101 protein-coding genes, 3 tRNA genes and 3 pseudogenes (2 of these 107 only partly in view) are annotated in these 114,590 nt (G+C 68.8%); 46 read left to right on the top strand and 61 right to left on the bottom strand.

Features of this window, described 5'->3' with window-relative positions; all coding sequences use genetic code 11:
• From M2271_RS15035 to M2271_RS15025, 3 genes are all read left to right on the top strand, one after another.
• Positions 1–67, top strand: partial view of a DUF6458 family protein gene (locus tag M2271_RS15035; RefSeq protein WP_280887682.1) — the 3' portion only. 185 nt of this gene lie to the left of the window's left edge; only the last 67 of its 252 coding nucleotides appear in the window; its start codon lies beyond the left edge, outside the window; its stop codon occupies positions 65–67.
• A gap of 383 nt (positions 68–450) precedes the next feature.
• The gene (locus M2271_RS15030) at positions 451–1,617 is read left to right on the top strand and encodes a glycosyltransferase family 2 protein (protein WP_280887681.1); all 1,167 of its coding nucleotides are present in this window, start codon (positions 451–453) and stop codon (positions 1,615–1,617) included.
• A gap of 66 nt (positions 1,618–1,683) precedes the next feature.
• Positions 1,684–1,848 (top strand): hypothetical protein, encoded by a 165-nt coding sequence (locus tag M2271_RS15025; RefSeq protein ID WP_280887680.1) that lies wholly within the window; start codon positions 1,684–1,686, stop codon positions 1,846–1,848.
• Between the two features lie 177 nt (positions 1,849–2,025).
• Here the strand turns inward: M2271_RS15025 and M2271_RS15020 are convergent, their stop codons facing one another.
• The 3 genes from M2271_RS15020 to M2271_RS15010 form a co-directional block, all read right to left on the bottom strand.
• Positions 2,026–3,021 (bottom strand): CU044_5270 family protein, encoded by a 996-nt coding sequence (locus M2271_RS15020; RefSeq protein WP_280887679.1) that lies wholly within the window; start codon positions 3,019–3,021, stop codon positions 2,026–2,028.
• The gene (locus tag M2271_RS15015; protein ID WP_280887678.1) at positions 3,014–3,559 is read right to left on the bottom strand and encodes an RNA polymerase sigma factor; all 546 of its coding nucleotides are present in this window, start codon (positions 3,557–3,559) and stop codon (positions 3,014–3,016) included. Before M2271_RS15015 ends, M2271_RS15020 begins: the two co-directional genes overlap by 8 nt.
• Positions 3,560–3,878: 319 nt before the next feature.
• A complete protein-coding gene (locus tag M2271_RS15010; protein WP_280887677.1) occupies positions 3,879–4,322 on the bottom strand; it encodes an ATP-binding protein in 444 nt (147 codons plus the stop codon).
• Between the two features lie 215 nt (positions 4,323–4,537).
• Here M2271_RS15010 and M2271_RS15005 point away from each other — a divergent pair, with 215 nt between their 5' ends.
• The 3 genes and pseudogenes from M2271_RS15005 (at position 4,538) to M2271_RS14995 (ending at position 5,768) form a co-directional block, all read left to right on the top strand.
• Positions 4,538–5,383, top strand: coding sequence for a Scr1 family TA system antitoxin-like transcriptional regulator (locus M2271_RS15005; protein ID WP_280887676.1), 846 nt, complete (start codon positions 4,538–4,540; stop codon positions 5,381–5,383).
• Between the two features lie 10 nt (positions 5,384–5,393).
• Positions 5,394–5,555, top strand: a pseudogene (locus M2271_RS15000) (DUF397 domain-containing protein); the annotation flags it as partial.
• Between the two features lie 6 nt (positions 5,556–5,561).
• A complete protein-coding gene (locus M2271_RS14995) occupies positions 5,562–5,768 on the top strand; it encodes a DUF397 domain-containing protein (protein WP_280887716.1) in 207 nt (68 codons plus the stop codon).
• Positions 5,769–5,772: 4 nt separating this feature from the next.
• On the opposite strand, the gene M2271_RS14990 is transcribed toward M2271_RS14995, so the two are convergent.
• A complete protein-coding gene (locus tag M2271_RS14990) occupies positions 5,773–6,144 on the bottom strand; it encodes a cupin domain-containing protein (protein ID WP_280887715.1) in 372 nt (123 codons plus the stop codon).
• 447 nt (positions 6,145–6,591) lie between these two features.
• On the opposite strand from M2271_RS14990, the gene M2271_RS14985 reads away from it, so the two are divergent.
• Positions 6,592–8,463, top strand: a complete 1,872-nt coding sequence (locus M2271_RS14985; RefSeq protein WP_348539168.1) for an N-acetylmuramoyl-L-alanine amidase — start codon at positions 6,592–6,594, stop codon at positions 8,461–8,463.
• 125 nt (positions 8,464–8,588) lie between these two features.
• Positions 8,589–9,086: an LURP-one-related family protein gene (locus M2271_RS14980; protein WP_280887674.1), complete on the top strand. Its 498-nt coding sequence runs from the start codon at positions 8,589–8,591 to the stop codon at positions 9,084–9,086.
• Positions 9,087–9,162: 76 nt separating this feature from the next.
• Here M2271_RS14980 and M2271_RS14975 read toward each other — a convergent pair whose 3' ends face one another.
• On the bottom strand, positions 9,163–9,999 hold the full coding sequence (locus tag M2271_RS14975; RefSeq protein ID WP_280887673.1) for a carbon-nitrogen family hydrolase: 837 nt from the start codon (positions 9,997–9,999) through the stop codon (positions 9,163–9,165).
• 181 nt (positions 10,000–10,180) lie between these two features.
• Here M2271_RS14975 and M2271_RS14970 point away from each other — a divergent pair, with 181 nt between their 5' ends.
• Complete coding sequence (locus M2271_RS14970; protein ID WP_280887672.1) at positions 10,181–11,005, top strand: maleylpyruvate isomerase family mycothiol-dependent enzyme; 825 nt, start codon at positions 10,181–10,183, stop codon at positions 11,003–11,005.
• A gap of 194 nt (positions 11,006–11,199) precedes the next feature.
• On the opposite strand, the gene M2271_RS14965 is transcribed toward M2271_RS14970, so the two are convergent.
• Positions 11,200–12,528, bottom strand: coding sequence for an MFS transporter (locus M2271_RS14965; protein WP_280887671.1), 1,329 nt, complete (start codon positions 12,526–12,528; stop codon positions 11,200–11,202).
• Positions 12,525–13,175: a GntR family transcriptional regulator gene (locus tag M2271_RS14960; RefSeq protein WP_280887670.1), complete on the bottom strand. Its 651-nt coding sequence runs from the start codon at positions 13,173–13,175 to the stop codon at positions 12,525–12,527. Before M2271_RS14960 ends, M2271_RS14965 begins: the two co-directional genes overlap by 4 nt.
• Positions 13,176–13,482: 307 nt before the next feature.
• On the opposite strand from M2271_RS14960, the gene M2271_RS14955 reads away from it, so the two are divergent.
• Positions 13,483–14,334 (top strand): D-alanyl-D-alanine carboxypeptidase, encoded by an 852-nt coding sequence (locus M2271_RS14955; RefSeq protein WP_280887714.1) that lies wholly within the window; start codon positions 13,483–13,485, stop codon positions 14,332–14,334.
• A gap of 273 nt (positions 14,335–14,607) precedes the next feature.
• On the opposite strand, the gene M2271_RS14950 is transcribed toward M2271_RS14955, so the two are convergent.
• Together M2271_RS14950 and M2271_RS14945 are read right to left on the bottom strand one after the other, a co-directional pair.
• Positions 14,608–14,823, bottom strand: coding sequence for a DUF397 domain-containing protein (locus M2271_RS14950; RefSeq protein WP_280887669.1), 216 nt, complete (start codon positions 14,821–14,823; stop codon positions 14,608–14,610).
• Positions 14,824–14,829: 6 nt separating this feature from the next.
• Positions 14,830–15,711: a helix-turn-helix transcriptional regulator gene (locus M2271_RS14945; protein WP_280887668.1), complete on the bottom strand. Its 882-nt coding sequence runs from the start codon at positions 15,709–15,711 to the stop codon at positions 14,830–14,832.
• Positions 15,712–15,953: 242 nt separating this feature from the next.
• On the opposite strand from M2271_RS14945, the gene M2271_RS14940 reads away from it, so the two are divergent.
• Positions 15,954–16,391, top strand: coding sequence for an ATP-binding protein (locus M2271_RS14940; protein WP_280887667.1), 438 nt, complete (start codon positions 15,954–15,956; stop codon positions 16,389–16,391).
• A gap of 21 nt (positions 16,392–16,412) precedes the next feature.
• Positions 16,413–17,234, top strand: a pseudogene (locus tag M2271_RS14935) (Bro-N domain-containing protein).
• A gap of 111 nt (positions 17,235–17,345) precedes the next feature.
• Here the strand turns inward: M2271_RS14935 and M2271_RS14930 are convergent.
• From M2271_RS14930 to pdhA (M2271_RS14920), 3 genes are read right to left on the bottom strand one after another with little or no spacing between them, the layout of a single operon-like run.
• Positions 17,346–18,776: a dihydrolipoamide acetyltransferase family protein gene (locus M2271_RS14930; RefSeq protein WP_280887666.1), complete on the bottom strand. Its 1,431-nt coding sequence runs from the start codon at positions 18,774–18,776 to the stop codon at positions 17,346–17,348.
• Positions 18,777–18,786: 10 nt separating this feature from the next.
• A complete protein-coding gene (locus tag M2271_RS14925; RefSeq protein WP_280887665.1) occupies positions 18,787–19,779 on the bottom strand; it encodes an alpha-ketoacid dehydrogenase subunit beta in 993 nt (330 codons plus the stop codon).
• A gap of 1 nt (position 19,780) precedes the next feature.
• Positions 19,781–20,992: a pyruvate dehydrogenase (acetyl-transferring) E1 component subunit alpha gene (gene pdhA, locus M2271_RS14920; RefSeq protein WP_280887664.1), complete on the bottom strand. Its 1,212-nt coding sequence runs from the start codon at positions 20,990–20,992 to the stop codon at positions 19,781–19,783.
• Between the two features lie 633 nt (positions 20,993–21,625).
• Here pdhA (M2271_RS14920) and M2271_RS14915 point away from each other — a divergent pair.
• A complete protein-coding gene (locus tag M2271_RS14915; protein ID WP_280887663.1) occupies positions 21,626–22,864 on the top strand; it encodes a phosphotransferase in 1,239 nt (412 codons plus the stop codon).
• 137 nt (positions 22,865–23,001) lie between these two features.
• Here M2271_RS14915 and M2271_RS14910 read toward each other — a convergent pair whose 3' ends face one another.
• Positions 23,002–24,615, bottom strand: coding sequence for a protein kinase (locus tag M2271_RS14910; protein ID WP_280887662.1), 1,614 nt, complete (start codon positions 24,613–24,615; stop codon positions 23,002–23,004).
• A 375-nt stretch (positions 24,616–24,990) separates the two neighbouring features.
• On the opposite strand from M2271_RS14910, the gene M2271_RS14905 reads away from it, so the two are divergent.
• Complete coding sequence (locus M2271_RS14905; protein ID WP_280887661.1) at positions 24,991–26,658, top strand: Stk1 family PASTA domain-containing Ser/Thr kinase; 1,668 nt, start codon at positions 24,991–24,993, stop codon at positions 26,656–26,658.
• Between the two features lie 155 nt (positions 26,659–26,813).
• Here M2271_RS14905 and M2271_RS14900 read toward each other — a convergent pair whose 3' ends face one another.
• Positions 26,814–27,356, bottom strand: coding sequence for a bacterial proteasome activator family protein (locus M2271_RS14900; protein ID WP_280887713.1), 543 nt, complete (start codon positions 27,354–27,356; stop codon positions 26,814–26,816).
• Between the two features lie 137 nt (positions 27,357–27,493).
• Between M2271_RS14900 and M2271_RS14895 the strand changes: the two genes are divergently transcribed.
• Positions 27,494–28,174, top strand: a complete 681-nt coding sequence (locus M2271_RS14895; RefSeq protein ID WP_280887660.1) for a hypothetical protein — start codon at positions 27,494–27,496, stop codon at positions 28,172–28,174.
• Positions 28,175–28,200: 26 nt separating this feature from the next.
• Here the strand turns inward: M2271_RS14895 and M2271_RS14890 are convergent, their stop codons facing one another.
• From M2271_RS14890 to pdhA (M2271_RS14860), 7 genes are all read right to left on the bottom strand, one after another.
• Complete coding sequence (locus tag M2271_RS14890; RefSeq protein WP_280887659.1) at positions 28,201–29,181, bottom strand: NAD(P)H-quinone oxidoreductase; 981 nt, start codon at positions 29,179–29,181, stop codon at positions 28,201–28,203.
• Between the two features lie 276 nt (positions 29,182–29,457).
• The gene (locus tag M2271_RS14885) at positions 29,458–30,555 is read right to left on the bottom strand and encodes a potassium channel family protein (RefSeq protein WP_280887658.1); all 1,098 of its coding nucleotides are present in this window, start codon (positions 30,553–30,555) and stop codon (positions 29,458–29,460) included.
• Positions 30,552–31,976 (bottom strand): molybdopterin molybdotransferase MoeA, encoded by a 1,425-nt coding sequence (locus M2271_RS14880; RefSeq protein WP_280887657.1) that lies wholly within the window; start codon positions 31,974–31,976, stop codon positions 30,552–30,554. Before M2271_RS14880 ends, M2271_RS14885 begins: the two co-directional genes overlap by 4 nt.
• On the bottom strand, positions 31,973–32,917 hold the full coding sequence (locus M2271_RS14875; RefSeq protein ID WP_280887712.1) for an NTP transferase domain-containing protein: 945 nt from the start codon (positions 32,915–32,917) through the stop codon (positions 31,973–31,975). Before M2271_RS14875 ends, M2271_RS14880 begins: the two co-directional genes overlap by 4 nt.
• A 61-nt stretch (positions 32,918–32,978) precedes the next feature.
• Positions 32,979–34,532, bottom strand: a complete 1,554-nt coding sequence (locus tag M2271_RS14870; RefSeq protein WP_280887656.1) for a dihydrolipoamide acetyltransferase family protein — start codon at positions 34,530–34,532, stop codon at positions 32,979–32,981.
• Positions 34,532–35,536: an alpha-ketoacid dehydrogenase subunit beta gene (locus M2271_RS14865; protein ID WP_280887655.1), complete on the bottom strand. Its 1,005-nt coding sequence runs from the start codon at positions 35,534–35,536 to the stop codon at positions 34,532–34,534. The genes M2271_RS14870 and M2271_RS14865 overlap by 1 nt, the downstream gene beginning before the upstream one ends.
• Positions 35,536–36,669: a pyruvate dehydrogenase (acetyl-transferring) E1 component subunit alpha gene (gene pdhA / locus M2271_RS14860; RefSeq protein ID WP_280887654.1), complete on the bottom strand. Its 1,134-nt coding sequence runs from the start codon at positions 36,667–36,669 to the stop codon at positions 35,536–35,538. The genes M2271_RS14865 and pdhA (M2271_RS14860) overlap by 1 nt, the downstream gene beginning before the upstream one ends.
• A 189-nt stretch (positions 36,670–36,858) precedes the next feature.
• On the opposite strand from pdhA (M2271_RS14860), the gene M2271_RS14855 reads away from it, so the two are divergent.
• Complete coding sequence (locus tag M2271_RS14855; RefSeq protein ID WP_280887711.1) at positions 36,859–37,344, top strand: Lrp/AsnC family transcriptional regulator; 486 nt, start codon at positions 36,859–36,861, stop codon at positions 37,342–37,344.
• Between the two features lies 1 nt (position 37,345).
• Here the strand turns inward: M2271_RS14855 and M2271_RS14850 are convergent, their stop codons facing one another.
• Both M2271_RS14850 and M2271_RS14845 read right to left on the bottom strand, forming a co-directional pair.
• On the bottom strand, positions 37,346–37,936 hold the full coding sequence (locus M2271_RS14850) for a TetR/AcrR family transcriptional regulator (RefSeq protein ID WP_280887653.1): 591 nt from the start codon (positions 37,934–37,936) through the stop codon (positions 37,346–37,348).
• Complete coding sequence (locus M2271_RS14845) at positions 37,933–39,450, bottom strand: 3-hydroxyacyl-CoA dehydrogenase (RefSeq protein ID WP_280887652.1); 1,518 nt, start codon at positions 39,448–39,450, stop codon at positions 37,933–37,935. Before M2271_RS14845 ends, M2271_RS14850 begins: the two co-directional genes overlap by 4 nt.
• 225 nt (positions 39,451–39,675) lie before the next feature.
• Here M2271_RS14845 and paaN point away from each other — a divergent pair, with 225 nt between their 5' ends.
• On the top strand, positions 39,676–41,367 hold the full coding sequence (gene paaN / locus M2271_RS14840; protein WP_280887651.1) for a phenylacetic acid degradation protein PaaN: 1,692 nt from the start codon (positions 39,676–39,678) through the stop codon (positions 41,365–41,367).
• Between the two features lie 16 nt (positions 41,368–41,383).
• On the opposite strand, the gene M2271_RS14835 is transcribed toward paaN, so the two are convergent.
• From M2271_RS14835 to M2271_RS14825, 3 genes are read right to left on the bottom strand one after another with little or no spacing between them, the layout of a single operon-like run.
• Positions 41,384–42,133, bottom strand: coding sequence for a TrmH family RNA methyltransferase (locus tag M2271_RS14835; RefSeq protein WP_280887650.1), 750 nt, complete (start codon positions 42,131–42,133; stop codon positions 41,384–41,386).
• The gene (locus M2271_RS14830) at positions 42,130–43,341 is read right to left on the bottom strand and encodes an HTTM domain-containing protein (RefSeq protein WP_280887649.1); all 1,212 of its coding nucleotides are present in this window, start codon (positions 43,339–43,341) and stop codon (positions 42,130–42,132) included. Before M2271_RS14830 ends, M2271_RS14835 begins: the two co-directional genes overlap by 4 nt.
• A complete protein-coding gene (locus M2271_RS14825) occupies positions 43,338–44,255 on the bottom strand; it encodes a DUF5819 family protein (RefSeq protein ID WP_348539170.1) in 918 nt (305 codons plus the stop codon). The genes M2271_RS14830 and M2271_RS14825 overlap by 4 nt, the downstream gene beginning before the upstream one ends.
• Before the next feature lie 428 nt (positions 44,256–44,683).
• Between M2271_RS14825 and paaA the strand changes: the two genes are divergently transcribed.
• The 6 genes from paaA to M2271_RS14795 all read left to right on the top strand — a co-directional run bounded on the left by paaA (position 44,684) and on the right by M2271_RS14795 (position 49,794).
• Entirely contained in the window at positions 44,684–45,733 is a 1,050-nt protein-coding gene (gene paaA / locus M2271_RS14820) for a 1,2-phenylacetyl-CoA epoxidase subunit PaaA (protein ID WP_280887647.1), read from the top strand.
• Positions 45,730–46,017, top strand: a complete 288-nt coding sequence (gene paaB, locus M2271_RS14815; protein ID WP_073944895.1) for a 1,2-phenylacetyl-CoA epoxidase subunit PaaB — start codon at positions 45,730–45,732, stop codon at positions 46,015–46,017. The genes paaA and paaB overlap by 4 nt, the downstream gene beginning before the upstream one ends.
• Positions 46,014–46,736, top strand: coding sequence for a 1,2-phenylacetyl-CoA epoxidase subunit PaaC (gene paaC, locus M2271_RS14810; RefSeq protein WP_280887646.1), 723 nt, complete (start codon positions 46,014–46,016; stop codon positions 46,734–46,736). The genes paaB and paaC overlap by 4 nt, the downstream gene beginning before the upstream one ends.
• Positions 46,730–47,329, top strand: a complete 600-nt coding sequence (gene paaD / locus M2271_RS14805) for a 1,2-phenylacetyl-CoA epoxidase subunit PaaD (RefSeq protein WP_280887645.1) — start codon at positions 46,730–46,732, stop codon at positions 47,327–47,329. Before paaC ends, paaD begins: the two co-directional genes overlap by 7 nt.
• The gene (locus M2271_RS14800) at positions 47,329–48,390 is read left to right on the top strand and encodes a 2Fe-2S iron-sulfur cluster-binding protein (protein ID WP_280887644.1); all 1,062 of its coding nucleotides are present in this window, start codon (positions 47,329–47,331) and stop codon (positions 48,388–48,390) included. The genes paaD and M2271_RS14800 overlap by 1 nt, the downstream gene beginning before the upstream one ends.
• A gap of 270 nt (positions 48,391–48,660) precedes the next feature.
• On the top strand, positions 48,661–49,794 hold the full coding sequence (locus tag M2271_RS14795) for an acyl-CoA dehydrogenase family protein (protein WP_280887643.1): 1,134 nt from the start codon (positions 48,661–48,663) through the stop codon (positions 49,792–49,794).
• A gap of 41 nt (positions 49,795–49,835) precedes the next feature.
• Here M2271_RS14795 and M2271_RS14790 read toward each other — a convergent pair whose 3' ends face one another.
• The 4 genes from M2271_RS14790 to M2271_RS14775 all read right to left on the bottom strand — a co-directional run bounded on the left by M2271_RS14790 (position 49,836) and on the right by M2271_RS14775 (position 53,716).
• On the bottom strand, positions 49,836–50,165 hold the full coding sequence (locus tag M2271_RS14790) for a rhodanese-like domain-containing protein (protein ID WP_280887710.1): 330 nt from the start codon (positions 50,163–50,165) through the stop codon (positions 49,836–49,838).
• A 316-nt stretch (positions 50,166–50,481) separates the two neighbouring features.
• Entirely contained in the window at positions 50,482–51,324 is an 843-nt protein-coding gene (locus tag M2271_RS14785) for a hypothetical protein (RefSeq protein WP_280887642.1), read from the bottom strand.
• A 261-nt stretch (positions 51,325–51,585) separates the two neighbouring features.
• The gene (locus M2271_RS14780; protein ID WP_280887641.1) at positions 51,586–53,031 is read right to left on the bottom strand and encodes a DUF2252 domain-containing protein; all 1,446 of its coding nucleotides are present in this window, start codon (positions 53,029–53,031) and stop codon (positions 51,586–51,588) included.
• A gap of 322 nt (positions 53,032–53,353) precedes the next feature.
• Positions 53,354–53,716: a helix-turn-helix domain-containing protein gene (locus M2271_RS14775; protein WP_280887640.1), complete on the bottom strand. Its 363-nt coding sequence runs from the start codon at positions 53,714–53,716 to the stop codon at positions 53,354–53,356.
• A gap of 197 nt (positions 53,717–53,913) precedes the next feature.
• Between M2271_RS14775 and M2271_RS14770 the strand changes: the two genes are divergently transcribed.
• Positions 53,914–54,567 (top strand): NAD(P)H-dependent oxidoreductase, encoded by a 654-nt coding sequence (locus tag M2271_RS14770; protein ID WP_280887639.1) that lies wholly within the window; start codon positions 53,914–53,916, stop codon positions 54,565–54,567.
• Between the two features lie 358 nt (positions 54,568–54,925).
• On the opposite strand, the gene M2271_RS14765 is transcribed toward M2271_RS14770, so the two are convergent.
• Positions 54,926–55,009: transfer RNA gene (locus M2271_RS14765), tRNA-Leu, on the bottom strand.
• A 575-nt stretch (positions 55,010–55,584) separates the two neighbouring features.
• On the opposite strand from M2271_RS14765, the gene M2271_RS14760 reads away from it, so the two are divergent.
• The 7 genes from M2271_RS14760 to M2271_RS14730 all read left to right on the top strand — a co-directional run bounded on the left by M2271_RS14760 (position 55,585) and on the right by M2271_RS14730 (position 65,158).
• Positions 55,585–56,454, top strand: coding sequence for a DUF3662 and FHA domain-containing protein (locus tag M2271_RS14760; protein ID WP_280887638.1), 870 nt, complete (start codon positions 55,585–55,587; stop codon positions 56,452–56,454).
• 10 nt (positions 56,455–56,464) lie between these two features.
• Complete coding sequence (locus M2271_RS14755; RefSeq protein ID WP_280887637.1) at positions 56,465–56,977, top strand: FHA domain-containing protein; 513 nt, start codon at positions 56,465–56,467, stop codon at positions 56,975–56,977.
• Between the two features lie 121 nt (positions 56,978–57,098).
• Positions 57,099–58,640: a Stp1/IreP family PP2C-type Ser/Thr phosphatase gene (locus M2271_RS14750; protein ID WP_280887636.1), complete on the top strand. Its 1,542-nt coding sequence runs from the start codon at positions 57,099–57,101 to the stop codon at positions 58,638–58,640.
• Positions 58,641–58,667: 27 nt separating this feature from the next.
• Positions 58,668–60,119, top strand: a complete 1,452-nt coding sequence (locus M2271_RS14745; protein ID WP_280887635.1) for an FtsW/RodA/SpoVE family cell cycle protein — start codon at positions 58,668–58,670, stop codon at positions 60,117–60,119.
• A complete protein-coding gene (locus tag M2271_RS14740; RefSeq protein ID WP_280887634.1) occupies positions 60,116–61,588 on the top strand; it encodes a penicillin-binding transpeptidase domain-containing protein in 1,473 nt (490 codons plus the stop codon). The genes M2271_RS14745 and M2271_RS14740 overlap by 4 nt, the downstream gene beginning before the upstream one ends.
• A gap of 168 nt (positions 61,589–61,756) precedes the next feature.
• A complete protein-coding gene (pknB, locus tag M2271_RS14735; protein ID WP_280887633.1) occupies positions 61,757–63,766 on the top strand; it encodes a Stk1 family PASTA domain-containing Ser/Thr kinase in 2,010 nt (669 codons plus the stop codon).
• A gap of 351 nt (positions 63,767–64,117) precedes the next feature.
• Positions 64,118–65,158 carry a restriction endonuclease gene (locus M2271_RS14730; protein WP_280887632.1) on the top strand — a complete coding sequence of 347 codons (1,041 nt, stop codon included), beginning with the start codon at positions 64,118–64,120 and terminating at the stop codon, positions 65,156–65,158.
• A gap of 98 nt (positions 65,159–65,256) precedes the next feature.
• Here M2271_RS14730 and M2271_RS14725 read toward each other — a convergent pair whose 3' ends face one another.
• Genes M2271_RS14725 through M2271_RS14700 form a run of 6 tightly spaced genes read right to left on the bottom strand, consistent with a single transcriptional unit; the run spans position 65,257 to position 69,584 of the window.
• Entirely contained in the window at positions 65,257–66,024 is a 768-nt protein-coding gene (locus M2271_RS14725; protein WP_280887631.1) for a class E sortase, read from the bottom strand.
• 6 nt (positions 66,025–66,030) lie between these two features.
• Positions 66,031–67,215, bottom strand: coding sequence for a class E sortase (locus M2271_RS14720; RefSeq protein ID WP_280887630.1), 1,185 nt, complete (start codon positions 67,213–67,215; stop codon positions 66,031–66,033).
• Positions 67,212–67,850, bottom strand: a complete 639-nt coding sequence (locus tag M2271_RS14715) for an aminodeoxychorismate/anthranilate synthase component II (RefSeq protein ID WP_280887629.1) — start codon at positions 67,848–67,850, stop codon at positions 67,212–67,214. Before M2271_RS14715 ends, M2271_RS14720 begins: the two co-directional genes overlap by 4 nt.
• On the bottom strand, positions 67,847–68,056 hold the full coding sequence (locus M2271_RS14710) for a hypothetical protein (RefSeq protein WP_280887723.1): 210 nt from the start codon (positions 68,054–68,056) through the stop codon (positions 67,847–67,849). Before M2271_RS14710 ends, M2271_RS14715 begins: the two co-directional genes overlap by 4 nt.
• A 4-nt stretch (positions 68,057–68,060) precedes the next feature.
• A complete protein-coding gene (locus M2271_RS14705) occupies positions 68,061–68,783 on the bottom strand; it encodes a class E sortase (RefSeq protein WP_280887628.1) in 723 nt (240 codons plus the stop codon).
• Between the two features lie 21 nt (positions 68,784–68,804).
• A complete protein-coding gene (locus M2271_RS14700) occupies positions 68,805–69,584 on the bottom strand; it encodes a DUF881 domain-containing protein (protein ID WP_280887627.1) in 780 nt (259 codons plus the stop codon).
• Between the two features lie 138 nt (positions 69,585–69,722).
• Between M2271_RS14700 and crgA the strand changes: the two genes are divergently transcribed.
• Positions 69,723–69,977 carry a cell division protein CrgA gene (crgA, locus tag M2271_RS14695; RefSeq protein WP_189931486.1) on the top strand — a complete coding sequence of 85 codons (255 nt, stop codon included), beginning with the start codon at positions 69,723–69,725 and terminating at the stop codon, positions 69,975–69,977.
• A gap of 280 nt (positions 69,978–70,257) precedes the next feature.
• On the opposite strand, the gene M2271_RS14690 is transcribed toward crgA, so the two are convergent.
• Together M2271_RS14690 and M2271_RS14685 are read right to left on the bottom strand one after the other, a co-directional pair.
• On the bottom strand, positions 70,258–71,145 hold the full coding sequence (locus tag M2271_RS14690; protein WP_280887626.1) for a rhomboid family intramembrane serine protease: 888 nt from the start codon (positions 71,143–71,145) through the stop codon (positions 70,258–70,260).
• A gap of 87 nt (positions 71,146–71,232) precedes the next feature.
• Positions 71,233–71,760, bottom strand: coding sequence for a peptidylprolyl isomerase (locus M2271_RS14685; protein WP_280887625.1), 528 nt, complete (start codon positions 71,758–71,760; stop codon positions 71,233–71,235).
• Positions 71,761–72,121: 361 nt separating this feature from the next.
• On the opposite strand from M2271_RS14685, the gene M2271_RS14680 reads away from it, so the two are divergent.
• The gene (locus tag M2271_RS14680; protein ID WP_280887624.1) at positions 72,122–72,835 is read left to right on the top strand and encodes a DUF5324 family protein; all 714 of its coding nucleotides are present in this window, start codon (positions 72,122–72,124) and stop codon (positions 72,833–72,835) included.
• A 288-nt stretch (positions 72,836–73,123) separates the two neighbouring features.
• Here the strand turns inward: M2271_RS14680 and M2271_RS14675 are convergent.
• Positions 73,124–73,196, bottom strand: a tRNA-Ala gene (locus M2271_RS14675).
• A gap of 180 nt (positions 73,197–73,376) precedes the next feature.
• On the opposite strand from M2271_RS14675, the gene M2271_RS14670 reads away from it, so the two are divergent.
• Both M2271_RS14670 and M2271_RS14665 read left to right on the top strand, forming a co-directional pair.
• Positions 73,377–73,925 (top strand): DNA-binding protein, encoded by a 549-nt coding sequence (locus tag M2271_RS14670; protein WP_280887623.1) that lies wholly within the window; start codon positions 73,377–73,379, stop codon positions 73,923–73,925.
• 201 nt (positions 73,926–74,126) lie between these two features.
• A pseudogene (locus M2271_RS14665) lies at positions 74,127–75,026 on the top strand (serine/threonine-protein kinase); the annotation flags it as partial.
• 1,623 nt (positions 75,027–76,649) lie between these two features.
• On the opposite strand, the gene M2271_RS14660 reads toward M2271_RS14665, so the two are convergent.
• A complete protein-coding gene (locus M2271_RS14660; protein ID WP_280887622.1) occupies positions 76,650–77,948 on the bottom strand; it encodes a hypothetical protein in 1,299 nt (432 codons plus the stop codon).
• Between the two features lie 440 nt (positions 77,949–78,388).
• Entirely contained in the window at positions 78,389–78,517 is a 129-nt protein-coding gene (locus M2271_RS14655) for a DLW-39 family protein (protein WP_003999697.1), read from the bottom strand.
• Positions 78,518–78,855: 338 nt separating this feature from the next.
• Here M2271_RS14655 and M2271_RS14650 point away from each other — a divergent pair, with 338 nt between their 5' ends.
• On the top strand, positions 78,856–79,380 hold the full coding sequence (locus M2271_RS14650; RefSeq protein ID WP_280887621.1) for a DUF6344 domain-containing protein: 525 nt from the start codon (positions 78,856–78,858) through the stop codon (positions 79,378–79,380).
• 419 nt (positions 79,381–79,799) lie between these two features.
• Here M2271_RS14650 and M2271_RS14645 read toward each other — a convergent pair.
• From M2271_RS14645 to dnaA, 9 genes are all read right to left on the bottom strand, one after another.
• Positions 79,800–79,876: transfer RNA gene (locus M2271_RS14645), tRNA-Ile, on the bottom strand.
• 112 nt (positions 79,877–79,988) lie between these two features.
• Positions 79,989–80,834: a DUF3566 domain-containing protein gene (locus M2271_RS14640; protein ID WP_280887620.1), complete on the bottom strand. Its 846-nt coding sequence runs from the start codon at positions 80,832–80,834 to the stop codon at positions 79,989–79,991.
• Positions 80,835–80,852: 18 nt separating this feature from the next.
• The gene (gyrA, locus tag M2271_RS14635; RefSeq protein WP_280887619.1) at positions 80,853–83,447 is read right to left on the bottom strand and encodes a DNA gyrase subunit A; all 2,595 of its coding nucleotides are present in this window, start codon (positions 83,445–83,447) and stop codon (positions 80,853–80,855) included.
• A 42-nt stretch (positions 83,448–83,489) separates the two neighbouring features.
• Positions 83,490–85,550: a DNA topoisomerase (ATP-hydrolyzing) subunit B gene (gyrB, locus tag M2271_RS14630; RefSeq protein WP_280887618.1), complete on the bottom strand. Its 2,061-nt coding sequence runs from the start codon at positions 85,548–85,550 to the stop codon at positions 83,490–83,492.
• 387 nt (positions 85,551–85,937) lie between these two features.
• Positions 85,938–86,498 (bottom strand): DciA family protein, encoded by a 561-nt coding sequence (locus tag M2271_RS14625; RefSeq protein ID WP_280887709.1) that lies wholly within the window; start codon positions 86,496–86,498, stop codon positions 85,938–85,940.
• Positions 86,499–86,500: 2 nt separating this feature from the next.
• Positions 86,501–87,622: a DNA replication/repair protein RecF gene (gene recF / locus M2271_RS14620; RefSeq protein ID WP_280887617.1), complete on the bottom strand. Its 1,122-nt coding sequence runs from the start codon at positions 87,620–87,622 to the stop codon at positions 86,501–86,503.
• A gap of 69 nt (positions 87,623–87,691) precedes the next feature.
• Positions 87,692–88,567, bottom strand: a complete 876-nt coding sequence (gene gnd / locus M2271_RS14615; protein ID WP_280887616.1) for a phosphogluconate dehydrogenase (NAD(+)-dependent, decarboxylating) — start codon at positions 88,565–88,567, stop codon at positions 87,692–87,694.
• Between the two features lie 140 nt (positions 88,568–88,707).
• Entirely contained in the window at positions 88,708–89,838 is a 1,131-nt protein-coding gene (dnaN, locus tag M2271_RS14610) for a DNA polymerase III subunit beta (RefSeq protein WP_280887708.1), read from the bottom strand.
• 859 nt (positions 89,839–90,697) lie between these two features.
• Complete coding sequence (dnaA, locus tag M2271_RS14605) at positions 90,698–92,719, bottom strand: chromosomal replication initiator protein DnaA (protein WP_280887615.1); 2,022 nt, start codon at positions 92,717–92,719, stop codon at positions 90,698–90,700.
• 372 nt (positions 92,720–93,091) lie between these two features.
• On the opposite strand from dnaA, the gene rpmH reads away from it, so the two are divergent.
• The 9 genes from rpmH (at position 93,092) to M2271_RS14560 (ending at position 99,982) form a co-directional block, all read left to right on the top strand.
• Complete coding sequence (gene rpmH / locus M2271_RS14600) at positions 93,092–93,229, top strand: 50S ribosomal protein L34 (RefSeq protein ID WP_020130646.1); 138 nt, start codon at positions 93,092–93,094, stop codon at positions 93,227–93,229.
• A 21-nt stretch (positions 93,230–93,250) separates the two neighbouring features.
• Positions 93,251–93,622: a ribonuclease P protein component gene (gene rnpA, locus M2271_RS14595; protein WP_280887614.1), complete on the top strand. Its 372-nt coding sequence runs from the start codon at positions 93,251–93,253 to the stop codon at positions 93,620–93,622.
• Positions 93,619–93,972 carry a membrane protein insertion efficiency factor YidD gene (yidD, locus tag M2271_RS14590; RefSeq protein WP_280887613.1) on the top strand — a complete coding sequence of 118 codons (354 nt, stop codon included), beginning with the start codon at positions 93,619–93,621 and terminating at the stop codon, positions 93,970–93,972. The genes rnpA and yidD overlap by 4 nt, the downstream gene beginning before the upstream one ends.
• A 3-nt stretch (positions 93,973–93,975) precedes the next feature.
• Positions 93,976–95,247 (top strand): membrane protein insertase YidC, encoded by a 1,272-nt coding sequence (gene yidC / locus M2271_RS14585; RefSeq protein WP_280887612.1) that lies wholly within the window; start codon positions 93,976–93,978, stop codon positions 95,245–95,247.
• A 15-nt stretch (positions 95,248–95,262) separates the two neighbouring features.
• Positions 95,263–95,775: a R3H domain-containing nucleic acid-binding protein gene (locus M2271_RS14580; protein ID WP_280887611.1), complete on the top strand. Its 513-nt coding sequence runs from the start codon at positions 95,263–95,265 to the stop codon at positions 95,773–95,775.
• Between the two features lie 125 nt (positions 95,776–95,900).
• Complete coding sequence (gene rsmG / locus M2271_RS14575) at positions 95,901–96,617, top strand: 16S rRNA (guanine(527)-N(7))-methyltransferase RsmG (protein WP_280887610.1); 717 nt, start codon at positions 95,901–95,903, stop codon at positions 96,615–96,617.
• A gap of 265 nt (positions 96,618–96,882) precedes the next feature.
• A complete protein-coding gene (locus M2271_RS14570) occupies positions 96,883–97,956 on the top strand; it encodes a ParA family protein (protein ID WP_280887609.1) in 1,074 nt (357 codons plus the stop codon).
• Positions 97,953–99,038 (top strand): ParB/RepB/Spo0J family partition protein, encoded by a 1,086-nt coding sequence (locus M2271_RS14565; protein ID WP_280887608.1) that lies wholly within the window; start codon positions 97,953–97,955, stop codon positions 99,036–99,038. The genes M2271_RS14570 and M2271_RS14565 overlap by 4 nt, the downstream gene beginning before the upstream one ends.
• Before the next feature lie 326 nt (positions 99,039–99,364).
• Positions 99,365–99,982, top strand: coding sequence for a GNAT family N-acetyltransferase (locus tag M2271_RS14560; protein WP_280887607.1), 618 nt, complete (start codon positions 99,365–99,367; stop codon positions 99,980–99,982).
• Between the two features lie 64 nt (positions 99,983–100,046).
• Here M2271_RS14560 and trxA read toward each other — a convergent pair whose 3' ends face one another.
• The 7 genes from trxA to M2271_RS14525 all read right to left on the bottom strand — a co-directional run bounded on the left by trxA (position 100,047) and on the right by M2271_RS14525 (position 109,773).
• The gene (trxA, locus tag M2271_RS14555) at positions 100,047–100,379 is read right to left on the bottom strand and encodes a thioredoxin (RefSeq protein WP_280887606.1); all 333 of its coding nucleotides are present in this window, start codon (positions 100,377–100,379) and stop codon (positions 100,047–100,049) included.
• Between the two features lie 44 nt (positions 100,380–100,423).
• Positions 100,424–101,392: a thioredoxin-disulfide reductase gene (trxB, locus tag M2271_RS14550; RefSeq protein WP_280887605.1), complete on the bottom strand. Its 969-nt coding sequence runs from the start codon at positions 101,390–101,392 to the stop codon at positions 100,424–100,426.
• Positions 101,393–101,560: 168 nt separating this feature from the next.
• Positions 101,561–102,496 carry a hypothetical protein gene (locus M2271_RS14545; RefSeq protein WP_280887604.1) on the bottom strand — a complete coding sequence of 312 codons (936 nt, stop codon included), beginning with the start codon at positions 102,494–102,496 and terminating at the stop codon, positions 101,561–101,563.
• Positions 102,493–103,218, bottom strand: coding sequence for an RNA polymerase sigma factor SigM (gene sigM, locus M2271_RS14540; protein WP_280887603.1), 726 nt, complete (start codon positions 103,216–103,218; stop codon positions 102,493–102,495). Before sigM ends, M2271_RS14545 begins: the two co-directional genes overlap by 4 nt.
• A gap of 25 nt (positions 103,219–103,243) precedes the next feature.
• Positions 103,244–104,965, bottom strand: a complete 1,722-nt coding sequence (locus M2271_RS14535) for a protein kinase family protein (protein WP_280887602.1) — start codon at positions 104,963–104,965, stop codon at positions 103,244–103,246.
• A 129-nt stretch (positions 104,966–105,094) separates the two neighbouring features.
• The gene (gene murJ / locus M2271_RS14530) at positions 105,095–107,362 is read right to left on the bottom strand and encodes a murein biosynthesis integral membrane protein MurJ (RefSeq protein ID WP_280887601.1); all 2,268 of its coding nucleotides are present in this window, start codon (positions 107,360–107,362) and stop codon (positions 105,095–105,097) included.
• 44 nt (positions 107,363–107,406) lie between these two features.
• Positions 107,407–109,773, bottom strand: coding sequence for a DUF6049 family protein (locus M2271_RS14525; RefSeq protein WP_280887600.1), 2,367 nt, complete (start codon positions 109,771–109,773; stop codon positions 107,407–107,409).
• A gap of 257 nt (positions 109,774–110,030) precedes the next feature.
• Between M2271_RS14525 and M2271_RS14520 the strand changes: the two genes are divergently transcribed.
• Positions 110,031–111,497 (top strand): CCA tRNA nucleotidyltransferase, encoded by a 1,467-nt coding sequence (locus tag M2271_RS14520; RefSeq protein ID WP_280887599.1) that lies wholly within the window; start codon positions 110,031–110,033, stop codon positions 111,495–111,497.
• Positions 111,498–111,547: 50 nt separating this feature from the next.
• On the opposite strand, the gene M2271_RS14515 is transcribed toward M2271_RS14520, so the two are convergent.
• The 3 genes from M2271_RS14515 to M2271_RS14505 form a co-directional block, all read right to left on the bottom strand.
• Positions 111,548–112,834 (bottom strand): MFS transporter, encoded by a 1,287-nt coding sequence (locus M2271_RS14515; RefSeq protein ID WP_280887598.1) that lies wholly within the window; start codon positions 112,832–112,834, stop codon positions 111,548–111,550.
• 125 nt (positions 112,835–112,959) lie between these two features.
• Positions 112,960–114,042, bottom strand: a complete 1,083-nt coding sequence (locus tag M2271_RS14510; protein ID WP_280887597.1) for an inositol-3-phosphate synthase — start codon at positions 114,040–114,042, stop codon at positions 112,960–112,962.
• A gap of 44 nt (positions 114,043–114,086) precedes the next feature.
• Positions 114,087–114,590 carry the 3' portion of a PadR family transcriptional regulator gene (locus M2271_RS14505; protein ID WP_280887596.1) on the bottom strand. It continues 180 nt past the right edge of the window, so the window shows 504 of its 684 coding nt (coding positions 181–684); its start codon lies off the right edge, out of view — the gene reads right to left on this strand; its stop codon occupies positions 114,087–114,089.

Below are 114,590 nucleotides of genomic sequence, written 5' to 3'. Positions count from 1 at the left end.
GCCGGCCGTGGAAGAGGAACGGCGCATCACCCGCAGGGACGGCTACAGCGACGGCTACGGCGTCTGACATCCCGGCAGCTGGTCGGGCGTCATCTGCGCAGGTGAGCGAGCGCTGTCCCGGGAGACGGGCAGGCGCCGTCCCGGGAGACGGGCAGGCGGCATCTGTGCAGGTGAGCGGGCGCCATCCGAGCAGATGGGTGGCGCCATCTCAACAGATGGACGGTCGGCGTCTCGACTGGTGAGCGAGTGACCGACCTCACGATTCCGGCACATAAAGCGAGCCGAACCCGCTCCTGGCGCGGTTCATGCCGGATAAAAGCCGACATTTTTGTGCATTCCATGACCTGGGGTGCCTTGCGTGATTGTGTTACCAACGTGAAGACTCGGGACTCATGAGGCCCGAGAGACGACGAAGTACCGGGCCGCTCCACCTCCACCCGGGGACTCCATATGCTCGACCTCGCTGCCCCCGTGGCGACCGCTCCGCCCAGCAACACGTATCAACGCCCCTCCGGTCGGCACGCCCCCCTCCGGGCCCACGCCGCCCCCGACGAACCCGGCCACGTGCCGAGGCTCGCGGCACTGATACCGGCCCACAACGAGCAGGACCGCATCGCGGCCGCCATCCAGGGTCTGCGGGGCCAGACCCGCCCGCCGGACCTCATCGTGGTCGTCGCCGACAACTGCACCGACGACACCGCGACGATCGCCGCCGCGCTCGGCGCGCAGGTCTACGTCACGCAGGGCAACACCCACCGGAAGGCCGGCGCCCTCAACCAGGCCATCACCTGGGTTCTGCCCCACCTGGACGACCGGGACCTGCTGCTGGTGCAGGACGCCGACACCGTCCTCAACCCCTCGTTCGCCGAGACCGCCGTCGCCACCTTCAACCGCAGGGTCGGCGCCGTCGGGGGTGTTTTCTACGGCGAGCAGGGCGGCGGCTTCCTCGGCCTCGTCCAGCGCATGGAGTTCCACCGCTACGCCTGGGAACTCAAGCGCACCGGCGGTAAGGCCCAGGTCCTCACCGGCACCGGCACCATGTTCCGTGGCCGGGTGCTGCGCGAAGTGCGTGCCGCCCGCCGGATCGGGGTGATCGGCGGCGGCACGAGCTACTACAGCCTCGCCTCCCTCACCGAGGACGACGAGATGACCAAGGCCGTCAAGACCCTCGGCTACCGCGCCATGTCGCCGGCCGGCTGCGCGGTCACCACCGAGGTCATGCCGACCCTGGGCAAGTTGTGGCACCAGCGTCTGCGCTGGCAGCGCGGCGCCCTGGAGAACCTGCGCGACTATGGCTGGACCCGGGTCACCGCCCGCTACTTCGCCCAGCAGTTCCTGATGGGCTTCGGGGCGCTGTCCTTCCTCGCCTACCTGACCTTCCTGATCGGGGACACGACGCTGAACGGCTGGCCCGGCCTCTCGCCGTTCTGGACCGCGATCGGCGTGCTCTTCATGGTCGAGAAGACCGTCTCCGTACGCCGCGCCGGCCCCCGGGCCGTCCTGGTCGCGGCACTGATGATCCCGGAGATGCTCTACGACCTGTTCCAGCACGCCGTCTACTTCTCCTCTCTGTGGGGCCTGTTGCGCCGCAGCGAGGAGAAGTGGGTGGCTACGTAAGACCGCTTCGCACAGGTCACCCCGAACCACCATCCCCTGACTCACCACCCTTTAAGGAGAAGAACGATGTACGGAAGAGTGATCGGCTCCGGTACCGTCGGCGCGGGCGGCGCCACCCTGGCCGCCACCGGCCTGTGGCTGAACAGCATGGCCCTGATCGTCGCCGCAACCACCCTGGTGGCCGCGGGCATGGCCCTCTACAAGCTGGCGCCACGCCGACGACGAAGCTGACACTGGGGCTTGCCCCCGGATCGTGGACACCTTGGACACTGGACCTTGAGGGTTCAGAGAAAGAGATGTCACTGATGGTGATGAAGGTGTACTCGGCGGAGTTCAAGGCGGACGCTGTCGCGCTGCACCCCCGGCTCAACTGCGCCGAACAGGTACTGGCGGCCGTGCTCCACCTGTTTAAGGCTGGCGCTCCGAAGTCAGGAACGTGATGTACCCGATCACAGACTCGGGAGCAACCTGAAGTTTTCCTACGTTACCGAGAATCTGCTCTTCGTCAGCGAGCAGCTTTCCGGTCTGCGGGTCGAAGATGAGGACGCGCTTGGTAGGCAAGCCGCCTGACCCATCGGTGAGAGAGAACGCCTGCCCAGTACGACCGGCCCGATCCCTGACTGTGCCCTGGTAGCGCACCCCTTCGGTCTCCGCTAGGACCCGGAGCACCGCAGCGCGCTGGGCAGGCGAAAACACGTGGTCTTGGGCTCGCTCGGGCAAGACCTCGTACAGAAGTCCTGGCGTGATTCCAGCATGGCCATTGGCCAGCCACTTCCTCATCCCCGCCACCGTAGTGGGCGGTTCTGTGACTGTTTGCCCAGGAGCTGACCCACTGGAACCTTGGGACACCACCGACTCGGCTCCGATCGAGCCGGCCTTCTCCCATACTTCACGCTGAGAGTCGCTCTGGAACACCGGGGGAAGCGTGCGGGCCTTCCAGTGTGCCGAGCCGTCGCGCTTCTGCCATCTCTCCCTGTGCTCTGGGATGACAGCCGAGGTGACGTTCGTACCGTCAATGCGTGTCGAGAGGGACCATGCGTCCCAGACGAAGTGCGCCGTCTTCCAGGCTGCCGGACGATCATCCTGCCTCCTTTCCACCCGGGCCGCGGTGTCCCTCAGCACCTGTGCGGCTGAGGGACTCCCAGAGTGATAACTCAAAGGCTGGGGGGTCACAGCAAGCGCGGGCTGGGCCGATGTCCCGAAGGGGTCAACGACGGTGTATGCCACTGCCGCAGCAGCCGCAACCGCCACTGTGGCAACGGACAACCGCCTCAGCAAACGCGGACGCGCTGCGGGCACGTAAGGTCGTGGCATGGCAAGGATGTTGTTCAGCCTCTCGTTATCAGCTGAGGCGCCATCCTGTACCGGGTTGAGCCGCTGCAACGCCTGATCGATGTCACGCATCTACTCCTCCAAGAATCGATGATGTCCGCCGGGACGGGCTGGCGGCGGGGCGATCGAGGTGCTCGCGTAGCCGTCTGCGAGCGCGATGAAGCCGCACATGGAATGTCGCGGTTGTACATCCGATCGCCATGGCCGCCTGACGGGCCGGCAACTCTTCCCACAAGGCGGGACGCAGGACTTCCCTGTCGCTGTCACTGAGCGAGTCAAAAGCCGTAGCGACGGCCTGCGCTCCAGCGATGTCCTCGGCTGGATCGCGTGTGAGGCTCTGCCGCTGCTGCGCCGCAGTCTCCGTTAGCATCCGGCGCCGCCGTTCAGAACGATGCGTGTTCGCCAGGATCTTGCGAGCTGTCGCGTACAGCCAGGGCAGTACGGCTGCACGCGGCACCTCATCAAGCCGACGCCATGCTGTGAGGAAGACTTCGGCGACCACATCATCGCAATCTTCGGCATCGCTCAGGCGTCGTCGTACGTACGCTTCCACGGCTGGATGGTGCGCGCGGTACAGCGCGGTGAAGTCTTGCTCATGTCGTGTGTCCACATCCCCTCCAAGCGTGTAAGTGTCCGGCGGCCCCCGATGCTTACATTCGATGAGGCAGAAATTTCGAGATGGGCCGCCGGCACTGCGATGCATCCGCTCACGCAGCCGCGAGTGGTTACGGTTCCAAGTGCTGCCCAGCCCATGGCGCGCGGCTGCGGTGCCGCCGAAACAGTGAGTCCGTCGTAGCGCTGACGCCTGCCCTCGTGCGGCCGTGCGCGAGGGAGATCAAAAGCTTTCGCCCGTTGATCATTCTCGGTGCAGGACTTGCACTGAATGTCGGTGTCCACAGTTCGGGGGCAAGCCCCCTGCGGCCGGTCGGTCACGGTGCCGCCGGGCGTCGTACGGTTGGGTCTACGAGCAGGTCGAACCACACCGCCTTGCCCTCAGGGTGCGTCGGCCCGCAGTACGGGATGTCCGGACCGTGCCCCCAGCGGCCCTCCGTGACGCAGTCCACCAGGTACAGGCCTCGGCCCCCGCCTCGCTCCCACGTCTCACCCGTCAGTTCTCTTATCACGGGCGGATTCTCGTCCCCGTCGTAGACGACTACTCGCAACCGCCCCTCCTCCACCAGCAGCCACAGCACGGTGCCGTCACCGCCCTTCGCGTGCACGCAGGCGTTGGTGACGAGTTCGGAGGTGCAGAGCATCGCGTCGTCGACGAGGGGGCCGTCCAGTTCCAGGGTGCGCAGGACGGTGGCGACGAAGTCGCGGGCGATGTGGGGGGACGTGTCGAGCGGTGGACAGATGAGGGTGTACGAGGGCATGGGGCATCAACTCCGGTGGGTGAGGGGGGTTTGCGCGCGCCCGGTCGCGTTGCTGTCCGGCGCCCCGGTGCCTACGGCTGGGGTGGCGCTTCCAACGGGAGGCAGGCGCGCGGGAGTTGCAGATGAGTGACCGGTTGGACACTCTCCGTGAGATACGCTACGACCATAGCGCCTCAACTTGAGGCATCACAACATTTCCCGGAAATGGAGGACACATGGCCGCGAAACCCAACCCCACGGCCCGTCAAGCACGGTTGGGCGCAGAACTGCGCAAGCTGCGCGAGGCCGCCGATGTGTCGAACCGGGAGGCCGCCGAGTTCCTGAACACCAGCCCGACCCAGATCAGTCACATCGAGGCAGGAAGATTCGGCATCAGCGAAGAGCGGTTGCGCAGGCTGGCCGAGTTCTATGCCGCCCCCGACCGCAGGCTCGTAGATGCATTGGTCGAGATGGCCAACGACCGCAGCAAGGGCTGGTGGGAAAACTACCGAGGTGTCGTTCGCCTCAGGGCCCTGGATCTGGCCGAGTTGGAGCACCGCGCCTCATACGTGCGCACGTTCCAGGTGGTGCACATCCCCGGAGTCCTCCAGACCGAGGAGTACGTGCGCGCGGCCTCGCTCTTCGTGGCGCCGGACCGTCCGGAGAGCGACCGTGAGGCTCACGTCGCATTCCGCATGCACCGCCAGACAATCGTCGAGTCCGGGATGCCGTACGACGCGATCATCCACGAAGCCGCACTGCGTATGCATGTCGGTGGACCTCAGGTCGCCCGCGCTCAGCTTGAGTATCTCCTGCGCATGTCCGACAGGGCGAACATCACGATTCGAGTGATTCCCTTTGTGGCCGACGGCTTCGCCGGAGCGGGCTTCCCCATGCAGTACGTTGGCGGAGTTGTCCCCCAGCTGGACACAGTGCAGATCGACACGACGCACGGCGCCGAGTTCATCGACGCCCCCGCCCAACTGATCCGCTATCGAGACCGCCTTGAACGAGTGGACAGCGCTGCCCTTCCGCAGGAGGCTTCTCTTGACCTCGTCCGCCGTATCGCCCAGGGACTGTGAAAGGCCTGCCGTGTCTGAGCCCCTCCGCTGGCAGAAGTCGTCGTACTCCGGGGGCGACGAGGACACAGACTGCGTGGAGATAGCCGCTGCCCCCGGCGTGGTATACCTCCGCGAGAGCGACACCCCGACCACGATCCTCTCGCCCACCCCCACCGCCCTCAACGCCCTGCTCACGACAGTGAAAGGCGCCTCGACGTCGCTCCGCTGGCAGAAGTCGTCGTTCTCCGGAGGCGGCGCCGACACCGACTGCCTGGAGATAGCCGCCACCCCCACCACCCTCCACCTCCGCGAGAGCGACACCCCGGCCGCCATCCTCTCGCCCACCCCCACCACCTTGAACGCCCTGCTCACGACGGTGAAAGGCGCTGCGACGCCCCGTAGGTGACGGCTCAGGCGATCGCGTGTCCCGTCGTCGCGTCCACATGATCCGGCACCTCGTCGTGGCGGTCGCCGACCGTGGACGTGCCGGTGGGTTCGAGGAGGAGGATCTCGGTTGCCCGCGGAGCGTACGGCTTGTGTTCCGTGCCGCGCGGGACCGTGAAGACCGCGCCCTTGGGGAGGACGACCGTGCGTTCGCCGCCGGTCTCCCGCAGGGCGATGCGCAGTTCGCCGTCCAGGACCAGGAAGAACTCGTCGGTGTGGTCGTGGACGTGCCAGACGTGTTCGCCCTCGACCTTCGCGACGCGTACGTCGTAGTCGTTGACGGCGGTGACGATGCGGGGGCTCCACTGCTCGGTGAAGGAGGCGAGGGCGGCGGACAGGCGTTTCCGACCCGCCGCCGGGGAGACGGTGAGGCTATGAGGACAGTACGAGATTCCTCGTACGCGACCGGCTCCTCGGCATCGGTGACGGCCATCCGATGACACAAAGGACTGCTTGCACAGCCGAGTTGGCCAGGCCTATAGTTCCAACGCGTCCAGTTTGTAAGGCTTTTGACGCCTCAATTCATGCAGCACCGTATCGCAGTGGCGAGTCTTTTCGGGACCGTTGGCCATACGACGATCTCCGCACTTTCCTCCGTTTCCGCCTTGAAGCGGCCTAGACTTGACCATCCGGTACATGTGCACCGCCGCTTGTTCTTTCCCAGCTGTTCTGGAGAACGGAAACACGTGAAGTCGAAGACGACGACGGAAAAGGCTTCTTGCAAGCCTGTGTCACGGTATCGGCTGATAGGTCTGGCCACCGCGAGTGTGCTTACCGCGGGAGCCTTGACCGCCCTGGTGCCGACGACCGCACAGGCCGGGACCGCCGCGCCGTCAGGGCCGTCAGGGCCGTCAGGGCCCTCAGGGCCCTCAGCGCCGAACACACTGCAACATGCCTTCGCGGCGGCCGCCGCCAAGTACCACATCCCCGCCGAGGTGTTGCTCGCCGTGGCGTATCAGGAGTCGGCGTGGGATGCCCATTCCGGTCAGATGAGCACCAGCGGCGGCTACGGTCCGATGCACCTCACCGATGTCACCCCCGCGATACTGGCCGGCGGTCCGGCCGGGGCAGTGGGGCGGGCGGACCTCACCGCGATGGGGAAGGACCCCGCCCTGCACACGCTGCAGGCGGCGGCGAAGCTCACCGGCCTGCCCCTTGCCGAGCTGCGTGAAGATCCCGCCGCCAACATCGCGGGAGGTGCCGCGCTGCTCGCCTCCTACCAGCAGGCCGTGACCGGCGGCCGGCCGTCGGACGCCGGCCAGTGGTACGGAGCGGTGACCCGCTACAGCGGCTCGTCGCAGAAACGGGGCGCCACGGCGTTCGCCAACCGCGTCTACGCCACCATCAGGACCGGGGCCACGCGCACCACCCTCGACGGCCAGCGGGTGTCGATGAGCGCCGACCCGAAGGTCCGCCTCGCGACCGGGCAGTTGAGCAGGCTCTCCCTGACCGGCGCCGCGGCATCCGCGGCGACCGAGTGCCCGCCGGAGGTCTCGTGCACGTTCGTGCCGGCGGCGTCGTCCAACGGCCAGGTCGCCAACCGTCCGGCCAACGGCGTCAGGGTCGATACGGTCGTCATCCACGACACCGAGTCGTCGTACGAGTCGGCCATCGCGACGTTCCAGAAGCCGGGCGGCAGTTCCGCGCACTATGTGATGCGGTCCTCGGACGGCGCGGTGACGCAGATGGTGCCCACCAAGGACGTCGCCTTCCACGCCGGCAACTACTCGACGAACCTGCACTCCATCGGCATCGAACACGAGGGTTACGCCGCGCACGGGGGCACTTGGTACACCGAAGCGCAGTACGAGGCCACGGCGTCCCTGGTGCGGTACCTCTCGGACCGCTTCGGCATACCGCTGGACCGTGAGCACATCATCGGCCATGACAATGTCGCCGGCCCCAGCTCCAGCCTCGTCGCGGGCATGCACTGGGACCCGGGAACCTCCTGGGACTGGGAGCACCTCATGAGGCTGCTCGGCGCTCCGGCGAGGGGACGGCACGGGGTCGGGCCGGTCGGCTCGGCGGTGACGATCACCCCCGGCTTCACCGAGAACCAGCAGACCCTGCAGATCTGCCCCGTCGACGACCCCACCGGCGCCACTCCCGCCTGCACCAGTCAGCGGCAGCCCTCCAACTTCGTCTTCCTGCGCACCGCGCCCAGCGACACCGCCCCACTCTTCGGTGACCAGGCCATTCACAAGGGCGGCGCGGGCACCGACCAGATCAGCGACTGGGGATCCACCGCCCAAGGCGGACAGCAGTTCGTGGTGGCTGACGTCGACGGCGACTGGACCGCCATCTGGTACAGCGGCGCGAAGGTCTGGTTCCACAACCCGGACGGCATCAACACCACTCCCGCGTACGGCGTGAGGCTGGTCTCGGCCGCGGGCACCACTCCGGTGGCCGTCTACGGCTCCAGCTACCCCGACCGAGCGGAGTACCCTGCCGGGCTGTCCCCCTCGACGCAGGCACCCATCAGCTACTACACCGTCCCCGCCGGCCAGGCGTACGTCGCCACCCGGCCGCCGGCCAACACCGACGACTACTTCACGTCCGGGGCGGTCGTCACCGGCGCCAAGCAGATGTACACCATCCAGTACAACCACCGCGTCGCGCTGGTCTACTCCGCGGATGTGACCGCCAGCTGCGTGTGACCCCGGGCTCCGGCTCATCGCGCTGACCCGCCGAACGAACCTCAAGAGCTGCGGCGGGAGACCGGACTCAGCCCGTCGGCCTACCGGCGGCGTTTCGGACCGGCCGCCGGGGAAGCGGTAGCGGTATGAGATTCCTCGTACGCGACCGGCTCCTCGGCATCGGTGACGACTACTGGATCGAGGACGACCACAACAACAAGGTCTTCCTCGTCGACGGCAAGGCGATGCGGCTGCGGGACACCTTCGAGCTGAAGGACACGCAGGGGCGGGTCCTCATCGACATCCACCAGAAGATGTTCGCCCTGCGCGACACGATGGTCATCGAGCGGGAGGGCGCGCCGCTCGCGACCATCCGGCGCAAACGGCTGTCGCTGCTGCGCAACCACTACCGCGTCGCCCTGGCGGACGGCGGCACGGAACTCGACGTCAGCGGCAGGATCCTCGACCGCGAGTTCGCCATCGAGTACGACGGTGAGCTGCTGGCCGTCATCTCGCGCCGGTGGCTGCACATCCGCGAGACCTACGGCGTCGACGTCGTCCGGGAGGACGCGGACCCGGCGCTGCTGATCGCGGTGGCGGTATGCGTGATCCACCTGGCGGAGAAGGAACGGGAGGACGACTGACTGACTGACTGACTGACGGACGGACGGACGCACGGTCTGGCGGACTGGCGGACTGGCGGACTGACGGGCTGACGGGCTAACCCCTGTCCGGAGCCCTGAGCCCCAGCACCCGGTCTTTCAGCGCCGGGAACTGCTCCCGGGTCGTCGCGACCTTCGCAGGGTCGAAGTCGACCGTGAGGATCTCCTCGTCGGCGCCCGCCTCCGCCAGGACGGTGCCCCACGGATCGACCACGATCGAGTGACCCGCCTGCGGAACTCGGGCATGTGTCCCGGCCGTTCCACACGCGAGCACGAACGCCTGGTTCTCCACCGCCCGCGCCTGAGCCAGCAGCGTCCAGTGCGCCCGGCGGCGCTCCGGCCAGCCCGCGGGGATCACCAGGGTCTCGGCGCCGGCGTCCACGAGACCGCGGAAGAGTTCGGGGAAACGGAGGTCGTAGCAGGTCGCCACACCGATGGTCGTATCCGGCAGACGCACCGTCACCAGATCCTCGCCCGCGCTCATCAGCACGGCCTCGCCCTTGTCGAAGCCGAAGCGGTGAATCTTGCGGTAGACGGCGGCCAGGTCGCCGGAGGGTGAGAAGACGAGGGAGGTGTTGTAAAGGGGTCCGCCACCCGCGGGGGAGCCGCTGTCAGACGCCGCCCGGTCGTACACCGCCCGTTCCGGAATCGAGCCCGCGTGCAGCCACACGCCCGCGTCGCGCGCGGCCTTGGCCATGGCCTCGTAGGTCGGTCCCTCGAGCGGTTCGGCCTCGCGCCCGAAATCCTCGTACGCGAAGGCACCCGTGGTCCACAACTCGGGCAGGACGACGAGATCCACACCGGCCTGACCCCGTACCAGTGAGGCCACGCGACGTCGGCGGGACTCGACCGATTCGCCCTCGTCGACGGCGATCTGGATCAGAGAGGCGCGCACACTACCACCGTCCTGGCATTCGAGCCGTCCATACGGGCCTACGATCGTCACACGAAAGCACTGCCGGGGTGCCTCGCAGCAGCGTAACTTAGCGTCTCAAGACACCCGCCGACAGCTACCTCCCGCAGGCAACGCCGCCGCCACAACCACCCGAGTACCGACCGCCGAGGGGTCCCGTTCCGTGAGTCTGCATCCCACCCTCCAGCCCTACGCCGACGCCTGGACCCACTCCATCGACGCGATATCCGAGCTGGTGCTGCCCCTTGTGGAGGGAGAGTGGAACCGGCGTACCCCCTGCCCCGGGTGGTCGGTGCGAGATGTGGTCTCCCACGTCATCGGCCTGGACTGCGAGATGCTCGGCGACCCGCGCCCCATCCACACGCTTCCGCGCGATCTGTTCCACGTCACCAACGACAACCAGCGCTACATGGAGATGCAGGTCGACGTCCGCCGCCACCACACGGCGCCCGAGATGACCTCCGAGCTGGAGTACGTGATCATCCGGCGCAACCGCCAGCTGCGCAACGAGTCGCGCGACCCGGGTACCAAGGTGCGCGGCCCGCAGAGCACCGAACTCACCCTCGAAGAGGCGATGCGTTCCCACGCGTTCAACCTGTGGGTGCACGAACAGGACCTGCGTACCGCCCTCGGCCGCCCCGGCAACCTCGACTCCCCCGGCGCGCACATCGCCCGTGACGTGCTGCTCGACGCGCTGCCCGAGGTCGTGTCGGTCAAGGCCGACGCACCGCGCAGCTCGGCGATCGTCTTCGACGTGCACGGTCCCGTCGAGTTCCTGCGCACGATCCGCGTCGACATCCAGGGCCGCGGCACCCTCGAATCCACCCCGGCCCTCGGCCCGGCCGCCACCCTCTCCCTCGACTGGGAGACGTATGTCCGCCTCGCCTGCGGCCGCGTGACACCGGAGGCGGTGTCGGACCGGGTGAAGGCGGAGGGGGACCCCGCGCTCACGGGGTCGATCCTGAGGAACTTCGCGGTGACGCCGTAGGCCGTGGGGGTGGCAGTGCCGGTGAGGTGGCAGTGCGCAGTGCCGTGGGGGTGGCAGTGCTGAGGTGGCAGTGCGCAGTGGCGGTGGAGTGGCGGTGCTGAGGAGGCACTACGCAGTGCCGGTGAGGTGGGCCGCGCGGCCCGGCGCTTCCGGGTGGGGGGTACATGCTCTGCCCGCCCGCAGTCACGCCCGCGTCACGCGGGTACGTGCACCGTCTCCACCCGGCTCGCCACCAACCGCTCCCGCTCCCGCCGAGCCGCCCGCTTCCGCAGCCGCAGCACCTGGCTGACCCCGACGGCCTGCAGCACGAACACCGAGGAGAACGCCACGGTGTAGTTGTCGCCCGTGGCGTCGAGGAGCACTCCGATCGCGAACAGCGTCGTCATCGAGGCCATAAAGCCCCCCATGTTCGTGATCCCGGACGCCGTCCCCTGCCGCTCCGGCGGATTCGCCGGCCGCGCGAAGTCGAACCCGAGCATCGACGCCGGCCCGCACGATCCCAGCACCGTGCACAGCACCACCAGCAGCCACATCGGCGCATGGTCACCGGGATACGCCAGGGTCACCGCCCACATCAGCGAAGTCGCCCCCACGGTGCCCAGCGCCAGCGGCAGCCGTGCCCCGTGATGCCGGGCGACGATCTGGCCGTACACCAATCCGATCACCATGTTCGACAGCACGACCAGAGTGAGCAGTTCACCGGCCGTGGCCCGCGTCAGTCCCTGCGCCTCGACCAGGAACGGCAGCCCCCACAGGAGCAGGAACACCATCGCCGGGAACTGGGTCGTGAAGTGCACCCACATCCCCAGCCGCGTCCCCGGCTCCCGCCAGGACGCGGCGATCTGCCGCCGTACGTACGCGGCCCCGTGGTGCGGGAACGGCTCCGGCTCGTGTCCCTCCGGGTGATCCTTGAGGAAGAGCAGCAAGAACACCAGGACGACGACACCCGCGACCGCGCTGCCCGCGAAAGCCGCCGTCCAGCCGACGCCGTGCAGCAGCCGGGCCAGGACGAGAGTGGAGACCAGGTTCCCCGCCATACCGATCAGGCCCGCGAACTGCGCCACCATGGGTCCGCGGCGGGCCGGGAACCAGCGGGTGCCGAGCCGCAGTACGGCGATGAAGGTCATCGCGTCCCCGCAGCCCAGCAGCCCGCGCGCGGCGAGGGCCATGCCGTACGACGGCGAGAACGCGAAGGCGAGCTGACCGGCCGTGAAGAGCACCGCGCCCAGACTCAGCACCTTCTTCGTGCCGAGGCGGTCCACCAGCAGGCCGACGGGTATCTGCATGCCCGCGTACACGAGGAGCTGGAGGATCGAGAAGGTCGACAGCGCCGAGGCGCCCACGTGGAAACGGTCGGCCGCGTCGAGGCCGGCGACCCCGAGGGACGTACGGAAGATGACGGCGACGAAGTAGACGGAGACACCGACGCCCCAGACGGCCATCGCGCGCCGGCCGCCCGGCGGATCGCCGGGCAGCAAACCCGAGGATGCCGAGGAGGCTGAAGATGCCGAGGAACCGCTCATCGGACTTCGCCCCGGGCCAGGTGCGAGAACCAGCCGACGTGCCGGTGGACGACCTCGACCGCGGCCTCCGCGTCCCCGGAGCGCAGCGCCTCCAGGATCTCCTCGTGTTCGACGAGGGTCTTGGCGATCCGGCCGGGGTGGGAGTGCAGCACCGCGACACCCATCCGCAACTGGCGGTCGCGAAGCTGGTCGTAGAGCCGGGAGAGGATCTCGTTGCCGCCACTGCGGACGATCTCGGCGTGGAAGCAGCGGTCGGTGACAGCGGACCCGGCCAGGTCGCCCGCGGCGGCCTGCTCCTTCTGCTTCGCCAGCAGCCCTTCGAGCCGTTCGATCAGCCCGGCGGGGGCCGGTACGGCCTTGCGGGCCGCGTGCTCCTCGACCAACAGCCGGGTCTCGACGACGTCCGCGATCTCCTGGGCGGAGACGGGCAGGACGAGGGCTCCCTTTTTCGGGTACAGCTTGATGAGCCCCTCGACCTCCAGCCGGAGCAGCGCCTCGCGCACCGGTGTGCGAGAGACTCCGACGGCCTCGGCGAGTTCACCCTCGGTGAGGAGGATGCCGCCTTCGTAACGGCGGTCCAGAACACCCTGCTTGACGTGGGTGTAGACGCGGTCGGCGGCGGGCGGGAGCTTCACGGCCAGGGACATGCCGACATCATAGATACAACAGGTACACATGATGGAGACCGTCCGGCATACGGGACGGTAGCGGCACCCGCACTCCCCCTCGGCACACGATCGAGGGATCTTCCGGCAAAAAACCTGACCCCGCCTCAGCGGCCGTACAACTTTCTGTGCTAGTTACGTGTCACACACCTGCGGCCCCTTTTTCTTCGCATCACCTCAACACGGCCGCACTTCAAGGGCATTCGAGACAATCGGGGTTTCTCAGTTGATAACCGCCATCAAGGACGGCTTCCAGGTTGTCCGCTTCCGCAGAGCCGCCGCCGTCGCCATGACCGCCGGCGCCGTCCTCGCGACCGGAGCCCTCACCGCGGCACCCGCGCAGGCCGTAGCCACGCCCACGATCGTCGCCGCCGGCGGCTACGTGATGAACAACGCGACCGGCACGACGCTGCTCGGCAAGGCCGCTGACACCAAGCGCTCCACCGGTTCCACGACGAAGATCATGACCGCGAAGGTGGTGCTCGCGCAGCCGAACCTGAACCTGGACACCAAGGTCACCATCGCGAAGGCGTACAGCGACTACGTCGTCGCCAACAACGCCTCCCAGGCCCATCTCATCGTCGGTGACAAGGTCACCGTGCGGCAGCTGCTGTACGGGCTGATGCTGCCGTCCGGCTGCGACGCCGCGTACGCACTGGCCGACAAGTTCGGCTCCGGCACGACGCGTGCGGCGCGGGTGAAGTCGTTCATCGGCAAGATGAACACCCAGGCGAAGAGCCTCGGTCTGACGAACACGCACTTCGACTCGTTCGACGGCATCGGCAGCGGCTCCAACTACTCGACGCCGCGCGACCTGACGAAGATCGCCAGCAGCGCGATGAAGAACGCCTCGTTCCGTGCGCTGGTGAAGACGAAGGCATACACCGCGAAGACCGTCACCAAGACGGGCAGCACCCGCACGATGGGCACGTGGACCAACACCAACGGGCTGCTCAGCAGCTACAGCGGCACGATCGGTGTGAAGACGGGCTCCGGCCCCGAGGCGAAGTACTGCCTCGTCTTCGCCGCCACCCGAAACGGCAAGACGGTCATCGGCACCGTCCTCGCCTCCACCTCCATCCCGAATCGGGAGGCCGACGCGAAGAAGCTGATGAACTACGGTTTCGCGAAGCTGGGCTGACGATACGTCAGCTAGCAACAGGTGAAGGGCCCCTCGCCACCGGCGAATTCGAGGGGCCCTTTTTCCCAGCTGACGGCGACCTCGGAAGGATCCGGCGCTGTACGAGGACGGCCAACTCTTCCTGCACCGCGTCAGCGGCTACGTCGGGGGAGACGACCCGATGACGTTGGCTCACTCGAACCGGTGACGCCGGTCCGGTGGAGCGCTCCTGCCCGCCTGCCCGCCGGCCCGCTCCACCCCGCACCTGCCGGAATCGTCGTCCCCCGTCGGACCTCAGAGTGTCGGCGCCTGATGGCCGTTCCGGCCCATCCGACGGAGCCCATCCGCGAACGCCGCCCACGCCGGGGCGGCCAGCTGGACTATGGGTCCGTCCGCGTTCTTGGAGTCACGGAGGGCGATGGTGCCGGGGATGTTGCGGGCGATTTCGACGCACTCGCCGTGCGCGTCGCCGCTGCTATACGTGGACTTCCTGAAGTCGAACTCGGACACGATGGCCTACATCTCCTTGCGGACACTGTCGATGAGTCTGACGGAGTTGCTGTGTGCCAGCCCGAGCCGCGTGATGCGATCGAAAATCGCGTTGTGGTGGGCAGCATCAGTTTCGCTCTCCAGCCAGACCTTCGTCGACAAGGTATCCACCTGTACGACGTCCAGGGCACCGGGTTCCGCGAAGGACACCACCGTGAAAGCACAGGTCATCCCAGGGTGAGCACCCACGATGAACGGGACGATCTGCACCCGCACGTTGGGCAGGTGCGCGGCCTCCAACAGGTGCTCCAACTGTGCCCGCATGACGTCCCGCCCGCCGACCAGTTGGCGCAGTGCTCCCTCGTGCAGCAACGCCCAGAGCTGTAGCGGGCGTTCGCCGGTCAGTCTCACCTGCCGAGCCATCCTCGCCTCGACGAAGGTCTCGATCTCGTCCAGATCTTTCCAGGCCCCGTTCCCGACCGCGAGGGCACGAGCGTAGTCAGCTGTCTGCAATAGGCCGGGGACGAAGGTCAGTTGCCAGGTGCGGAGTTCCGTGGCGATATCCTCCAAGGCCACGTACTCGATCTGGGCCGTCAGATGCGGGTACTGGTTCCACCACCCCTTGGCCTTGCGCCTTTCTCGGTCCGCCTTGGCCAGAGCCAGCAGCTTGCCGATCACCGATTCGTCGGACTCGCCGTACAGGTGGCACAGAGCCCTGACATCGGGATCCCGCAGAGGTACCTGTCCCCGTTCGATCTTCGCAACCTTCGTCACTGAGGCCGTCAGAGCCTCGGCAGCGCGCATCTGACGCAGGTCGCACTCCTCCCGCATGCGCAGCAGCTCTCCACCGAGGCGACGCCCCAGAACGGTCGTGATCGTCTTCCCTCGGTCGGGATTCGTGCCTGCCATGTCGCGCTCCCTCCCGATCAGTCGCCCCAGTCTGGGGTCCGATGCCCCCAACCTCAAAACCAGGGACAGCAATCTTTCTGTCCAAGTTGGTTGCTGCCCATCCCACGGAGAGGCTACCGTCAGTACCCAGTCGCTCACTAAGAGAAATCGGTTGGGTGAGGTGCAGCACTGTGATGCCCTCACTGACGTTCCACGGCGGAGCCACCCCAACTACCCCCACATCGCACAAGGAGGTGCGTTCCATGACCGACTCCTGCCCTCCCGCACACCCCAAGGTCTACGACCGTTACGACGCCGTCAGCTACGCCCCGTACTCGCAGAACATCACCCGCGCCCGCAGACACGTCGCTCAACTCGCCGTCGACTGGGGCCACCCCGGCGCCGCCGGCGACGCGGCACTGCTGGCAAGCGAGTTGTGTACGAACGCCCTGCTGCACGGATGTCTCCGGGACCGCCTGTTCCGCGTGGAGACGTCGCTGAAAGGCAACGCTCTCCGGGTGGCCGTGACCGACCCGCGGGGAGAACGCCTCCCGATCCCCTACACAGCCGCCTCCGACGACCAGTTCGGCCGCGGCCTCCTCATCGTCCGTGCGCTCGCCTGCCGCTGGGCCGTGGAGAAGCTCACCGTCGGCAAGACGATCTGGGCGGAACTGGATATTCCGGGGAGCCCTGGTCCGTAGTCCGCTGAGCCTTCTTCGACGCTGCCGCGGTGGCTTCCGGCGGTGGATGTCTGCAAGGAGTTGGGGCATCCGAACATGTGCCTGATGAGCACCGAGAGATTCTCGAGACAGTGACTGGAGGTCACTGTCTCAGCATTCCCGCAGATCGGGAGTGGCGCCGAGACTTGCGCCTCATCGATCTTCAGGGCCTGACCCTCCTCGTCAACGGCTGCACCAAACCCACCTGCGCCCCCTTCAGACAAGGGGGCGTCGAGGTGATCGAGACGGTCCAGCGGGGATTGCTCCTACGCCCTCCACGAGGCCGAGGTGCAGCCCGCCGACTTGAGGGCTCCGATCGCGTACGCGATGCCGGAGCAGGTCGCGGAGGCCATCGTCCGGCTTGAGGCGCACAATCTTCGGGTCGACGAAGAGCTTACGGTCGCCCAACGCGAATCGCTCGCTGTGCAAAGGGAAATGCTGGAGATGCAGCGCGCCACGCTCGCCACGCAGCAAGCCATCGCCCAGGCCGTGGATCGCATCGCGACCCGGCTCGACGTCATGACGCTCGACCGTCCGACGCCCACCGCCGACTTCTCTGCGCAGCCGACCACCGAGTCGGTACTGGCCGACTGGCGGCAGCGGCTGTCCGTGACGTCGGACGTCTGGGCGGTGGCGGTGGTGATCGCCCCGGTTCTCGTCGAGCAGGGTGAGCTGCGTCAGCCGCTCGATGCGATCGCGGCACGTACCGGGCTGTCGGTGCACCGTGTCAACGAATGCCTGCGTCTGCTGCGCAAGCACGCCTGCATCCACTCACGGGGCGGGACGGAGGACGGGGCGCCTGTCTACGTACTCGACCGCTCTTGACGGACGTGCTGGACTGGTTCTGACGGACTGAAGGGTGGAAGGGCAAAAGGGCGGTCGCAACAGGTACTTGCGGCCGCCCTTCCAAGGTTCAACGAATCCCGTCCCGGCTGGTCACGCCCAGCTGATCAACCTCTTCGGCTGCTCCAGGATCGCCGCCACATCCGCCAGCACCTTGGAGCCCAACTCCCCGTCCACCAGACGGTGGTCGAAGGAGAGCGCCAGGGTCGTGACCTGGCGGGGCTTCACCTTGCCCTTGTGGACCCACGGCTGGAGCTTGATCGCGCCGACCGCGAGGATCGCCGACTCACCCGGGTTGAGGATCGGCGTGCCCGTGTCGATGCCGAAGACGCCGACATTGGTGATCGTCACCGTGCCGCCCTGCATCGCGGCGGGGGATGTCTTGCCCTCCCGTGCCGTCGAGACCAGTTCGCCCAGGGACTCCGCCAGTTGCGGGAGCGTCCTGGCCTGGGCGTCCTTGATGTTCGGGACGAGCAGGCCGCGGGGGGTGGCCGCCGCGATGCCCAGGTTGACGTAGTGCTTGAGCACGATCTCCTGAGCCGCCTCGTCCCAGGACGCGTTGATGTCCGGGTTGCGCTTGATCGCCACCAGGAGCGCCTTGGCGATCAGCAGGAGCGGGTTCACACGCAGGCCCGTGAACTCCTTGTCCTGCTTGAGCTCCTCGACCAGCTTCATCGTCCGCGTCACGTCGACCGTCACGAACTCGGTGACGTGCGGGGCCGTGAACGCGGAACCGACCATGGCCTGGGCGGTGGCCTTGCGGACACCCTTGACGGGGATACGGGTCTCACGCGTCCCGTCGTACGACGCCACCGGCGCCTGAGGTGCCGAAGCGGCCGGAGCCTGCGTCACCGGTTCAGGAGCGGTCTGCGCCGGGGTCACCGCCGCGTGCACGTCCTCCCGCGTGATGATGCCGTCCGGGCCGGACGGGACGACCGTCGCCAGGTCCACACCCAGATCCTTGGCCAGTTTGCGCACCGGCGGCTTGGCCAGCGGGCGGGGCTTGACCGAGGCGGCCGTACCGTGGCCGTTCAGCTCCGCCTGGATCTCTGTCGACGCCTCCTGGACCGGGATCTCCGGGCCCTTGCGGGGGCGGCGCTTGGTGGAGGAGACCGCCACGCCGTAGCCGACGAGGACCGGCACACGGCCGGAGCCCTCCGGCTCACCGGGCTTCTTCTCGGGGTTCTGCTCGGGGTTTTTCTCCGCGAGTGCCGGGGCCTCAGCGGGAGCCGCCGCCGGCGCCTCGGTGGCAGCCGCGCCGCCGCCCGCCACGTCCACCGCGATGATCGCCGTGCCCACGTCCACCGTGGTGCCCTCGGCGAAACGGAGTTCCCGCACCACCCCGTCGTAGGGGATGGGCAGTTCGACGGCCGCCTTGGCCGTCTCGACCTCGCACACCACCTGGCCGTCCGTGACCGTGTCACCAGGCTGGACGTACCACTTGAGGATCTCCGCCTCCGTGAGGCCCTCGCCCACGTCCGGCATCCTGAACTCGCGTACGGACGCTTCCGTCATCGTCGTCACGACCCTCTCCTCAGTACGCCAGCGAGCGGTCGACGGCGTCGAGTACCCGGTCCAGGCCCGGCAGATACTCGTCTTCCAGGCGGGCCGGCGGGTACGGGGCGTGATAGCCGCCGACCCTCAGCACCGGGGCCTCCAGATGGTAGAAGCAGCGCTCCGTGATCCGGGCCGCGATCTCCGCGCCGGAACCGAAGAACACCGGGGCCTCGTGCACCACCACCAGGCGACGGGTTTTCTCCACCGAGGCCTGGATGGAGTCGAAGTCGAGGGGGGACACCGACCGCAGGTCCAGCACTTCGAGGGACTTGCCCTCCTCGGCGGCGGCGTCGGCCACCTCCCGGCAGAGCTTCACCATCGGGCCGTACGCGACCAGCGTCAGGTCCGTGCCCGCCCGGACCACCTGGGCCTTGTGCAGGGGGCCCGGGATCGCCTCGGTGTTGACCTCGCCCTTGTCCCAGTAACGCCGCTTCGGCTCGAAGAAGATCACCGGGTCGTCGCTCTGGATGGCCTGCTGCATCATCCAGTACGCGTCCGACGCGTTCGAGGGGGAGACGACCTTCAGCCCCGCCACGTGCGCGAAGAGCGACTCGGGTGACTCCGAGTGGTGCTCGACCGCGCCGATCCCGCCGCCGTACGGAATCCGCACCACGACCGGCATCTTGACCTTGCCCAGCGACCGGGCGTGCATCTTCGCCAGCTGCGTGACGATCTGGTCGTAGGCGGGGAAGACGAAACCGTCGAACTGGATCTCCACCACCGGCCGGTAGCCGCGCAGCGCCAGGCCGATCGCCGTGCCCACGATGCCGGACTCGGCGAGGGGGGTGTCGATGACCCGGCTCTCGCCGAAGTCCTTGTGCAGACCGTCCGTCACCCGGAAGACCCCGCCGAGCTTGCCGACGTCCTCACCCATGATCAGGACCTTGGGGTCGGTCTCCATGGCACGGCGCAGCGACTCGTTGATCGCCTTCGCCAGTGGCAGGCTCTTTGACGTTGTCGTCCCGGCCATCTCAGTTGCCCCCCTCTGCGTCCGCGAACGACGCCTGGTAGGCGGCGAACTGCGCGCGTTCCTCGTCGACGAGCGCATGCCCGTCCGCGTACACGTGCTCGAAGATGGCAAAGCGGTCCGGGTCCGGCATGGCACGGACCGCTTCGCGCACTCGCCTGCCCAACGCCTCGCTCTCCGCCTCCAGTTCCGCGAAGAATCCCTCGTCCGTGTGGTTTGAGGCCTCCAGATGGCGGCGAAGGCGCAGGATCGGGTCCTTCGCCTCCCATGCCTCGCGCTCCTCGTCGGCCCGGTACTTGGTCGGGTCGTCGGAGGTGGTGTGGGCGCCCATGCGGTACGTGTACGCCTCGACCAGGGTCGGGCCCTCGCCGCTGCGGGCGCGCTCCAGCGCCCACTTGGTGACCGCGAGGCAGGCCAGCACGTCGTTGCCGTCGACGCGGACGCCGGGGAAGCCGTACCCCTGCGCGCGCTGGTAGAGCGGGACACGGGTCTGCTTCTCGGTGGGCTCGGAGATCGCCCACTGGTTGTTCTGGCAGAAGAACACCACGGGGGCGTTGTAGACCGCGGAGAACGTGAAGGACTCGGCGACATCGCCCTGACTGGAGGCGCCGTCGCCGAAGTAGGCGATGACCGCGCTGTCCGCGCCGTCCTTGGCGACGCCCATCGCGTAACCCGTGGCGTGCAGGGTCTGGGAGCCGATCACGATCGTGTAGAGGTGGAAGTTGTTGCTGTCCGGGTCCCAGCCGCCGTGGTTCACACCGCGGAACATGCCGAGGAGGTTGGTCGGATCGACCCCGCGGCACCAGGCGACGCCGTGCTCACGGTAGGTCGGGAAGACGTAGTCGTCCTCGCGGGTGGCGCGGCCGGAGCCGATCTGGGCGGCCTCCTGACCGAGCAGCGAGGCCCACAGCCCGAGCTCGCCCTGGCGCTGCAGCGAGGTGGCCTCGGCGTCGAAGCGGCGGGTGAGCACCATGTCGCGGTACAGACCGCGGAGCTCTTCGGGAGTGATGCCGGCGACGTACTTGTCGTAGGCGGCGCTCTTGACGCGCTTGCCCTCGGGCGTCAGCAACTGGATGAGTTCGGGCTCACCCCCTGGCGGCTTCTTCGCGGTCGCCGAGGCTTTCTTGGCAGTCGGGCGCTTGCCGGCCGTGCTCTTCGCACCGGTCGTACCTGCGCTGCGTCGCGGTGTGGGCGCGGCAGTGCTCTCCACGGTCACGTGTGCTCCTCCGTCGGTCCGGCTACCCGGGTTCGCCGGGCGCCAGTGCGGCTCACCTGTTTCCTCAAGGACGCACGGGGTGGGTGCGGCCCGTTCGGAACAGGCGTGACAGGTTGCCCCGGCGAGCGCCCTGCACAGGGCACGTTACCCAGTGCCCCACATTTCTGTGAAACCCCTCCTGACCTGCGTTTTTGCTTGGATTTCCAAGTAAAAACGCAAAACCGGGAACAGTTCCTGGTCACAGCCTTGCAGGGGGCCGGAACAACGGCACGTTATCCCGGTGACCCAGGTCACGGGAAGGGTAGGCCGAGGGAGGGATCACAGACCCCGTGTGAGACGGACCGCGTCCGCGAAGACGGAGAAGTCAGGCATTCGCGGCTCCTGGACGGCAGTTTCGAGAGGACGGCCCGACCGTGCGGTCGGAACGGTCGGAACGGTCGGAACGGTCGGAACGGTCGGAACGGTCGGAACGGTCGGAACGGTCAGCTGGCGTTGCCGTTCACAACCAGCCCCGGGAGCCACTTCGAGCACCTCCCGTGATCGAAAGCGACTGCCTGTGACAACTCCCAGCTCGGAGGCCCTGTCGGTGCCCTAGCATCGGGCAGCGTGCCGCGCTCCTCTGTACCACCGCTCATGCCCCACGCGCCCCCGTTGGGCGCCCTCCTCCGCCAGTACGCCGCCGGGTCCGTCCTCACCTGCGAGCCCGTCGACCAGGGGTTGCTCAACCGCGGCTACCGCCTGTGCACGACCCGCGGCCGCTACTTCCTCAAGCATCACTTCGACCCCGAGACCGCCGACCCTGCCGCGATCGCCCGCCAGCACCGGGCCACCCAGCGACTGGCCGACCTCGGCGTCCCGGTCGCACCCCCGCTGACCGGCCGCGACGGACGCACGGTCGCCGTCGTCGGCGGCCACGCCTACGCCCTGCACCCCTGGATCGAGGGCCGCCACCGCCACGGCGGCCAGCTCACCGGCGCCCAGTGCGCACGGCTCGGGGCGCTGCTCGGCATGGTGCACGCGAGCCTGGAACACGTGATGCCCAGGCAACCGCGGACGCGCGCCCGGCCGGCCGACAAGCCCCCGCGGGCGGAGAGTCCGGCTCCCGCCGCCCGTCGTTGCCTTACCGACAGAACCGACCCTGCCTACCGTCCTGACTTTGCCGACAGGATCGACCCTGCCAACCATCGTGGCCCTACCGACAGGATCGACCCTGCCAACCATCGTGGCCCTACCGACAGTCCCGATCCGGCAGAAAATTCCGATCCTGCAGACAGTCCTGAGCCTGCCGACAGTCCCGATCCCGCAGACAGTCCTGACCCTGCCGACACCTTCACCCTCATCGACGAATTACTCGTCCGTGTACGCCGGCACCGGCCCGCCGACTCCTTCGACGAGCTGGCCCGGCACCGGCTCCTGGAGCGGCGCGCGCTGCTGGAACGGCACGCCGACCGACGGCCTCCGCGCGGAGGCTCGGTGGGCTGGGTGCACGGGGACTTCCACCCCTTCAACCTGCTCTACCAGGGCGACGCCCCGGCCGCGATCGTCGACTGGGACCGGCTCGGAGTGAAGCCCCGCGCGGAGGAGACCGTACGCGCCGCCGCGATCTTCTTCGTGCTGCCCACCGGCGCCCTCGACCTGCCGAAGGTGCGGGCCTACGCGCGCGCGTACCGGCGTACGGCCGGCGCCACGCCCTCCGAGCTCACGGCGGCCGCGCACCGCGTGTGGTGGGAGCGTCTGAACGACTTCTGGATGCTGCGCTGGCACTACGAGCGCGGCGACACCCGCGCGGACCCCCAGTTCCCGGCCGCCTCGGCGCTCGCGGTGTGGTGGACACGTGAGTACGACGCGGTGTGCGACGCGTTCGCGGACTGAGCGGTCGTCGATGGAGATGAGGGGTCGTCGATGGAGAGACCTCTCTTAAGGACGGCCTGCACAACAGCACGCGCGCGTGGAGCCCGTTTCCGGGTCGCACGCGCGCGGGGTTGCTGCTGCGGTGGGGGGTCGGACCGTCAGGTTGCGCCGCCGCCCTCGGTCCCGCCGTCGCCCGTGACGCCCCCGACCGGACCACCCGTCGGGGTCTCGGGCGTCCCGGTGTCCGCAGGGGTCTCGGGCGTCCCGGTGTCCGCAGGGGTCTCGGGCGTCCCGGTGTCCACCGGGGTCTCGGGCGTCGGTTTGCCCGTGGCCGACTGCGACGGCTCGTAGGACGGCTTGTACGAGGGCGTGTAGTCCGGACCGGAACCCGTACCCGGGTATGTACCCGTGCCCGTGCCGTTGTCCGTGTCCGTGTCGGTGGACTCGTCGGTCGGCTCGTCGGATGGCGTCTCGTCGGCCGTCTCGTCGGTGGTGGTCTTCGAGCTGGTGGTCGGCGACGGGCTCGTGTTCGTCTTGCCGCCGCTCTTGTCGCTGTCGCCGTTGAGCGCGAGCGCCACGCCCGCCGCGATGGCGATCACCGCGAGGACGGCGAGGATCCACAGCTTGCCGCGGCCCCCACCCTTGCCGCCGTGCCCCTCGAAGCCGCCTTCGTCCTCGCCGCCGTAGCGGTTGGGCAGGATCGGCTGCGGGATCTGCGCGGTGCCGGAGGGGTCGGCCCCGGGGTGCGGCAGTACGGCCGTGCCGGCCATGCCCACCGCAGGGGTGTGCCGGCCGTCGTGCGCGCCGACGGGGCCGGTGTTCCAGGTGCCGGTGTGGCCGCCCTGCTCGTACAGCATCTGCAGGCCGTACTGGATCAGCCCGCGCATCTCCTCGGCCGTCTGGAAACGGTCGTCCGGGTCCTTGGCGAGCGACCGCATGACGAGGCCGTCGAGCTCCGGCGGAACGCCGTCGGAGACCTGCGACGGCGGCGTCGGGATGTCCTGGACGTGCTGGTAGACCACCGACAGCGGGGTCTCGCCGGTGAACGGGGGCCGCAGCGCCAGGAGTTCGTACAGCAGACAGCCCGTGGCGTACAGGTCGGAACGGTGGTCGACGGCCTTGCCGAGCGCCTGCTCCGGGGAGAGGTACTGCGGGGTGCCCATGACCATGCCGGTCTGCGTCATCGTCGTGGAGGCGCCGTGCAGGGCGCGGGCGATGCCGAAGTCCATCACCTTCACGGCGCCGTTCTCGGTGATGATGACGTTGGCCGGCTTGATGTCGCGGTGCACGATGCCGTGCTGGTGCGAATAGGCGAGCGCCTCCAGGACACCCGAGACGATGATCAGGGCCTGCTCGGGCCCGGGCGCCTCGGCGTTCAGGAGCAGATCGCGGATCGTGCGACCCTCGACGATCTCCATCACGATGTACGGCACTGACTGGCCGCCGACGAAGTCCTCGCCGGAGTCGTACACGGCGACGATCGCGTGGTGGTTGAGCCCGGCCACCGACTGTGCCTCGCGCGTGAAGCGCGCCTTGGAGACGGGGTCCTCGGCGAGGTCCGCGCGCAGCAGCTTGATCGCCACGGTGCGCCCGAGGCGTACGTCCTCGGCGGCGAACACCTCGGCCATGCCGCCGCGTCCGAGTCTGCGGGTCATCCGATATCGGCCGTCGCCGACCAGTCCGCCGTTACCCCACATTTCCGGCGCATCTGACATTCCGCCGCCAGTCGCCTCGGGGTCGGACGGGCCCTGAGCGCGCTGCTGCTGTGCCATCAGTCCTCGCCGTCGTTTCTGCCCGCGGTGCGCGCGGTGTTGTTACGGTCTCCGTCGGCCACGCTACAGCCTCCGCGCAAGCCTCCGGTCCGGGAAGGCCCGGCGGGCCGGACCGAGACAGACCGGCCATCAAACCCGTCATACATGTCGGCGTGCAAATCCTGTGTACCGGTCGTGCGTTCGCGGTAACGCTTCCGCGACGCTTCCTTCGCTTACGGTCACGGAACGGGCACCGAGCTTGACGTGTCCGTGCCCTCGGGCAGACTTGGCCGGGAATAGCACATTGGATCAACGATTTTCGAGATCCTGTCGGGATCGACGACTCGGCACCCGCCACATTCGCCGGCGTCCGAAAGGGTACGGGGGGCGCAGAACATGAGCCAGGACGCCACACACGGCCGGTATTCGGGGCGGGCGCTGGCGGGCGGCCGCTATCAGCTGCGCGACCTGCTCGGCGAGGGCGGCATGGCCTCGGTCCACCTCGCGTACGACGCCGTGCTCGACCGCCAGGTCGCGATCAAGACACTCCACACCGAGCTGGGCCGCGAGCAGGCCTTCCGCGAGCGCTTCCGCCGCGAGGCCCAGGCCGTGGCCAAGCTCACGCACACCAACATCGTCTCGGTCTTCGACACCGGCGAGGACGAGCTCGACGGTGCGAACATGCCGTACATCGTCATGGAGTACGTCGAGGGCCAGCCCCTCGGCTCGGTGCTGAACGCGGACGTACGGCAGCACGGCGCGATGCCCGCCGACAAGGCCCTGAAGATCACCGCGGATGTGCTGGCGGCGCTGGAGATCAGCCATGAGATGGGGCTGGTCCACCGCGACATCAAGCCGGGCAACGTGATGATGACCAAGCGCGGGGTCATCAAGGTCATGGACTTCGGCATCGCGCGTGCCATGCAGTCCGGGGTCACCTCCATGACCCAGACCGGCATGGTCGTCGGCACCCCCCAGTACCTCTCGCCGGAGCAGGCGCTGGGCCGCGGGGTGGACGCCCGCTCCGACCTCTACTCGGTCGGCATCATGCTGTTCCAGCTGGTCACCGGGCGGCTCCCGTTCGACGCGGACTCACCGCTGGCGATCGCGTACGCGCACGTCCAGGAGCAGCCGGTCGCTCCCTCGTCGGTCAACCGCGCCCTGCCGCCGGCCGTGGACGCGCTGGTCGCCCGGGCGCTGAAGAAGAACCCGAACGAGCGTTTTCCGAGTGCCGAGGCCATGCGCGACGAGTGTCTGCGCGTGGCCTCGTCCTTCCAGTCGGCCGCCCCGAGCATCGTCCCGGGCGCCCCGACGCCGAGCGGCGCGGGCGTCGGTTCCGCGGTGTTCCCGCCGGTCGGCCAGACGCCGTCGCCCCAGGGTCACGTCCAGACGCCGTCGCCCCAGGGTCACGTCCAGGCGCCATACCAGCCGCCCCCGAATCCGTACGCCACTCCCGCGCCGCCGACGCCCTCCCCGGCGTACGGCTATCCGCAGCAGGGCGGCTACCAGACGCCCGGCCCGGCCGCGTACGCCCCGCAGCACGGCGCGCAGCACGGCGCGTCGACCCCGCCGCCGTACAACCTCGCACCCGAGTCGGCCCCTTCGGGGGGTGGCGGCAAGAGCAACAGGCCGGTGGTCATCGGTTCGATCGTCGTCTCGCTGGTCGCGGTGGGCGGGCTGGTCACAGCGCTGATGAGCGGCGGCGGCAGCGGCGACACCGCGGGCGGGGGCAACGGCGCCAGTGCCTCGACCTCGGCGTCCAAGGCCTCGGGCTACCGCGGACCGGACACGACGAAGACCGTCGAGACGACCGACTGCACCGAGCCGGAGGAGTCGTACAACGACCCCGGCAAGGTGCGGATGCCGGACTTCCAGTACAAGAACTGGGACTCGGTCATCACGTGCCTTCAGGCGGCGGGCTGGAAATACCAGAACAACCACGTCGACGAGAACACGTTCGGCGACGGCACCGTGATGAAGCAGTTCCCCTCCGCGGGCACCGACTTCGACCCGAAGGAACCGCCGAAGATGCAGTTCGACGTCTCCACGGGCAACCCGCCGTGATGGCTCCCGACAGGAGGAGGGCCCGGCAGCGCTGACGCAGGCTCCCTGGCCCTCCTCGTTCGTCGACTTGATCAGGCTTGGTCGGGCTTCATCAGGCTTGGTCGGGCTTCGTCAAGCCTGGACGGCTTACGGTAAAGGACTTATTGATAAAGGACTTACAGGTACGGGCCGCCCGAGCGGCCGCCCGAGCGGAGGTCGTCGGTGCCCTCCGGACCTCCTACGCCTGGAGGCAGGGCCCGGCGCATCGACTCCAATTGGGCGCGCGCGGCCATCTGCTGGGCGAACAGCGTGGTCTGGATCCCGTGGAAGAGACCTTCGAGCCAGCCGACCAGCTGGGCCTGGGCGATCCGCAGTTCCGCGTCGCTGGGCGTCTTGTCGTCCGTGAAGGGCAGGGAGATCCGCTCCAGCTCCTCGACGAGCTCCGGAGCCAGACCGTCCTCCAGCTCCTTCACCGAGCTGGCGTGGATCTCCTTCAGCCGCACCCGGCTCGCCTCGTCCAGGGGAGCCGCGCGGACCTCTTCGAGCAGTTGCTTGATCATGCTTCCGATCCGCATGACCTTCGCCGGCTGTTCGACCATCTCCGTCACCGGAACCTCGCGGGAGTCCTCGTCGCCTCCGCCACCGAGAGCCATTCCGTCCTGACCCACGACCAGGATCTGGGGGTTCTCCGGCGACCGTTCGTTCCTCGGCATCTCCATGCCGCCATTCTCTCGCACCACGACATTTCCTCAGCGTGGTGCCCCCGGTAAGGGCTGATCCACCGTTCAAGACGCCCGCCGGTTCCTCTGGACCCCTCAGAAATGCCGGGTTGATGGGCAGATGCCAGGCTTGTTCCGTGACTCCATGGGCACGGGCGGCGGTACTGGTCATCGTGGTGGGGGCGGGCGGGGTCATGGCTTTGTGCGGGGGCGCGGCAGCGTACGGGGGCGGCGCGGCTGCGTACGCGGGTGGGTCTGCGTACGCGGGTGGGTCTGCGTACGGCGCGGCGCGAGTGCACGGCGGCGAGTCCTCCCCGTCGGGCTCGGCGCCCGCGCACGGGCCCCTGCGGGCCTCCCCCTCCGTCTCGGCCTCCGTCGCTCCCTCTCCCTCCGGCGCCGCGCCCTCGCGGGCCGGGAGCCGCGCGGGTGAGGGGAGGGAACGGCCGGGGCGGCGGGAGCCGGTGGAGTCGGAAGCGGTGCCGCAGGACGAGGACGCCGTGGACGCCACAGACGCCGCGGACACCGATGAGGAGGCGGAGGACCACCAAGAGGCGGCGGGCGACGAAGAAGCCGGGGGCAACGAAGAAGCCGACGGCGACCTCGACAGCCAGGCGGACGACGACGTCAGCGCCGTACCGGAAGTGCCGAGGGAGGCCGTCCCCGTGCCGTCCGCATCACCGCAAGGGGCGGAGCAGCCGGCCGGGCGGCCCGCCGAGCCCCGGCTGGAGATCCTGCCGCTCGGCAGCGGGCTGATCCTCGTCGGGCTCGGTCTGGGGCTCGCGTTCCTCGCGCTCCGGGTGCGGCGGGGGGCCTCCTGACCCCAGTGCCTTTACGGAGTGTGCCTTTACGGAGCGACGAGCAGGACCTTCCCGATGTGGCCGCTCTCCTCCACCACCCGGTGTGCCGCGGCAGCGTCGCTCATGGGGATCTCCCGGTCGACGATCGGACGTACATGACCGGCGTCGATCAGCGGCCAGACGTGCTCGCGTACGGCCGCCACGATCGCCGCCTTCTCACCGAGCGGGCGGGCCCTGAGCGAGGTCGCGTTGATCGCGGCCCGCTTGGTGAGGAGGTTGAGGATGTTCAGCTCGGCCTGGACGCCGCCCTGCATGCCGATGATCGCGAGGCGGCCGTTGACAGCGAGGGCCTGCACGTTCCGGTCGAGGTACTGGGCGCCCATGTTGTCGAGGATGACGTCGGCGCCGGCCCCGTCGGTGGCCTTCCTGACCTCTTCGACGAAGTCCTGCTCGCGGTAGTTGACCAGGATGTCGGCGCCCAGTTCGGCGCAGCGCTCCAGCTTCTCCTTGGTGCCGGCAGTGACGGCGACCTTGGCGCCGAAGGCCTTGGCGAGCTGGATGGCCATCGTGCCGATGCCGCTGGACCCGCCGTGCACGAGGAGGGTCTCGCCGGGGCGGAGGTGGGCGATCATGAAGATGTTGGACCAGACCGTGCAGACCACCTCGGGCAGTGCCGCCGTCTGCTTGAGGCCGAGCCCCTGCGGCCGGGGCAGCAGTTGACCGGCCGGCACGGCGACCTTCTCGGCGTAGCCGCCGCCCGCGAGCAACGCGCACACCTCGTCGCCGACGGACCAGCCGGAGACACCGGGGCCGAGTGCGGCGATCCGTCCGGAGCATTCCAGGCCGGGGTGGGGGGAGGCGCCGGGCGGCGGGTCGTAGAAGCCCTGTCGCTGCAGGATGTCGGCCCGGTTGACGGCACTGGCCGCCACCTCGACCAGCACCTCGCCCTCGCCGGGGACGGGGTCCGGGGCCTCGCCCCACAACAGCGCCTCGGGCCCACCAGGTTCGGGAATCGTGATCGCATACATGAAGGGGACGCTACCCCTCGCCCACGCACCCGATCCGCCCGACCGCCCACTCGACCACCTCTCGACCACCTCTCGACCACCAACAGGGGGTCGCCTCGCTGCATCGAACCGACCCGAAGACCGTCCTGATGGCGGGCATCCGGCCGGTCGGCGAGATCGCCGAGATCGCCTGGGTGCTGCGCTGGGCTGGTGCTTGGGCTGGTGCTGAGCCTGCTGAGCTGGCCTGTTCATCGCGGTCTTCGGGCGATCGCGATGCGGCCGCACAACCGCACGTGCTCAACCCTGAGGCAGCGGGCGGGCGTCGGGCGCGATCTGTGAGCCCGGTGTCACCCGCACGATCGTGATCAGCCGGTCCGTCAACTCCAGTGTGCCGACGGCCGGATCGTCGTATCCGAGCACCCGGTGCCCACGTACGACACTCACCACCAGGTCGTCCGTCTCCCGCGGGCGCCTGCCCACCTCGGCCTTTATGACCGGCCGTTCGATGATGTCGAGCCCGCTGCCCTGCTGGATCAGGTCTTCCATCACCATGCCGGCGGCGGGACTGAGCACGGACAGCCCGAGGAGACGTCCGGCGGCGCTGGCGCTGGTGATCACCGCGTCGGCGCCGGACTGTTTCAGCAGCGGCGCGTTCTCCTCCTCCCGAACGGCGGCCACGATCTTCGCGCTCTTGTTGAGCTGCCGGGCCGTGAGCGTGACGAGGACGGCTGTGTCGTCGCGCTGGGTGGCGATGATGATCTTCCGCGCCTTGTGTACCTCGGCCCGCTTCAGCACCTCGCTGCGCGTCGCGTCCCCGACGATCCCGGCGTAGCCCTCGGCGGTCGCGGCGTCGATCACCTTGCTGCTCGGGTCGACCACCACGACCTGCTCTTTCTTCAGCCCCGTCGCACAGACGGTCTGGATGGCCGACCGCCCCTTCGTGCCGAAGCCGACGACGACGGTGTGGTCGCGCAAGGTGGACCTCCAACGGTTGAGCCGCCATTCCTCCCGGGTGCGTTCGGTGAGGACCTCGAGCGTGGTGCCGACCAAGATGATCAGGAACAGCACGCGCAGGGGCGTGATGACGAAGATGTTGGTGAGCCGGGCGGCGTCGCTGACCGGGGTGATGTCGCCGTAACCGGTGGTGGAGAGGGTGACGGTGGCGTAGTACCAGGAATCCAGGAAGTCGACCGAACCGTCGGAGTTGTCGTTGTAGCCGTCGTGGTCGGCGTAGACGATCAACGCGGTCGCCACCAGGACCAGCAGGGCCATCGACAGCCGTTGAGCCACCTGGCGGAAGGGATGCTCCACCACCTTGCGCGGAAGCTTCACCCGATGGGTCACGAGATGCTCACCCGCCTGGCGGGCGATCGCGTCATGGCCCGGAAGTTTCACGTGAAACACACCCCGATCCCGGCGCTCGCCCAGGGCAGATCGAGGAGTTCGGTCTCCTGACCGGCTCGCGCGCCGCCCGGCGGTACGACGGCCAGGGCGTCGGCCGCCGCGATGCCCCGCAGCATCGCCGGACCGTTGTAGTGCAGCGGCATGGCACTGTCACCGCGCAGAACCACGGGGATGAGCCGGGTGTCGTACGGGTGTCCGTGCACCTCGTCCTGGAGCGGCAGCGTGTACGGCTCCGGCGCGGGCCGTGCCGCGAGCGTGCGCAGCAACGGCTCGGCGAGCGTGAGCAGCCCGGAAACGGCCGCGAGGGGGTTGCCGGGCAGACCGACTAGGTGCTGGTTCTCCTCGATGCGAGCCAGCAGCATGGGGTGCCCGGGGCGTACCTTCACGCCGTCCACCAGCAGCTCGGCGCCGATGCGGCGCAGGGTGGGGTGGACATGATCGACAGGGCCGGAGGCGGTGCCGCCGGTGGTGACGATCAGGTCGGCGCCGGAGGTCGTGATCGCCTTGTGCAGGGCCTTGGCGTCGTCGCCGAGTCGGCGCACGGCGGTGACCTCGGCGCCCAGCGCACGCAGCCAGGGCGGCAACATGGGGCCGAGCGCGTCCCGGATCAGCCCGTCGCGCGGGGTGCCCTTGGTGAGCAACTCGTCGCCCAGGACAAGGACTTCGACGCGGGCCCGGGGTACGGCGGTGAGCGTGTCGTACCCGGCGGCCGCGGCCAGGCCGAGCACGGCCGGGGTCACCAGGGCGCCCACCGGGAGGAGTTGGTCGCCGTTGCGGCACTCCTGCCCGCGGGGGCGAATGTCCTGCCCGGGGATCACCCCCCGAGTACCGTGCAGACGGCCCTTGTCGTCGGTGCGTCCGTGCTCGCTGCGCAGCACGGCGGTGGTGTCGAGGGGGATGCGTGCGCCGGTGGCGATCCGGACGGCTTCGCCGTCGGTGAGCGGCTCGGGCTCGGCATGCCCGGCGAGGACACCTTCTTCCCGTACGTCCCATGGACCGGGGCCGGCGACCGCCCAGCCGTCCATCGCGGAGGTGTCGAAGGAGGGCAGGTCGGTGAGGGCGGCGAGGGGGGCGGCCAGGGTGAGGCCGAGGGCGGAGTCGAGGGTGACGGACACGGGGGCGCGGTGGCGGCCTCCGGTGCGGCCCGCGCGTTCGGCGAGGGTGCGGGCCTCACGCCAGGGGGTGGCCTGGTGGCGGCCGTCCTGCTGGTGGCCGGGCGGGCGAGGGGTGCCGCGGTCGCCGCCGGGCGTGCGGGGCGCGGGGGTGTGATCACCGGCGGTGCGGCGGTTGGTCTGGCTGGTACGGCTGGTACGGCCGTCGGTGCGGTCGTTCACGAGGGCGAGTACCTCTTCGACGTCGAGGTCCTCGGCGCCCTCGGCACCCTCGCCGGTCCGGGTGGCGCGGGCGGTCATTCGGCGGCCGGACGGGGGTCGGGCGTGGCGGCCGGGGCCGCGTCCGGCGTGGCGTCGGCGGCCTCGTCGGCCCAGCGCAGGGCGAGGGCGGCGGCCTTGCGGGACGCCTCGGCCACCGCCTCCGGGCCGCCTCCGGAGCGCGCGGCCGCATAGCCGACGAGGAAGGTGGTCAGCGGGGCAGCGGGCCGCGCCACGCCGTGGGCGGCGTCGCGAGCGAGGTCGAGCAGGACGCCGATGTCGACGTCGAGGTCGATGCCCAGTTCGTCCTTGACTGCGGTAATCCATTCATCCAACACGTGCCCATGCTCCCTGATACGTGCCCTGGCGGTGGCGATGTCGTCCCAGGTGTCGCAGTCGAAGGACGCGACGGGGTCGGGGACCCGGGTGAGGTCGAGCCCTGCGGTCAGCCGGCGCAGGGGCAGCCCGGTGAGGCCGCCGCCCGCGGTGGAGCCGACCCTGGATGCCGCGCCGTTGAGCATGGTCAGCTCCCGGCGCAGTGCGGTCCTGCGGTACGCCGCCACGAGAGGCTGGTCGCGGCCGTCGGCGTCGGTGAGCAGCACGCCCTCGACGCCGCTCGTACGCAGGGCGATGAGCAGCCGCCGTACGGTCTCCTCGGTCAGGAACGGCAGGTCGGCCGAGAGTACGACGATGTCCTGGGCCGTGGTGTGCCGGAGCCCGGCGTGGAGTGCGGCCACCGGACCGCCGCCGGGCGGGCTCTCGCGCGTCCAGGTCACCGGCCGCGCGGTCGGTCTGGGATCGGCGACGACGACGGTCGTGTCCGCGTCGGCGCAGGCGGCGAGCACCCGGTCGAGCAGAGCGCGCCCGCCCACCCGCACCCCGGGCTTGTCCGCCCCGCCGAGCCGCCGGGCGGCACCTCCGGCGAGCACGACGGCGTCGTACCCGCCATCGGCGGCGCCTCGGGCGCCCTTCGGCTCGTGCATGGTCACCCCCCGAGTATGCGTGCCGTAGCGATCCACAGGGAACGCGCGGGAGGCGAGGCAATCACAGCGTGCGCAGCAGCACCGCCGGTTGTTCCACGCAGTCCGCCACATACCGCAGGAAGCCGCCTGCCGTGCCGCCATCGCACACCCGGTGGTCGAAGGTGAGCGAGAGCTGGACGACCTGCCGCACCGCCAGTTCGCCCTCGTGCACCCACGGCCTGGGGACGATCCGGCCCACGCCGAGCATGGCCGCCTCGGGGTGGTTGATGATCGGCGTGGAGCCGTCGACGCCGAACACTCCGTAGTTGTTCAACGTGAAGGTGCCGCCGGTGAGTTCCCCGGGCGTGAGGGTGCCCGCGCGGGCCGCCTCGGTCAGCCGGGCGAACTCCTCGGTGAGCGATTCGGCGTCCCGTGCATGGGCCTCGCGCACGACGGGGACGACCAGGCCCCGGCCGGTCTGCGCGGCGAACCCGAGGTGGACGTGGTCGAGTCGGATGATCTCCCGGGCCGCCATGTCCACCGTGGAGTTGAGCTCGGGGTGGCGGGCCAGGGCGGCGGTGCAGATGCGGGCCAGCAGGGCGAGGAGGGAGACCTTCGGGCCACCGGCCGCGTTCATCATGGTCCGCGCCCGCATGAGTTCGGTCGCGTCGGCGTCCACCCAGCAGGTGGCGTCCGGGATCTCCCGACGGCTACGGGAGAGCTTGTCGGCGACGGCGCCTCGGATGCCCTTGAGGGGGATGCGGGTGGCGGTGGCGGTCGTGGCGGGGGCGGTGGTTGCGGTCGGCGTGGGGTCCACGCGCGTGTGCGGCTCGGCGGACGGCACCGGTGCCACGCCGGTCAGCGGCTCAGGTGCCGGTGTCGGGGTCGCGGGCCGGGCCTGCGCAGCCCGCGACGCCCGCAGCGCGTACTCCACGTCCGCCCGCAGGATCAGCCCGTCCGGCCCGGAGCCGATCAGTTCCCGCAGGTCGAGACCGTTCTCCCGGGCGAGCCGACGCACGAGAGGGGAGATCACGGGGACAGGGCCGTCCGCCACGCCGGTCGTGGTGAGGTGGCCGTTCGACATGTCGGCCACACCGGAGTGGCCGCCCGCCCCGTCGGATCGGCCGGCCCCGCGGTCCACCGCGACGGAGGCCTCAGCCCCGCGGTCCACCGCCACGGAGGTGTCGTCCCTGCCGCCCGCCGCCTCCGCGCCGCCCGCTCGCTCGTTCGCCGCGCCGGCAGTGCTCACGTGACCGTTCGGTGCCGGGCCCGCCGCGGCGGCTGGCGTCGGCTCTCCCGGCCGTACCCTGCGCCGTCGCGCCGGCGCCTGCGAGGTGCCGTAACCCACCAGCACGTTCCCGGAGCCCTCGGTCTCGTCGCCGGAGGCCGGCGCACCCACCGCGACGGTGATCAGCGGGGCCCCGACGGGCAGTTCCGTGCCCTCCTCGCCGAAGCGGGCGGTGACCACGCCGCCGTACGGGCACGGCACCTCGACCATGGCCTTGGCCGTCTCGACCTCGACGACCGGCTGGTCGACGGCGACGACATCGCCGACCTGCACCAGCCAGCGCACGATCTCCGCCTCGGTGAGCCCCTCCCCGAGATCGGGGAGCCTGAACTCCAACACCTGTGCCATCAGCCCTCGGCCTCCCACTGCAGACGCCCCACGGCGTCCAGGATCCGGTCCACGCCGGGCAGGTGGTGACGCTCCAGCATCGGCGGCGGATAGGGGATGTCGAACCCGGCCACGCGCAGCACCGGCGCCTCCAGGTAGTGGAAGCAGCGCTCCGTGACCCGGGCCGCGATCTCCCCGCCCGGTCCGCCGAACCCGCCCGACTCGTGTACGACGACCGCTCGCCCGGTCCGCCGTACCGAGGCGCTGACCGTCTCGTCGTCGAACGGCACCAGGGAGCGCAGGTCGACGACTTCGAGGTCCCAGCCCTCGTCCCGCGCCGCCTCGGCGGCTTCGAGGCAGACGGGCACGGACGGTCCGTACGTGATGAGCGTGGCGCTCCGGCCCGAGCGCCGCACCATCGCGCGGCCGATCGGTTCAACGGTCGGCGGGTCCTCCGGGTTCCAGGAGTCCTTCGACCAGTACAGACGCTTCGGTTCCAGGAAGACGACGGGGTCGTCGGAGGCGATGGCGGCGCGGAGGAGGCCGTAGGCGTCGGCGACCGTGGCGGGCGTGACGACGTGGAGGCCGGGGGTCGCCATGTAGTACACCTCGGACGAGTCGCTGTGGTGCTCGACTCCGCCGATGCCGCCGCCGTAGGGGATGCGGATGGTGAGCGGGAGCGGCATCGCGCCGCGGGTGCGGTTGCGCATCCGGGCGACGTGCGAGATCAACTGCTCGAAGGCCGGGTAGGCGAACGCGTCGAACTGCATCTCCACGACCGGCCGCAGCCCGTACATCGCCATGCCGACAGCCGTGCCGAGGATGCCCGCCTCGGCCAGCGGGGTGTCGGTGCAGCGATCGTCGCCGAACTCCTTGGCGAGCCCGTCGGTGACCCGGAAGACGCCGCCGAGGGTACCGACGTCCTCGCCCATGACGTGCACCGTCGGGTCGGCGGCCATCGCGTCCCGCAACGCGCGCGTGAGGGCCTGCGCCATGGTGGCGGGCTTGCGGGCGACGGTCGTCATCAGAGCGCGCCCTCTCGCTCGGCCTCGATCTCCGCCTGCAGGCGGGCCCGCTGTTCACGCAACTGCGGGGTGGGTTCGGCATACACGTGGGCGAACAGGTCCATGGGGTCAAGCACCGGGTCCTGGTTCATGCGCCTGCGCAGATCGGCGGCCATGGTCTCGGCGGCGTCGCGCGCGGCCCGGATGCCGTCCTCGTCGATCAGGCCGCGTTCGGTCAGCTCGTGCTCCAGGAGCGCGATCGGGTCGTGTCCGCGCCAGGTCTCGACCTCGGCGTTCTGCCGGTAGCGGGTGGCGTCGTCGGCGTTGGTGTGGGCGTCGACCCGGTAGGTGATCGCCTCGACCAGCGTGGGGCCGCCGCCCGCGCGCGCGTGTCGTACGGCGTCGGCGAGGACCTCGTGGACGGCGGCGGCGTCATTGCCGTCGACCAGCCGGCCGGGCATGCCGTAGCCGACGGCCTTGTGGGCCAGCGACGGGGCGGCGGTCTGCTTGGCGAGCGGAACGGAGATCGCGAAGCCGTTGTTCTGGACCAGGAAGACGACAGGCGCCTGCCAGACGGCGGCGAAGTTCAGCGCTTCGTGGAAGTCGCCCTCGCTGGTGCCGCCGTCGCCGACCATGGCCAGCGCGACGACGTCGTCGCCCTTGAGGCGAGCCGCGTGCGCCAGGCCGACGGCATGCGGCAGTTGGGTGGCGAGCGGGGTGCACAGGGGGGCCACACGGTGCTCGCGCGGGTCGTAGCCGGTGTGCCAGTCGCCGCGCAGGAGGGTCAGTGCCTCGACGGGATCCAGGCCGCGGGCGACGGCGGCGAGCGTGTCGCGGTAGCTCGGGAAGAGCCAGTCGCGGTCCTCAAGGACCAGCGCGGCGGCGACCTCGCCGGCCTCCTGCCCGGTGCTGGAGGGATAGACGGCGAGTCTGCCCTGCTTGGTGAGGGCGGTGGCCTGCGTGTTGTAGCGGCGGCCCCGCACCAGCTCGGCGTACAGACGGCGCAGCAGCCGCGGGTCGGCCTCCTCGGCCGCCTCCGTGCCGAGGACGCGGTACGGCTCCGCGTCGGGCAGCAGCGGCGCGGGGTCCGTGCGGGGCTGCCAGGCGGGCGGCGGCGACGGCCGGTACGCGCCTCGCTGCTCCATGACCGTCATGACGGCACCTCCTCGTGGGAGCGGCTTCAGGAGCGTCACGGGTGTGATGCGCCTCACCTACCGATTGTTCGGTCGTCGGCACATTTTGGCTACAGGCACCCCCAGGCTGTGGACAAACGGTTCTGCACAGCCTCAAATGAATGCAGGCCGTCCATGACAGAGAGGCGGGGGGACGTGGCAGCTGAACAAATGGCCGAGAGCCCGGAAGGCGGCGGCGCCCTTCCGCCCGCCCGTCCGCTCGACGCCATCGATCTGGACATCCTGCAGATGCTCCAGGCGGACGGCCGCGCGTCGATACGGTCGGTCGCCGAACGGGTCCACGTCTCGCGCGCCAACGCCTACGCGCGCATCAACCGCCTCATCGAGGACGGCGTCATCCGTGGCTTCGGGGCCCGCGTCGATCACGAACGCGCAGGCCAGGGCACCTCCGCATACATCACCCTGAAGATCGTCCAGAACTCCTGGCGGACGGTGCGCAAGCAGCTCACGCGGCTGCCCGGAGCCTCGCACATCGCACTGGTGGGCGGCGACTTCGACGTACTGCTCCTGGTGCACACCTCCGACAACCGGGCGCTGCGCGAGCTGGTGCTGACCCGGCTCCAGGCGATCCCGGAGGTGCTCAGCACCCGCACGCTGCTGGTGTTCGAGGAAGAGGACCTGGAACCGCAGGGCTGAGTCACCGGGGCCGGCGCAGGCCTCCGAACACCAGCTGCGCCACCGCGTCGGCCACTTCGCGCTCGTTCATGCCCCGGCCGTCCGGCCGGTACCACTCCACGATGGAGTTGATCATCCCGAAGACCAGCCGGGTCGCCAGCCGCACCTCCACGTCACCGCGCACGTCACCGTCCGCGGCCGCCGCCTTCAGCAGCTCGGCGACCTTGTGGTCGAAGTCGCGGCGCCGTTCCAGGGCCCACCGCTCGGTTCCGGTGTTGCCGCGCACACGCAGCAGCAGAGTCACGTACGGCAGCTCGGCGATGAGGACCTCGACCATGCGCCGTACCACGTACTCCAGGCGCCCGGCGGCCCGTCCCACGCGCGCGGGTTCCTCGTCCAGAATCGTGAAGAGCCCGTCCAGGGCCCGGCTCACGGCCCGCCGCAGCAGCTCCTCCTTGCCGGTGACGTGGTGGTATATCGACGACTTGGAGATACTCGCCGCCTTGGCGAGGTGCTCCATGGAAGTGCCGTCGTAGCCGCGTTCGTTGAAGACCTGGACAGCGACGGACAGCAGCGTCTCCGGGGTGTACGTGTCACGCTTGGCGGTCGTCATGAGGGGTTGCCCTCCCGCTTGTCGGTGGCGTACGCGTGGCGGTACAGCGCGAGGGACGGCGCGTAGCGCCCCGAGGGGTCGCGCAGGTGCAGGTCGTCCAGGAGGGCGTACGCCCAGTTGCGGCCGAGCCGGCGGCTCCACTCGAAGGGGCCGAGCGGGTAGTTGACGCCCAGGCGCATCGCGGTGTCGATGTCCTCCTCGGTGGCCACGCCCTTGCCGACGGCGTCGTGCGCGAGGTCCACGATCCGGGCGACCGTACGGGCGACGATCATGCCGGGGACGTCGCCGATGACGCTGACCTGCTTGCCGAGCGCCTGGAAGAGGCCGGTGGCCTCGGCGAGGGTCTGCGGGGAGGTGTCCTGGGAGGCGGACAGGGCGATACGGCCGGCCTCGCGGTAGTCGAGCGCGAGGTCGAAATAGACGACGTCCCGGAACTCGACCGAGGTCTGCCCGTCGGCGAGCGCCAGCTGGCCGCCGCTGGGCAGCACCAGACGGGTGCCGTGGTCCTCGTCCTCGTCGCGCACCTGGATGCCCGCCTCGCGGATCAGAGCGATCAGCTCGGAGGCGGGGCCCAGGTCACCCTCGGCGACGACGTAGGCGGGCGGCTGGGCCCGCTCGGCGGTATGCGGCTCGGGACGCTCGGCACTCTCCCCGTAGTCGTACCAGCCCTGTCCGGTCTTGCGCCCGAGCCGGCCCGACTCGACGAGGCGCTGCTGGGCGAGCGAGGGCGTGAAGCGCACGTCCTGGAAGAAGGACCGCCACACGGAGTGCGTGACGGACTCGTTGACGTCCTGCCCGATCAGGTCGGTCAATTCGAACGCGCCCATCCTGAAGCCGCCGCACTCGCGCAGGACCGCGTCGATGGTGGCGGGGTCGGCGCCCTGCGCCTCGTGGACCGCGAACGCCTCGGCGTAGAAGGGCCGCGCGATGCGGTTGACGATGAAGCCCGGGGTGTCGGCGCAGGCGACCGGGGTCTTGCCCCAGGCGCGGGCCATCTCGTACGCGCGGGTGGCCGAGGTGACGTCCGTGGAGAACCCGGAGACGACCTCGACGAGCGGGAGCAGCGGGGCCGGGTTGAAGAAGTGCAGGCCCACGAAGCGGCCGGGGTTGCGCAGGGCCCCGCCGATGGCCGTCACCGACAGGGAGGAGGTGTTGGTGGCGAGCAGACAGTCCTCGCCGACGACGTCCTCCAGCTCACGGAAGAGATCCTGTTTGACGTCGAGCCGCTCCAGGACGGCCTCGACGACCAGGGTGCAGTCCGCGAGGTCGGTGATGTTCTCGGCGGGCAGCAGGCGGGCGCGGGCCGCGTCCCGGTCGGCCGCAGCCAGACGGGCCTTGTCGACAAGCCGGTCGAGGCGCACACCGATCGCGTCGGCCGCCTCCCGGGCACGGCCGGGCAGGGCGTCGTACAGCCGTACGGAATGACCCGCCACCAGCGCGACCTGGGCGATGCCCTGGCCCATGGTGCCGGCTCCGACGACGGCCACGGGGCTGCTGATGTCGAGTGCTGTCATGTGCGCGATCCTCCCGCACGGGGTTTTCCACAGATGCGGCGGACCCCCTTGTACCGACCGATCGTTCGGTTACTCTAACTCTGACCGCCCGTCCGTCGCCCACCACCACCCTGAACGAGGCGCTCAGCGCCACGTCTCTCGATCATCCCGCCCAGGTTTCCGCCCAGGTTTCCGCCCAGGTCACGAGCTCGACGAAGAGTTCTTGAGACGAGGAGTTGGTCCCGCATGGCCGCCGAACTCACCGTGCACGATCTGATCGCCAAGCACCGGCCCACCCTCGACCAGGCGCTGGAAGCGATCCGCACGCGCGCCTACTGGTCCCCGCATCCCGAACACCCCAAGGCCTACGGCGAGAACGGCGGCCTGGACATGGCGGCGGGCAAGGCCGCCTTCGACGCCCTCCTCGGCACCCGCCTCGACCTCGACCAGCCCGGCACGGACGACTGGGTGGGCGGCGAGGTGTCGCCGTACGGCATCGACCTGGGAGTGACGTACCCGCACGCGGACGTGGACGTACTGCTGCCCGCCATGAAGGCCGGGCAGCGCGCGTGGCGTGACGCGGGCGCGGAGGCGCGTGCCGTGGTGTGCCTGGAGATCCTCAAGCGGATCAGCGACCGGACGCACGAGTTCGCGCACGCGGTCATGCACACCTCCGGCCAGGCCTTCATGATGGCCTTCCAGGCGGGCGGCCCGCACGCGCAGGACCGCGGCCTGGAAGCGGTGGCGTACGCGTACGTGGAACAGATCCGCACCCCGGACACGGCGGAGTGGACCAAGCCCCAGGGCAAGCGAGACCCGCTGGCGCTCACCAAGCGGTTCACGCCGGTACCACGCGGCATCGGCCTGGTCATCGGCTGCAACACCTTCCCCACGTGGAACGGGTACCCGGGCCTGTTCGCCTCCCTGGCCACCGGCAACGCCGTCCTGGTGAAGCCCCACCCGCGCGCGGTACTGCCGCTCGCGCTCACCGTGCGGGTCGCCCGCCAGGTCCTCATCGAGGCCGGCTTCGACCCGAACCTGGTGGCGCTGGCCGCCGAGCGTCCCGGCGAGGGCATCGCGAAGACCCTGGCCACCCGCCCCGAGATCCGGATCATCGACTACACCGGCTCGACGGCCTTCGGTGACTGGCTGGAGGCCAACGCCCGCCAGGCGCAGGTCTACACGGAGAAGGCCGGCGTCAACACGGTGCTCGTGCAGTCGACCGGCGATTACCAGGGGATGCTGGCCAACCTGGCCTTCTCGTTGTCCCTCTACAGCGGCCAGATGTGCACCACCCCGCAGAACCTGCTGATCCCCCGCGACGGCATCCGTACCGACGAGGGCCCCAGGACCTTCGACGAGGTGGTCACGGACCTCGCCCGCTCGGTCGAGGGCCTCCTTGGCGACGACGCGCGCGCGAACGCCCTGCTCGGCGCCCTCGTCAACCCGGACGTGAAGGCGCGCCTGGAGGCGGCCTCCGGCCTCGGCGAAGTCGCCCTCGCCTCCCGGGAGGTCAGCAACCCGGAGTTCCCGGGCGCGGTCGTCCGTACGCCGGTCATCGTCACACTGGACGGCGCCAAACCGGACGACGAGGCCGCCTACATGAGCGAGTGCTTCGGGCCGGTCTCCTTCGCCGTCGCGGTCGACTCGACGGCCCACGCGACGGAGCTGCTGCGGCGGACGATCCGCGAGAAGGGCGCGATGACAGTCGGCGCCTACACCACCGACGAGGAGGTGGAGCAGGCCGTCCAGGAGGTCTGCCTGGAGGAGGCCGCCCAGCTGTCGCTGAACCTCACGGGCGGGGTCTACGTCAACCAGACGGCCGCCTTCTCCGACTTCCACGGCTCGGGCGGCAACCCGGCGGCCAACGCGGCCCTCACCGACGCGGCGTTCGTGGCCAACCGCTTCCGGGTGGTGGAGGTCCGGCGAGAGGCGTAGCCCCGAGACCCAGGAGCTAGCTCACCGTGCCGCCGGTGGCGCTCCAGTGGTACAGCGTCATGGCCACACTGGTCGCAAGGTTGTAGCTGGAGACCTGGGGGCGCATCGGCAGCGCCAGCAGGTGTTCGGCCCGCGCGCGCAGTCCGGCGGACAGCCCGCTGCGCTCCGAGCCGAACGCCAGGACGGCGTCGTCCGGGAGCTTGAGGCCTCGAATGTCCTCGCCCTCCGGGTCGAGGGCGAACACCGGCCCGGCCGGCAGTTCCGCCACGCTCAGCCGCTCCACGGCGGTCGCGAAGTGCAGCCCGGCTCCGCCGCGTACGACCGTGGGGTGCCAGGGGTCGAGCGTTCCGGTGGTGACCACACCGGTCGCGCCGAAACCGGCGGCCAGACGGATCACGGCTCCCGCGTTGCCCAGGTGGCGCGGGTCGTCGAGGACGACGACGGGTGTGGCGCGCGGGGTGCGCGCGAGCAGTTCCAGGTTGGCCTCGCGGGACGGACGTACGGCCAACGCGGCCACCGCGGTGGGGTGCGGGCGCGGGAGCAGAGTTCGGTACGTCGTCTCCGGAACCTCCGCCAGGAGCACGTCCAGCGTGTCGCGTACGTCGGGCGCGAGCTCGTCGGCGAGGGCGAGCGCGTCCGCCCGGTCGACGGCGACCGCCACCAGGACGTCGGCGCCGAAGCGCACCGCGTGCTTGAGGGCGTGGAAGCCGTCGAGCAGGACGGAGGTTTCGGCCAGCCGGTGCCAGGCGCTCACGGGGTCGGTCATGCCGTGAAGCCTACGGGCGAGTCCTCCACGCTCTCCGGGGCACGTGGCCCCGGCACCGCCGTACGGGTTCTGCCCGCGGTCCACCGTGCACGCGCGCGTGCCGCCCATCCGCCGAGCCGTCGCAGGAACGACGTCGGCAGGAAGACGGCGTCGGCGACGATCATCGCCAGCGAGAAGAACGGCAGCCCAAGGATCACGGCGATCCCGGCGTGCTCGATGATCATCGCCGTGAGCAGGACGTTCTTGACCCGCCGGTTGAACAGTGTGAACGGGAAGGCGACCTGCACGGCGACCGTGCCGTAGGTCACCAGCATCACCATCGTGCCGCTGGCCGACAGCAGATCGGCGAGGGCGGGCCAGGGCGAGAAGTAGTCCAGGTGCAGCGGGTAGTAGACGGCGGTTCCGTCCTGCCAGCGGGTGCCCTGGATCTTGTACCAGCCGGCCGTCGCGTAGATCAGACATGCCTCGGCCATGATCACGAGCAGGGCGCCGTTGTGGACGATGTTGGCGACCAGGTCGAGCAGGATCCGCGGCTCGCCGGTCCTGGTGAAGCGCCCGACCGCCCACCACAGGGCCTGCGCGATCCACACGGCCCACAGCAGCACCGGCACGGCCGGGTCGCCGTCGAGCCGGCCCGCCAGGGTCGCCGCGACCAGCGCGAACCCGAGCACGCCCCACAGGACCGGGCCGACCCGGTCCGTAACGCGCTCCCCAGGCGCGCGGGACTGCCGCGCGAGCCGCGCCCGGCGGGCGTCCAGCGACCAGACCTGGCCGCAGCGGGTGAACACGAGGTAGACGCACATCAGGTGCAGGACGTTGTCGCCGCCGTCCCCCATGAACACGCTGCGGTTCTGCAGGGAGAGCACGCCAACCATGAAGAGCACGGACATCGTGCGGGTACGCCAGCCCAGCAGCAGCAGAAAACTCGTCAGGACGGCCAGGGCGTAGACGGCCTCGAACCAGAACCGGCCGTCCGTCCACATCAGAGCGGTGAAGGCGCCGTTCGTCGAGACCAACTGCTCCGCGAGGTCCCAGCTCCAAGGGCCGTCGGGGCCGTACATCTCGTGGCGGTGGGGGAACTCCCGCAGCAGGAACAGCAGCCAGGTCGCGCTGAAGCCGATGCGGATGACGGCGCTCTGGTACGGGCCCAGGGCGGACTCGGTGACACGGCCTATGCCGGAGGTGACGGTCAGGGCGAATCGGTTCACTTGTCCTTGCCCCCGTCTTCCCGGGCCGACCACCAGGGCAGTACGCGATAGACCGGCTTGTCGGTGACCTGCTCCTCGCTCCACTCGGGCGGGGGGACGTTGGTGGTGCGGGAGCGCATCTGGACGAGGTCGATGGTGCCGCCCTTTCCGGCCGCGTTCTCGTGGTCCAGACGCAGCGACACGATGCGGCGCAGATACGACTCGGAGAGGGAGCCGCGCAGGCCCGTCGGGCGGTTTTCGGCGTCGTGCGTGACCAGGAAGAAGTCCCAGGCCCGGCGCAGTTCGTTCTGCTGGGTGTGGCTCGGCAGCGGATTGCCGTCGATGGCCCGGCCGTCCTGGGCGGACAGGTCGTACCAGCCGGTGGTCCGTATCCCGCCGTCCGTGGAGTTGATCTGCGCCCGGACCTGGACCGCGATGTTCTGCTGCAGCGGATTCGGCGCGAAGAGCTTCCAGTTCTGCTCGAACTCCGGGTAGATCCAGTTGTCGATCGCCTTGCCGTGTTGCTTCGTCAGTGTGTTCGACGGTGCCACGTGCAGGAACACCATGCCTATGTGCACACAGACGGTGACCGCGATGACAGCGAGCGCCACGGCGACACCGATCTGGTACCGGAGCGAGAGCGCGGCAAGCCCGGCCCGGGCGTCGGGATGGGGAGAGGCGAGGCCGTTCGGGTCGGCGGGAGCAAGAGGAGCAGGAGGGACAGGAGGGACAGTAGGGACAGCGGGGTTACTGGCAACGTCGGAACCACCGGAACCACCGGGACCACCGGGACCACCGGGACCACCGGGACCGTCGGACCCGTTGGACCCGTCGGCACCGTCGGCACCGTCGGCACCGTGGGGCCCGTGGGGCCCGCTCGGCCGGGTGAGGGCAGGCGAGACGCCCGGGCCGACGGGAGCAGTGGGGGCGCTCAGACCGCCAGGGACGTCACGGGCACTCGGACCGGCAGGGACACCGCCGACACTCGGACCGGCAGGAACATCGTCGGCACTCGGCTCGGGCGGCCCGTGCGGGGCTTTCGAGCCTTCGTCGTACGCGTCCATTCCGCCCCCGTCTCCCGAATCCCCGGTCAAATTTCGACCCTGTCGTCCGCCCGCGTCCCCTCACCCGGCACACGGCTCCCTAGACGCTCGCACGAACGGTACTCAGGGCCGTCCACCCGGCACAGCCCCAACGGGACCCACCTCGCAGCCACCCAGGTTTTCCACAGGCGGCCGCCGAGGGTCGCCGCGGTTATCCACAGCGGTTGACACCTTACGACGCCCGTCCCACCATGGAATCGCACAAACCGAACGATCGGTCGGGTGCAGTCACCGGCAGAATCCAGGTCGAGGGGGACTTCATGGCCACAACCGCCGCGCACCACACGGCCCAGACCGCCGGTTCACAGGCGTACGACGGACAGGGCGGTGCTCCGCGGGCGCCGGACGGTCCAGACACCGCCGACGGCACCACCGCGTACGAGCGCGCCTTCGACACCGCCGTGGCCGCCGACGAGCGCGTCGAGCCGCGGGACTGGATGCCCGACGCCTACCGCGCGACGCTGGTCCGGCAGATCGCCCAGCACGCCCACTCCGAGATCATCGGCATGCAGCCGGAGGCGAACTGGATCTCCCGCGCCCCTTCGCTGCGCCGTAAGGCCATCCTGATGGCCAAGGTCCAGGACGAGGCCGGGCACGGGCTGTACCTCTACAGCGCCGCCGAGACCCTCGGCACCAGCCGCGAGGAACTGCTCGACAAGCTGCACACCGGCCGCCAGAAGTACTCCTCGATCTTCAACTACCCCACCCTGACCTGGGCGGACGTCGGGGCGGTCGGCTGGTTGGTGGACGGCGCCGCGATCACCAACCAAGTCCCCCTGTGCCGCTGCTCCTACGGCCCGTACGCCCGCGCGATGGTGCGCATCTGCAAGGAGGAGTCCTTCCACCAGCGTCAGGGCTACGAACTGCTGCTGGCCCTCAGCCGCGGCACCCCCGAACAGCACGCGATGGCGCAGGACGCGGTGGACCGCTGGTGGTGGCCGTCCCTGATGATGTTCGGCCCGCCCGACGACGAGTCCGCGCACTCCGCCCAGTCGATGGCGTGGAAGATCAAACGACATTCGAACGACGAGCTGCGTCAGCGCTTCGTCGACATCTGCGTCCCCCAGGCCGAGTCCCTGGGCCTGGCCCTCCCCGACCCGGACCTGAGGTGGAACGAGGAGCGAGGACACCATGACTTCGGCGCCATCGACTGGACGGAGTTCTGGGACGTCCTCAAGGGCAACGGCCCGTGCAACGAACAGCGGATAACCCAGCGCAGGCGGGCGCACGACGAGGGCACCTGGGTACGGCAGTCGGCCGCGGCGTACGCGGCCAAGCACCACGACGGAACGGGAGCGAGCCGAGGATGACGAACACCGACTGGCCTCTGTGGGAGGTCTTCGTACGCTCCCGTCGCGGTCTCTCGCACACCCACGCCGGCAGCCTGCACGCGCCGGACGCGGAGCTCGCCCTGCGCAACGCCCGTGATCTGTACACCCGGCGCGGCGAGGGCGTCTCGATCTGGGTCGTCCCCTCGTCCGCGATCACGGCGTCCTCGCCCGACGAGAAGGACCCGTTCTTCGAACCGGCCGCCGACAAGCCGTACCGCCACCCGACGTTCTACGAGATCCCGGAGGGGGTGAAACACCTGTGACCGCGGATGTGACCGTGAACCCCGCCGCCCTCTCCCTGGGCGACGACGCCCTGGTGCTCTCGCACCGACTCGGGGAGTGGGCGGGCCACTCCCCCGCCCTCGAGGAAGAGGTCGCCCTCGCCAACATCGCACTGGATCTGCTCGGCCAGGCCCGGGTGCTGCTGTCGCTGGTCGGCGACGAGGACGAACTGGCGTATCTGCGAGAGGAGCGTGCCTTCCGCAACCTCCAGCTGGTCGAGCAGCCGAACGGCGACTTCGCTCACACCATCGCCCGCCAGCTCTACTTCTCCACCTACCAGCACCTCCTTTACGCCGACCTCGCGGAGGGCGAGGGCCCCTTCGCGCCGCTGGCCGCCAAAGCCGTCAAGGAGGTCGCCTACCACCGCGACCACGCCGAACAGTGGACCCTGCGGCTCGGCGACGGCACGGATGTCGGCCATGAGCGGATGGCGCGGGCCTGCGAGGCGCTGTGGCGGTTCACCGGTGAGATGTTCCAGTCGGTGGAGGGGCTCGACATCGACCGGGAGCGGTTGGAGGCAGCCTGGCTCGACTCCGTCGGGAACGTGCTTCGCCGGGCCACCCTCACCATCCCGGAAGGGCCGCGGTCCGGGGCCTGGGCGGCCGGTGCGGGCCGCCAGGGCCTGCACACCGAGCCCTTCGGCCGGATGCTCGCCGAGATGCAGCATCTGCACCGCAGTCACCCGGGGGCATCATGGTGACGCCCACCGCTCTGGAGGCGGAACTTCTCAAGGTGGCCGGTGCGGTGCCCGACCCCGAACTGCCTGTGCTCACCCTCCAGGAGCTGGGCGTCCTGCGCGCGGTACGCCTCCGCGGGGCCGACGCGGTCGAGGTCGAGCTGACCCCGACGTACACCGGCTGCCCGGCCGTCGAGGCGATGTCCCTGGACATAGAGCGCGTGCTGCACGAGCACGGCGTGCGAGAGGTCACCGTGCGCAGGGTGCTCACGCCGGCCTGGTCGACGGACGACATCACGGCCGAAGGCCGCCGCAAACTGCGGGAGTTCGGCATCGCCCCGCCCCGCGTACGGCCGGAAGCCGGACCGGTCGCCGTAGCGCTCGGGTCGACGCGTACCCGCACCGCACAGGACGGGGCAACCGAAACGACAAGGAAGACCGGGGCCACCGGAGCGACCGGAGCCACCGAGGACACCGAAGAAGCCGATCGCATCCGCTGCCCGCTCTGCGGCTCCGCGGACACCGAGCTGCTCAGCCGGTTCTCCTCGACGGCGTGCAAGGCGCTGCGCCGCTGCCTCGTCTGCCGTGAACCGTTCGACCACTTCAAGGAGCTCTGATGGCCCGCTTCCACGCGCTCCCGGTGGCGGCGGTCGACCAGCTCACCGACGATTCCGCGGCCCTCACCCTCACCGTGCCCCCGGACCTGCGCGAGGAGTACCGGCACACCCCCGGCCAGCACCTGGCGCTGCGGCGGACGGTCGACGGCGTCGAGATCCGCCGGACGTACTCGATCTGCTCCCCGGCGCCCGCGGCGGACGAGGAGGGGCCGCGCAGCCTGCGGGTCGGCGTGCGGCTGGTCGAGGGCGGCGCGTTCTCCACCTACGCGCTGAAGGAGATCAACGTCGGCGACGAGGTGGAGGTGATGACCCCGGCGGGCCGCTTCACGCTCGACCCCGCGCCCGGCCTGTACGCGGCCATCGTCGGCGGCAGTGGCATCACCCCGGTGCTGTCGATCGTGGCGACGCTGCTGGCGCGCGAGCCGGCGGCCCGGTTCTGTCTGATCCGCAGCGACCGGACGTCCGCCTCCACGATGTTCCTGGAGGAAGTCGCCGACCTGAAGGACCGTTGGCCCGATCGGATCCAGCTGGTGACGGTGCTCTCCCGCGAGGAACAGCAGGCGGGGCTGCCCTCCGGGCGGCTCGACCAGGAGCGGCTCACGGAGTTGCTGCCGGCGCTGCTGCCGGTGGCACAGGTGGCGGGCTGGTTCCTGTGCGGGCCGTTCGGGCTGGTGCAGGGAGCGGAGCGAGCACTGCGGGGACTCGGGGTCGCCCGCACCCGAATCCACGAGGAGATCTTCCACGTGGATGCGGCAGCGCCCACGGCCGTCGTCACCGCACCCGCGCACAGCACGGTGACCGCTCGACTCGACGGCCGCGGCGGGACCTGGCCCGTCCAGGACGGCGAGTCACTGCTGGAGACGGTCCTGCGCAACCGGCCGGACGCGCCCTACGCCTGCAAGGGCGGGGTGTGCGGAACGTGCCGGGCCTTCCTCATCACCGGCGAGGTACGGATGGATCGCAACTTCGCGCTGGAGCCGGAGGAGACACAGGCGGGGTATGTGCTGGCGTGCCAGTCGCATCCGGTGACGGAGAAGGTGGAGCTGGACTTCGACCGATGAGAAGCAGCACTTGATCAGCGGAAGGTGATCCGATGCACAGCCGGACCTGAACCCGGAAGGAGCACCCTGACTTGGACCGGGGAGGAGCAGGGGATTGAACCGGGGACGATCCGTACTTGGACCGGGGAGGAGCGGGGAGGAGCGTCCGAAGAGGAGCCGGGACAGCGTCCGAACCGTTCCCTTCTTCTAGAACCTGTTCTATCTTGACGCACCGTCAGGTCAGGTCGTCCGCCCGGCCGGTGGGCCGGTGTGCGTGGAAGGGCAGGGACCGTGGACTTCACCTTCACCGAGGAGCAGCAGGCGGCGGCCGAGGCGGCACGGGGGGTGTTCGCCGGGGTCGCACCGGACGCGGTACCCAGCCCGGCCCTCACCGCGGGCGCCGTCGCCGAGGACTTCGACCGCGCACTGTGGACCAGGCTCGCCGAGACCGACCTGCTGAGCCTGGTGTCGGCTCCGGCGTACGGCGGGGCAGGCCTGGACGCCATCGCGCTGTGCCTGGTGCTGCGGGAGGCCGCACAGGTACTGGCGAGGGTGCCGCTACTGGAACACAGTGCGGCCATGGCTGCCGTACAAGCCCACGGCGGCGAGGAGCTGAGGTCCGCGCTGCTGACCCGGGCCGGCCGGGGGGAGGTCGTGCTGACCGTCGCCGCGAGCGGCCGCACCGGCCACGACCCGGCCGAACTCGCCGTGACCGCACGGCAGGAGGGACGGGAGTGGGTCCTGGACGGGGTGCAGACGGCGGTGCCCTGGGCGTACGGTGCCGACCTCGTCGTCGTACCGGCGCACACGGCAGAAGACCGGACCGTCCTCGCCCTGATTCCGCGCCTTCACGCGGGCGTCTCCTTCGCCGAGCAGGTCTCCACCACCGGTGAGCGGCTGGCTGAACTGCGCCTGGAATCGGCCCGGATCGCGGAACGGGACGTCATCGACGCCGACGGTGCCTGGGAGTGGCTGCGCGATCTACTGGCCGCCGGGACGTGTGCGCTGGCGCTCGGTCTGGGCGAGCGGGTGCTACGGATGACCAGCGACTACACCAGCAAGCGGGAGCAGTTCGGGTTCCCGGTCGCCACCTTCCAGGCCGTCGCCGTCCAGGCCGCCGACCGTTACATCGACCTGCGGGCCATGGAGGCCACGCTGTGGCAGGCCGCGTGGCGACTCACCTCGGGGGTCCAGGGTGCGCTGCCCGTCTCCGGTGACGTGGCCGTCGCCAAGATCTGGGCGGCCGAGGGCGTCCGACGGGTCGTACAGACGGCACAGCATCTGCACGGCGGGTTCGGCGCCGACGTGGACTATCCCCTGCACCGCTATCACGCCTGGGCCAAGCACCTCGAACTGTCACTCGGCCCGGCGTCCGCGTACGAGGAGTCCCTGGGCGATCTACTGGCCGCCCATCCACTGGCGTGAAGGACTCGCCGAAAAGCCACGTCAGAGCCGACTGGAGCCTGCTAGAGAACGAAGCCGGTCGGGCCCTCGTCCGTCACGACGGGGCGGCCCGCGGCCGCCCACACCTGCATGCCGCCGTCGACGTTCACAGCGTCGACACCCTGCTGGACCAGGTACATGGCGACCTGCGCCGAACGCCCACCGGAACGGCAGATCACATGGACCCGCCCGTCCTGCGGCGCCGCCTCGGTCAGCTCGCCGTACCGGGCCACGAACTCACTGATGGGGATATGCAGCGCCCCCTCGGCATGACCCGCCTGCCACTCGTCGTCCTCACGGACGTCCAGCAGGAAGTCGCCGTCCTTGAGGTCCTTGACCTCGACCGTGGGCACACCAGCTCCGAAATGCATGCCCCCGACGCTACCCGACACGAAACCCACCGAATGAGCCACCCGCGGTGCGACGGCCACCGACCACCGACTTCACCACCGACCCCGGGGACGCGGCGCGACTTCCACGCTGCGAGCTTCCGGGCTCTGGCCGCGGGCTTGCGGGCCGGGCTTGCGGGCTGCGACTACCGGATTATTGGATTACCGGATTCCAGCTGCGGGGGCTCCGGCCAGCACACCCTGCCCTTCCCGGACTCCCCGGACTTCATCGCGTCCCCAGTACCCAGACCCCAGCTCCCGACCCTCGGCCCCCGGCCAACTACCCCTGCAGCTCCGCCAGTTCCGCCTCGCGCGCCGCGACGTCCGCCAGCAGCTTCTCGGCGATCTCGTCGAGGAGGTGGTCGGGGTCGCCCGGGGCCATCCGGAGCATCGCGCCGATCGCGCCCTCCTCCAGCTCCCGTGCGACCACAGCGAGCAGTTCCTTGCGCTGGGCGAGCCATTCGAGGCGGGCGTACAGCTCCTCGGTGGGCGTCGGACCCTGCTCCGCAGGTTTCGGGCCGGCGGCCCACTCCGCGGCCAGCTCCCGCAACAGGGTCTCGTCGCCACGGGCGTAGGCGGCGTTGACCCGGGTGATGAACTCCTCACGCCGGGCCCTCTCGGTCTCGACCTGGGCCAGGTCGGGATGGGCCTTACGAGCCAACTCGCGGTAGAGCTTGCGGGCCTCGTCGCTGGGGCGCACCCGCTGCGGGGGCCGCACCGGCTGATCGGCGAGAATCGCCTCGGCCTCCGGGAACAGCCCCTGGCCGTCCATCCAGCCGTTGAACAGCTCCTCGACACCGGGCATCGGCATGACCCGAGCCCGCGCCTCGTCGGCTCTGCGCAGGTCCTCGGGGTCGCCGGTGCGGGCGGCCCTGGCCTCGGCGATCTGCGCGTCCAGCTCGTCGAGCCGGGTGTACATCGGGCCGAGCTTCTGGTGATGCAGCCGGGAGAAGTTCTCGACCTCGATACGGAAGGTCTCGACCGCGATCTCGTACTCGATCAGCGCCTGCTCGGCGGCACGTACGGCACGCTCCAGCCGTTCCTCGGGCCGGGGCGCACCGCCTTCCGGCGTCGACCGGTCCTCACCGGCGACACCGCCCTGCTCAGCTTCCGGGGTTGTCACCTGACCAGCCTAGGCCACGTCCGGCGGCGCGCTCCCTGCACACCGTCCCCTGCGCCGCACACGCACGGGAAACTCCCAGCACACAGACCCATTGACCCGCCTACCGTCCAGGGACCCGGACCCGGACCCGGACCCAGACCCGCAGCCCGGCTGTACGGGAACCCGCCACCCCCACCCCGGGCACCGGCCCGAGTACCGGCTTCACACTCCTCTGGGCCCTTCCCTAGGCCCCCCTTGGCCCTCTTCTCCCCGTAGACCGCGCTAGACCCCTTCCTCCGCCGCGATCCTCCCCGCACGCACCGCCGCCACCAGGTCCGTGTGGTCCGCCTCGGTCCGGTCGGCGTAGGAGACGGCGAACGTGGCGATCGCCTCGTCCAGTTCCTCGTTCTTGCCGCAGTAGCCGGCCACCAGGCGCGGATCGGCACTGTGGGCGTGGGCGCGGGCCAGGAGGGCGCCGGTCATACGGCCGTAGTCGTCGATCTGATCGGCCGCAAGGGCCGCGGGGTCCACGCTGCCCTTGCGGTTGCGGAACTGCCGTACCTGGAAAGGCAGTCCGTCGACGGTCGTCCAGCCCAGCAGGATGTCGCTGACCACCTGCATGCGCTTCTGGCCGTGGACCACCCGGCGCCCTTCGTGGTCGACGGAGGGCACCTCGAAGCCCGCGGTCACCAGATGCGGCACCAGCGCAGAGGGCCGGGCCTCCTTGACCTGGAGGACGAGGGGCTCGCCCCGGTGGTCCAGGAGCAGCACGACGTACGACCGGGTACCGACGCTGCCCGTACCGACGACGCGGAAGGCTACGTCGTGCACCGCATGCCGGGCCAGCAGGGGGAGGCGGTCCTCGGAAAGCGTGCCGACGTACTCCTCCAGGGACGCGGCCACCGCCGCGGCCTCCGTGTCCGGGACGCCCCGCAGCACCGGCGGGGCGTCGACGAAGCGGCGCCCGCCGTCCTCGGTCGGCTCAGTCGACTTCGCGGCAAACCGCCCACTGGTGTTGGCCCGCGCCTTCTCGGAGACCCGCTCCAGTGTGCCCAGCAGGTCATGGGCGTCGGTGTGGGAGACGAGTTCCTCGTCCGCGATGGCGTTCCACGCGTCCAGCACCGGGAGTCTGGCCAGCAGCCGCATGGTGCGCCGGTAGGAACCCGCCGCTCCGTGCGCCGCCTTGCGACAGGTGTCCTCATCGGCGCCCGCCTGGCGGCCGGCCAGTACGAGCGAGGCGGCGAGCCGCTTGAGGTCCCACTCCCAGGGGCCGTGGACCGTCTCGTCGAAGTCGTTCAGATCGATGACCAGGCCGCCGCGCGCGTCGCCGTACAGGCCGAAGTTGGCCGCGTGGGCGTCGCCGCAGATCTGGGCGCGGATCCCCGTCATGGGGGTGCGAGCCAGGTCGTATGCCATGAGGCCCGCCGTACCACGCAGGAAGGCGAAGGGTGTGGCCGCCATCCGGCCGACCCGTATCGGTGTGAGCTCGGGGATCCGGCCGCGACCGGACTCCTCGACCGCGCTCACCGCGTCGGGCCGGGCGCCGTCCAGGTCCAGAGTCGCGTGCGCGGCGCGCGGGACCCGGCGCCGCAGCGCCTTGCCCTCCGCCTTGGGCGTCCCCTCGGTCGACCGCCCGGCGAAGCCTCGCACCGGGGGCAACCGACGGGCGCTCGCCACCGCCTTCTGGGCCGGGACCGCATTCGCCGTCTCCACACCGACCTCGGTCATACCGACCGCCTCCCCCGCACACGAACCTGCTCAACGAACTTGCACAACGAACTTGCACAACAACCCTGCACAACAACCCTGTGTGCGGACCAGGCACTCGAACCCGGACCGGAGTCCGCACCAGAACCCGAACCGGATGAGAACCCGAACCGAGATAAGAACCCGAGATCGCGCTCACATTCGCGCCCGCACGAACATCAACTCGTGCCGACCGTACAGCCGGTCGCCAAAACGCGTCACACCCTGTGGACAACCCCACACCTGTGGAAAACCCCGGGGCCCCACCTGCACGAGCTCAACACCCCGCCGAACCTCCACCGGTTCAGCACCCCGTCGGCCGCTTGCCCTCCGGCAGATACTCCTTCGCCCACTCCGCGAGCAGCTTCAGCGCGGGTTCGAGCGCCGACCCCGCCTCCGTGAGCCGGTACGACACCCGCAGCGGCGGGCCCTCGTCGACCTCACGTACGACCATCCGTGCGGCGCCGAGTTCGGTGAGCCGGTCGGAGAGCATGCGCTCGCTGATGCCGGGAACGGCCCGACGCAGGTCGACGAAGTACGCGGGCCCGTTGATCAGGACGGACACGATCGGGCCGGTCCACCGCTTTCCGAGCATCTGGAAGACACTCGTGATACCCCCGTCGACCTGCTTGCACGCCGCCGGGTCGTGCCTCTGCTCGACCGTCATGCCCTCAGGGTACTGCCCTCCCCTGCACTGGATGAAAAAAAGTAAGTGACTGTGTTATCAATAGTCGAGTACGAATTAATAGTCCCTTGCGACGGCCCCGCGGTCGGCCCACCCATCGGCCCACCCATCGGCCCGCCCGCCGATGAACCCGTCGATCCACGCCGACCCGCCCGTCCACCACTCCTCTGGAGACCTCCATGGCGACGCTGCTGCACATCGACTCCTCCGTGTTTCCCGCCGGCGCCTCCGCGTCCCGTGCCGTCACGGACGCCTTCCGCCGAACCTGGGAGGAGCAGCATCCCGAGGGCACGGTGATCTACCGCGACCTCGCCACGAACCCCGTTCCGCACATCACTGCCGACGCCCACACCGCCGGCTTCGCCGAGCCCGCCACCCACACCCCGGGGCAGGCCTCCGCGTTCGCCGAGCGCGTCCGGCTGATCGAGGAGCTGGAGCAGGCGGACGCGGTGCTGATCGGCGCCCCGATGTACAACTTCTCGATCCCGTCCACCCTCAAGGCCTGGCTGGACAACGTGATCCTCATCGGCCGCACCGCCATGAGCGAGGACTCGAAGGTCAAGGGCACCCCGGTCACCATCGTCGCCAGCCGCGGCGGCTCCTACGCGCCGGGCACCCCACGCGAGGGCTACGAGTACGTACAGAACTATTTGACGGCGACCCTCACCGACACCCTCGCCCTGGACGTCCACTTCATCGTCCCGGAGCTCACGATGGCCCCGCAGAACCCGGCGATGTCCGAACTCGTCCCGCTCTTCGAGGCCTCCCGTGACCGCGCCCTCCAGGACGCGACCGTCAAGGCCAAGGAATTCGCGGAACGCTTCGCCGCGTAACGCTCCCCGAGCGACAGCCACCCGCCGCCGCGCCGCCTCCCCGTCGCCACACACAGAGACGACCCGGCGAACGTCGGCGTCGAACTCGACCTCAGACTCGACCTCGACGTCGACCCACACACGAAAGCCCGCAGACCCCGCAGCCCCGGCAGGCCCCGCTGCCCCGGCAGGCCCCGCTGCCCCGGCAGACCCCGCTGCCCCGGCAGGACTCAGCCCTCGTAAGCGCTGAAACTCCGCATTTATGGAAACAGCGGACATCTGCGGGCTTTCGTACCATGAGACGTTCCTCACAGAACACGCGCGTGGACATAGCAGAACGGGCGGCATCGTGTTTACGATGCCGCCCGTTCCGACGATGTGCGCGAGGGGGGAGTTGAACCCCCACGCCCTTGCGGGCACTGGAACCTGAATCCAGCGCGTCTGCCTATTCCGCCACCCGCGCATTGGGTGTGTCTTCGGGCTGTTTCCCTTGCGGGACCGGCGCCTTCCGACACGCAAAACATTAGCACGGTGGACGGGGTGGGTTCACATCCCTTATGGCCGGGCAGCCGCCGACCAGCACACTCCCGTCCGCCGGCCGAACAGGGTGAGCGTTCCGCTACGTATCAACGGGGGTCTGCTCACGTACCAACCTCGTACCGGTCCCGCCCGTCTCCCCAGGAGCCGGTCCGGGTCCACAGCCCGGTGCGGGACACTGGTCTGCGGCCACCTCTACGATCCTTGACAGGACGACGTCCGAGAAGAGTTCGAAGAGCAGCTCCACAGGGAACTTCGACAGGCGTCGACACCCGTCGACCGGGCCGACAGGGGGAACCAGCCGATTCACCGGCGCGTGGATACGATCAGTAAGCAGTACGAGCAGATCGAGCGGTACAGGCAGCACGAGCGATACGAACGGCATCATCGGTATCAGCGGCACGGGCAGCAGCACGAGCAGCTGCACCGGACGCGGTACCGAGCAGGAAAACCCCCGCTCAGCGGGACACAGGACGGCAGCAGCTACGGAGGAGGTGCCCCATGGGAGTCCTGAAGAAGTTCGAGCAGCGTCTCGAAGGTCTGGTCAACGGCACCTTCGCCAAGGTGTTCAAGTCCGAGGTCCAGCCCGTGGAGATCGCCGGCGCGCTCCAGCGCGAGTGCGACAACAACGCGACCATCTGGAACCGCGACCGGACGGTCGTACCCAATGACTTCATCGTGGAGCTGAGCACGCCGGACTTCGAGCGGCTCAGCCCCTACTCCGGGCAGCTCGGCGACGAGCTGGCCAGCATGGTGCGCGACTACGCCAAGCAGCAGCGCTACACCTTCATGGGCCCCATCAAGGTCCATCTGGAGAAGGCGGACGACCTCGACACCGGTCTGTACCGGGTGCGAAGCCGTACGCTCGCCTCCTCCACCAGCCAGCAGGGCCCCGGCAGCGCCCCGGCGGCCCCAGCGCCCCCGGCAGCGGGCCGGCCCGCCCCCGGCGGCTACGGCTATCCGCCGGCCGCCGCGCCCGCGGGTGCCCCGCCGATGCCGGCCGCGCCGCCGCCCGGCGGCGGTTACGGCTACCCGCAGCCCGCGGGCGGACAGCGGCCCCCGACCGCACCACCGACCGCGGCCGGCGGTCGTACACGCCACTGGATCGAGATCAACGGCACCCGCCATCAGATCTCCCGCGGGACACTCGTACTGGGCCGCAGCACCGAGGCCGACGTGCGGATCGACGACCCCGGCGTCTCCCGCCGGCACTGCGAGATCCGGCCCGGAACACCCACGACGGTCCAGGATCTAGGCTCCACCAACGGCATCGTGGTGGACGGACAGCACACCACCCGCGCTACGCTCCGCGACGGCTCGCGAATCGTCGTGGGCAGCACCACCGTTATCTATAGGCAAGCCGAAGGGTGAAGCGGGGGCAATGTCAGAGCTGACCCTCACGGTCATGCGGCTAGGTTTTCTGGCCGTTCTGTGGCTGTTCGTGATCGTGGCCGTGCAGGTCATCCGCAGCGACCTGTTCGGAACGCGCGTCACCCAGCGCGGTTCGCGGCGCGAGAGCGCACGCCCGCAGCAGGCCGCCCGACAGGCGGCGCCACCCACCCAGCGCCAGCAGGCCGCCGGCGGCCGCCAGCGCCGCAACGCCCCCACCAAGCTGGTGGTGACCGAGGGCACACTCACCGGCACCACCGTCGCGCTCCAGGGCCAGACCATCAGCCTGGGCCGGGCGCACGACAGCACCATCGTGTTGGACGACGACTACGCCTCCAGCCGTCATGCCAGGATCTACCCGGACCGCGACGGCCAGTGGATCGTCGAGGACCTCGGCTCAACCAACGGCACGTACCTCGACCGAACGCGGCTGACGACCCCCACACCGATCGGGCCGGGCGCGCCCATCCGCATCGGCAAGACCGTCATCGAGCTGCGGAAGTAGTTACGACAATGAGCGAGCGGAGCGAGCACGCAGTGGCGGCCCCCACCCCGGGCCCCGGCGCGCTCCCGACCGGAGGGTGGGCACCGTGCGGATGTACCCGGAGCCGACGGGCGAGGTGCGCATGAGTCTGTCACTGCGCTTCGCCGCCGGATCGCACAAAGGCATGATCCGGGAAGGCAACGAGGACTCCGGATACGCCGGCCCCCGCCTGCTCGCCATCGCCGACGGCATGGGCGGCGCGGCAGCCGGCGAGGTCGCCTCCTCCGAGGCCATCTCCACCATCGTCGCGCTCGACGACGACGTGCCCGGCTCCGACGTTCTCACCTCGCTCGGCACCGCCGTCCAGCGCGCCAACGACCAACTGCGCTCGTTGGTCGAGGACGACCCGCAGCTCGAAGGCATGGGGACCACGCTCACCGCCCTCCTGTGGACCGGCCAGCGGCTCGGCCTCGTCCATGTCGGCGACTCCCGCGCCTACCTGCTGCGCGACGGCGCCCTCACACAGATCACGCAGGACCACACCTGGGTGCAGCGACTCGTCGACGAGGGCCGCATCACCGAGGAGGAAGCCACCACCCACCCGCAGCGCTCCCTGCTGATGCGCGCGCTGGGCAGCGGCGACCACGTCGAGCCCGACCTCTCCATCCGGGAGGTCCGCGCCGGCGACCGGTACCTGATCTGCTCCGACGGTCTGTCAGGGGTCGTCTCCCACCAGACGCTGGAAGACACCCTCGCCAACTACCAGGGCCCCCACGAGACCGTCCAGAGCCTCATCGAGCTCGCGCTGCGCGGCGGCGGCCCCGACAACATCACCGTCATCGTCGCCGACGTCCTCGACCTCGACACCGGGGACACCCTCGCCGGGCAGCTGTCCGACACCCCGGTCGTGGTCGGCGCGGTCGCCGAGAACCAGAACCACCTGTCCGACAACGGCTTCATGCAGACCCCGGCCGGCCGCGCCTCCGGACTCGGCCGCCAGGTGCCCGGACAGGGCGGCTCCGGCGGAGAGTTCGGCCCGCCCGGCTCCGCCGACACCACCGGCTACATCCCCGAGGGCAGCTTCGGCGACTACGGCGACGACGACTTCGTCAAACCCCGCAAGGGCCGCAAGTGGGTCAAGAGATCCTTCTACGGCGTACTCGCGCTCGCCGTCATCGGCGGCGGCCTCTACGGCGGTTACCGCTGGACGCAGACGCAGTACTACGTCGGCACCAACAGCGAACACGTCGCCCTGTACCGGGGCATCAGCCAGGACCTGGCCTGGGTGTCGCTCTCGAAGGTGTCCAAGGACCACCCCGAGATCGAACTCAAGTACCTGCCGCCGTACCAGCAGAAGCTCGTCGAAGGCACGATCGCCGAGGGCGACCTGAAGAACGCACAGAAGAAAATCGTCGAACTGTCGGTACAGGCCTCCGCGTGCAAGAAGCAGGCCGAACAGCAGGCGGCCCAGAGCGAGAAGAACGCCAAGACCGGCGAGGGCGAGGCCGGAGGCACCACGGGAACCACACCGGCCTCCTTCACGTCCAAGGCCACACCGACACCCAACCCGTCAGGCTCGCAGCCGACCTCCCCGTCCCCGTCCACGACCGCACCCACTCCCCGCCCCGGCCCCAGTCTCTCGGAGGAAGAGCAGAAGGTCGTCTCGCAGTGCGGTACGCAGTAGGCAAGCCGTGAGAGGCCCCGTCACACGATGAGCAGTACAACCAACCCGTCGACGCAGCACACGTCCACGATCGGCTCGATCGGCACCCCGAGCAGACGCAACACCGAGCTCGCGCTGCTGGTGTTCGCCGTCCTCATCCCGGTGTTCGCGTACGCCAACGTGGGCCTGGCGATCAACGACAAGGTGCCGCCCGGACTGCTGAGCTACGGCCTCGGACTCGGCCTGCTCGCAGGCATCGGCCATCTCGTCGTCCGGAAGTTCGCGCCGTACGCCGATCCGCTGATGCTGCCGCTGGCAACCCTGCTGAACGGGATCGGCCTGGTCATCATCTGGCGCCTGGACCAGTCGAAGCGACTTCAGCAGTCAAGCAGCTACGTCGAGGCGGCACCACGCCAGCTGCTGTACTCCGCGCTGGGCGTCGCCCTGCTGGTGGCCGTGCTGATCTTCCTCAAGGACCACCGCGTCCTGCAGCGCTACACCTACATCTCCATGGCCGGCGCGCTGTTCCTGCTGGTTCTGCCGCTCGTGCCCGGACTCGGCGCGAACGTCTACGGCGCCAAGATCTGGATCAAGATCCCCGGCCTCGGCACGCTCCAGCCCGGCGAGTTCGCGAAGATCATCCTCGCGATCTTCTTCGCCGGCTACCTCGTGGTCAAGAGAGACGCCCTGGCCCTGGCCAGCCGCCGCTTCATGGGCCTGTACCTGCCCCGCGGCCGTGACCTCGGCCCGATCCTGGTCGTCTGGTTCATCTCGATCCTCGTCCTGGTCTTCGAGACCGACCTCGGCACCTCGCTGCTGTTCTTCGGAATGTTCGTCATCATGCTGTACGTCGCCACCGAGCGGACCAGCTGGATCGTCTTCGGTCTGCTGATGTCCGCGGTCGGCGCCGTCGGCGTGGCGAGCTTCGAGCCGCACATCCAGACGCGTGTGCAGGCCTGGCTCAACCCGCTGGGCGAATACAAGCTCAGCCGCGCCGGAGCCAACGACGGCATCCTCCACTCCGAGCAGGCCATGCAGGCCCTGTGGGCCTTCGGCTCCGGCGGCACGCTCGGCACCGGCCTCGGGCAGGGCAACTCCGACCTCATCGGATTCGCCGCCAACTCCGACTTCGTCCTCGCCACCTTCGGCGAGGAGCTGGGCCTGGCGGGCGTCATGGCGATCATGCTGCTCTACGGCCTGATCGTCGAACGCGGTGTACGCACCGCACTCGCGGCCCGCGACCCGTTCGGCAAGCTGCTGGCCGTCGGTCTGTCCGGCGCCTTCGCCCTCCAGGTCTTCGTCGTGGCCGGCGGTGTCATGGGTCTCATCCCGCTGACCGGTATGACGCTGCCGTTCGTGGCCTACGGCGGATCGTCCGTGATCGCCAACTGGGCCCTCATCGGCATCCTCCTGCGCATCAGCGACACCGCCCGGCGCCCGGCGCCCGCACCCGCTCCCAGCCCCGACGCCGAGATGACCCAGGTGGTCCGCCCGTCATGAACAAGCCCCTGCGCCGCATCGCCATCTTCTGCGGTCTCCTCGTCCTGGCACTGCTCGTCCGCGACAACTGGATCCAGTACGTCAAGGCCGACAGCCTGCGGGAGGACCCAGATAACCGCCGCGTGGCCATCGAGCGCTACGCCACGCCCCGCGGCGACATCATCGTCGGCGGCACCCCGATCACCGGGCACGCGACGACCACCTCGGGCGACTTCAAGTACAAGCGCACGTACAAGAACGGCGCCATGTGGGCGCCCATCACCGGCTTCGTCTCGCAGGCCTACGGCGCCACCCAACTGGAGAACCTCGAAGACGGCATCCTCACCGGCAACGACGACCGGCTGTTCTTCCGCAACACCCTCGACATGGTCACGGGCAAGCAGAAGGAGGGCGGCAACGTCGTCACCACCCTCAACGCCGCCGCGCAGAAGGCCGCGTACGACGGGCTCAAGGGACGCGGGAAGGGCGCCGTCGCCGCCATCGAACCGTCCACGGGCAAGATCCTGGCGCTGGCCTCCTACCCGTCGTACGACCCCTCCACGATCGCCGGCGGCGGCGAGTCGGACGCCGAGGCATGGAAGAAGCTGGACAAGAAGAACAACCCGGACGACCCGATGCTCAACCGGGCGCTGCGCGAGGTCTACCCCCCCGGCTCCACCTTCAAGGTCCTCACCGCGGCCGCCGCGCTGGAGAACGGCCTGTACGACAGCGCGGACGTGCCGACGAAATCCCCCCTGCCATGGATCATGCCGGGCACCACGTTGCCCCTGAAGAACGAGGGGAACATCCCCTGCGAGAACGCCACCCTGCGAGTGGCCCTGCAGTACTCCTGCAACAGCGTCTTCGGCAAGGTCGGCTACGACCTCGGCAACGACAAGATGCTGGCGGAGGCCAAGAAGTTCGGCTTCACCTCCGAGCAGTTCACGCCGGTCCGCTCGAGCGCCTCGGTCTTCTCCGGGGACATGGCGCCCTCCGAGGTCGCACTGTCCTCGATCGGCCAGTTCAACACCGCCGCGACCCCGCTGCAGATGGCCATGGTCGCCTCGGCGGTGGCCAACAACGGCACGCTGATGAAGCCGTACATGGTCGACGAACTCCAGGCCCCGAGCGTCGACACCATCGAGAAGACCGAGCCGGAGGAGATGAGCCGGCCGCTGTCGGCGAAGAACGCGCAGATCCTGCAGTCGATGATGGAGACCGTCGTCAAGGACGGCACAGGCAAGAACGCGCAGATCTCCGGTGTCACCGTGGGCGGCAAGACCGGCACCGCCCAGCACGGCGAGAACAACAGCAAGAACCCGTACGCCTGGTTCCTCTCGTACGCCAAGATCGGCGACGGCAGCACGCCGGTCGCCGTGGCTGTGGTGGTCGAGGACGACAAGGCCGTCCGTGACGACATCTCCGGCGGCGGTTTCGCGGCGCCCATCGCGAAGAGCGTGATGGAGGCGGTCATCAAAAGTAAGAAGTGATCCCGCTCACGTCCCCTTCACATCGGTGCACGTTGCGATACCGGTCCTGTATCGGGTGACGGGCTAGGCCAGGTCACACAGAACGAGCCGGGTACGGTAGGCCCGGACGGCAGCCTCCGACCCGCACGAACGTGCGGGCGGGACCGACGAGAGGGCTGGTACGAAGCTATGGAAGAGCCGCGTCGCCTCGGCGGCCGGTACGAGCTGGGCCAGGTGCTCGGCCGTGGTGGCATGGCCGAGGTCTACTTCGGCACGGACACCCGCCTCGGTCGCTCAGTGGCGGTGAAGACGCTGCGCGCGGACCTCGCACGCGACCCGTCCTTCCAGGCCCGGTTCCGCCGGGAGGCCCAGTCGGCCGCCTCGCTCAACCATCCCGCGATCGTGGCGGTCTACGACACGGGCGAGGACTACATCGACGGGGTCTCGATCCCGTACATCGTCATGGAGTACGTCGACGGTTCCACCCTCCGTGAGCTCCTCCACAGCGGCCGCAAGCTGCTACCGGAGCGCACGATGGAGATGACCATCGGCATCCTCCAGGCCCTGGAGTACTCGCACCGGAACAACATCGTCCACCGCGACATCAAGCCCGCCAACGTCATGCTGACGCGCAACGGCCAGGTCAAGGTGATGGACTTCGGCATCGCCCGCGCCATGGGCGACTCCGGCATGACGATGACGCAGACCTCCGCGGTCATCGGCACCGCCCAGTACCTCTCCCCGGAGCAGGCCAAGGGCGAGCAGGTCGACGCCCGGTCCGACCTCTACTCGACGGGCTGTCTGCTCTACGAGCTCCTGACGGTCCGCCCGCCCTTCGTCGGCGACTCCCCGGTCGCGGTCGCCTACCAGCACGTACGGGAAGAGCCCCAGCCCCCGTCCGTCTTCGACCCCGAGCTCACGCCCGAGATGGACGCCATCGTCCTGAAGGCGCTGGTCAAGGACCCGAACTACCGGTACCAGTCGGCCGACGAGATGCGTATCGACATCGAGGCCTGCCTCGACGGCCAGCCGGTCGCCGCCACCGCCGCGATGAGCTCCGTCGGCTACGGCGGCTACCCGGACGACAAACCGACGACGGCCCTGCGCTCCGACGCGGGCGCCGGCGCGACGACGATGCTGCCGCCGGTGGGCCCGGACGAGGGCGGTTTCGGCTACGACGACCGGCCGGACAGGCGCCGCCAGAAGAAGTCGAACACCTCGACGATAATGCTGGTGGTCGCGGGTGTTCTGGTACTCGTCGGCGCGATCCTGATCGGGAAGTGGATCTTCGCGGGTGGTGGGGTGGCCAACGACACCACCAGCGTCCCCGAGTTCGTGAGCCACACGAGGGTCGAGGCCCAGGGTCTGGCCGACAACGCGGAACTCAAGCTGGCCTTCACGGAGAAACCCTGCGAGAAGGAGAGCAAGGGCAAGGTCTGCACCCAGGACCAGACCTCGGGCAAGGAAATCAAGAAGCAGACCACGGTGAACTTGGTGATCTCCACCGGGGCGCCGAAGGTGGCAGTGCCCAGTGTCCTCGGCAAGAAGCTCGAGGACGCCCAGCAGCAGCTGGAGGAAGACAAGTACAACTTCGTCGTCAAGACGAAGCAGGAGATCTCCACGGAGGAGCCGGGCACCGTCACGAACCAGGATCCGGAACTCGGCGCGGAAGTCGAGAAGGGCTCGACGATCACCCTCACCGTGGCCAAGGCCGAGGCGAAGGCCACCGTGCCGGACGTCGTCGGAGAGTCCTGCGAATCGGCCAAGGCGCGCATGGTCGAGAACAACCTGGTCGGCAACTGCACCGACCTGGAGACCGCCGACGACTCCCAGAACGGCAAGGTCATCTCGACCGATCCGCAGGCCGGATCGCAGCTCGACAAGAACTCGACGGTGAACATCCAGGTCGGCAAGGCAGCCCCGAAGAAGGTGCAGGTTCCGATCGTCGTCGCCCAGACGGTCGGTCAGGCCAAGCAGACCCTGCAGGCAGCCGGCTTCACCAACATCAGGTTTGCCGACGGAAGCGACCAGAGCGACACGGCGTTGGTGCAGCAGCAGGACCCGCAGGGCAACTCCGAGGTCGACGACCCGGCCAACACCCAGGTCACCCTGACGACCGTGGGCTTCGGCGGAGGAAACGGCAACAACGGCGGCGGCGGTAACGGCGGCGGCGGATTCCTCAGCGGCGGCAACGGATAGCGGCCCGCACACAGGACTGACGCCACGTCCGCCCTGGCACGGGAAAAGCCCCAGCACCTGTTCACAGGGTGCCGGGGCTTTTCCCATGGTCGTCTCGCAACGGTTTACCGACCGGCGCGGGACGTATTCCACATAGCGAATTCCCTCCCCGGCTGCACTGATCCGAGAGCCACCTCAGGCGTCTGACCCGTCAGCCCACGCCGGTGCCGGAACACTCCACCCACTCCTCCGCATAGATGTACGCACATCGATCGTGTCTTCATATGTGACGACTCGTTGATCGGGTGGGGTGGGGCGTCTGAGCTCTGCCCTGACCGCACGGCCACCACGCCACGAACGGAAGGGCAGAACGTGATCAACGAATCGGCGCTGCTGGAATCGAAGAGCCTGCGCGGCAGCGTGCTGGAACGCACGGAAGTACTCGACAGGGTCAAGGCGCTGTCGCTGTTGCCGGACGGGATGCATGTGACGACGGCGATGGTGGCGGCGTACTTCGGGGTCACTGTTGAGGCGATCCGTCAGCTCAAAACACGGCACCACGAGGAACTGTCGTGCAAGGGAATGATGACGCTCCAGGGCGCTGACCTCGCAGAATTTAAGCGTGACGTCCTGTCACGCTTTCCCGGAAGTTATCCACAGCCTCGGTCGAGCCTCACGCTCTACCCTCGCCGCGCCGTCCTCAACATCGCCATGCTCCTCCGCGACAGCGAAGTCGCACGTCAGGTACGTGTGTACCTCCTCGACATGGAGTACCTGGCACGCACACGGCCTGTGGAAAACCCAGCCCCCACTGACGTCGTCTCCCTCGACGACCGAATGGACCAACGCATTACTCACATCCTCGGCAAGACAGTCGTCCCCATGGTCAACGCCCTGATCGAAACGTCAGGCGAACACCGCCGCGAACTCATCGAGCTGCGCGAAGACATCGAGAACGTCGAACGCAAACTGTGCTGGCACCACCAGCGGATCAGCAGCCTGGAAGGAGAAGCAACGACGGACCACGTGCGGGCCTCGATCAAGGCCATGACCTGGAAGGCGTTCGAGCATCACGTCGCTGACCTGCTGCGCCGGGACGGTTGCACGGACGTCGTCGTGCGTCAGGCCCGCACCGACCGAGGCATCGACATCACCGCACGCCACGCCGACGGACGAACCGTTGCCGTCCAGTGCAAGAACCGAAGCGGCCGCTGGTCCGTCCCGAGCGCCGACATGCAGAAGTTCGCCGGCGCCGCACGCGCCATCGGCCGTATGGATGTCGCCCTGTTCGTCGCCACCTGCAACTTCAGCAGCGAAGCTCAGGCAATCGCTGATCTCAGCGGTGTCGTCACCGTGAACCGCGACGAGTTGGAACAGTGGAGCGCCGGAGTGCGTCTCAAGACGCTGCGATAGGCCCAGCAACAAGACGGCCCGAAGCCGCAAGAGCTAGTTGCGGCTTCGGGCCTCGGCCATGCTAGATGACTGAGTTACTCCCAGAAACTCAGTCCACCTCACCCCAGTTCCTTCGGCACCGTCCGCTCACTGTCCACCTTCTCCACCCGCTCCAACTCGCCCCACACCACATACCGATAGCGGGACGTGAAAACAGGCGTGCAGGTCGTCAGGGTGATGTACTTGCCGGCCTTCTTCTTCCCCGACTCCTTGGGGATCGCCGAGAGGACCTTGACGTTGTACTTCGAGGTCTCCGGAAGGATCGCGTAGACCTTGTAGACGTACCACTTGTCCTTCGTCTCGAAGACGACCGGGTCGCCCTTCTTCATCTTGTCTATGTTGTGGAACTTCGCCCCGTGGCCGTCCCTGTGCGCGGCCAGTGTGAAGTTGCCGTTCTTGCCCGCCATGGGCAGCGTCGCCTTGGCCGGGTCGGTGTAATAGCCGGCGACACCGTCGTTGAGGACCTTCGACGAGGTGCCCTTCTCGACCAGGACCTCGCCGTTCTTCATCGCGGGCACGTGCAGGAAGCCGATGCCGGCCCCCGTGTCCAGCGCACCGGGCCCCGGGGCCTTCTGGGCGGCCCAGTTGTCCCGGACCTTGTCGCCCTGCTGGTCCGCCTTGCGGTCGGCGACGACGTTCGTCCACCACAGGGAGTAGACGACGAACAGGCCCAGCACCAGGCCCGCAGTAATGAGGAGTTCGCCGAAAACGCTGACCGCCATGGCGATACGGCCGGTGCCGCGGCGGCGTGCCGAGAGAGGCGCGGACGCGGACCCGCCGGAGTGCTCTTGGTGCTCGGTATCGTCGGTGGTCGCTGCCACGTTCATCTGCCCTTACTGGACGAGCGCATCCGGCTTGCCCTTGCTGCGCGGCCGTTCCTCGACCATCTTGCCCCAGACGATCAACCGGTACTTGCTGGTGAACTCCGGCGTGCACGTGGTGAGCGTGATGTAGCGGCCGGGCCCGGTGAAGCTGGACCCCTTGGGGACGGGGTCGATGACGCTCGTGTTGCTCGGAGACGTCACGGGCAGCACCGACGCCATCTTGTAGACGTAGTACTTGTCCTGCGTCTCCACGACGATCGGGTCACCCGCCGTGAGCTTGTTGACGTACCGGAACGGCTCCCCGTGCGTGTTGCGGTGACCCGCCAGCGCGAAGTTGCCGGTCTTCGCGTCAGGCATCGCCGTCTTCAGCTTGCCCTCGGCGTAATGGCCGACCATGCCCCGGTCGAGGACCTTCTTGTTGCTGACGCCCTCGGCGATCGGCACGACCACGTCGAGCTTGGGGATGTGCAGGATGGCGAACCCCTGCCCCGGCGCGAAGGTGCCCGGATTGCGCTGCCCGCTCGCCCAGCCGTTCTGGAGGCTGCTCGTCTCCTTGTCCGCCTGCGCGTGCGCCCGGACGTTCGTCCACCACAGCTGGTAACTGACGAAGAGCAGCATCAGCACACCGGTGGTGATGAACACCTCACCGATCGCCCGACTGGCGACGACGGCCGGGCTGGCCTTGCGGGCCCGCTCCTGTTTGCGCGCCTCGACCCGGGAGAGCGCTCTGCCCCCCTCCGGTGTCTGCGCCGACTCCGGCTCCGGCGATGTGCCGCCGTGACGCCCGTGGCGGCCCTTGGCGGCCTTTCTGCGGGCCGCACGCCCGCCCGAGGTGGTTCCTGTGGCAGGGGAGGCGGATGAGGCGTCAGAGTCGGACAACGACTCGCCGCCGACCGGCCGCGCCGACGGCTCGGGTATCCGCAGCGCCACCGTCTCGTCGTCGAGGGGCCGCGGCGCGTACGACGTCGACTGCGTAGCCGGGTCACCGGCAGACTCGACACCGGCAGAGGCGTACGTTGCCGGGTCACCGGCAGACGCGTACACCGCCGAGTCGAGGGGCGCCTCGTACGCCGCCTGATCGAGGGGTGGTTCGTACGCCGCCGCGTCGACGGGGACCTCGTAGGGCCCCGAGCCGTACGACTCGTACGGCGCACCACCGTACGAGTCCTCGCGCTCGGGGCGCAGCGCGGTCACGCCGTGGCCCTGCCCACCACCGGGGCGAGCCCCGCCGACCTCGCCACCGCGCCCTGGTCGCCGCACTCCACCAGCCAGTTGGCCAGCATCCGGTGGCCGTGCTCGGTCAGCACCGACTCGGGGTGGAACTGCACGCCCTCGACGGGCAGCTCACGGTGGCGCAGACCCATCACGATGCCGTCGTGCGTGCGGGCAGTGACCTCCAGCTCGGCCGGGACGGTCGCCGGCTCGGCCGCCAGCGAGTGGTACCGGGTGGCCGTGAAGGGGCTGGGCAGGCCGGTGAAGACTCCCGTGCTCCCGTGCTCGACCAGCGAGGTCTTGCCGTGCAGCAGCTCGGGCGCGCGGCCCACCACACCGCCGTACGCCACCTGCATCGACTGCATGCCGAGGCAGACGCCGAAGACGGGCACGCCGGTCGTGGCGCAGTGGCGCACCATCTCGACGCAGACGCCGGCCTCCTCGGGAGTACCGGGGCCCGGGGACAGCAGGACACCGTCGAAGCCGTCCTGGGCGTGCGCCGTCGACACCTCGTCGTTGCGCAGCACCTCGCACTCGGCGCCGAGCTGGTAGAGGTACTGGACCAGGTTGAAAACGAAGCTGTCGTAGTTGTCGACGACGAGAATCCGCGCAGTCACTGGTTGTCCACCGTCACATCGTTGAAGGGAAGCAGCGGTTCGGCCCACGGAAAGACGTACTGGAACAAGGCATAGACCACGGCTGCGACCAACACGAGCGAGATGAGTGCCTTCACCCATGCGTTCCCCGGCAGATGCCGCCAGATAAAGCCGTACATGCCGTCCCTTCCGTCGCACCACGGCACCAGACTCTCGCCGTACCGCACCAGACTAACGGCGCAGAGCCGGTGGTTTCCCGGACTCCACAGGCTGTGTGGAGTCCAGGTGCGCCCAGACGATCAGCCGGTGGCTGTGCCCCCACTCCGGATCACACGTGGTCAGTGTGAGGTAGCGGCCCGGACGCGTATACCCCGACTTACGTGGCACAGGGTCGATCACCTCGATGTCCGAGGGCACGGTTTTGTAAGGGCCTTTGTCGATCCGATACGTGAACCAGGTCGTCCCGTCCGTCAGCACCACCGCGTCCCCGCGCCGCAGCCGGGGAAAGTCCTTGAAGGGATCGCCGTACGTACGCCGGTGACCGGCGACCGCGAAGTTGCCCTTCTGCCCGAGGCGCGCGGTGTTGGCATAGCGGCCGAGGCCCTTTTTCAGGGTCGCGGTGGCGGTGTTCTCCAGCACCGGCTTGTTCCACGTGAAACCAAGCCGCGGGATGTACATGATCGCGAAGGGCTTCCCGCTCGTGTACGGCGTAGGCGGCACCGGCATCGCCGACGGCGACGGAGCTTCGGAGGCACCGGTCGCACCGGTCGCACCGGGCTCGGGCGTGGGCCGCAGAGTCCCCTCGGACCACTGCTCCTGGAGCTGGTCGATCTGGTCGTCCATGACGTGGTCGGCCTTCACACCGGTCCAGAACAGCACATAGACGACGAACAGCACGATCAGGGCGCCCGCGGTGATACAGAGCTCACTGAGCGTCCTGACGATCACCCGCACCGACACAGGGCCCCCCGGCGGCTACTCCACAGGCTTCGCGTACTGCAGATCCACTGTGCCCGAGTAGCCGGGCAGAGTCACCCGTCCGTCCTCCTCGACTTTCCAGCCGAGCCCGTAGACGTTGACGTAGACCATGTAGTTCTGGATCGCCGGGGACGCGGTGAGCGTCTTCCTCAGCTTCTCCGGGTCACCGACCGCCGTGATCTTGTACGGGGGTGAATAGACACGGCCCTGGAGGATCAGGGTGTTGCCCACGCAGCGCACAGCACTGGTGGAGATCAGCCGCTGGTCCATGACCTTGATGCCCTGGGCGCCGCCCTTCCACAGGGCGTTCACCACCGCCTGGAGGTCCTGTTGGTGGATGACCAGGTAGTCGGGCTGCGGCTCGGGATAGCCGGGGAGCTTGGCGGTGGCGTTCGGCGGGGCGTCGTTGAGGGTCACCGAGAGCGCCTTCCCCGTGAGCTTCTGCGTGCCCGCGTTCCGCTCCAGGGCCGCCAGTTTGGCGTCCTCGGCCTTGGTGCTGCCGTCGTCCCGCTCGGCGAGCGACTCGATGTCGTGGCGCAGAGTCGCGTTGGACTCGTCCTGCTCCCCGTTCTTGCGACTGCGCTCCTGGATGAGGTCCGACAGCTTCAGAAGGGACGTGTCCGTCCGGATATTGGTGCCCTTGGCCGTATTGAAGCTGGTGAAGAAAATGAGCCCCGCGAGAGCGAAGACGCCCGCTGTGAGCACCCGCACCGGCCGGAAACCTCGTCGGCGGGCAGGACTGGATCCCGTCCCGGGGGAGTCGGCAGAATTGCTCAACGTACCCTTATCTCCTTCGGCACCGCGGAAGCACTACGCTAACGGACGCCCGGGGGAGCGCTAAGGGTCCCCTTGTACGCTGCCTCGGAGCCCACGTTCCCTGCGCGGCCACGCAGCGCATCGACAGGAGAGACCCTCGTGCCGAAGTCACGTATCCGCAAGAAGGCCGACTACACGCCGCCGCCGGCGAAGCAGGCGACCGCCATCAAACTGAACAGCCGAGCATGGGTAGCACCCGTGATGCTGGCCATGTTCCTCATCGGCCTGGCCTGGATCGTCGTCTTCTATGTGACCGACGGTTCGCTGCCCATCGACCAGCTGGGCAACTGGAACATCGTGGTGGGCTTCGGCTTCATCGCCGCCGGATTCGGTGTCTCGACACAGTGGAAGTAGCGGCCACGGGCAGGTGAACACACCTCTGCCCAGGGCTATCCACTGAGTTATCCACAGCCACTATCCACACGGTGGGGAAAAGAAACGACGATCTGTGGATAACTCCTCGGGCGTTGACGCCGGTATGACTGACTGACCGGCAATCGAAAGCCCGTTCGCCCCCTGCCTGACCTGCGGAAACATGGGTCGACGGCAGGGGGCGCAGCTGTGTCCGCACGGTATGCACAAGATCCGGCACACGCTGTGGACAACAGGCCGCTCACGTGGCCCTCGGTGCGACTCAGGTGAGCTGGGCCGTCCTCAGCAGCGTCATGATCACTAGGGCGGCGAGGACGGCCGCACAGGTGCCGTACTGGATCAGCGCGCGGCGCTCGCGGGGAGCGTGCACCATGGCGTATCCGGTGATCACGCCTGCGACCAGGCCGCCGATGTGGGCCTGCCAGGAGATGTTGAACCCGGGGTTGAAGGTGAAGATCAGGTTGATCACCAGCAGGGCGATGATCGGCCGCATGTCGTAGTTGCGGCGGCGCATCAGGACGGCTGTGGCGCCGAAGAGACCGAAAATGGCTCCGGAGGCGCCCAGTGTGGCCGTGCTCGGGGATGCAAGGAGATAGGCGAGGGTGCTGCCTGCGAGGCCTGAGACGAAGTAGACCGTGAGATAGCGCGCCCGGCCCAGGGCTGCTTCCAGGGGTCCGCCGAGCCACCACAGGCTGAGCATGTTGAACCCGATGTGCCAGTACTCCTGGTGCGTGAACATCGAGGTCACCAGGCGGTACCACTCGCCGTCGGCGACGCCCTCGGTCGGGGCGAAGGGCGCCGGGGGCCAGGCACCGACCAGCCACAGGTCGTTCAGGAGCGACGGGGAGGCCTTGACCGCGATGAACACCGCGAGGTTGATGCCGATGAGGATCTTGGTGAACAGGCGGGGATCGGCCACTACCGTGCCGCCGGCGAGGGTCCGGGGCTGGGCAGCGGTGGCGGCGTGGCCCGTGCCGGAAGCGTCGCGGACGCAGTCGGGGCACTGGAAGCCGACGGAGGCGCTGACCATGCACTCCGGGCAGATCGGACGCTCGCAGCGGGTGCAGCGGATGCCGGTCTCGCGGTCCGGGTGCCGGTAGCAGCCGGGCAGGCTCTGGGCACCCTGCGAACTGCTTGCCGCCTGGTCCATGACATCCCCTAAGTCGTCGTACGCACATGCACTCGCCCCGCCCATCCTTACGGATGAGCGGGGCGATTGGTTCCTCGTGGGCCGGCCCTATCGGGTCTCGATGACGACCGACTCGATGACGACGTCGTTGACCGGGCGATCGTTGGGCCGGGTCGTGGGGACGGTGGCGATGGCGTCCACGACCTTCTGGCTGGCCGGATCGGTGACCTCGCCGAAGATGGTGTGCTTGCGGGTCAGCCAGGCCGTCGGGGAGACGGTGATGAAGAACTGCGAGCCGTTGGTGCCCGGGCCGGCATTGGCCATGGCCAGGAGGTAGGGCTTGTTGAAGGAGAGATCGGGGTGGAACTCGTCCCCGAACTCGTAGCCCGGGCCGCCGATGCCGGTGCCCAGCGGGTCACCGCCCTGGATCATGAAGCCGCTGATGACCCGGTGGAAGACCGTGCCGTCGTAGAGCTTCTCGGAGGACTTCTCGCCGGTGGCCGGGTGGGTCCACTCGCGCTCGCCCTGAGCGAGTTCGACGAAGTTCCGGACCGTCTTGGGGGTGTGGTTCGGCAGGAGCCGGACTTCGATGTCCCCGTGGTTCGTCTTCAGGGTGGCGTAAAGCTGCTCGGCCACGATCTGCCTTCCGTTGTCTTTTGTACCCCACGGATCCTTGCACGGTTCATGTCGTGCGTCGCCCGACGCCCGCCCGTACGTCCGGCTTCAACGGTTTGGCTTGCAGAAATCCGGCGAGTGACTCCGGTCCGGAGGCGCGGCGCGACGATCCGTGGCATTGTCGACGACAAGCTCCTGTTGTCCTGTATTCATCCGCTGTTGCCCGCGATTGGATCTTGAAAAGCTCCTGATCGGAGGTGGCCCGGGGTCAGTCGTCATGACCCGGATGCCCGCCCTCACATGCCCAGTATTGCCCGGACAGGCATGATCCGTAAAAGGGGGGAAAGTCGAAATACCGTACGCCACGGAGGAGGAGGAACCTGTGACCCGCATCGACAGCGTGCGCGCCGCGACCGGCTCGGCGAAGGGCAGCGTGCTGCACGCCGCGGAAGTGGTGGCACCCTTCGCCGACACAGCCAAGGACAGGGCCGCGCACTACACGCACGAGGCACGCGTACGGCTCGCGCCGAAGGTGACGCAGGCCGCCGAACAGGCCCGCGTCCAGTACGACGCCTACGTGGCGCCGCGTCTGGACCAGGCCCGCTCGCAGGCTCTCGCCCATGTCCCGCCGAAGGTCGACCATGCCGCACACGAGGCCGCCGCACGTACCCGCAAGGCCGCCAAGCAGGCCGCCGACTACTCCAGGCCAAGGCTTGAGCAGGCGGTGGCCTCGGCCGGACCCGTCCGGGACGAGGCGGCCGCCCGTAGCGCCGCCGCTCTGGCCGCCCTGCGCGGTCAGGTCTCGCCGAAGGAGATTCAGAAGCTGATCCGCAAGCAGCAACGGCGGGCGCGGGCCGGTCGGCTCGCGAAGGCGCTGGCCATTGCGGGCATCGTCGCCGGTGGCGCCTTCACAGCGTGGAAGTGGTGGGACAAGCAGGCCAATCCTGACTGGCTGGTCGAACCGCCCGCCGCGACGGAGGTTCCCGAAGCGAGCCGGCTGACCTCCGTGGACGGCAGTGGCCAGTCCGACCTCGACCCCGAGGTCCAGGCCAAGCAGGCCGACGAGGAGGCCACCCACCGCGACGAAGGGCACTGACGTTCCGCCGAGCCGTCGGCCATGCCGTGGGGCAGGAGACCTTGAAGTCTGACCTTGAGGCCTCCTGCCCCACGGCATGGCGGTAAAGGGACAGTTTCATGTGAAACGCGGCGAAACGGGGGCAGAGCCGCAGGGTTTCACGTGAAACAGAAGGAGTCTCCCTGCGAAATCGGGCGCCGGGGCGTGGACACCCGGCCCGAACTCCCGCCGCCGTATGGGCTGTTGCTCGCCCGCAGCGCACAAAAAACCCCTCCACCAGCGTTTCCGCAGGTGGAGGGGTTGCGTGCGTGGAGCCTAGGGGAGTCGAACCCCTGACATCTGCCATGCAAAGACAGCGCTCTACCAACTGAGCTAAGGCCCCGAAGACGGACGTCCGCCGGAAGAACCGGGTACCGGTGGGCGTCGCAGACCAGAGTACCGGGTCACCCCCGGGATTCCGCAAAAAGATTGGGGGTCCCCGCCGACGACCACTCTCCGTAAGATGCTCCGCGTGGTTCGCTACCGCGAACCGCGGTTTTTGGGGAAGCGATGGGGAGACGCAATGGACGCCGCACAGCAGGAAGCGACCGCAAGAGCGCGGGAACTGCAGCGGAATTGGTACGGGGAGCCGCTGGGGGCGCTCTTCCGTAAGCTCATCGACGATCTTGGCCTCAACCAGGCTCGTCTCGCGGGGGTGCTGGGACTGTCGGCACCGATGCTGTCACAGCTGATGAGCGGTCAGCGGGCAAAGATCGGCAACCCCGCAGTGGTCCAGCGCGTGCAGCTGCTGCAGGACCTGGCGGGGCAGGTCGCGGACGGCAGCGTCAGCGCGGCCGAGGCGACCGACCGCATGGAAGAGATCAAGAAGTCGCAGGGGGGCTCGGTACTCAACAACACCACGCAGACAACGAGCAGTTCGGGAGCGCCCACGGTCAAGCGGGTCGTCCGCGAGATCCAGTCGCTGCTGCGCTCGGTCGCGGCCGCGGGAGACATCATCGATGCGGCCGACACCCTCGCCCCGACCCACCCGGAACTGGCAGAGTTCCTCCGGGTGTACGGCGCCGGCCGCACCTCCGACGCCGTCGCGCACTACCAGTCCCACCAGAGCTGAACCCGCGTCCCGGTCACCGAAGGGGTTCGGCAGCCGGGCCGACGGTAAGAGGAGACACGAGGGGGGCGTGACGCTCGTCGGGGGAGACACATGGGGGTGTGTCACTCACCGGCGACGGCACGGGAGGGGTCGTATCCCTCCTCAAGGGGGAAGCAAGGGGGGTAACGGGGGAAACCGAAGGGGGAGGAGCGACGCACAGCCATGGGTGAGGTCTTCGCCGGACGATACGAACTGGTCGACCCGATCGGGCGCGGTGGCGTCGGCGCCGTCTGGCGTGCCTGGGACCACCGCCGCCGACGCTATGTGGCCGCCAAGGTTCTCCAACAGCGCGACGCTCACTCGCTGTTGCGCTTCGTCCGCGAACAGGCGCTGCGGATCGACCACCCCCATGTGCTCGCGCCCGCCAGCTGGGCCGCCGACGACGACAAGGTCCTGTTCACCATGGACCTGGTCGCCGGTGGCTCTCTGGTCCACCTCGTCGGCGACTACGGCCCCCTGCCTCCCCCCTTCGTCTGCATCCTGCTCGACCAGCTCCTGGCCGGGCTGGCCGCGGTACACGCGGAAGGCGTGGTCCACCGTGACATCAAGCCCGCCAACATCCTGCTGGAGGCCACCGGTACGGGTCGGCCCCGGCTGCGGCTGTCCGACTTCGGCATCGCGATGCGGCTGGGCGAACCACGGCTGACGGAGACCAACCTCGTGGTCGGAACGCCCGGTTACATCGCCCCCGAGCAGATGATGGGCGCGGAGCCGGACTTCCCCGCGGACCTGTTCGCCGTGGGACTCGTCGCGCTGTATCTGCTGGAGGGCGCCAAGCCGGACGCCAAGGCCCTCGTGCAGTACTTCGCCGCTCACGGCACCCCCAGCGCGCCCCAGAGCGTCCCCGAGCCGCTCTGGCAGGTCATCGCGTCGATGCTCCAGCCGGATCCCCAGGCCCGCTTCCGCACGGTCACGGGGACACGCAAGGCGCTCGCATCCGCCGTGGAGCTGCTCCCGGATCCCGCCCCCGACGACGAACTGATCGAAATCTTCGACCAGCTAGGCCCGCTCCCCCCGGGCTTCGCCCCCGAAGGGCCCCTCAAACAGGCACCGGGAGTGGAGCCAGGGCAGACGAGTTCTGTGACGAGACCTTCCCGGCCGGGGCAGGAAGACGGGGAAGAAGGTCTCGCGGGCAAAATTCCCGAGGCCGGGGTCCCGGGGTTCCAGGTTCCCGGGTCCGGAATCGCCGAGGGAGGCGGCAGGGAAGGAAACGGCGGGAGGGCCGACGGAGGAGAAGAGGGAGAAGGCTGGGCAGGCGGATACGGGAGCCGAGGCGGGGGCGGCGCCGGTGGGGGCGTAGGAGGCCGAGACGGCAACGGAGGTAGCGGAGGCGGAGGGCGGGACGGAGGCGGAGGGCGAGACGGAGGCCGAGACGGAGGCGGAGGCCACCACAGCTTGCACCCCGGCCACGAGATGGCCTCTGGGCAGGGGAGCGACCTTACGGCGCCCCGGTCAGGTGTGGAGCAAAGTACGAGCCCCGGCGCGGAATCCCTGTCGGCGTGGCCCGGCTCGGTCGGCTCGGGCTCGAACTCGGCCGACTCCGGCGCGGGCCGCCTGGCCGACTCGGGCTGGGACGGCTTGGCCGAGCCCGGATCCGCCCGGGACGGCTCCGGCCCCGACCACCTGGCCGACTTCGGCCCCGACCATCCGGCCGGCTCGGGGTCGGCCCGGCTCGGGGTCGGCCCGGACCAAGTGGCTGGCTTCGGCGGGGGCGGTTGGGTGTCAGACGGCTCGGCGGGCTCGGTTCCCAACGAATCGGCGCCCGACGGCTCGGGCTCGCCCGGAGACAGTCGCCTCGCCCCCTCCGCCGGAAACGGCACCTGGCCGTCCGGCGCTGCCGAGTACGACTGGTCCGAGACAGGCGGCCCCAGCCCGTCCGGCTCGCCCTCGGGCGCCGTATCCGACGCAGGCCACGGCACCGGCCGAGGCCCGGAGCAGTACAACCCAGCACATCGCCGCACCAGCACCCCTGGTCATCCCGCCGGTGCCTCTGTCCACCCCTCGAACGCTGCCGTCCGCCCACCCGACGCTGCTCCCCTGCCCGCCGAAACCCCCGCAGTTCCGGCGCCTCCCTCGCAACCCCCCACCCCCACGCAGTCGACCACCATGTCGGACACCGGCAGCTTCCACCTCCCGCCGCCGCAGTCCACGACCTCCTCCGCCGGGCCCCCCGTCACACCCGCCACGCCCGTCACACCCACTCCAGAGCAGCAATACCCGCAGCCACAGCCACAGCCCCGCCAGAGGCGACCACGCCACGCGGCCCCGGCATCCCCCCACGACCCCACTCACGTGCTGTCCTCCCTCCAGCAGTCCGCACTCCAATACCCCGCTGAGCACTCATCGGCGCCGATACCGACACCGCCGCCGCACCGGAGCGCCGAACCCTCTACTGCTTCATACACCGCCCAGGTCCCGCGAGTTCCGTCTTCCGCGCGGGCAATGTCACGCTCGCACCGCCGCTCCGGCCCACCCGCCCAGGTGGCGATCACTCTTCTGCTCCTGGCGCTGGCCTGCTACGCCGTGGGCATCTGGGCCCTGACCCGCCTCTGAACGTTCCAGGCCCGACAACGCACCACCCCGCGCGCGCCGCGGACCGCAGCCCTCCCCCTCACCGCACCACCACCTCGCACGCCCACGCGCTCGCACCCGTGGCACCCGCGCACGCTCACACCAGCGCACGCCCTACCGGCCCGCCCCCGCGCCGCCATCCCTCCGCCGCCCCACCACCGTCCACACGCCGAGCCCCATCAGCAACGCAGTCCCGGTGCCGATCCCGCCCGCTGCGAGCAGCCTCATCGCGGTGTCGTCGCCCGCCGCACTTGCGTTCCCCGTAGTCGACGTCTCCCCGCCCAGCGCCGTGGTTCCGAAAACTCCCCGCGGCTCGGACTCCCCCACGTACTCAGGGCCGGCCGTTGCCGTGCCCGCGACCCGTACCCTCAGGGTCAGGTCGAAGGGCCCCTCCCCGAACCGGTCGGCCACCTGCTCCGAGAGGTGCACGACGAGGTAGTACGAGCCCGCGAACCGCATGCCGCTCACCCGGTCGGAGACGTCGTAACGGTTGGTGTAGGCGACCGGCGGCAAGGGCTTGAGCGCGGCCGCCCGCTGACTGCCGTCGTAGACCGTGCTCACGTCGTCGACGAAGCCGCGCGCGGGGTTGTAGAGAGACAGCACCAGCGCCCTGGACACGATGCCGTCCCCGTCGCCCGAACTGCCCAGCTCGGCAGTCACGTGGAGCTGCCGGCCCCAGTCCACGGGCACCGCGTAGAACAGCGTCTGTCCGGGCACGATGTCGTCGCGCCACACCCCCTGCTCCACGGATGTCGCCCCGGTGAAACCGGAGGCACCCGCGCGGGACACGGCTTCGCCCGTCACGGGTACGGGCGAGGCGGAGTTCCAGACCTCGGGCGCACTCGTCGCACCGGCCTCCTTGAGCCCCGGCTCCGACACCGTGGCGAGCTCCAGCCCCCACGTATCCGACGAGGAGCCCGCTCGATGGACGCGCTCGACGAGAACGTAGTACGCGCCGGCGTCCTGACACCTGGTCGACCCGGCGCGCGAGAAGTCGCGTGCGCCCAGGGCGGTAAGAGGGCGGGGCCGCCGGTCCGTGCCGAGGCTGGCGGTGTCGATGGAGCAGGAATGGCTGTTGGCGTCCTGGACGGACACCTTGATGCCGTCGGTCGCCGAAACCGTCGTACCGGAACCGGGCACGGCCGTGACGGAGACGTACACGTTCGACGAGGCGTCGAGATCGAGGCGGTAGTAGAGCCTGCCGTCGACCGGGAGGGAGCTTCGGTACGTCGTGCCGGGCGCCAGTGCGGTGGCGTCCCCGGTGCTCGTCGCGCCGTCGGCCACTCGGGCGTCCGCGTCGAAGCCGTAGGAGCCCCACGGTCCGGCTGCCTGCGCGGACGGCGTCCCTGACACCACCCCCGTCAGGCACAGCACCGCACCCACGACGGCGATCCGCCCGACGACGAGAGCCACCCGCCCGGAAACAGCGCGCAGGGCCCCCGAGGAACGGCCACCCCTGTAGCGCCTCCACCCCGTACGCCGCCCCATGACGCGCCACCCCACTCGTCGTCGCCCGGGCTGTTCGACCGCCTGAGCGTGTATTCGTGTGACCGTCGCCCATCCTGCCCCGACGGGTCACACCCCATCCGCGCATTCCGTACGAGCGTCCGAAACCCCTGCCACCAGACCGGCGACACCAGACCGGCACCCGAACGGCGCCAGACCAGCGCCAGACCGGCCCAGGTCAGCATCCGGCCCGACACCGGACGGCACCAGATCACCGTCACCCCTCCAGCGCCCGCCCCGTCACAGGACCGCCGCCCGCGCAACACAGAACCCGGGCAGCACGCCACCCGGGCAACACAAAACCCCGACCGCGAGGCGGCCGGGGTCTGTTCAGAATCGGTCGGTACTCACGAACCCGTGGGCACGGAGTCAGTCGCCTCCGTCCACAGATCCTGCTCGGCGCGATCCGCCTGGATCTGGCGGTACACGAGGAGCCCGCCGATGGCGGCCAGTGCGACCAGGAGAAGCTTCTTCACCGCGCGACCTCGTCTTTCCTTGACGTAGGGGACCTCTGGCGCCCGACTATACACACCGACCGATACCGATCGGTGACCTACGTCAGGCCCCAACTCCCCTCCGGCACACCGCAGTACAAACGGACCATTCGGCTCCGATCAGAGGGTGATCACACCCGTACAGACGGTGACTTTCTAGCTGCTCTCCTCCTGAATCCCCTGTTTTCGCCCTCATTACACCCATCCGAGTGGTGTTCATCGGAAGATCAACGCGCCACGGGCGTCGGTCCGCCGCTCCGCCGCGTCCATACACATCATGAGGAAAGTACGCAAATCACCCGACCCGAAAGTGAGGGACCATGGCCCAGAACAAGGTCATGAAACTGTGGACCGCCTTCGTCACCGCCTTCCTCGCGCTGTGCACGGCGCTCGGACTCATCACGACGTCCGCCGCCGCGGCCGTACCGCAGACCGGGACGCCCCGCAACAGCTCCACGAACGCGACGGCGCCCGTGCTGTCCCCCCGGTCCTCGCCCTGGTCCAACGTCAGGTCCTTGCCACCCACGATGAAACAGCGCATCCGCGCCGAGGCCCACAACAAGACCCCCAGCTGCCGCCATCGCTCACCCGTGGACCCGGACGCGCCCTCGGACACCGCCCCCCTGGAAGCCGGGGCCCAGGAAGCCGGGGCCCAGGACACCGCGCTTCCCAACACCGCCACCGCACAGACCACCACCCAGGCCCAGGACACCGCGCAGGCCACCACCCCCACCGCACAGACCACCACCCAGGCCCAGGACACCGCGCAGGCCACCACCCCGAACGCCGCGATCTGCGCACCGGCCGTGCCCGCGTCCGAGCTCCTCGCACCGCTCCAGCGTTGACGAACCACCGGCCGCACCGCAGCACCGCCGAATCGCCGCACCGCAGCACCGCCGAATCGCCGCACCGCAGCACCGCCGAATCGCCGCACCGCCGCAGCAAGCGCCACCGCTCTGCAGACGCCCTTCCACAGTCCCGTCACACCGAACTTGCGTACCCAGCACCGCCGCATGTGACCGGACCCCCTGAGGCCAACCACCCGCAGCCCACCACAGCTCGCATGACGACCTTGATGAGGCGCCGCCGAAAGCGGATCGGACGTCTCGCCGCAAGGCACTGCGCGCCTCGCAACCGACGACCTGCACACCTCCACGCCACCTGACGCGACCGCACCCCTCCACGCCACCCGACGCGACCGACGACCGATGCCAGCCGTAGAAACCAAAAACCCCCGGCCCAAGTGGACCGGAGGTCTTCGTGCTGGTGGGGCTAACAGGATTTGAACCTGTGGCCTCATCCTTATCAGGGATGCGCTCTAACCAACTGAGCTATAGCCCCGCCGCGCTCTGCGGTGTATTTCCCGCGCGCTGACTCCTGAAGATTAGCGCACGACGTGGGCAGTCCCAAAATCGGTTCTCGGCAGACCGTCACCGAAGGTTTGGCGTGACGCTCACTCGTCTTCGGCGAGTGTCAGCTCGACGCCGCCGACGAAGCCGGCGGAGAGGTTGTAGATGAACGCGCCGAGCGTCGCGAGGGCCGTCGCGAGGACGACGTCGATGACCGCGATGATCGTCGTGAACGTCAGGACGTTGGGCAGCGACAGGAACGACTGCAGGTCGAAGCCGTTCGACTCGTTCGAACCGGTCGCCTCCGAGATCGTGCCGCCGACCGTCGAGAAGACGCCCATCGCGTCCATGACCATCCACAGCACCGCGGCCGCCACGATCGTGCAGATGCCCAGCGCGATGGAGAGCAGGAAGCTGACCTTCATCACCGACCACGGGTCGGCCTTGGACACGCGCAGCCGTGCCTTGCGGGTGCGGGGCGTGGTCCGCGCGCCCGTGCGCGGACGCCGTACGCCACTCGCCTGCGCCTGTCCCTGCGTCGGGTAGGCCTGCGGCGGGTGGTAGGGCCCGGCGGGCTGCTGCGGCTGCCGTTCCCCAGGCAGCGGAGAGGCAGCCTCGGACGGTGCAGGCTGGGCCGGCGGCTGAGCCTGGGCGCCCGGAGCGGCCGGAGCCGTGGCCTGGCCCGCGCCGGTGGCGTGCCGTTTGGCCTGCGGACCTCGGGTGTCCGTCACAGTTCCCCCCTGGGATCCATGCGTGTCGGGCGAGCGCGACTCGGTCGCGGAAGGCTTGATCGCCTGCAGGTTGGTCGTATGCGGGTCTGTCATACGCGCATCCGTCACGTGCGGGTCTGTCGTACGCGCGGCGGAGCCACGGCCGCCGCCGTCCGTCTCCGACCCGGTCGGGGGACCGGTCGGGGTTCCGGTCGATCCGGCACCCGTGGCTCCGCTCACGATGACTCTCTCCTCGAGTTACTCGTCCGAGGGTGCCTCACCCTCGTCCGTGCCGGTCGTCGCGGCACCTTCGGCGGTCTCGTCGACGGCGATGTCGCCGTCGACCTCCTCCGCCTCGCGTCCCGCCTCGGCGTTTCGAGCGATGCCGACCACGGCATCGCGCTTGCCCAGGTTGATCAGTTGGACGCCCATGGTGTCACGGCCCGTCTCCCTGATTTCATTCACTCGCGTACGAATCACACCGCCGGACAGTGTGATGGCGAGGATCTCGTCCGTCTCCTCGACCACCAGCGCGCCGACGAGTGATCCGCGGTCCTCCACGATCTTGGCGGCCTTGATACCGAGGCCACCGCGACCCTGGACGCGATACTCGTCGACGGCGGTCCGCTTCGCGTACCCGCCGTCCGTAGCAGTGAACACGAACGTACCGGGTCGAACAACATTCATCGAGAGCAGCTGGTCGCCCTCGCGGAAGCTCATGCCCTTGACACCCGACGTGGCACGGCCCATGGGGCGAAGTGCTTCGTCCGTTGCCGTGAACCGGATCGACTGCGCCTTCCTGCTGATCAGCAGGAGATCATCCTCGGCCGAGACAAGCTCGGCTCCGATCAGTTCGTCGTCCGAACCGTCCTCCGTCTCACGGAGGTTGATCGCGATGACACCGCCCGAGCGCGGCGAATCGTAATCCTTCAGAGGCGTTTTCTTGACCAGGCCGCCCTTGGTGGCCAGCACCAGGTACGGCGCCACCTCGTAGGTGCGGATCGCGAGGATCTCGGCGATCGCCTCGTCCGGCTGGAAGGCCAGCAGGTTGGCGACATGCTGGCCACGCGCATCCCGCCCGGCATCGGGCAGCTCGTACGCCTTGGCCCGGTAGACGCGGCCCTTGTTGGTGAAGAACAGCAGCCAATGGTGCGTGGTCGACACGAAGAAGTGGTCGACGATGTCGTCTTCCTTGAGCTTCGCGCCGCGTACGCCCTTGCCGCCACGCTTCTGGGCACGGTAGTCGTCCGTCTTGGTGCGCTTGACGTAGCCCCCGCGCGTGACGGTGACGACGATGTCCTCCTCGGCGATGAGGTCCTCGATGGACATGTCGCCGTCGTAGGGCACCAGCATGGTCTTGCGGTCGTCGCCGTACTTCTCGACGATCGCGGCGAGTTCCTCGCTGACGATGCCGCGCTGGCGGACCGGGGAGGCGAGGATCGCGTTGTACTGAGTGATCTTCGCCTGGAGTTCGTCGTGCTCCTGGATGATCTTCTGGCGCTCCAGGGCGGCCAGTCGGCGCAGCTGCATCTCGAGGATGGCGTTGGCCTGGATCTCGTCGATCTCCAGGAGGCCCATCAGGCCCCCGCGCGCGATGTCGACGGTGTCGCTGCGCCGGATCAGCGCGATGACCTCGTCGATGGCGTCCAGGGCCTTCAGCAGACCGCGCAGGATGTGCGCGCGCTCCTCGGCCTTGCGCAGGCGGAAGCGCGTACGGCGGACGATGACCTCGATCTGGTGCGTCACCCAGTGGCGGATGAACGCGTCCAGGGAGAGGGTGCGCGGGACGCCGTCGACCAGGGCCAGCATGTTGGCGCCGAAGTTCGTCTGCAGGTCGGTGTGCTTGTACAGGTTGTTCAGGACGACCTTGGCGACCGCGTCCCGCTTCAGGACGATGACCAGGCGCTGGCCCGTGCGCGACGAGGTCTCGTCACGGACGTCCGCGATGCCGCCGATCTTGCTGTCCTTCACCAGGTCGGCGATCTTCTGCGCGAGGTTGTCGGGATTGACCTGGTACGGCAGCTCCGTCACCACCAGGCACTGGCGGTTCTGGATCTCCTCGACCTGGACGACGGCGCGCATGGTGATCGAGCCGCGGCCCGTGCGGTAGGCCTCCTCGATGCCGGTGCGGCCCACCACCAGGGCGCCCGTGGGGAAGTCGGGTCCCTTGATGCGCTCGATGAGCGCGTCCAGGAGTTCCTCGTGACTGGCTTCCGGGTTCTCCAGGTACCACTGGGCGCCGGACGCGACCTCACGGAGGTTGTGCGGCGGGATGTTGGTGGCCATACCGACCGCGATACCGGCCGAGCCGTTGATCAGCAGGTTGGGGAAGCGGGCCGGGAGGACGGTCGGCTCCTGGGAGCGGCCGTCGTAGTTGTCCGTGAAGTCGACGGTCTCCTCGTCGATGTCACGGACCATCTCCATCGACAGCGGCGCCATCTTGCACTCGGTGTAGCGCATGGCCGCCGCGGGGTCGTTGCCCGGAGAGCCGAAGTTGCCGTTGGAGTCCACCAGCGGCATCCGCATCGACCACGGCTGCGCGAGGCGGACCAGCGCGTCGTAGATCGAGGAGTCGCCGTGCGGGTGGTAGTTGCCCATGACGTCGCCGACGACACGGGCGCACTTGTAGAAGCCGCGCTCGGGGCGGTAGCCGCCGTCGTACATGGCGTACAGCACGCGGCGGTGGACGGGCTTGAGACCGTCCCGGACGTCGGGCAGCGCACGCGAGACGATGACGGACATCGCGTAGTCGAGGTACGAACGCTGCATTTCCGTCTCGAGCCCTACGGGCTCGACACGCTGGACGATCTCGCCGCCCGCTTCGGGTGTGACTGGAGTTTTCTCGTCGGCCATTGCTGGTGAAGATCCTTCCTGGTGCGGTCAGCTGAGACCGACTCAGATGTCGAGGAAGCGGACGTCCTTGGCGTTGCGCTGGATGAACTGGCGGCGCGCCTCCACGTCCTCGCCCATGAGGACCGAGAACAGGTCGTCGGCCTGGGCGGCGTCGTCGAGGGTGACCTGGCCCAGGACGCGGTGCTCCTGGTCCATGGTCGTGATGCGCAGTTCCTCGGCGTTCATCTCGCCGAGGCCCTTGAAGCGCTGGATCGAGTCCTCGCGGATGCGCTTGCCGCGCTGGCGCCCCATCTCGATCAGCGCGTCGCGCTCGCGGTCCGAGTAGGCGTACTCGATGTCGTCCCGGCCCCACTTGATCTTGTACAGCGGGGGACGGGAGAGGTACACGTGTCCGGCCTCGACCAGCGGCCGCATGAAGCGGAACAGGAAGGTCAGCAGCAGGGTGCTGATGTGCTGGCCGTCGACGTCGGCGTCCGCCATCAGGATGATCTTGTGGTAGCGCAGCCGCTCGATGTCGAAGTCCTCGTGGACCCCGGTGCCGAAGGCGGAGATCAGCGCCTGGATCTCCTGGTTCTGCAGGATCTTGTCGATCCGCGCCTTCTCCACGTTGAGGATCTTGCCGCGGATCGGGAGGATCGCCTGGTACTCCGGGTTGCGTCCGGACTTGGCCGAGCCGCCGGCGGAGTCACCCTCGACGATGAAGATCTCGCACTTGGTGGGGTCGTTCGACTGGCAGTCGGAGAGCTTGCCCGGCAGGGACGCCGACTCCAGCAGGCCCTTGCGGCGGGTGAGGTCGCGGGCCTTGCGGGCCGCCACGCGCGCGGTGGCCGCCTGGATGCCCTTGCGGATGATGTCCGCGGCCTCGTTCGGGTTGCGGTCCAGCCAGTCGGTGAGGTGCTCGTAGGCGACCTTCTGCACGAAGGTCTTCGCCTCCGTGTTGCCCAGCTTGGTCTTGGTCTGGCCTTCGAACTGGGGCTCGCTCAGCTTGATCGAGATGATCGCGGTCAGACCCTCGCGGATGTCGTCACCCGTGAGGTTGTCGTCCTTCTCCCGCAGCAGCTTCTTGTCGCGCGCGTACTTGTTGATGAGCGAGGTCAGCGCGGCGCGGAAGCCCTCTTCGTGCGTACCGCCCTCATGGGTGTGGATGATGTTGGCGAACGAGTACACACCCTCGGTGTAGCCGCCGTTCCACTGCATCGCGATCTCGACGGACAGGTGCCTGTCCCTGTCCTCGGCCTCGATGTCGATCACGGTCGGGTGGACCGCCTCTCCCTTACGGGAGTTGAGGTACTTCACGAAGTCGACGATGCCGCCCTCGTAGTGGTACGAGACGGTCTTGACCTCGTCCTTCTCGTCCTCGCCCGCCTCGTCCGCCCCGGTCACGGCCTTCGCCGACTCGCGCTCGTCGGTGAGGTTGATCGTCAAACCCTTGTTGAGGAACGCCATCTCCTGGAAGCGCCGCGAGAGCGTCTCGAAGGAGTACTCGGTGGTCTCAAAGATGTCCGGGTCCGCCCAGAACGTCACCGTCGTGCCGGTCTCGTCCGTGGCCTCGTGCTGGACGAGCGGAGCCGTGGGGACGCCCATCTTGTAGTCCTGCGTCCAGCGGTGACCGTCCGTCCTGACCTCGACGGCGACCTTGGAGGACAGCGCGTTCACGACGGAGACGCCCACGCCGTGCAGACCACCGGAGACCGCGTAGCCGCCGCCGCCGAACTTGCCGCCGGCGTGCAGCACCGTCAGCACGACCTCGAGGGCCGGCTTCCCCTCGGAGGCGACGATGCCCACCGGGATACCGCGGCCGTTGTCGACGACGCGCACCCCGCCGTCGGGCAGGATCGTCACGTCGATGGTGTCCGCGTGGCCGGCCAGCGCCTCGTCGACGGAGTTGTCGACGACCTCCTGGACGAGGTGGTGCAGGCCGCGCTCGCCGGTTGAACCGATGTACATACCGGGTCGCTTGCGAACCGCGTCCAGGCCCTCGAGGACGGTGATGGCGCTGGCGTCGTACGAGGCGGTGACCTCACCGTTCAAGGTGTTGGCTCCGCCGTGCGCGCCGGCGTCGGTGGACGGGATGTTCTCGTTGGGGTTGCCGGAATCGGCCACGAAGCGCCCTTTCTGGCACAGCACGAGCCAGGCTCGTCGGCGGGTTGCCGGAGCGGCTGCGGCATGTTGCGTTGTTAAAGCCTTGATCAGCGTTGCTCAGCTTTTCCCGGACGGTCCCCACGTTCGGGGCGGGATTAGCTTCCAGTCTACCGGTAGCGCCGACAGTGATGGGGGTTTGCCGGTACCTGAGTCCTCATGTGGCGCCCTGAACCGGTCTCTTCCGGGTCCCCATATACGGAGCAGGGCTCCAAGAGGCTCACAGAGGCACTCAGCGCTTCCAGCTGTCAACCCTCGGCTACTTGGGAGTCAGGTCGACGTTCGCAACCGCGTGCGGTTGCACTTCGGGCTCCTCCACGGCGGCGCCGATCGCCGAAGATGTGAGGTAGGTCACCCGTAGGTGTCGCCGGGTCCCGTGCTGCCGGGGGCCCGCAGAGGGCCGTAGCGGCGGGGTGGACCGCTGGGACCGTTCACCTTGATCAGCTTCACCGAACCGTGGCCCAGGTCCTCGTTGAGACGGGCGACCAGCGTCGGGGCGAGCAGGCGCAGATTCGTCGCCCACGCCGTGGAGTCGCAGCGCACGACCAGGGTCCGCTCGCCCTCGTCGTACGTCTCCGGGGCGCAGTGCTTGGCGACGTCCTCGCCGACGATCTGCGGCCAGCGGCCCATCACCCCGCCCACGGCGGCCGGCGTCTCCCAGCCACGCTCGGTGATCAGCCGGTTGATGGCCGCACCGAACGCCATGGGGTCGCGTCCGTCGGCGCGCGCGCCGGAGCGCAGGCCGCCGCGCCGCGCCTGCTTCTTCTGCTGCGCCGCGTCCCCACGCGCGCGTGCCTGTTCCCTCGCGGCCCTGAGCGCCACGCGCGCGAGGTCGACGCCGGACGGTTCAGGGGTCTTCGCGGCGGGTTCCTCGGCCGCGGGTCCTGCGGGGCGCGGTGCCGGCTCGTCCATGGTCATACGCGCTCCACCGCCCCGTCCGCCACGGAGAACCGCGTCCCCGTCAGTACGTGCGGTACGTCGTCGTCGACCGCGGCGGTCACCAGGACCTGTTCGCCCGGCGCGACCAACTCGGCCAGACGTTCGCGGCGCCGGGTGTCCAGCTCGGCGAACACGTCGTCGAGGACGAGCACCGGCTCGTTGCCCTCGGCCCTGAGAAGGTCGTACGACGCCAGGCGCAGCGCCAGCGCGTAGGACCACGACTCGCCGTGGGAGGCGTACCCCTTGGCGGGCAGTTGGCCGAGTCTGAGCAGCAGGTCGTCCCGATGCGGTCCCACGAGGGTGACGCCCCGCTCGATCTCCTGCTTGCGGGCTTCGGCGATCGCGGCCATCAGCTGCTCGTACAGATCCTCGCGAGTGTGCGCCTCGCCGGGAGCGGACGGCTTGTAGTCGAGGGCGACCGGGCCGCCGCCGGGAGCCAGCTGTTCGTACGCCTTGTCGGCGAGCGGCTGGATCGCGGCGATCAGGTCGAGACGCTGGGCGAGCAGTTCGGCGCCCACACGCGCGAGGTGCTGGTCCCAGACGTCGAGCGTGGACAGGTCCATCGAGCGACCGCCATGCCGTCGGGCCAGCGCGGCCGACTTCAACAGGGTGTTGCGCTGCTTGAGGACCCGCTCGTAGTCGGAGCGGACGCCGGCCATGCGGGGGGAGCGGGCGGTGATCAGCTCGTCCAGGAAGCGGCGCCGTTCCCCGGGGTCGCCCTTCACCAGGGCGAGGTCCTCGGGTGCGAACAGCACGGTCCGTACGATACCGAGCACGTCACGCGGTCTGACCTGCGAGGACCTGTTGATACGGGCGCGGTTGGCCCGGCCGGGGTTCAGCTCCAGCTCGACCAGCTGCTGCCGCTCGCCCTGCTTGACCTGGGCCCGGATGACCGCGCGTTCGGCGCCCATGCGGACCAGGGGAGCGTCGGAGGAGACGCGGTGGCTGCCGAGGGTGGCCAGATAGCCGATCGCCTCCACGAGGTTCGTCTTGCCCTGGCCGTTCGGGCCGACGAATGCGGTGACGCCCGGGTCGAGCGGAACGTCGACCCGGGCGTACGAGCGGAAGTCGGCCAGCGACAGATGCGTGACGTGCATGGTCGTGCGCCGACCTCCCCCAGATTGTGGACCGCTGAGCAGCCCAGTGGATCACTTCTTCTCGGCCGATTACTTCTTCTCGACCGCGTGGCCGCCGAACTGGTTGCGCAGCGCGGCGACCATCTTCATCTGCGGAGAGTCCTCCTGGCGCGACGCGAACCGCGCGAAGAGGGAGGCCGTGATCGCGGGCAGCGGCACGGCGTTGTCGATGGCGGCTTCCACAGTCCAACGTCCCTCGCCGGAGTCCTGTGCAAAACCCTTCAGCCTGTCCAGGTGCTCGTCCTCGTCCAGGGCGTTCACCGCGAGGTCGAGGAGCCAGGAGCGGATCACGGTGCCCTCCTGCCAGGAGCGGAAGACCTCCCGCACGTCCGTCACGGAGTCGACCTTCTCCAGCAGTTCCCAGCCCTCGGCGTAGGCCTGCATCATCGCGTACTCGATGCCGTTGTGGACCATCTTCGCGAAGTGGCCCGCGCCGACCTTGCCGGCGTGCACCGCGCCGACATCGCCCTCGGGCTTCAGCGCGTCGAAGACGGGCTGCACCTTGGCGACGTTCCCCGCGTCACCGCCGTACATCAGCGCATAACCGTTCTCCAGGCCCCAGACGCCGCCGGAGACGCCGCAGTCGACGAAACCGATGCCCTTGGCCGCCAGCTCCTCGGCGTGCCTCTCGTCGTCCGTCCAGCGCGAGTTCCCGCCGTCCACGACGACGTCACCGGGCTCCAGCAGGTCGCCGAGCTCATCGACAGTCGACTGGGTCGCGGCACCGGCAGGGACCATCACCCAGACCACCCGCGGACCCTTGAGCCTGCCCACCAGCTCTTCCAGGCTGTGGACGTCCGCGAGGTCCGGGTTGCGGTCGTATCCGACGACCGTGTGGCCTGCGCGGCGGATCCGCTCGCGCATGTTGCCGCCCATCTTGCCGAGGCCGATGAGACCGAGCTCCATCAGTTGTTCCTTAGGTGTGCGACGTGGCGTTACGGCACTTGCGTACCTGTGTCCGAGCCTAAACCCGGACGCTCGCGCACATCTGTGGGCATACGCGCTCAAACGTATGCCCCGACCTGCGGATTCTCTGAAGGGCTCGGTCAGCCGCTGAGGCGCACGGGCATGATCAGGTACTTGTAGGCCTCGTCCGCCTCGGCGTCCACGGCCGGCTTGCCGCTGAGCAGCGCGGGCTTGGTGGACGTCGTGAAGGCCAGCTGGGCCACCGGGGAGTCGATGGCGCTCAGGCCGTCCAGCAGGAAGGTCGGGTTGAAGGCGATCGAGACGTCGTCGCCCTCCAGCTGGGCGTCGACTCGCTCCACAGCCTGTGCGTCGTCGCTGGAGCCCGCCTCCAGGATCAGCACGCCCTGCTCGAAGCTGAGCCGCACCGGCGTGTTCCGTTCGGCGACCAGGGCGACGCGCTTGACGGCCTCCACGAAGGGGGCGGTCTCGATCACGGCGACGGAGTTGAACTCCGTCGGGAACAGCGAACGGTACTTCGGGAGGTCGCCCTCCAGGAGGCGGGTCGTCGTACGACGGCCCGCGCCCTCGAATCCGATGAGGCCCTCGCCCGCACCCGAACCGGACAGCGCCAGGATGACGCTGTCGCCGCTTGTGAGGGCCTTGGCGGTGTCCAGGAGCGTCTTGGCGGGCACCAAGGCCACCGCGGACGCCTCGGGGTTCTCCGGCTTCCACAGGAACTCACGGACGGCGAAGCGGTAGCGGTCGGTGGACGCCAGCGTGACGGTGTCGCCCTCGATCTCGATGCGCACACCGGTGAGGACGGGCAACGTGTCGTCACGGCCGGCTGCGATGGCGACCTGGGCCGCCGCGGCGGCGAAGACCTCGCCGGGGACTGTGCCCGTGGCGTTCGGCATCTGCGGCAGGGCCGGGTACTCCTCCACGGGCAGCGTGTGGAGTGTGAAGCGCGAGGAGCCGCACACCACCGTCGCCCGTACACCGTCTGTGGAAATCTCCACCGGGCGGTTGGGGAGTGCGCGGCAGATGTCGGCGAGCAGCCGGCCCGAGACGAGGACGGTGCCCTCCTCGTCGACCTCCGCCTCCACCGAGACCCGCGCGGAGACCTCGTAGTCGAAGCTGGACAGGCTCAGCTGACCGTCCTCGGCCTTCAGCAGAAGGCCGGCGAGGACAGGCGCCGGCGGACGGGCCGGGAGGCTGCGAGCCGCCCAGGCCACTGCCTCCGCGAGTACGTCGCGTTCCACCCGGATCTTCACTGTTGCCGCCTCCTGCTGTTGCCGGCGCTTCTCGGCCTGCCTGGCTTCGTCGTCTGTCTCGGTGTCGTCGGTCCCGGTGAGGGGAAGGACCACCGGGGCCCAGTCTGACGCACGGCACTGACAGTAGGTGCCTCTCGGGGTCAAGTCGTGATGAGGGGCAGTCGGGAGCCGGACAGCGAGTTGTGCACAGGACCCACTTCGAAACGGATTCCCAGCTCTCTCTAGTTGTCAGTAGTAGTAGGGGCTGTGGATACCGTGGATAACCTCGTTTTCGCAGGTCAGGCCCAAGATTTTGTCCACGGACCCTGTGGGTGGCGCCGGTGGACAACCGGGCGTATCTGTGGAGAACAGAAAGTTCTGCACATCCCATGCACAGCCTGAGGCAAGTTCTCCCCAGCATCGTCCCCAGGTTTGGCCGCCTTTCCCACAGCCCACCCCGGCACCTTCGTGTGACGCCTTTCACTCGACCCGGTGATCACGCGCGTCGGGTTGCCGAACAGTGGACAGTCATGTGGAGAAGCTGAAGATCGCTGGGGACAACCGGCCTCAGCCTGTGGGTTGCCGGTGGACAACTCGGTCCACAGGCTGTGGATCACCGATTCATCCACAGCCTGTGGAGATCGTTCGTCCACCAATCCACAGGCACCTGACCTGGCCTGATGGTCTATCAGCAGGATGCTCTGTGGATACGATCTGGATAACTCCCCAGTCCCCAGGGTGTGGACGGGAAAAAGTCGCCGAATCTGTGGAGAGAGGCCGTAACCCGGCAGGTAATCGAACAGCGAGGAACCGCGGCAGGCGAAAGGGCGCCCCCGGATCTCCTCCGGGGGCGCCCTCGCGCGACGGGTCTCGGTGGTGGTCAGCCGTTCTTGATGCGGTTCGTCAGCTCGGTCACCTGGTTGTAGATGGAGCGCCGCTCGGCCATCAGGTTGCGGATCTTGCGGTCCGCGTGCATGACGGTCGTGTGGTCGCGGCCGCCGAACAGCGCGCCGATCTTCGGCAGCGAGAGGTCCGTCAGCTCGCGGCACAGATACATGGCGATCTGGCGGGCCGTGACGAGCGCGCGGCCACGCGAGGTGCCGCACAGGTCCTCGACCGTGAGACCGAAGTAGTCGGCGGTCGCGCTCATGATGGCCGTCGAGGTGATCTCGGGGGCGGAGTCCTCACCGCCGGGGATCAGGTCCTTGAGGACGATCTCCGTGAGGCCCAGGTCCACCGGCTGCCGGTTGAGCGAGGCGAACGCCGTCACCCGGATCAGCGCGCCCTCCAGCTCGCGGATGTTGCGCGAGATCCGGGACGCGATGAACTCCAGCACCTCGGGTGGGGCGTTCAGCTGCTCCTGGACCGCCTTCTTACGAAGGATGGCGATACGGGTCTCCAGCTCGGGCGGCTGGACGTCGGTGATCAGACCCCACTCGAAACGGTTCCGCAGCCGGTCCTCCAGCGTCACCAGCTGCTTGGGCGGCCGGTCGCTGGACAGCACGATCTGCTTGTTCGCGTTGTGGAGCGTGTTGAAGGTGTGGAAGAACTCCTCCTGCGTCGACTCCTTGTCCGCCAGGAACTGGATGTCGTCGACGAGCAGGATGTCCATCTCGCGGTAGCGCTTGCGAAAGCTGTCGCCCTTGCCGTCGCGGATGGAGTTGATGAACTCGTTGGTGAACTCCTCCGAGCTCACGTACCGCACGCGGGTACCCGGATAGAGGCTGCGCGCGTAGTGCCCGATCGCGTGCAGCAGATGCGTTTTGCCGAGCCCCGACTCCCCATAGATGAACAGGGGGTTGTACGCCTTCGCCGGCGCCTCGGCGACGGCCACCGCGGCCGCGTGCGCGAAGCGGTTGGAGGCTCCGATGACGAACGTGTCGAAGAGGTACTTCGGGTTCAGACGGGCGGTCGGCTCGCCGGGGCCGGTCGCCGGCGCGGGCTTCGCGGCCAGCGGGCCGGGGGCACCGCTGGCGGGCAGCCGGGAACCCATCGGACCGCCGCGGTGCACGTGCCCGGAGCGGGACGGCCCCTCAGGCAGCTCGCGGCGGGCGTCTCGCTGGTCCTCGGCGGCGCGGTGGCGACCGTAGTCCGGACGCTGGTCGTAGTCGGGGCGCTGCGTGTCGTACGGCGGGCGCTCCATCGACTGCGGACGGTAGTCCTGTGAGTACGAGTCCTGGGACGGCGCTCCGTAGGAGTCCTGCGGCGGAGAACCGTAGGAGTCCTGCGGCGGAGAACCGTAGGAGTCCTGCGGCGGAGAACCGTAGGAGTCCTGGGCGCGAGGGCCGTAGGAGTCCTGGGACGGCGACGTGTAGGGATCGCGCTCCGGGAAGCCGAGCCGCTGCTGCTGCCAGCTGTACTCGTCCTGCGGCGGGCGCGGCCAGGAGCCGGGCTCGGGGCGCTGGTACTCCGAGGGGTACGCGGGGCGGGGGGTCGGGATCTGGTCCGGGCGGGGCGCGTGGTCGCGGTCGCCCTGGGATCCGGGGCGCTGCTCTCCACGGCCGGTCATGTGGTCGTCTGCGCGGTGGCGGCCGTATCCCCCCTCGTACTGGGCGGGCGGGAGCTCGGGCTCCTCATAGCGCGACTGGGGCCGGTTCTGCGGGGCCGGCGGGGCCGGTGGCTCGCCGGCCGAGTCGTCGACGGTGATCGCGATCCGGATCGGGCGGCCGCACTCGCGGCTCAGCGACTCGCTGACAATCGGTGCGAGGCGGCCTTCGAGCACACCCTTCGCAAACTCGTTCGGTACGGCGAGCAGGGCGGTGTCCGCGACCAGCGCCAGCGGCTGGCAGCGCCGGATCCAGTGCTCGTCCTTGGTCTCGACACCCTGTCCTCGGCCCTCACCGAGAAGTTGCTCCAGTACTCGTGGCCACACTGCGGCAAGATCGGCAGGTACGTCAGCCACAGGGCACGCTCTCTCACGGGGTCCCACGAACGTGTGGTTCGGGACAGGTCGGGATTCAAATGGGCTGGGGCGGGTTCATGGGAACGAATCGGAGTCCGGCCACGGTAGTCAGGGCGACGGGTACGGTTCAAGTTGTTGTCCCCAGGCTGTGGATAGTGTCTCCCGGTGCCCCCTGGTTTGACCGGATGGCGCAGCCGCGCGTACCGTAACCAGGTCGAGTTGTCGATGGCTGCTGCCGCCTGCCTCCGATGGGCACAGATCATTTGGGTGATCGGTCAGCGGTGCACTCGGGCGTGATGCGAGCTACTCGTGGGCGCACGGTGACAGCCAGGACGGCACCCCGCAAACACCGATTCTTTCTGGAGCCCCCGAGTGAGCAAGCGCACCTTCCAGCCGAACAACCGTCGTCGGGCGAAGACCCACGGCTTCCGCCTGCGGATGCGTACCCGTGCCGGTCGCGCGATTCTCGCGAACCGCCGCAGCAAGGGTCGCACGAACCTGTCCGCCTGATCTCGATCAGGTCATGACGTCGTGCTGCCTACCGAGCATCGGCTGAGGCGGCGCGAGGACTTCGCGACCGCGGTACGACGGGGTCGTCGGGCTGGACGCCCGACTCTCGTCGTCCATCTTCGTAGCGGTGCCACGGACCCGCACGCGCCTGGGGAGAGCGCTCCCTCGACGCGTGCGGGTTTCGTTGTCAGCAAGGCCGTGGGCGGTGCGGTGATCCGCAACAAGGTGAAGCGTCGGCTTCGCCATCTGATGCGCGATCGAGTCGCCCTGCTGCCCCCCGGTAGCCTGGTAGTCGTACGAGCGTTGCCCGGCGCGGGTGACGCCGACCACGCACAACTGGCCCGAGACCTGGATGCCGCCATCGAGCGGTTGCTGGGAGGGGGCGCGCGATGAAGTACCCGCTGCTGGCGCTGATCAAGCTGTACCAGTGGACCATCAGTCCGTTGCTCGGGCCGGTGTGCAAGTACTACCCGTCGTGCTCCCACTACGGCTACCAGGCCATTGACCGGCATGGTGCGGTCAAGGGAACGGCACTGACGGCCTGGCGCATCCTGCGATGCAATCCGTGGTCGCTCGGCGGTGTGGACCATGTCCCGCCGCGGAAGCGTCCGCGGTGGCACGAAATGCTGCGTAACGCCTGCCGTGCACGCAAGGGCGGGCCTTCCTCCGCCGAACCGGCCACCGAGGGGCAGGCTCCTCCGAGCCCGGCCGCAGAGACCCCGTCCCATGCCCAAGGAGCATGATTAGTGGACACGATTGCCAGCCTCTTCAGCTTCATCACGACACCTGTCTCCTGGGTCATCGTCCAGTTCCACAAGGTGTACGGCGCCCTCTTCGGCGACGACTCCGGGTGGGCCTGGGGCCTGTCCATCGTGTCCTTGGTGATTCTGATCCGAATCTGCCTGATCCCGCTCTTCGTGAAGCAGATCAAGGCGACCCGGGCCATGCAGACACTGCAGCCCGAGATGAAGAAGATCCAGGAGCGCTACAAGAACGACAAGCAGCGCCAGTCCGAAGAGATGATGAAGCTGTACAAGGAGACGGGTACCAACCCGCTCTCCTCGTGCCTTCCCATCCTGGCGCAGTCTCCGTTCTTCTTCGCGCTGTATCACGTGCTCAACGCCATCGCGACCGGCAAGACGATCGGCGTCATCAACGACCCGCTGCTGGCCAGCGCCCGTAAAGCCCATATCGTCGGTGCCCCGCTGGCGGCGAAGTTCACCGACGGCGCGGACAAGGTGGCCCAGCTCGGCGCCTCGCTGACCGACGTCCGGGTCGTCACAGCGATCATGATCGTCATGATGTCGGCGTCGCAGTTCTACACGCAGCGCCAGCTGATGACGAAGAACGTCGACACCACGATCAAGACGCCGTTCATGCAGCAGCAGAAGATGCTGATGTACGTCTTCCCGGTCATGTTCGCCGTCTTCGGTATCAATTTCCCGGTCGGTGTCCTCGTCTACTGGCTGACCACCAACGTGTGGACCATGGGCCAGCAGATGTTCGTGATCCACAACAACCCGACCCCGGGTTCGAAGGCCCAGGCCGCGTACCTGGAGCGCTTGCACAAGCACGTCACGCACCACGGCCAGACGCGCCGCCGCGGTGAGAAGGCCATCGTCAAGGCCATCGTCGCCAAGGGCCGTGACCGTAACGAGTTCGAGCGCAAGTTCATCAACGGCCTGAGCAAGGCCGGCCTCGTGGCCCAGGCGGACGGCACGGTGGTGAAGGGTGAGGCCCAGGCGGTCGTCCAGGCCGAGGACGGCACGACGACGAGTGCCGCCGCTCCCAAGCGGCAGCAGCCCAAGCGGCAGAGCAAGTCCCAGCGCCAGTCCGGAGCCGCCAAGGCAGCCGGCGAGAGCACGCCGCTGTCGTTGAGCAAGTCCGAAGAGCCCGAGGACGCCAAGCCCGCCGCCGCCGACAAGCCCGCGCAGAAGCCCGGTGGTGGTACCCGCAGCAAGGCCCAGTCCGGACAGCGCAAGGGTCCGCAGCGGCCCAAGTCCCCGTCCAAGAAGTAAAAAGGAGTCCATCCCGTGACGGAAGGCACCACCTCCGCTGCTGCCGAGGGTGCAGACACCCTGACCCGCCTGGAGCAGGAGGGCGAGATCGCGGCGGACTACCTCGAGGGTCTGCTGGACATCGCCGATCTCGACGGCGACATCGACATGGACGTCGAGGCTGACCGGGCCGCTGTCTCGATCATCAGTGACATGGGCGGCCGCGAGTTGCAGAAACTGGTGGGTCGTGACGGCGAGGTGCTGGAAGCCCTTCAGGAGCTCACGCGCCTGGCCGTGCACCGGGAGACCGGTGACCGCAGCCGTCTGATGCTGGACATCGGGGGCTACCGCGCCAAGAAGCGTGCGGAGCTGTCCGAGCTGGGCGCCAAGGCTGCGGCCGAAGTCAGGAGCTCGGGCGAGCCCGTGAAGATGAATCCGATGACTCCGTTCGAACGCAAGGTCGTGCACGACGCGGTCAAGGCCGCCGGCCTGCGCAGCGAGTCCGAGGGCGAGGAGCCACAGCGCTTCGTCGTCGTGCTTCCCGCCTGATCGGTCCGTACGTTCCTCCGGCCCCGTCTGCCCGGCAGGCGGGGCCGAACTTTGTCAGCCTGATAGTTCTGGTGGTTCAGGGCTCGATGCTTACGCGTCGACGCCGTACGGAAGGACGGTCCCCCGTGACGGAGGCAGCGGAGCTTCCCCCCGCGCCCGAGCAGGCACGCGAGGTCTTCGGTGATCGCTTCGCGGACGCGGTGCGCTATGCGGAGCTGCTCGCCGAGGCGGGTGTGCAGCGCGGTCTGATCGGGCCGCGTGAGGTGCCCCGCCTGTGGGAGCGGCACCTGCTCAACTGTGCGGTGCTCTCGGAGGTCGTGCCCGAGGGCGTGACGGTGTGTGACGTCGGCTCGGGTGCCGGCCTGCCGGGCATCCCCCTGGCGCTCGTCCGGGAGGACCTGAAGATCACGTTGTTGGAACCCCTGCTGCGGCGTACGACTTTCCTGACCGAGGTCGTGGAGCTGCTGGGCCTTGACCATGTGACCGTCGTCCGGGGACGGGCTGAGGAAGTCATGGGCAAGGTCACACCCGTCCACGTGGTGACGGCACGGGCTGTGGCGCCGTTGGACCGGCTGGCTACTTGGGGCATTCCTCTGCTGCGCCCGTACGGCGAAATGCTCGCGCTCAAGGGTGACACCGCGGAGGAGGAACTCAAGAGCTCGGCGGCGGCGCTGAGCAAACTCGGTGCCGTGCAGACGTCCATCCTGCATGTCGGCGAAGGAGTCGTCGATCCGTTGTCCACGGTCGTGCGGGTCGAGGTCGGCGAGAGCCCGGGCGGTGTGCGGTTCGCCGCGAAGCGGGCCAAGGCGGCCCGGACGGGGCGTACACGGCGGCGTCGCTGATCCGTCCTGGCGACGAGACGTACTCCACACAAGCTGCCACACCTACGCGTGCCGGAGTGTCGCGACAGTTCGGTCCCGTCCGCTGTGCATCGTGTTTCACGTGAAACGTCGCTCACTGCTGCACGGCATCATCAGTCGGGGCCGGGCCGCTGCCGAACCCCGCGATCGGAAGCCTCTCGGTTCACTCGGAGAGGGCATGGAGTTGTCCACAGAGGTGGATTTCTCCACAGAACAACGGGCCTCAGTGGTTCACGACCCCGAAGACATGGGAGGCTCTGTTCATTGCGAGCCTGAAGTCGAGGAGAGTGAATCGTTGCGGTCCGACGCCAACATCGCGGGACCGATGACCGATCCGGTCCCTGGTCCCCGTACCGAGTCGATGGGGGAGGATGTTTCACGTGAAACACCGCCCCCAATGGACGACACTCCGATCGGTCGTGCTGCCCAATTGGCGGTCGAGGCTCTGGGCCGCGCCGGCGAGGGTCTGCCGCGTCCCGAGCAGACCAGGGTCATGGTGGTCGCCAATCAGAAGGGCGGAGTGGGCAAGACGACGACGACCGTCAACCTTGCCGCTTCGCTGGCTCTGCACGGTGCCCGTGTGCTGGTGGTCGACCTCGACCCCCAGGGCAACGCGTCCACCGCGCTGGGGGTCGACCACCACGCCGAAGTCCCTTCCATCTACGACGTACTGGTCGACAGCAGGCCACTCTCCGAGGTCGTGCAGCCGGTCCCTGATGTCGAGGGACTCTTCTGCGCCCCCGCCACCATCGATCTCGCCGGTGCGGAGATCGAGTTGGTGTCCCTGGTGGCCCGGGAAAGTCGGCTGCAGCGAGCGATCCAGGCTTATGAGCAGCCGCTGGACTACATCCTCATCGACTGCCCGCCCTCACTCGGCCTGTTGACCGTCAATGCGATGGTGGCCGGCCAGGAAGTCCTCATCCCCATCCAGTGCGAGTACTACGCGCTGGAGGGCCTGGGACAGCTGCTGCGTAACGTCGACCTGGTACGGGGGCACCTCAACCCCGTCCTGCATGTGTCGACCATCCTGCTCACCATGTACGACGGCAGGACGCGCCTTGCGTCGCAAGTCGCCGACGAGGTGCGCACTCATTTCAGCGACGAGGTGCTGCGGACGAGCATTCCCCGCTCGGTCCGTATCTCCGAGGCGCCGAGCTACGGACAGACGGTGCTGACCTATGATCCAGGATCTAGCGGTGCCCTCTCCTATCTTGAGGCGGCACGAGAAATCGCGCTGAAGGGTGTCGGTGTCTCCTACGACGCGACACACGCGCACATCGGCGCACAGAGCAATCCGAGCATGGTGGAGGGGATCCAGTGAGCGAGCGACGGAGGGGGTTGGGGGGGTTGGGCCGTGGTCTGGGCGCACTGATCCCTCCTGCCCCGACGGAGAAGCATGTGACTCCGGCCGCAATGAGTGGCACCGCCTCGACGTCCCCGGCGGCGACGGTTCCGGGGCTGACTACCGATCGCGGGGTGGCTGCGGCGAAGGTGGCCACCCTCCCGCCGGTTTCACATGAAACCGAGGAGCCCGAGCCTCCGATGGGCGTCCACTTCGCGGAGATTCCCCTCGACTCCATCAAGCCGAACCGGCGGCAGCCCCGTGAGGTCTTCGCCGAAGATGCGTTGCAGGAACTCGTCACCTCCATCAAGGAGGTCGGTCTTCTTCAGCCCGTTGTCGTACGGCAGCTCGGTCCCGAGAGCTACGAGCTCATCATGGGCGAGCGGCGCTGGCGGGCCTGCCGTGAGGTGGGACTGGAAGCCATCCCGGCGATCGTCCGGGCCACGGACGACGAGAAGCTCCTCCTGGACGCCCTGCTGGAGAACCTGCACCGGGCGCGGCTGAACCCGCTGGAAGAGGCCGCCGCCTACGACCAGTTGTTGAAGGACTTCAACTGCACGCAGGAGCAGCTGGCGGACCGGATCGGTCGTTCTCGCCCGCAGGTCTCCAACACCCTGCGTCTGCTGAAGCTTTCGCCGGCCGTCCAGCGACGGGTGGCCGCCGGAGTTCTCTCGGCCGGACATGCCCGGGCACTGCTCTCCGTAGAGGACTCGGAGGAGCAGGACCGGCTGGCTCACCGGATCGTGGCCGAGGGGCTGTCGGTGCGTGCTCTCGAGGAGATCGTGACCTTGATGGGCTCGCGTTCGCAGACAGCTCGGCGCTCCAAGGGACCCCGGGCCGGTGGCCGGGTCTCCCCGGCGCTGACCGACCTCGCGACCCGTCTCTCGGACCGTTTCGAGACGCGGGTGAAAGTCGAGCTGGGGCAGAAGAAGGGCAAGATCACTGTCGAGTTCGCCTCCCCGGAGGATCTGGAGCGGATCCTCAGCACTTTCGCTCCGGGCGAGAAGCTGGCCCTCCAGAAGAGCCTCCTGGAGGGCGACTCCGAGGAGACGGAGGACTGATTCTCACGTCCTCGACGCGAGGGCGCTGAGTCGGTCGACAGGGTGGGCCGTGTCCGATCTGTACCGGACCCGGCCTGCTCTTTGCTTTCACGCGGTATCGGTGGAATCGCATCGTGGATACGATGCGTTCGGGTATGGCGCATCTATCCGGCAGCACCTCTGAGGGGAGGGGCGGGGGCCATGCGAACGGTGAGCCGCACCGGACTGGTGAGCGTGGGCCTGGGGCTGGGCGCAGTCGGCGGGTTCGTCGGCAGCCTGCTCAGGGAACGGAGCTCTCTGACGGTCGCCCGCGATGCGGCGGGCGAAGGAAGCGAGGAACAGCCTTCATGGGGCGTCGGCTTGTACCGCTCACCCTGGACAACCTTCAGGACCTTCCCAAGCGCTGTCGCGCGTGTGTCTTCTGGGAGTTGGACCCAGTCAGCGGCGAGGCTGCGGTAAGGGCGGGAACACCCGCGCTGGAGAAGGAAGCCTGGATCTCCGCCGTCCTACTCGACTGGGGATCCTGTGGCCGAGTCGTGTACGTCGACGATGCGCCGGTGGGTTTTGTGCTCTACGCGCCTCCGGCTTATGTCCCCCGCTCGACGGCGTTTCCCACGAGCCCGGTCTCGCCTGATGCGGTGCAGCTGATGACCGCGTTCATCATGCCGGGCTATCAGGGCCAGGGACTGGGCCGGGTGATGGTGCAGACGGTCGCCAAGGATTTGCTACGGCGGGGCTTCAAGGCGATCGAGGCCATCGGTGACGCGCGATGGAAGGAACCCGCCTGTCTGCTGCCGGCCGATCATCTTCTTGCGGTGGGCTTCAAGACGGTCCGGCCGCATCCGAGGTATCCGCGTCTGCGCTTGGAGCTGCGGACCACGCTCTCCTGGAAGGAAGATGTGGAGATGGCGCTTGATCGGCTGCTGGGGGCCGTGCAGAAGGAGCCGGCGTTGCGACCGCTCTGAACAGCTCTCAAGCGAATGGGCCGGTCCCCAGGGGGGCCGGCCCATTCATGTTTCACGTGAAACATCACTCGGCGATGAAGTCCTCCAGGTCGCGGACGAGCGCGGCCTTGGGCTTGGCGCCGACGATGGTCTTGGCGACCTCGCCACCCTGGTAGACGTTCAGCGTCGGGATGGACATGACGCCGTACTTGGCGGCCGTACCCGGGTTCTCGTCAATGTTGAGCTTGACGATCTCGATCTTGTCGCCGTACTCGGAGGCGATCGCCTCAAGGGACGGTGCGATCTGGCGGCACGGACCGCACCAGGCGGCCCAGAAGTCCACCAGCACGGGCTTGTCGCTCTTGAGGACGTCCTGCTCAAAAGAGTCGTCGGTCACATTCTTCAGGGTGCCGGCCACGGCGGGCTCCTTAACTGGTTGATGCGTGGAGTGTGGGCAAGGGGTCAGACAGCGGTCTTCTCGGGCTCGGCCTTCTCTTCGTCCGCGAGGGCGGCGAGGAAGCGCTCGGCGTCGAGGGCGGCGGAGCAGCCGGTGCCGGCGGCCGTGATGGCCTGGCGATAGGTGTGGTCGACGACGTCACCGGCGCCGAAGACACCGGTCAGGTTGGTTCGTGTGGAGGGTGCGTCCACCTTCAGGTAGCCCTCCTCATCCAGGTCCAGCTGGCCCTTGAAGAGTTCGGTGCGCGGGTCGTGGCCGATCGCGATGAACAGGCCGGTCACCGGGAGGTCCGAGAGCTCGCCGGTCTTGAGGTTGCGCAGCTTCAGGCCGGCCAGCTTCGGGTCGCCCTGGATCTCGGCGACCTCGCTGTCCCACACGAACTTGATCTTCGGGTCGGCGAAGGCGCGCTCCTGCATCGTCTTGGAGGCACGCAGGGTGTCGCGGCGGTGGATGATCGTCACGGACTTGGCGAAGCGGGAGAGGAAGGTGGCCTCCTCCATCGCGGTGTCACCGCCGCCGATCACGGCAATGTCCTGCTCCCTGAAGAAGAAGCCGTCACAGGTGGCGCACCAGGAGACACCGCGGCCGGAGAGCGCGTCCTCGTTCGGCAGGCCGAGCTTGCGGTGCTGCGAGCCAGTGGTGACGATGACCGTCTTCGCCTTGTGGACGGTGCCTGCGGTGTCGGTGACGGTCTTGATCTCGCCGCTCAGGTCGACGTTGACGATGTCGTCCGGGATGAGCTCGGCGCCGAAGCGCTCGGCCTGGGCGCGCATGTTGTCCATGAGCTCCGGGCCCATGACGCCGTCCTGGAAGCCAGGGAAGTTCTCCACCTCGGTGGTGTTCATCAGCGCACCACCCGCGGTGACGGCGCCCTCGAACACCAGTGGCTTCAGCGACGCGCGCGCGGTGTAGAGCGCCGCCGTGTAGCCGGCGGGCCCGGAGCCGATGATGATCACGTTACGAACGTCGCTCACGGCTTGATTCCTCGTCTCTGGACTGCGTCATAGGTCCGGGGGAGTTCCTCTCGGAACTCTCATCCCACCCAACGGATCCTAAGGGTCGCGCATTCCCGCTGTGGCCGGGCACACGGAGAGGCGACACCGAACGGGACACCACGCAGAACGAAGACGAAGCGCGCGGGCTCAGGGCTGCACGTTCGACTGCTTCAGCAGAATCTTGGCCTGGCCGACGGATGGGTTCGACACGCACGTCGCGTCCATGATGTAGGCCGTTACCCGTGTGCCGCCGGACGGGGCGGGCAGCACGACAAGCATGGCCTCTGTCCCCTTGTAGATACCCGACTCGGTCGCGAGTGCAGAGGCGGTGCGGCCGGTGCCCCTCTGGACGCAGTCGGGGACCGTGACATCTTGCAGGAGGCGGGGTTGATCGCTGCCGGGAAGGGACTCCGCGCCCAAACTGTGCGAACGGGATGCACTCCCGCTGCTCTTGCTCTTGGCCAGGAGATCGGAGACCTGCTTCTCCAGCGTTCCCTGGGAGAACGTGTCCGCAGAGGTGGACGGCTGCCCATGTGCCTCGGGACCGGACGGCTTGCCGTCGTTCAGAGAGGACACCAACACGGAGCCGAATCCCAGGGCAGCGACCGTGAAGACGGTACCGAGTACGGCGATCCGGCGCTTGCTCCCCTTCTTGCGCTCTTTGCGGCCCGGGCCCGTGGTCGAGACACGGGCGTTGCCTACGGGGCGGTCAGTCGTCGGTGTTTCACGTGAAACATGCGCGTTGCCGTTCGTGCCCTTGTCCGCGGCGGAGAGGGACTGGGCCGTCGCGCCTACGGACGTCTGCGTGTCCGCGGCATCGGTCGCTGTGGCATGCAGCAGGGCCTCCGCGGCGAGGGCGGCGTCGATACGGCCGGCGACTTCGGCGGGCATGCGCGGGGGACCCGGCAGGGTTCCGAGCATTCCCCGGATCTCCTCCAGCGACGCGTAGACGTCCGAGCACAGTTCGCACTCGTCCAGATGCAGGCGGACATCCGCGGTGCGCGATGGCGGGAGCAAGCCTTCGGTGAGGTCGGAGATCTCCGCGACGTCCGGGTGCCCGTCCGTGCCTGTCGTGGTTGTCACGCTCGCCCACCTCCGCCCTTCACCGCAGCTGAATCGCTCGGTCCTGTATCCGGGGAACCCGCCTCACGGGGTCCCGCTGCCGGTGGGACGGATGTCCCCTGCGTCCGGTTCCGCCCCGCGCCCGTTTCTCTGCCCTCGCCACGGTTTTCCGGCCGCAGATGGGTGAGGAGGGGCAGGAGTCTGGCTCGTCCGCGGGCGCAGCGGCTCTTCACTGTCCCGGTCGGCACGTCGAGCATGCGTGCCGCTTCCGCGACCGGGTAGCCCTGCATGTCCACGAGGACGAGTGCGGCGCGTTGGTCGGGCGGAAGAGTGCCGAGTGCCTCCAGGAGCTGCCGATGGAGGTCGTTGCGTTCCGCCGGCGCCGAGGCCGACTCGTGCGGCTCCAGCAACTGCTCCAGGCGCTCGGTGTCGTCGACGGGCGAGGTCTTGCGGGAGGCCGCCTTGCGGGCACGGTCGAGGCAGGCGTTCACCGTGATCCGGTGCAGCCAGGTCGTCACGGCCGACTGGCCCCGGAAGGTGTGGGCGGCCCGGAACGCGGAGACGAGGGCGTCCTGGACGGCGTCAGCGGCTTCCTCGCGGTCGCCCAGCGTCCGCAGGGCGACGGCCCAGAGGCGGTCGCGGTGTCGCCGTACGAGTTCACCGAAGGCGTCGGGATCGCCTTCTACATGGAGAGCCAGGAGGTCCTGATCGCTCGTGTCGCCGTACGCGGTGTCGTCTGCCATCGGACCCCCTTCCCCTTGGCGATGCTCAGCCCTTGAACTTCACTTCGGTAATGGCCTGCGTGTAGCCGGCGTTGCTGTACGCGCTCGGATCCGCTGCCGAGTAGGGCACAGCGGTGAGCCATACGAGCACGTACTGCGTCTTCACCGACTTGGTGACTTTCACCGCGGCCGTGGTGCCGTTCGTGGTGACGCTACCGATCTCTTCCATCGAGTCCAGCGAGGCCGGCGTCAGCGAGCCGGAAGCGTACAGCTTGGCCGTTGTGTGATTGCCGGAGTAGCGCAACCCGATGCTGGCGCTGGAGAGTTTCTGCGCCGAACCCAGGTCGTAGACGATGCCCACACCCGGCTTGTAGGGCTCGAGAGGCGGACCTTGCAGGAAGGTGCTCGTCTTCCAGTACGTGGACCGGTTGCCGTCGTATGTTTTGTCGACGTCGCCCGGGTGCTGAGCGTCTCCCTTCGCCACGAACTCGCTGGCGCCCTCGATGCTCAGTACCTTGACCGGCTTGGGAGCGGTGTTGTTCTTGTCGTTGCCGTCGGTCGTCTGGGTGCTGCCACTGTCGCCGGCCTTCTTGCCCTGGTCCATCAGCGCCTCCGCCAGCTGCCAACTGCCCAGCCCCAGCGCGGCGATGAGGAGGGCCGAGACGGCCCACTTCAACGCCTTGCCGGTACGGGTCTGCAACGGAGGCAGAGGGGCCGGGACCGGCTGTGTGGCGCCGGGGTGGGTCGGCGGGCGGCCGTAGGTGCCCTGCTGGTAGGTGGTGTGCTGGTAGTCCGGTGGGGCGGTGAACGCAGGCTCCGGCGGGCGGATGCGGGGCATCTCACCGATCGCCTTCACCAGTTCCTCGGGCGTGGTGCACGGGGACTCATGGCGGGATGCGGTGGCGCCGTCGTTGGCGAGCGCTCGCATGGCGAGCTCGGACAGACCGCGGTGGACGCCCGCGCGCACCTGGTCGGGAGCGATGAGACCGACGTCCTTGGGCAGACCTGAAAGACCGTAGGCGTCGCTCTCGTACGGCCAGCGCTGGGTGAGGGACGCGTACAGGAGGGCGCCGATCGCCTCCGTGTCGGTGCGCTGCGGGGTGTCGGAGCCGACGCCGCGCAACGCGGCGTTCACGGCGAGCCCGCGGATGCGCCACTGGCCGGACGAGGTGCGCAGGACGGCGTTCGGGTTCAGGCGCAGGTGTGCCAGGCCCTCGCGGTGGGCGGCGGCCATGGCCGCGGCGATCTGGCTGACCATCTGGTAGGCGTCGTACACCTCCAGCGGAGCGGGAGCCAGCAGCGTGGTCAGTTCGGTGGCGTCGGGCAGCCACTCGTGAACGACGTAGACGAGGTCGTTCTCCTCGACGGCGTCGAGGACTTGGACGAAGCGAGGGTCGCCGAGCAGCGCGGAGGAGCGCGCCGCCGCCAGGACGGAACGGGCCCGCGAGTGGTCCGCGGGCAGGAGATGGACGCCGACGGCACGCCGCAGTTTCTCGTCCACGGCACGCCAACTGCTGAAGCCGTCCAGACGAGTGACGCACTCCTCGAGACGGTAGCGTCTGGCGAGCTTGTGGCCGCTGTGCAGCTCCGGCGGTGATGCCTTCCCGGGACCCTCGGTCCCGCCACTCCCCTGTGCCTCGACGTCTTCCGTGTCCCGCTCCCGGTTCTTGGCCACCCCGTCGGCCGTGGACTGGTCCGCCTTGGCGGTCAGCGGTTCGTCACCGCTGTTGTCTGCCACGTCGACGGCAGCCGTGGTCCGTTCCGCCACCGTCGTTCCCTGCCTCCCCATCCGTTGCGCGCCGTGCGACGCCGAAACCAATTGTGCCCACAGTCCGCCACTATGCACGACACACGGTGGCGGATGATGGTTGTGCGCGTACCCGCGCGTACCCCTGCCTCAGCGCCCCAGCCGTCCGCGCACCATGCCGACCAGTGAGTTCAGCTCCTCGATGCGCATGCGGCGGGCGGCGACGAAGAAGACCCCGAGCAGCACCGCACCACCGGCGATCAAAGCGGCGAACGAGCCGACGACGCCCTGGCCGAGCGAGTGGGCGATGCCGTAGCAGGCGGCGCCGCTGAGCAGTGCCGCGGGCACCGAAGCGATGCAGAGCCTGGCGTACGTGCGCAGGACGCGGATGCCGTCCAGGTCGCCGCCCAGTCGCTTGCGCAGCCGGTTCCAGGCGACGCCGACGCCGATCGCGTAGGCGAGCCCGTACGAGGCGGACATGCCCACCACCGCCCAGCGGGACGGCAGTACGAGGTAACAGAGCGCGGAGGCACTGGCGTTGACCGCGGCCACGATCACCGTGTTGTAGAAGGGGGTGCGGGTGTCCTCGTAGGCGTAGAAGGCGCGCAGGACGACGTACTGCACGGAGTAGGGGATCAGGCCGACGCCGAAGGCCATCAGCATGTACCCCATGTTCGTGGCCTCGCTGATGCCCGAGGAGCCGAAGATCAGCGTGCACATCGGGATGCCGAGTGCGAGGAAGCCGAAGGAGATCGGCACGATCGCGACAGCTGTGGTGCGCAGGCCCTGCGAGATGTCGTCACGGACCGCGCCGGTGTCGTCCTCGGCCGCCGAGCGCGAGATGCGCGGCAGCAGAGCGGCCATCAAGGAGACAGTGATGATGGCCTGCGGCAGGCCCCAGATCAGCTGGGCGTTGGCGTAGGCGGCGAAACCGGTGCCGTCGACCGGTGAGGCTTTGCCCGAGGCGGTGGACAGCTGGGTGACCACGATCGCGCCGGCCTGGTTGGCGAGGACGAACAGGACGGTCCACTTGGCGAGCGTCATGGCCTTGCCGAGGCCGTGGCCCTTCCAGTCGAAGCGCAGACGCATCCTGAAGCCGGTCTCCCGCAGATACGGGATCATCGCCAGTGCCTGCACGACGAGGCCGAGCAGGACGCCGATGCCGAGGAGCTGCTGACCCTCCGGCGGGATGGTCGTGACCTTCATGCCGGAGTCCGCCGCGGTGCCGTACACCCACATGAACATGCCGAGCGTCACGATGATGACGATGTTGTTCAGGACCGGCGTCCACATCATCGCGCCGAACTTCCCGCGCGCGTTGAGGATCTGCCCCATCACCACATGGATGCCCATGAAGAAGATCGAGGGCAGGAAGTAGCGGACGAACGTGATAGCCACCTCGTTGGCCGCCGGGTCGCTGGCGACCGGGTCGGACAGCAGGCGGATCAGGATCGGCGCACCGAGGACCGCGAGCACGGTCAGCGCGCCGAGTGCCACCATCACCAGGGTCAGCAGCCGGTTGGCGAACGCCTCGCCGCCGTCCTCGTCCTCCTTCATGGCGCGCACGAGCTGCGGCACGAAGACGGAGTTGAGACCGCCACCGACCGTCAGGATGTAGATCATGGTCGGCAGCTGGTAGGCGACCTGGAAGGTGTCGCCGAGCAGGCCGACGCCCAGCGCCGAGACGATCAGCGCGGAGCGGATGAAGCCGGTGAGACGGGAGACCATCGTGCCCGCCGCCATCACGGCGCTCGACTTCAGCAGGCCCGCGGCTTTCCCGCCCTTCTTCGCGGGCGCCGCCGGAGCCGCGGCGGGGGTGGCGGTGAGGTTCATGGTCGCGTCGGTCATGGCCGAAGGGGCCACAGGTGCCTGGTACTGCGGGGCCGGTACCTGTCCGCCCAGGGCCGCGACCGGGCCGGGCACCGACGAGGACTCCGACGGCGCATGACCGCTGCCCTGTTGCTGGTCCCGGAAGAGGTGCGCGAAGGCGTCCGGCTCGTGGCGCTGCTCGCCGGCCTGGGACACCAGGTCGTCGACGCCCACGAACTGCGTGGTGCGGGGGTCATCGCCGTACGGCAGGTACTGGGTGGGTCCCTCCGGCTCGGGCGCCGGGGTCTGCGCCCACACGCGCGGGTCGGGGGCGTAGGGGGACTGGGGAGGTTGGGCGTACAGCGGCTGCTGCGGTGGGTACGTGCCCGGAGGTGGCGGGGGGTGTGCGGCACGGTCGTAGAGCGCCTCGGCGACCGGGTCCTGGGCGTAGAGGTCCTGCGCTCGGTAGGGGTCCTGGTCGTAGGCGTCCTGGAGGTACATGTCGGCGGGGTGCTGCGGCGGGACCTGGCCGTCCTCGGGCGGCGGGCCCTCGGGGTGACCCGAGTTGCCCGCGCCCTGACCGCGGTCACCGTCGTACGGCGCGTTCATGGTTACCCCACCTCATCGTCCCGGGCCCACCGGCCACGACATCCTCAACGGTCCACTCTCTCACCCGTGCCGGACGGGTCGGCGCTTTCCGCTGCGGTGTCCGGTGTCAGGTCACTCGGCTGCGGCGGGTCGTCTGCCCGGGTCCGGGTGCCGGACTCCTCCTTGAGACGGTCGTCGGTGCCATCGGGGTTCTCCGTCCCGTCGGCGGCCTGGCCGGCCCCGTTGGGGCCGTCCCCATCGGCCTCGCGGGCGGCCGCGCGCTTGCGCTGGGTGTACATCCGGAAACCGGCGAGGACGAGCAGGAGGAAGCCGCCGCCGATGACCAGCATCACGGTGGCCGTGATCTCGGTGACCTTCACGTCGAAGGTGACGGGTTCGCCGTACGGCCGGCCGTCCTGCGTGTACAGCTGGGCGATCACCGTGGCCTTTCCGTTGGCTTTCGCCGTCGTGGTGAACTTCACGGTCTGACTGTGGCCGCCGGACACCTTGACCGGCTGCTCGGAGTAGGGGCTGCCGCCGATCTCCAGGCGCTTCGGGCTCAGTGAGGTGAGCCGCAACATCAAGTGGTCCACGCCCTGCACCAGGTCGTTCTGCACGGTCACCGGGATCGTGGCGCTGCGCCCGGAGAGCTTGGTCTCGGACTTGTCGATCAGCTGTACCTGGTCGGTCAGCCCGTCCAGATACGTCACCACGTCGCTGCGGAAGTCGATCGCCTCCATGGCCCGACCGCGCCAGGACGTGGACATCTCACGGTTCATGGCCCGCCCGAAGGGGGTCACCACGCGGGACTGGTCGCTGAGGACCACCTTGAAGCTGTCGAGCTTGTCCTGTGTGGTCGCGATTTGCTGGAAGGCCGTCCGCGGCAGCTCCCGCTTGCGCAGCGAGGAGGGGAATTTGGACGTGGACGGCACCGTCGTGGTGGCTGCCGGGTCCGGCTTGGCGGCGGCCGCTGCCGCGAGACTCTCGGACTCGGACCATTTCCCGCTCTGCAGGGTGGTCAGCGCCTCGGCCATCGCCTGGGCCTGGGACCCCGACGGCATACGCTGCGGGGCGACGACGATACTGCGCTGTTTGTCCGTCTGCAGGTTGATCTCAAGGCTCTGGGCGAGGAACTGCTGCACTGCGAGCGTCGAGGCCGAGGCCCTGGTCAGGTCGCCCTGGAACGCCGTCGACAGCCGCGCGTCCGCGACGACCGCAGTGGTGCCGCCGCCGATGGGACGGGCCGAGGAGGGCGTGTACGTCAGACTGCCTGTCTCCTGCAGGCTGTCGCTGCGCGCGATCACCCGGTGGGCGCCGGCGGAGGTGGCGACCTTCATGATCGAGGGGTCCACGGCACCGTTCACCGGCCACGCGAAGTCGGTGCTCGGCGTCACGTGGAGCACCGTCCGCACTGTGGTGGCGGCGACGTCGGTGGCCTCGTTGAGGTGGCTGAGCGACCCGGTGACGCCGGTGCCGTTGTGCGCGAGAGAGGCGAGGTCGGGGTCGGCGAAGGGCAGGGCGACCACCTCCTTGTCGGCCACCGCCCCCTGCAGCTCGGCGAGCCACCGCTTGGCGAGCGCCTGTTCCTCGAGGGTGCCCGCTCTGGTGGTGTCGCCCGTCCTCACCTGGTAGGGGCGGGTCATCGCGTCGACAGAGGCCAGCAGGTCGGGGTCGATCACCCAGGTGACGTCGAGGTCCTTGCCCAGCGACAGGAGCTGATCCAGGCGACCGCCCGGTGAGAGCTCCTTGGCCAGGGCGTCGTCGAGGAAGACCGGCGTCTGCTGCTCGTTCGATCCTGTCTCCGCCGTCATCTGGACGGTGGAGACCAGGGGCCACAGATACGTCGTCTTCGTCTTGGTGTCGGCCTCGTCGGACTGCCACGGCAGGAACGTCCGCTCCATACCGAGCACCTGCTCCCAGGGCTGCGCGGATGTCTCACCGGAGAGCGAGGCGGCGAACTGGTAGACGCCGCTGTTGCCGAGGTTCAGTTCGTCGACCGGTACGGAGATGGAGAAGGGCTCGGCAACCCCCGGGGTCAGCTTGGAGAACTTTTCGACGTACTTGCCGCCGATCTCCGACCCGGTGCCGCCCCGGACGTCGCTGCTGTTCCTGGTGGCGCTGTCGATGGAGGAGCGCGTGGTCAGCTCCGGTCCTACCCGCAGTCCCACGTGGGCGTCCGTGACGGCCTGCTTGCCGGTGTTGGTCACTGTGCCCGACACGGTCAGCGTGTCGCCGTCCGTGGGTGCGCTGGGGGTGAGGGTGTCCAGGGCCACGGACACCGTGCCCGAGTCGGCGGCCAGAGCGGGCGCGGCGGCGGGCAGCTGGACCAGGGCGGCCAACAGGGGCACCCCGGCGAGCAGGGCTCCGGTGCGCCACGGCCAGCGGCGGGCAGGTGAGGCACTGGTCCCCTGGAAGTCTGCCGCCTCGGCCACGCGCTCGCCCGTCCCTAGTCGTCGTCAGTGGTCGTCGGAATGTGCGTCCACGCATGGTAACGATGCGCGCTGAGGGGAAGTGCCGCGGACTGCTCCACAAGATCGGGGGACAACGTCGTGCTGTCCCTAATGTGCACGTATAAAGGGGACCATTTCCGTGTCCTTCGCGGGCAGACCTTGCACGGAGGGGCGTGGAGGGTCTGTGCCTGTTCAATGGAGGCGCTCGCGGTCGTCCGGGCCACGTACTCTTTTCTGTTGTGCCGAACGCCAACGAAGACACCTCCAGTGAACTGAGTCAGGTGCAGCATCGCGCGGTGAGTGAACTGCTGCGGGTCGCCCCTGTCGCCGACGATCTCGCTCGCCGCTTCCAGGAGGCCGGGTTCTCACTCGCCCTGGTCGGCGGTTCTGTGCGGGATGCGTTGCTCGGCCGGCTCGGCAATGACCTGGACTTCACGACCGACGCTCGCCCCGAGGACGTACTGAAGATCGTCCGACCGTGGGCGGACGCCGTCTGGGAGGTCGGAATCGCTTTCGGTACCGTCGGCGTGCAGAAGGATGCCCGCGTCGGAGCCGCTGATCGGCGCTTCCAGATCGAGGTGACCACCTACCGCTCGGAGGCGTACGACCGGACCTCCCGCAAGCCCGAGGTGTCCTACGGCCACTCCATCGAGGAGGACCTCGTCCGGCGCGACTTCACCGTCAACGCGATGGCCGTCGCGCTGCCGGAGAAGAAGTTCATTGATCCGCATGGCGGGCTCGATGATCTCGCCATGCGTGTGCTGCGGACCCCGGGCACGCCCGAGGAGTCCTTCTCGGACGACCCACTGCGGATGATGCGGGCCGCGCGCTTTGCCGCACAGCTCGACTTCGAGATCGCCCCCGAGGTCGTCATGGCGATGAAGGAGATGGCCGGGCGCCTCGAGATCGTCTCTGCCGAGCGGATCCGGGACGAGCTGAACAAGCTGGTCCTCTCCACGCACCCACGCAAGGGTCTGACGCTGATGGTGGACACCGGCCTCGCCGAGTACGTGCTGCCCGAGCTGCCGGCGTTGCGTCTGGAGAGCGACGAGCACCACCGGCACAAGGACGTCTACGAGCACACGCTGATCGTTCTGGAGCAGGCGATCGCGCTGGAGGGGAACGGTCCCGACCTGGCCCTCCGGCTGGCTGCACTGCTGCACGACATCGGCAAGCCGCGCACGCGTCGCTTCGAGAAGGACGGCAGGGTCTCCTTCCACCACCACGAAGTGGTCGGGGCGAAGATGACCAAGAAGCGCATGACGGCGCTGAAGTACTCCAACGAACTGGTGAAGGACGTCTCGCGCCTGGTCGAACTCCACCTGCGCTTCCACGGGTACGGCACCGGAGAGTGGACAGACTCCGCGGTCCGTCGCTACGTCCGTGACGCAGGTCCTCTGCTCGACCGCCTCCACAAGTTGACCCGCTCGGACTGCACGACACGGAACAAGCGCAAGGCGACCGCGCTCTCCCGGGCCTACGACGGCCTGGAGGGGCGGATCGCCCAGCTTCAGGAGCAGGAGGAACTGGACGCCATCCGTCCGGACCTTGACGGCAATCAGATCATGGAGATCCTCGCCATCGGCCCTGGCCCCGCCATCGGCCGCGCGTACCAGCACATGCTGGAGCTCCGTCTGGAGAACGGGCCCATGGCGTATGACCAGGCGGTGGCCGCACTCAAGTTGTGGTGGGCCGAGCAGAGCTGAGGCTGTGAAACGGGGGCACGTTTCACGTGAAACATGATCCCAGGGCTTACTCAAAGCGGCGAGCTCAGCTGTGGGGAGGGGTGATGTTTCACGTGAAACATCACCCCGACTGCTCCGTAGAGGACAGCGACACTGATCACCAGTGGTGACGATCGTCCGTCCGGCGGCAGCATCAGGGCGGCGACGGCGGCGGCAACCACGAAGGCGACGTTGAAGAGCACGTCGTAGACGGAGAAGATCCGACCACGGAAGCCGTCGTCGATCGAGGACTGCACGATCGTGTCCGTGGCGATCTTCGCGCCCTGGGTGATCAGACCGAGGGCGAATGCCGCGACGAGCATGGGGACGGTGGCGAAAGAGAGGCCGAGGGCGGGCTCCAGGACCGCGGCGGCCACAGCGCACACGACGATCCAGCCACCGGGTCCGAGTCGGCGCGCCGCCCAGGGCGTCACGACGGCCGCCGCGAAAAACCCGGCGCCGGAGATGCCCAACGCCAGTGCCAGCAGGGCAAGTCCGTCATCAGGGCCGGGGGCCAAGGCGTACCGGCAGAGCATCAGCACCATGACGAGCAGGGCGCCGTAGCAGAACCGCATCAACGACATCGCGCCGAGCGCCCATGCGGCTTCCCGGCGTGAGGGTGCGGCCAGATGCCGTACAGCGGCCTTCAGATCGCGGGCGGTGCCGACGAGCGCGGTCGACAGGCGAGGGTGTACCAACTCGCGGTCCGGTCCCAGAAGTTCCGGTGCGATGCGCAGGGATGCGAGCGCTCCGCACAGGTACAGTCCGGCTCCCAGCAGCACCACGGCCGCGTCGGAGTCCGCTACCACCAGTCGTACAACGAAGGCGAGGCCACCGCCCGCGGTCGCCGTGAGGGTCCCGGCGGTCGGGGAGAGGGAGTTGGCGATCACCAGGCGGTCGGCGTCGACGACTCGAGGCAGTGCGGCGGAGAGGCCGGACAGGACGAAGCGGTTGACGGCGGTGACGAACAACGCGGAGACGTAGAACAGCCAGTCGGGGACTTCGCTGACCATGAGGACGGCCGTGGCCGATGCCATGAGGGCGCGCAGCAGGTTGCCGTACAGGAATACCTGGCGGCGGCGCCAGCGGTCCAGCAGGACGCCGGCGAAAGGGCCCACCAGGGAGTACGGGAGGAGCAGGACCGCCATGGCGGAGGCGATCGCGGTGGCCGAGGTCTGTTTCTCCGGTGAGAAGACGACGTGGGCGGCGAGTGCGATCTGGTAAACCCCGTCGGCACCCTGGGAGAGCAGGCGCACGGCGAGCAGACGTCGGAAGTTCCGGAAGCGGAGCAGGACGTGCAGATCACGCACGACGGACATGGGGCACAGCCTCACATACAGGGAGGGTCCCCCGGGCTGTCCACCCGGGGGACCCTCAACAGCTCTGGCAGGAGCGGTTTCAGCACGCGGTGCTCTGCTTCGTCAGCGCATCGCGGCCCGTCTCGTCAGCGCTCGACCTCACCCCTGATGAACTTCTCGACGTTCTCGCGGGCCTGGTCGTCGAAGTACTGGACCGGCGGGGACTTCATGAAGTACGACGACGCCGACAGGACCGGGCCGCCGATGCCGCGGTCCTTGGCGATCTTCGCGGCCCGCACGGCGTCGATGATGACACCGGCGGAGTTCGGAGAGTCCCAGACCTCGAGCTTGTACTCCAGGTTCAGCGGGACGTCACCGAAGGCACGGCCCTCAAGGCGGACGTACGCCCACTTGCGGTCGTCGAGCCAGGCGACGTAGTCGGACGGGCCGATGTGGACGTTCTTCGCTCCCATGTCCCGGTCGGGGATCTGGGAGGTGACGGCCTGCGTCTTGGAGATCTTCTTGGACTCCAGGCGCTCGCGCTCGAGCATGTTCTTGAAGTCCATGTTGCCGCCGACGTTCAACTGCATCGTGCGGTCCAGAACCACGCCGCGGTCCTCGAACAGCTTCGCCATGACGCGGTGCGTGATGGTGGCACCGACCTGGGACTTGATGTCGTCACCGATGATCGGGACACCCGCCTCGGTGAACTTGTCCGCCCACTCCTTGGTGCCGGCGATGAAGACCGGGAGAGCGTTGACGAAGGCGACCTTGGCGTCGATGGCGCACTGGGCGTAGAACTTCGCCGCATCCTCGGAGCCGACGGGCAGGTAGCAGACGAGGACGTCGACCTGCTTGTCCTTGAGGACCTGGACGATGTCGACCGGCGCCTCGGCGGACTCCTCGATGGTCTCTCGGTAGTACTTGCCGAGGCCGTCGCGGGTGTGGCCGCGCTGAACGGTGACACCGGTGCGGGGCACGTCGCAGATCTTGATGGTGTTGTTCTCGGACGCCCCGATGGCGTCCGTGAGGTCGAGTCCGACCTTTTTGGCGTCCACGTCGAACGCGGCGACGAACTCGACGTCACGCACGTGGTACTCGCCGAACTGGACGTGCATCAGGCCGGGGACCTTGGACGCCGGGTCGGCGTCCTTGTAGTACTCGACTCCCTGTACCAGCGACGCGGCGCAGTTGCCCACGCCGACGATGGCTACGCGAACCGAACCCATTCCGGTTGCTCCCTGTGTGTACGAGTGAGGCCCTGACCGGGCTCTCACGTGGCGGTGTCGTCGGGCGTATCCGTCCCGGGGGTGTTCCCGGGACGGGGCAGGCCGCCCGACGCTCCAGATGTGGTGTCGTGCTGAGCGGACCCCCCGGAGGTGGAATCCTTCAGGTCCTGTCCGGCCCGCTCGCTCTCGATGAGCTCGTTCAGCCAGCGCACTTCGCGCTCCACGGACTCCATCCCGTGGCGCTGGAGCTCAAGCGTGTAGTCGTCGAGGCGCTCGCGGGTGCGCGCCAGCGAGACGCGCATCTTGTCCAGGCGTTCCTCAAGCCGGCCGCGGCGGCCCTCAAGGACGCGCATGCGCACATCACGAGAGGTCTGCCCGAAGAAGGCGAAGCGAGCCGCGAAGTGCTCGTCCTCGTACGCGTCGGGCCCGGTCTGAGAGAGGAGCTCTTCGAAGTGCTCCTTACCTTCCACCGTCAACCGGTAGACGATCTTGGCGCGACGCCCTGCGAGTGGTGCGGCGAGGGCCTCCGCGGGGACGTTCCCCGGCTC

Source organism: Streptomyces sp. LBL, assembly GCF_029893585.1.
In the GTDB taxonomy this organism is placed as follows: Bacteria; Actinomycetota; Actinomycetes; order Streptomycetales; family Streptomycetaceae; genus Streptomyces.
The sequence above is the reverse complement of the archived record's forward strand: the minus strand, read 5'-3'. Positions and strand labels throughout refer to the sequence as shown.

What these genes read in the sequence shown, in the direction of transcription:
- M2271_RS15030 (WP_280887681.1), top strand. Translation starts at nt 451, where the DNA reads ATGCTCGACCTCGCTGCCCCCGTGGCGACCGCTCCGCCCAGCAACACG.
- M2271_RS15025 (WP_280887680.1), top strand. Translation starts at nt 1,684, where the DNA reads ATGTACGGAAGAGTGATCGGCTCCGGTACCGTCGGCGCGGGCGGCGCC.
- M2271_RS15020 (WP_280887679.1), bottom strand. Translation starts at nt 3,021, where the DNA reads ATGCGTGACATCGATCAGGCGTTGCAGCGGCTCAACCCGGTACAGGAT.
- M2271_RS15010 (WP_280887677.1), bottom strand. Translation starts at nt 4,322, where the DNA reads ATGCCCTCGTACACCCTCATCTGTCCACCGCTCGACACGTCCCCCCAC.
- M2271_RS15005 (WP_280887676.1), top strand. Translation starts at nt 4,538, where the DNA reads ATGGCCGCGAAACCCAACCCCACGGCCCGTCAAGCACGGTTGGGCGCA.
- M2271_RS14980 (WP_280887674.1), top strand. Translation starts at nt 8,589, where the DNA reads ATGAGATTCCTCGTACGCGACCGGCTCCTCGGCATCGGTGACGACTAC.
- M2271_RS14965 (WP_280887671.1), bottom strand. Translation starts at nt 12,528, where the DNA reads ATGAGCGGTTCCTCGGCATCTTCAGCCTCCTCGGCATCCTCGGGTTTG.
- M2271_RS14960 (WP_280887670.1), bottom strand. Translation starts at nt 13,175, where the DNA reads ATGTCCCTGGCCGTGAAGCTCCCGCCCGCCGCCGACCGCGTCTACACC.
- M2271_RS14955 (WP_280887714.1), top strand. Translation starts at nt 13,483, where the DNA reads ATGACCGCCGGCGCCGTCCTCGCGACCGGAGCCCTCACCGCGGCACCC.
- M2271_RS14945 (WP_280887668.1), bottom strand. Translation starts at nt 15,711, where the DNA reads ATGGCAGGCACGAATCCCGACCGAGGGAAGACGATCACGACCGTTCTG.
- M2271_RS14940 (WP_280887667.1), top strand. Translation starts at nt 15,954, where the DNA reads ATGACCGACTCCTGCCCTCCCGCACACCCCAAGGTCTACGACCGTTAC.
- M2271_RS14925 (WP_280887665.1), bottom strand. Translation starts at nt 19,779, where the DNA reads ATGGCCGGGACGACAACGTCAAAGAGCCTGCCACTGGCGAAGGCGATC.
- M2271_RS14915 (WP_280887663.1), top strand. Translation starts at nt 21,626, where the DNA reads ATGCCCCACGCGCCCCCGTTGGGCGCCCTCCTCCGCCAGTACGCCGCC.
- M2271_RS14910 (WP_280887662.1), bottom strand. Translation starts at nt 24,615, where the DNA reads ATGGCACAGCAGCAGCGCGCTCAGGGCCCGTCCGACCCCGAGGCGACT.
- M2271_RS14905 (WP_280887661.1), top strand. Translation starts at nt 24,991, where the DNA reads ATGAGCCAGGACGCCACACACGGCCGGTATTCGGGGCGGGCGCTGGCG.
- M2271_RS14900 (WP_280887713.1), bottom strand. Translation starts at nt 27,356, where the DNA reads ATGGAGATGCCGAGGAACGAACGGTCGCCGGAGAACCCCCAGATCCTG.
- M2271_RS14890 (WP_280887659.1), bottom strand. Translation starts at nt 29,181, where the DNA reads ATGTATGCGATCACGATTCCCGAACCTGGTGGGCCCGAGGCGCTGTTG.
- M2271_RS14880 (WP_280887657.1), bottom strand. Translation starts at nt 31,976, where the DNA reads ATGACCGCCCGCGCCACCCGGACCGGCGAGGGTGCCGAGGGCGCCGAG.
- M2271_RS14875 (WP_280887712.1), bottom strand. Translation starts at nt 32,917, where the DNA reads ATGCACGAGCCGAAGGGCGCCCGAGGCGCCGCCGATGGCGGGTACGAC.
- M2271_RS14870 (WP_280887656.1), bottom strand. Translation starts at nt 34,532, where the DNA reads ATGGCACAGGTGTTGGAGTTCAGGCTCCCCGATCTCGGGGAGGGGCTC.
- M2271_RS14865 (WP_280887655.1), bottom strand. Translation starts at nt 35,536, where the DNA reads ATGACGACCGTCGCCCGCAAGCCCGCCACCATGGCGCAGGCCCTCACG.
- pdhA (WP_280887654.1), bottom strand. Translation starts at nt 36,669, where the DNA reads ATGACGGTCATGGAGCAGCGAGGCGCGTACCGGCCGTCGCCGCCGCCC.
- M2271_RS14855 (WP_280887711.1), top strand. Translation starts at nt 36,859, where the DNA reads ATGGCCGAGAGCCCGGAAGGCGGCGGCGCCCTTCCGCCCGCCCGTCCG.
- M2271_RS14850 (WP_280887653.1), bottom strand. Translation starts at nt 37,936, where the DNA reads ATGACGACCGCCAAGCGTGACACGTACACCCCGGAGACGCTGCTGTCC.
- M2271_RS14845 (WP_280887652.1), bottom strand. Translation starts at nt 39,450, where the DNA reads ATGACAGCACTCGACATCAGCAGCCCCGTGGCCGTCGTCGGAGCCGGC.
- paaN (WP_280887651.1), top strand. Translation starts at nt 39,676, where the DNA reads ATGGCCGCCGAACTCACCGTGCACGATCTGATCGCCAAGCACCGGCCC.
- M2271_RS14835 (WP_280887650.1), bottom strand. Translation starts at nt 42,133, where the DNA reads ATGACCGACCCCGTGAGCGCCTGGCACCGGCTGGCCGAAACCTCCGTC.
- paaA (WP_280887647.1), top strand. Translation starts at nt 44,684, where the DNA reads ATGGCCACAACCGCCGCGCACCACACGGCCCAGACCGCCGGTTCACAG.
- paaB (WP_073944895.1), top strand. Translation starts at nt 45,730, where the DNA reads ATGACGAACACCGACTGGCCTCTGTGGGAGGTCTTCGTACGCTCCCGT.
- paaD (WP_280887645.1), top strand. Translation starts at nt 46,730, where the DNA reads ATGGTGACGCCCACCGCTCTGGAGGCGGAACTTCTCAAGGTGGCCGGT.
- M2271_RS14800 (WP_280887644.1), top strand. Translation starts at nt 47,329, where the DNA reads ATGGCCCGCTTCCACGCGCTCCCGGTGGCGGCGGTCGACCAGCTCACC.
- M2271_RS14780 (WP_280887641.1), bottom strand. Translation starts at nt 53,031, where the DNA reads ATGACCGAGGTCGGTGTGGAGACGGCGAATGCGGTCCCGGCCCAGAAG.
- M2271_RS14775 (WP_280887640.1), bottom strand. Translation starts at nt 53,716, where the DNA reads ATGACGGTCGAGCAGAGGCACGACCCGGCGGCGTGCAAGCAGGTCGAC.
- M2271_RS14770 (WP_280887639.1), top strand. Translation starts at nt 53,914, where the DNA reads ATGGCGACGCTGCTGCACATCGACTCCTCCGTGTTTCCCGCCGGCGCC.
- M2271_RS14760 (WP_280887638.1), top strand. Translation starts at nt 55,585, where the DNA reads ATGGGAGTCCTGAAGAAGTTCGAGCAGCGTCTCGAAGGTCTGGTCAAC.
- M2271_RS14755 (WP_280887637.1), top strand. Translation starts at nt 56,465, where the DNA reads ATGTCAGAGCTGACCCTCACGGTCATGCGGCTAGGTTTTCTGGCCGTT.
- M2271_RS14750 (WP_280887636.1), top strand. Translation starts at nt 57,099, where the DNA reads ATGAGTCTGTCACTGCGCTTCGCCGCCGGATCGCACAAAGGCATGATC.
- M2271_RS14745 (WP_280887635.1), top strand. Translation starts at nt 58,668, where the DNA reads ATGAGCAGTACAACCAACCCGTCGACGCAGCACACGTCCACGATCGGC.
- M2271_RS14740 (WP_280887634.1), top strand. Translation starts at nt 60,116, where the DNA reads ATGAACAAGCCCCTGCGCCGCATCGCCATCTTCTGCGGTCTCCTCGTC.
- pknB (WP_280887633.1), top strand. Translation starts at nt 61,757, where the DNA reads ATGGAAGAGCCGCGTCGCCTCGGCGGCCGGTACGAGCTGGGCCAGGTG.
- M2271_RS14725 (WP_280887631.1), bottom strand. Translation starts at nt 66,024, where the DNA reads ATGAACGTGGCAGCGACCACCGACGATACCGAGCACCAAGAGCACTCC.
- M2271_RS14690 (WP_280887626.1), bottom strand. Translation starts at nt 71,145, where the DNA reads ATGGACCAGGCGGCAAGCAGTTCGCAGGGTGCCCAGAGCCTGCCCGGC.
- M2271_RS14670 (WP_280887623.1), top strand. Translation starts at nt 73,377, where the DNA reads ATGGACGCCGCACAGCAGGAAGCGACCGCAAGAGCGCGGGAACTGCAG.
- M2271_RS14650 (WP_280887621.1), top strand. Translation starts at nt 78,856, where the DNA reads ATGGCCCAGAACAAGGTCATGAAACTGTGGACCGCCTTCGTCACCGCC.
- gyrA (WP_280887619.1), bottom strand. Translation starts at nt 83,447, where the DNA reads ATGGCCGACGAGAAAACTCCAGTCACACCCGAAGCGGGCGGCGAGATC.
- M2271_RS14625 (WP_280887709.1), bottom strand. Translation starts at nt 86,498, where the DNA reads ATGGACGAGCCGGCACCGCGCCCCGCAGGACCCGCGGCCGAGGAACCC.
- recF (WP_280887617.1), bottom strand. Translation starts at nt 87,622, where the DNA reads ATGCACGTCACGCATCTGTCGCTGGCCGACTTCCGCTCGTACGCCCGG.
- gnd (WP_280887616.1), bottom strand. Translation starts at nt 88,567, where the DNA reads ATGGAGCTCGGTCTCATCGGCCTCGGCAAGATGGGCGGCAACATGCGC.
- yidD (WP_280887613.1), top strand. Translation starts at nt 93,619, where the DNA reads ATGAAGTACCCGCTGCTGGCGCTGATCAAGCTGTACCAGTGGACCATC.
- M2271_RS14570 (WP_280887609.1), top strand. Translation starts at nt 96,883, where the DNA reads ATGGGAGGCTCTGTTCATTGCGAGCCTGAAGTCGAGGAGAGTGAATCG.
- M2271_RS14560 (WP_280887607.1), top strand. Translation starts at nt 99,365, where the DNA reads ATGGGGCGTCGGCTTGTACCGCTCACCCTGGACAACCTTCAGGACCTT.
- sigM (WP_280887603.1), bottom strand. Translation starts at nt 103,218, where the DNA reads ATGGCAGACGACACCGCGTACGGCGACACGAGCGATCAGGACCTCCTG.
- murJ (WP_280887601.1), bottom strand. Translation starts at nt 107,362, where the DNA reads ATGAACGCGCCGTACGACGGTGACCGCGGTCAGGGCGCGGGCAACTCG.
- M2271_RS14515 (WP_280887598.1), bottom strand. Translation starts at nt 112,834, where the DNA reads ATGTCCGTCGTGCGTGATCTGCACGTCCTGCTCCGCTTCCGGAACTTC.
- M2271_RS14510 (WP_280887597.1), bottom strand. Translation starts at nt 114,042, where the DNA reads ATGGGTTCGGTTCGCGTAGCCATCGTCGGCGTGGGCAACTGCGCCGCG.